Genomic DNA, 105490 nt, shown 5'->3' on the forward strand with positions numbered 1-105490 from the left:
CGTTTGCGCGACCGCCGCTGGCGACTTCGTCGCGGACGCGGCGGCCGCGCAAACGCGAGCCGGGCCGCGAACGGAACAGGCTCGGTCTCGCTTCGCTCGAAAGACGTGGTTGCGGTGCGCTGGGCGCGTGGGGAGTGGAGCCGCACTACCTCGGTTCGCGGTTGCGATCACCCCGGATTCGGGGTTGCGGTCTCCCGGGGTTTCGCAGTGGTTTTATGGACTGGCGGGGGCATTACTCGACCTCGCCATGGGCGCGGCGGCCGGGCGGTCCGAGGCGCACCGCGAATGAGTGGTCTGTCTCACCCGGCTCGGATGGGGTCGGCACGGTCGCCCGCAACCGGCGCCTGTGTCGGTTACGGGAGATCTGCCGGTTCGGCTACTGATTTCGTGTGGTTATCGGCGGCTCGCGGAGTGAGCCCGCAACTGGTTGCGGTGGCGGGGGCAGGGCTGGGAACCGCTTTTGGGTCAGCCCGTCTGGTACGGCCCGTGCCCCGCGGCGGCGAACCAGTTATAGGCTCGCGATCGTGGGAGTACCAACAGCAGTGCCGCTTTCGGAGGAGCCGGAAGTGGGCGCAAGGTGGCCGAAGCGCGCTGAACAGGCCCGCTTGCACTACGTCTCCGGCAAGGGAGGCACGGGCAAGTCGACGGTTGCCGGGGCGCTGGCCTTGGCGCTCGCCGCGGGCGGGCGCCGGGTGCTGTTGGTGGAGGTGGAGAGCAGACAATCGATCGCGCAGCTGTTCGATCTGCCGCCGCTGCCGCCGACCGAGACACGCATCGCCACCGCGGACGGCGGCGGCGAGGTGGTCGCGCTGGCGCTGGACATCGAGCACGCCTTCCTCGAATACCTGGACATGTTCTACAACCTCGGCTTCGCGGGCCGCGCGATGCGCAGGATGGGCGCCATCGAGTTCGTCACCACGATCGCGCCCGGTCTGCGGGACGTCATCCTGACCGGCAAGATCAAGGAGTGCGCGGTTCGCGTGGACAAGTCCGGCAAGCGGGTCTACGACGAGATCGTGGTCGACGCACCGCCCACCGGCCGGATCGCAGGCTTCCTCGACGTCACCAAGGCGATGGCCGAGGTGGCCAAGGGCGGGCCGATCGCCTCGCAGGCCGAGGGCGTCTCGCAGTTGCTGCATTCCGACCAGACCATGATCCATCTGGTCACGCTGCTGGAGGCGCTGCCGGTACAGGAAACCGCCGACGCCGTCGCCGAGCTCACCGCCGCGGACCTGCGCATCGGCACCGTCATCGTGAACCGGGCGACCGAGGGCCAGCTCCCGCCCGAGCTGCGCGCCCGCGCCGCGCAGGGCCACCTGGACGCCGACGCCGTCCGCGCGGGCCTCGACTCCGCGGGGATAAACCTCCCCGACAGCGACTTCCAGGGGCTGCTCACCGAAACGATCGAGCACTCCGCGACTCTGCAAGCACAGGACGACAGCGCCGAAGAACTGGCGAAGGTCGACATCTCCCGGCTCTACCTGCCCGCCCTGCCCGACGGAATGGACCTGGGCGGCCTGTACGAACTAGCCGAACACCTCACCGCACAGGGAGTCCGATGAGCATGCCGACCCATCCCCCGGCTGCCCCGCTGAATATTTCGCGGATCATCGCCGACCCGTCCGCGCGCGTGGTGGTCTGCTGCGGTTCCGGCGGCGTCGGCAAGACGACCACCGCCGCCGCTATCGCCCTGCGCGCCGCCGAAGAGGGGCGCAAGGTCGTGGTGCTCACCATCGACCCCGCGCGCAGGCTTGCGCAGTCACTGGGCGTCGCCGACCTCGGCAACAACCCGCAGCGGGTGGCCCTGGGGCCGGAGGCCAAGGGCGAGCTGCACGCGATGATGCTCAACATGCGTCGCACGTTCGACGACATGGTGCTCGAGCACACCAGCGGAGAGAAAGCGGAGCAGATCTTCGCCAACCCCTTCTATCAGACGGTCGCCTCCTCCTTCGGCGGCACACAGGAATACATGGCGATGGAGAAGCTGGGTCAACTGGCCCATCGCGGCGAGTGGGACCTGATCGTGGTCGACACCCCACCGTCGCGCAACGCCCTCGACTTCCTGGACGCCCCCAAGCGACTGGGCAACTTCCTCAACGGCCGGATGATCCGGGTGATCATGGCTCCCGGCCGTGGCGTGACCCGGCTCGTGACCGGCGCGATGAGCCTGGCGGTGCGCGGCGTGTCGACCGTCGTCGGAGGACAGATGCTCAAGGACGCGTCGAACTTCCTGCAATCCTTGGAGTCGTTGTTCGGCGGCTTCCAGGAGCGGGCCGAGCGCACCTTCGCGATGCTGTCGAAGCCGGGCACGCATTTCCTCGTGGTTGCGGCGCCGGAACCGGACGCGCTGCGAGAGGCCTCGTTCTTCGTCGACCGCCTCTCCACCGAGCGCATGCCGCTGGCGGGTCTGGTGCTCAACCGCACCCATCCCGTGCTGAGCTCGCTGTCGGCCGATCACGCGCTCACCGCCGCCGACCAGGTGGCGGACTCCGATCCGCTCACCGCGGCGGTGTTGCGGGTGCACGCCCGCCGGGTCGCCACCGACAAACGGGAACAGCATTTGCTGCACCGCTTCACCGGCGCGCATCCGCGGGTGCCGATCGTGTCGGTCACCGCGCTTCCGTTCGAGGTGTCCGATCTCGACGCGCTGCGCGTCGTCGGCGATCAGCTCACCGGCACGGCCCGCGCGACCGCCTGATACTTAGGCGTATCCGCTATTGCTCCGAACGGAAATAACAGTCCTGAAACGAAACTGAGCCCGCTTCCGCGGGCTCTGTTTCGATTTCGCCGGGGCTACATCGCCACTTGATGCTGGCGCTGGGCCTGGAAGAAATCGGCCCACGAGGTCACTTCCGGATGTTGCTTCAACAGGGCGCGACGCTGCCGTTCCGTCATGCCGCCCCACACACCGAACTCGACGCGATTGTCCAGCGCGTCGGCACCACACTGCATGAGCACTGGACAGTGCCTGCAGATCGTCGCCGCTTTGCGCTGCGCCGCGCCGCGGACGAACAACTGATCGGGGTCCACTTCCTTGCATCGGGCCTGGGCTACCCAGGCGATCCTTGCTTCGGCCTGCTCCACGTCCAATCGAGCGATGGGGGTTGTCATGTGCATTTGGTGTGCCCCTTTGCAGTCCGAACACCGGGTCAACGGCGCTCCAGAATCGCGTTGTCACCGCGCAGCACCCAAACCCCGCTGCGAAGTGCACCACATTCCACTTTGAGTGTTAGCTCTATCACACTGGGTTCTCAATCTAGGTAAAGGTATGGCGCTTGCGCAAGACCACCTCGAGATTTTTTGGTACGTCCGTCCCTGCAAAGCCCTGCGCGCACTGGACGGGCAGGCAGATTGCGTTCGCGCCCTCCCGCGACACGCCGCGCACGATCACGCGACACGCCCATTCCGGTTCGTGAACAACCAGTTCCGCGCTCCGGACAAATGCCGCCAAGAACGCCGGAATGGCAACCCGTAGTCTTGATTCGTGCCGATCACACATACGCTCGCGCGGCTGGCCGGTAGCTGCGTGCTGGCCTCCGTGCTCGTCGCCGGGTTGTTGTTCCCGCTCGCCGGCGGCTTCGGGTTCGTCTCCAACCGTGCCGCCGACGCTGTCGACAACGTCTCCTCGGAGCTGGTCGAGGGAACGGTGCCCGCGGTCTCGACCATGGTCGACGCGGCGGGCAATCCGATCGCCTGGCTGTATGAGCAGCGCCGCTTCGAGGTGCCCAGCGACCGGATCTCCAACGACATGAAACTGGCGATCGTGTCCATCGAGGACCGCCGCTTCGCCGAGCACGAGGGCGTCGACTGGCAGGGCACGCTACGCGCGTTCCTCACCAACTCCGCCAGTGGCGAGGTCCAGCAGGGCGCCTCGACGCTGGACCAGCAGTATGTGAAGAACTTCCAGCTGCTGGTGGTCGCCAAGACCGACGCCGAGCGCCGCGCCGCCATCGAGACCACTCCGGCCCGCAAGATCCGGGAGATCCGGATGGCGCTGACGCTGGACCGTCAGCTGACCAAGGACGAGATCCTCACCAGGTACCTCAACCTCGTCCCGTTCGGGAACTCGTCCTACGGCATCCAGGACGCGGCGAAGACCTACTTCGGCGTGGACGCGGCCGAACTGAACGTCTCCCAGGCCGCGATGCTCGCCGGCATGGTGCAGAGTTCGTCCAAACTGAACCCCTACACCAACCCGGACGGCGTGCTGGCCAGGCGCAACACGGTGCTGGACACCATGATCCAGAACATTCCCAGCCGCGCCGAGGAGTTCCGCGAGGCGAAGACCAAGCCGCTGGGCGTGCTGCCCGAACCCAAGGGCCTGCCGCGCGGCTGCATCGCGGCCAACGACCGCGGCTTCTTCTGCGACTACGCGCTGGAGTACCTGGCCAACGCCGGGATCAGCCGCGAACAGATCGAGAAGGGCGGCTACCTGATCAAGACCACCCTCGATCCGGCCGTGCAGGACTCGGTGAAACGAGCGGTGACCGACGCGGCGAACCCGAACCTGGACAACATCGCGGAAGTCATGTCGGTGGTCGGCCCCGGGCACGACACGCACCCCGTGATCGCGATGGCCAGCAGCCGCACCTACGGCCTGAACCGAGACGCGAACGAGACCGTGCAGCCGCAGCCGTACTCGATGGTCGGCGACGGCGCGGGCTCGATCTTCAAGATCTTCACCACCGCCGCGGCCATGGAGAAGGGTCTCGGCATCGACGCCCAGCTCGACGTGCCAGGGCGGTTCGAGGCCAAGGGGATGGGTAACGGCGGCGCGCGCGGGTGCCCGGCCGCCACCTACTGCGTCGAGAACGCGGGCAAGTACAAGTCGCCCATGTCGGTGACCGAAGCGCTGGCGACGTCGCCGAACACCGCGTTCGTCAAGCTGATCCAGGCCGTGGGCGTCACCCCGACCGTCGACATGGCGGTCCGGCTCGGCATGCGCTCGTTCACCGAAGCGGGCACCTCCGGCCACGGCAACCAGAGCCTGGCCGACATGATCAAGGAACAGAACCTCGGCTCGTTCACCCTGGGACCGGTCGCGATCAATCCGCTGGAGCTGTCCAACGTCGCCGCGACGCTGGGGTCCGGCGGCCGCTGGTGCCCGCCGAACCCGATCAAGGAGGTCGTCGACCGTCAGGGCAAGCAGGTACCGCTGACCCAGCAGGCCTGTGAGCAGGTCGTCGAGCCGGGCCTGGCCAACACCTTGGCCAACGCCATGAGCAAGGACGACATCTCCGGCACGGCGGCGGGCGCGGCCCAGTCGGTGGGCTGGAACTTCCCGATGTCGGGCAAGACCGGTACCACCGAAAGCCACCGTTCCTCGGCCTTCCTCGGCTTCACGAACGCTCTGGCCGCCGCGGTCTACGCCTACGGTGACAGCCCGACCCCGGGTGAGATCTGCTCGTTCCCGCTGCGCAACTGCGGCGACGGCAACCTGTTCGGCGGTAACGAACCCGCGCGCACCTGGTTCAACGCCATCAAGCCGGTGATACCGCTGTTCCCGCCGCCCGGGTTGCCCCCGTTGGACAACAAGTACGTGCGTGGCGCGAACAACGCGCAGGTACCCGATGTCGTCGGCATGACCCAGGGCGAGGCCACCTCGGCGCTGGTCGCCGCGGGCTTCCAGGTGTCGCCGGTGACCGGGGCGGGCGATCGGCCCAAGGGCACCGTCATGGGCACCGCGCCCAACGGGTCGGCGATCCCCGGCTCGGTGATCACGCTGTACATCAGCGACGGCACCGTCCGGGCGGCGCCGCCGCCGGGGCCGCCCGCACCGCCGCCGGGCATCCCCGGGCTGCCCGTGCCGCGGCTGCCACCGATCCCCATCCCGATCCCGATCCCGCGCTGAGCAAGCGAAAGGGGCCGCGAACCTCACGGTTCGCGGCCCCTTTCGCGTCGCCGTCCTACAGCCGCGCTTTCACCGCGGCCGAGATGCGCGAGCCGTCGGCCTTGCCCGCGGCGAGCCCGGTGGCGATTTTCATGACCTGCCCCATCTGCCGCATGCCGGGACGCTCCCCGATCTCCTCGGCGACCTGCGCGATCGCGGTGTCGGCGAGATCGGCGACCTCGGCCTCGGTCAACTGGGTCGGCAGGTACTCCTCGATGATCTGCGCCTCGGCGCGCTCGTTCGCCGCCAGTTCGCCGCGCCCGGCCTGCGTGTAGACCTCGGCGGATTCGTTGCGCTTCTTCGACTCCTTCTGCAGCACGGAGACGACCTCGGCGTCGGTGAGTTCACGGGCCGCCGAGCCGGCGACCTCGGCGTTCTGAATCGCCGACAGCAGCATCCGCAACGTGGAAAGGCGCAGCGTGTCCTTGGCTTTCATCGCGGCGGTGAGATCCGTCCGCAGCTGCGATTTGAGTTCCGACATGCCGCTCACGGTAGCCGCTGGGACGCGGCGGTCCCACTACATTTGCCGCGCGGCCCGATTTCCCGCCGGAAAAACGGGCGCCTGTGCGGAAACACACTCGGCGCTCCTGAGCGAGGTCACCTATGCTGGGCAAATGCCCGTGATCTCGACCTCTGCTGTACGCACGACCGCGCTGGGAGCCGCCGGGGCCGCGGTGGCCGGAATCGGCTACGCCTCGCTGGTCGAACGCAACGCCTTCGTCCTACGGGAGGCGACCATGCCCGTGCTGGCGCCGGGGTCGTCGTCGCTGCGGGTGCTCCACCTCAGTGACCTGCACATGATGCCGGGACAGAAGCTCAAGCAGCAGTGGCTACGGGAGCTGGATCGGCTGGAGCCCGACCTGGTGATCAACACCGGCGACAACCTCTCGCATCAGAAGTCGGTGCCCGCGGTAGTTCAGGCCCTCGGCGGATTGCTTTCCCGCCCGGGCCTTTTCGTTTTCGGCAGCAACGACTACTTCGCGCCGGTGGCGAAGAACCCGCTGAAGTACTTCAAGAAGGACCACCGCCGCACCTACGGCGCTCCGTTGCCGTGGAAAGACCTGCGTGCGGCTTTCACCGAGCGCGGTTGGCTCGATCTGACGCACGTGCGCCGCGATCTCGAAGTGGCAGGCATCCGCATCGCCACCGCCGGTGTGGACGACCCGCACTTGCAGCGCGACCGGTACGACACTGTCGCGGGGGCCCCGAATCCCTTGGCCGACCTGCGGCTCGGCCTCACCCACTCCCCTGAGCCCCGAGTGCTGGACCGTTTCGCCGAGGACGGGTACGACCTGGTGCTCGCCGGGCACACCCATGGCGGCCAGTTGTGCCTGCCCGGCTACGGCGCCCTGGTCACCAACTGCGGGATCGACCGGTCCCGGGTGAAGGGTCCGTCGAAGTGGGGGGAGCACACCCAGTTGCACGTCTCCGCGGGTGTCGGCACCTCACCGTGGGCGCCGTACCGGTTCTGCTGCCGCCCGGAGGCGACCCTGTTGACGCTGGTGGCCGCGCCGCCGAAGCGGCCGGGCGCCGACACGGGCCAGGGAGTGTCGGCATCGGAGGCCGTCGCCCGCTAATGTCCCCTGCCGAGACGTGTGGCAGGTAGGGGACAACTGTGAGTGGATTCGACGACCGGCGCGACCCGACGACTCCGGGACGGCCCGCCGGGCCGCCGACTCCTCGGCAACAGCCCTACCCCCCATTACGTTCCGTTCCCGCCTCGGCGGACGGTAGCGACGCTCGACCGCCGCACAGCGGAGCACATCCCGGCGGAACCGACGACTCTGGACGCCCCGCCGGCACGCCTTGGCAGCGCGGCGCTCGGTCGTCCGGCCTGATCCCGGGGCAGCCGCATTCGGGCCCAGCCGAGAACGGCGCGACGCCTCAGTGGTGGCAGCCCGACCCGGCCGCGCAGTGGCAGCCGTACCAAGAGCCCGCACCCACACTCCAGTGGCAGCCGGGCGGGCAGAGCGATCCCGCACCGGCTCGGCCGCAGGGCACGCAGGACGACCCGACCTTGCTCGCTCCGTCGTCGGGTGGCCCCGCGCAACCCGGACCGTCGGGCCACAACGATCCCACCATGCAGGCCCCGTCGCTCGGGCAGACGCCCTCCGGGCAGTGGCCGCCACAGGGCGGTCCCGGCCCCGGTACAGGCGGGCGCAACGATCCGACCATGCTCGGCCAACCGCTCGGCGCGCTCGACCCCTTCGGCCGCGGGGGGCCGGGTCCCGCGCCGGGCTCCAGCGATTCGGCACCGACCTTGCTCGGCTATCCGAGCGCCGATCGATTCGGCCAACCGGCACCGGCCCCACAGTGGCAACCGGGCGGCGGGCCCGGGCAATACGGCACGGCACCGGATGGCCGATATCACCCGGGCTATGGTCCACAGGCCGGAGGGCCGCCACCGAACCGTCCGAGCGGGAGCGGCCGAGGGAAGGTCCTTCTGTCGGTTGGCCTGGCGGTGCTGCTGGTAGCCGGTCTCGTTGCCGGTGCAGTGGCCCTCACCCGCATGAAGACGAACGATCCCGCCGAGGGCGCCGCGCCATCGATGGTGAACGCGCTCAACACCACCACAGCGAGCGCGCCCGCCCGGACCACGACCAGATCGGCCCCGACGACGACCGCGCGAGGTTCCGGCGACAAGACTCCGGTCGTCCCCGGCTATCAGGTGGTCCGAGCACCCGACAGCGGCGCCGCCTACGACGTGCCCGCCGACTGGACGGTGGCGCCGCAGGGCACCATCGGCGGCTTCGGCGAGCCACCGAACGCCGTCGCGGGGAAGGGCTTGGCCAGCGAGGGCAAGGGCTACTGCCCGGGCTCGACCCGGACCGTAGCTTTCCTGACCGGCTCGAACACCTCAGACCCCGGGAAGGCGGCCACCGAACTCGGCACCAGGACCGCCACGCTCGCCTACACCGGGACCCAGGGCGGCACACCCGGCCTGCCCATGCCGCTGGCGTCGCTGGACGGATCACAGCACGGCATGTTCGTGGAGACCAAGGGCACCGTCTCCGACGCCAAGCCCGGCTGCGCGAAGGCGTACTCCGTCTACACCGCCGCGTTCCCCAACGATCAGGGCAACTTCGTCATGGTGATCGCCGCCGACACGGGCGTCCCGCACGCGCTCGACGCCGAGACCGCCAAGAAGATCTTCACCAGCATCCGCCCCCTCGCAGGGTGACTGACCTGCCGGTTTAACGTCTCGGGCACCCCTGTTGTAAGCTACTCCAGGTTCGCTTCACGGGGTGTGGCGCAGCTTGGTAGCGCGCTTCGTTCGGGACGAAGAGGTCGCAGGTTCAAATCCTGTCACCCCGACTCGTGGTTGAGACGACGGGAAGGCCCCTGACCGGTTCACGGTCGGGGGCCTTCTCCGTTGTGCGGCCCTTTGTAGGTTGGTCCGCTCGCATGCGGGAATATCATCGCTGAAACCGAATTCCCGCAATCGACGAAAGGTCGGCAGATGAGCAAGCCCGTCGACAGCGTGCCCGCGGACAGACCGCTGTCCGGGAAGACCGCCCTGGTCACGGCGGCCTACACCGGAATCGGCAGGTCGATCGCGAAAACTCTTGCCGCGCAAGGCGCTCAGGTCGTGGTGCAGCATCCGCACTTCCCCGAGCCCGCCGCGGACGTCGTCAAGGAGATCACCGAGGCGGGCGGCGCGGCGCTGGCACTCGCGGCGGATATCGCCGATCGCGACGAATACGAGGAGCTGGTGCAGGCGCTGCTCGAGGATTGCGGCGGCTGGCACGTGCTGGTCAACACCGCGGCGGTGCCGGAATCCGAGCCGTTCCCGAAGCTCAGCTCGGAGGCGTTCGACAGCAATTTCGCGGCCACGGTGAAGGGCGTCTTCCACGGCCTGCAACTGGCGTTGCAGCACTTGGCCGACGAAGGCCGGGTCATCACCGTCTGCGATCCCGCCGACCCGGGCGGCGCGGTGCACGAAGCGGTGCGCGGCGCGGTCGAGCAGCTCGGCCAGGCGGTGGCCCCGGACTTCGGGTCCCGGCGGATCACCGTCAATACGGTCAGCTACGGCGCCGGGACGACCGACAACGCGGAACTCGAGACCGCCCTCGCCGCGATGCGGCCGACCGAGCCGGGCGCGGTGGTCGCCTATCTGGCCGGTAACGCGGCGAGCACGGTGAACGCACAGATCATCCGGCTCGACGGCACGGGCGGCCGGTAGCAGGCGCGGTTGCGGCCGACGCGCCTGCGGTCAGCGAGCGCGCCGGCCGGACGCTCAGGCGGTGACCGTACCGCCGTAGGAACTGAATCCCCGGCCCAGTGCCTGGCAGGTGAAGCTGCCGTGGAAGCCGACCTGGCACGACGCTCCGGCGTGCTCGATGATCGGACCCCACTGGCCCGAGCCGGTTTTCACGTCGTTGATGCTGGGGTTGCCACCCGGCAGCGTGTACGGCGTGGCCGGGTCGAAGGTGGGATGCGCGGGCAGCCAGGCCTGGTCGATCACGATCTCGTTCACCGTCACCGGTACCGGGATGTAGGTGCCGCCGACGTAGTAGCTCATGTGCTGGGGATAGCCGAAATCACATCCGACGGAGCCGTCCGCGAAGATCGCGCAGTTCGTGCTGCCCGCCGAGAAGTAGACCGTGCCCGGATCGGCTTGGGCGTTGCCGGCCGCCACAAGGGTCGCCATCGCCGCGGCGGCGAGGGCTCCGGCGATCTTCGTGCTGCGCTTCATACCTTCTCCTTGATGCTTCGCTGTTGGACAACCGACTCGATGAGACTGTCGGGGCTGCCCGGGATTTCGTTTCGCTCCGAGTACCCCGGACGGCGGCCGAACATTGCTCCGACCGGCGCGGTGAGCAGACGCTAACGCGGCGATAACTTACGGTCACTCCATCGAAACGCGAGGTCAATAGCGTATACAGCCATGTCGACACGGATAGCGACACTGGCCGACGCGGCGGGCAAACCCCTGCGCGACGTGGTGTACGAGAAGCTGCGCAGCGAACTCATGAACGGGGACATCAAGTTCGGCGAACGTCTCACCGAGCCGAAACTCTCCACCCGCTTCGGCATCTCGCGCACGCCGATCCGCGAAGCGCTGACCGTCCTGTGCTCGGACGGACTACTCCAACGCGAAGAATACGGATTCAGTCCGGTCCGGCCGAGCATCCCGCTGATCCGCGACCTGTACGAGCTGCGAATCACGCTGGAGCTGGGCGGTCTCCAGCGCGCGATGACCAATCCCGCGGTCACGCACGATCGGGCGCTGCTGGAGGCCGAGCGCGCCGCCTGGCTGGAACTGCGCGCCGACCCTCCGGCCCAGGAGCCCGGCTTCGTGGTGCGTGACGAGGAATTCCACGTCACGCTGCTGACCGCCGCGGGCAACACCGAGATGGTGCGCGCGCTCAAAGCGGTGAATTCCCGCATCCGGCACGTACGCATGTACGACTTCATGGTCAACAACCGGATCGAGACCACCATCGCTGAGCACCTCGGAATCCTGGATGCCGTTCTGGCGGAGGACCTTTCGCTCGCGTATCGGCTGCTGCACACGCACATCGGTGAATCGCTGGACGTCGTGCTCGAGCGGGTCACCCGCGCGATCGCGGCGATGTCGCTGGCTACGGAATAGCAGGGAGCGGTAGTGAGTCTGGAATTCGATACGGTACTCGTCGCCAATCGCGGCGAGATCGCATGCCGCATCATGCGCACAGCCCGGGAACTCGGGCTGAAGACGGTGGCCGTGTACTCCGATGCCGATGTCGGCGCCGCGCACGTCGAAATGGCCGATGTCGCCGTGCACCTGGGTCCGGGACCGGCCGCGCAGTCCTACCTGCGTGCCGATTCGGTGGTCGAGGCGGCACTGGCGACCGGAGCGGGGGCCATTCATCCCGGCTACGGATTTCTCTCGGAAAATGCCGATTTCGCCGCCGAGGTGGAGAAAGCGGGCATCGCGTTCGTCGGACCGACCCCACAGCAACTGCGCGTCTTCGGTGACAAGCACACCGCACGCACCGCCGCACGCGCGGTGGGCGTGCCGCTCATCCCGGGCAGCGACCTGCTCGAATCGGCCGAACACGCGGTGGCGGAAGCGGAGCGGATCGGTTTCCCCGTGATGCTGAAGGCGGTCGGCGGCGGTGGCGGCATCGGTATGCAGGCTTGCTTCGGCCCGGACAAGGTGCGCGCGGCCTACGAGCGGGTGCAGCGCATCGCCGCGGCGAACTTCGGTTCGGCGGGCGTCTTCCTGGAGCGTTTCGTCGCGCGCGCCAGGCACGTCGAGGTGCAGCTGTTCGGCGACGGCAGCGGCCGCGTTGTCAGCCTCGGCACCAGGGACTGCTCGCTACAACGCCGCAACCAGAAGGTGATCGAGGAGGCGCCCGCGCCGGGACTCACCGCGGAATTGTCCGAGCACCTGCTCGCCGCGTCGCGGGAACTGGCCCGCTCGGTCGGGTACCGCTCGGCCGGGACGGTGGAGTTCGTCTACGACACCGACAGCGGCGCCGCGTCGTTCCTGGAGATGAACACTCGCCTTCAGGTCGAACACCCGGTCACCGAGGCGGTCACCGGCGTCGACTTGGTCGAGTGGATGCTGCGCCTGGCCGGCGGCGACACCGCGATGGTGGACGAGCAGCCCGAGAGCGGACCGGCGATCACCGGCCATGCGGTGGAGGCGCGGGTCTACGCGGAAGATCCCGGCCACGATTACCGTCCGAGCGCGGGCCTGGTCACGGCCGCGCACTTCCCGGACGACGTCCGGGTCGACACGTGGGTCGGCACCGGTTCGGAGGTCAGTTCGTATTACGACCCGCTGCTGGCCAAGGTGATCAGCGCGGGCGAGAGCCGAGCCGACGCCTTCGCCGCGCTGCGCACCGCGCTCGGCGCGACCCGCGTCTACGGTGTGCAGACGAATCTGCCGCAACTGCGCCAGGCCGCGGCCGACGGCCGGGTCCTGCGCACCGAGCACACCACGACCACGCTGGCCGAGATCCGCCCGGTCGGCCGCCGCATCGACGTGCTGCGCGGCGGAACGATGACCACGGTGCAGGACCATCCGGGCCGGATCGGCTTGTGGGAGGTCGGCATTCCGCCGTCCGGTCCGATGGACGACCTCTCCTTCACCCTCGCCAACACAGCGGTCGGCAACCCGGTCGGCGTCCCCGCGCTCGAATGCACCTTGCAGGGACCGCAATTGCGCTTCTCCGACACCACGGTCGTGTGCGTGACCGGTGCGCAGGCTCCGGTGACGGTGGACGGCCGCCCGGTGGCCATGTGGGAGCCGGTCACCGTGGCCGCGGGCGCGGTGCTGGACATCGGCGCACCGGCCGACACCGGCCTGCGCACCTATCTGGCGGTACGCGGCGGCATCGACGCGCCGCTCTATCATGGCAGCGCGTCCACCTTCACCCTCGGCGGATTCGGAGGTGTGACCGGTAAGGCGGTGGCCACCGGCGACGTGCTCGGAATCGCCCCGGCGCCCGCCGACACGCTCGGCGCGCCGGCCGCGGTACCGCCGGGTGACCGGCCCGAGTTCACCCACGAGTGGCAGCTCGCGGTCGGTGTCGGTCCGCAGACATCGCCCGCGTACTTCACCGACGCCGACATGACCCAGTTCTGCACGCACCCATGGCGGGTCGGCAGCCACGCCAACCGCACCGGCATCCGGCTGGAGGGCCCGAAACCGGCCTGGTCGCGCACCGACGGCGGTGAGGCCGGGCTGCACCCGTCCAATCTGCACGACAACCCCTACAGCGTGGGCGCGTTGAACGTCTCCGGCGACACGCCCATCCTGCTCGGTCCCGACGGCCCGAGCCTCGGCGGCTTCGCCTGTCCGCTCACCGTGGTGTCCGCGCATCGCTGGCGGATGGGCCAGTTGCGTCCCGGCGACTCGGTGCGGTTCGTGCCGGTCGACGACGACAAGGCGGCCGCGTTGCGCGCGTCCAACGGCAGCCGCGTGCCGGATCTGGTCACCGATACCCGCGCCGCCCTGCGTGATCGCGGCGTACTCGGCAGTGTCGAGGCGTCGCAGGACCGCCCGCGCGTGCGCTATCTGCGCGGCGGGGACGACAACGTGTTGGTCGAATACGGGGAGATGGTCCTCGATCTGGGGCTGCGCATGCGGGTGCACGCACTGGCCGAAGCTCTCGCGGCCGTGCGGCTGCCCGGCATTCTCGACGTGACTCCGGGCGTCCGGTCGCTGCACGTCCACTTCGACCCGGAGGTGCTGCCGCAGCATCGGTTGCTCGGGACGTTGGCCGAACTCGAACTCGACCTGCCCGCCACGACCGACCTGGTGGTGCCGAGCCGCACCATCCGGCTGCCGCTGTCGTTCGACGATCCCTCCATCGCCGAAGCGATCGACCGCTACCGCAGCGGCGTGCGCGACGCCGCGCCCTGGCTGCCGTCGAACATCGAGTTCATCCGCCGCATCAACGGGCTCGACAGCGTGGACGATGTGCGCGCCACCGTCTTCGACGCCGAGTATCTGGTGCTCGGCCTCGGAGACGTGTATCTCGGTGCGCCGCTGGCGGTTCCGCTCGATCCGCGGCACCGCCTGGTCACCACCAAGTACAACCCGGCGCGCACCTGGACTCCCTCCGACGCGGTCGGCATCGGCGGCAAGTACCTGTGCGTCTACGGCATGGCATCACCGGGCGGTTACCAGCTGATCGGCCGCACCGTGCCGATCTGGTCCAGCTACCGGCAGTCCGCGCCGTTCGAACCGGGCACGCCCTGGCTGTTCCGGTTCTTCGATCGCATCGTCTGGGAACCCGTCGGCGCGGAGCAGTTGCTCGAACACCGTGCCGCGGCCGAGGCGGGCAGATTCGACGCCGAGGTCAGTGAGGGCAGTTTCGCGCTCGCCGACCATCTGCGGCTGCTGCGCACGGAGGCCGATTCGATCGCCGAGTTCGAGACCAGGCAGGCCGCCGCGTTCGAGGCGGAGAAGGAAGCCTGGCGGGCGGCGGGTGAGTTCGAACGCGGCACCGTCGCGCCCGTCGCCGCGCCGATCGAAGACCCGTTGGCCGGGCTGCCCGCCGACGCGACGGTGGTGTCCGCGCCGATGATCGGCAATGTGTGGCGCGTGGAAGTCCAGCCGGGGCAGCGCGTCACGGCCGATGCGCCGGTTGCCGTCCTGGAGGCGATGAAGCTCGAACTACCTGTGCACAGCCCGAGCGCGGGCACCGTGCTGAAGGTATTGACCGCGCCCGGCGCCAAGGTGGAGCCGGGCACGCCCCTAGTAGTGATCGGAGTCGACTGAATGCCCGTTCCAGGCAACACGGCAGCCGACCCCGTCGAACGCGTCGCGGCCGCCTATCGGCGGATCGTCGAGGTCGATCGGCCGGAGGTGTGGATCACCCTGCGACCGGAGCGCGAGGTCGCCGCCGAAGCGGCCGCCCTTGCGCGACGGCTCGCCGCCGGAGAGATCTTGCCGCTGGCGGGAGTCCTGGTGGCGGTGAAGGACAACATCGATGTGGCGGGGCTGCCGACCACCGCGGCCTGCCCCGAGTTCGCCTACCAGCCGGAGGTGACCGCGGCGGCGATCGAGCGGTTGCTCGCGGCCGGGGCGCTGGTGCTGGGCAAGACGAATCTGGACCAGTTCGCCACCGGGCTGGTCGGGACGCGCAGCCCGTACGGCGCGGTGCGCAACGCTTTCGATCCGGAGTTGGTGTCGGGCGGGTCGAGTTCCGGTTCCGCGGTGGCGGTCGCGCTCGGCATCGCGGATATCGGAATCGGCACCGACACCGCCGGATCCGGCCGCGTGCCCGCCGCACTGCACGGGATCGTCGGCATCAAAGCCACGCTGGGCGTGATCCCGGCGCACGGGACCGTGCCTGCCTGCGCGGACTACGACGCCGTGACGGTCTTCGCCGCCGACCTCGCCTCGGCGGTGGCCGCGGCGGCGGTGATGGCGGGCCCGGAGCCGCGTGACTCGCGCAGCCGAAGCTGGCCCGCCGACGTCCGGTTGGCCGCCCCGCTCGCGCCGCGCATCGCCGTGCCGCGCCCCGAGGACCTGGCCGCGCTCAGCGAGCCATATCGGGAAGCGTTCGCGCGCACCGTCGCCGCTGTCGGCGAAACCGGTGCGAAGACCGAGGAGATCGACATCTCCGCCCTGCTCGACGCCGCGCTGTTGCTCTACGACGGCGCGCTCGTCGCCGAACGCTATGCCGCGGTGGGCGCGTTCCTGGACACCGCCCCCGCGGGCGCCGATCCCACGGTCGCCGCCATCATCGGCGCGGCGCGGCACAAGACCGGTTCCGCGTTCGCCGCCGACCTCGACACCCTCGCCCGCGCCAAGGCGGCGGCCGCCGAACTCCTGCACGGCTTCGACGCACTGCTGTTGCCGACGACCACCGAGCACCCGAGCATCGCGGCGGTGCGGGCCGATCCGATCGGCATCAATCGGCGAATGGGCACGTACACCAACTTCTGCAACCTGCTGGACATGGCCGCCGTCGCCGTCCCCGGCGCCCCTACCGCCGAGGGCGCGCCGTTCGGCGTCATGCTGGTCACTCCCGCCTTCGCCGATCAGGTGGCCGTCGATCTCGCCGCCCGTCTGGTCGGTCTCGACAGCGCGCCGCTGTTCGTCGATCGCGGTGTCGACCTGGCCGTCTTCGGCGCGCACCTGCGCGGGCAGCCGCTGCACTGGCAGCTCGAGCAACTGGGCGCCCGCTTCCTCGGCGACATCCGGACCACCGACGCCTACCGCCTGACCGCACTGGACACCACGCCGCCCAAGCCGGGCTTGGTGCGACACGGACCGGGCCGCGGCGCTCCGATCGAAGGGGAATTGTTCCGCGTCTCCCCGGCGGGGCTGGGTGGCTTCCTCGCCGATTTGCCGGCTCCCATGGCGCTGACCAGCATCGAACTCGCCGATGGCCGCGACGTCGTCGGGTTCGCCTGTACCTACGACGCCGCGAGCGCCGCAACCGACATCACCCACCACGCGAGCTGGCGCGGATACCTCCGACACCGCGCCTAGCTCCTGCGATCCACCAGTGGCCCATGGCCGCGAGAACTCCTCGCCGCCATGGGCCTTTCTCATTCGGGGCCGTTTAGACATTTGTACTAGACATTCGTGCAAGTGCTGTGTTAGACATATGTCTAAGACATTTGGACAAACCCCATGGGAGTCGAGGAAAGTCATGAGCGCCAAGTCCGTAAGCAGCCAGCTCCGCGTGCTCGTCGCCGGCGGCGGCATCGGCGGCAATGCCGTCGCGCTGCAACTGCTCCGGTCCGGCATCCGGGCCACCGTGGTGGAGCGCGCCGCGGCGCCGCGACCGGGCGGGCAGGCCGTCGACCTGCGCGGACCCAGCCGCGAGGTGGCCGAGCGGATGGGCATGATGCCCGGCATCCGCGATTATCAGCTCGACGAGCGCGGCATGAAGTACGTCGACGACGCGGGCCGCGAAATCCTCCGCATGCCCGCCGAACTCTTCGACGGCAAGGGCGCCGTCGCCGAAATCGAGATCACCCGCGGGGACCTCAACCAGGTGCTGCTCGACCTGCTCGACGCCGAAGGCGGCGTCGACTACCGCTACGGCGAGTGGATCACCGACATCCGGCAGGACGACGCGGGCGTCGACGTGACCTTCGCTTCCGGCGCGGCCGGGCGATTCGACATCGTGATCGGCGCGGATGGGCTGCACTCCGCTACCCGCGGAATGGTGTTCGGCCCCGAGGAGCAGTTCGCGACGTACCTGGGCGGATACATGTCGTTCTTCACGCTGCCGCGACCGGAAGACCTGGAACCGCACTGGTTCACGATGCATTCGATGGTCGGAGCCACCGGCTTGGGCATGCGCCCCGACGCCGACCCGGCCACCTGCAAAGCGCTCGTCGTGATCCGCGCGGCGGCGGATCCCGCGCTGCGCCGGGACGTCCCGGCACAGCAGCAGTTCATCCGCGAGCGCCTGGCCGGCGGCGGCTGGGAGTCCGCTCGCATCGCGGCGGCGATGACCGATGCGCCGGACTTCTACTTCGACGAGCTGGCCCGCATCGACATGCCGAGCTGGGTCCAGGGCCGGGTGGTCCTGCTCGGCGACGCCGGGTACTGCGGTTCCCCGCTCACCGGGCAGGGCACCGCGATGGCACTGGTGGGCGCGTACGTGCTCGCCGGTGAACTCGCCGCGCACGCCGACAACCCCGGACAGGGCCTGGCCCGCTACGAGAAGGTCCTGCGCCCCTTCGTGAAGACGGCCCAGCAGTTGCAGCCGGGCGGCTTGAACGCGATGACGCCCAAGTCGCGCTTCGGTATCCGCGCGGGCCACACCCTCAGCAAACTGATGCTGTCGAAGGCGATGCGACCGGTCATGATGCGGATGCTGAGCAAGACCGAGACCTACGACCTGCCCGACTACTCGGCAGCGACCGTCTGAACCCGTGTCCCGCGCTTCGACCGGAGTCCCGTAGGGCTCCGGTCGACGACCGGCGTCAGTTGATCACGGTCCGGTCGTCGAGCAGGAACGGCAGCACGAAGGTGCGCAACATCGCCCGTTCCTCGTCTTCTCCCGCGCCGGGCAGCGTCAGCAACGACACCATCGCGCGCACCACCCACCGGCCGACGCGCTCGGCCGCGAGCGGGGGCAACCCAGGACGGAATCCGGCGACGAAATCCGTGGCGAGCGCGTCGACCACACCCGGCGAATTGGCCAGCTGGGCCACGATTCCCGCGTTGGACGGTTCGAACCAGACCGCCAGATGCGGCGTCTTGCGCACCTCGGCCAACAGTGCGGTCAACGTGTCGAGCAGTTGCTCCCCCGGCTCCGCGCTCGCCGACTCCGCCCGGTCCCGCCAGACCCGCTCGACCAGCTGCCGCGCCTCCCGGCCCGCGAACGCCACGTAGAGCGCCTGCCGATTCTCGAAATAGCGATACAGCGTCGCCCTGGAACAGCCCGCGGCGTCGGCGACTTCGGCCATGCCGACCCCGCTGACGCCCTTGTCGATGAACAGCGCGCGCACCGCGTCGAGAATGCGCTCACCGGCCAGTTCGGCGCGACCGTCGGCCAGCCAATCGCCACTCATGCCGTGTCCCTTCCGGCGCGAACGAGGTCTTCCGTGGTCACGCCCCGCACCGGAACGGCACAGTAGTCGGCCTGCGGACGTACGGACCGCTCGCGTACTCGACCGCGTCGACGTCGACGGCGTACTCCGGGAAGCGATCGAGCAACTCTTCGAGCGCGACACGGGCTTGCATCCGCGCGGCCGCCGCGCCGAGACAGTGATGCGGCCCGTGCCCGAAGGTGAGGATGCGCTGCGGATTCCGGTCGATATCCAGCTCGGCGGCGTCGGCGCCGAACGCCCGCTCGTCCCGGTTGGCCGACCCGAACACCAGTAACACCTTCCGCCCCGCGGGCACCGTCTTCCCGGCCAGTTCCACATCGCGCGTCGCGGTCCGCGCCAACCCTTGCACCGGTGCGGTGAGCCGGGCGAACTCCTCCACCGCGACGCGAATGCGATCGGGTTCCGCGGCGAGCGCCGCGCGCTGGTCCGGGTGCTGTTGCAGTAGTTGCACGGCGCCGCCGAGCAGGCCCGTGGTGGTGTCGTTGCCGCCCGCGACCATGGTCCAGGTGTAGGCGAGGATCTGGATCAACCCGCGCACGTCCGTGTCGTCGGCCGCCCTTCCCGCCTGGACCAGCAGGGACACGGTGTCGTCGCCGGGGTCGGTGCGCCTGCGTTCGATCAGCTCGGCGAAGTAGCCCATCATCTCCGCCGATGCCGCCTGCGCCTTGGTGTTCGTCCGGTCGATGCTGCCCGCGACGACGGCATCGGTCCAGCCGTCGAACCTCGCCCGGTCCTGTTCCGGCACCCCGAGGTAATACGCCACCACCATGCTCGGCAGCGGCTTGAACAATTGCTCGACGATGTCCCCGCCGCCCTGGGCCGCGATGGCATCGAGCCGGTCGCGCACGAAGCGGCGGACCACCGGCTCCACCTCCTCGACCTGGCGTGGGGTGAATCCGCGAGCGACCAGTTTGCGGAAGTCGGTGTGCTGCGGCGGGTCCTGCATCACCAGCGGAGGGTTGTCGGTCAGGCCGAGTTCGTCGAGTTCGCCGTATTCCACCGTCAGCCCGTCGCGGGAGGAGAACGTGTCGCTGTCCCGCGCCGCCGCGTAGACGTGCTCGTGCCGGGTGAGCACCCAGTAGTCGTTCTCCGGTCGCGCGGCCGGTACGACGTGCTGCACCGGATCGTGCTCACGCAGTGCCGCGTACATCTCCCACGGCGAGGCCCAAGTAGGACCGGAACGAAGTTCGAAAACCGGAGCCGTCCGATACGCAACATCCGCCATGTATCGACCGTAAGACAAATTAAGCAACCTGTCTAGAACTGGTTTCAGGTCGACCGGCCGGTCACCATTCACGACCAGCCCAGCCGCGCCTGCCTCGCGTCGGGCCCGGCGCCGCACACTCGTGGGTTACCTTCGGCAGCGGCAACACCGTCTCGTTGCCGGTCAGCTCCAGGAAGAGCCAGCGCGAGCGACCGCTCCGCGTCCCGCGTCCGCCGGGCCGGCCACCCCTCGTAGACCGGCCCGGCGGACACCACCCCCGAGTCCCGACCTGTCACCCCTCGAGACAGGTCGTTCCTCGGTTCGCACCTGCGGTGCTGGGTATGTCCCTCCCGCGAGACAAAGAATGCAGGGGCGGGCTTGGCGCGCACTTAAGAACACCTTGCAAGATCGAAATCGCAGATGAGCGGGTTGACCGAGCGGTGACCCCGCTAGCGCCTATCGCCCGGCCCCGGATCGCGGGATGATGGTCATAAGTGCGCCAAGAAGATTGGGAGCGACGATGGAAACCGTGGTGGTCTGGATTCTGGCGACCCTGCTCTACTGGTGGGGCCTGCTGTAGCTGACCGGAGCCTGGCCGCCCGATCCGGCCAGGTCTACTACAAGTCGTCGTAATCTTCGTCCTCCGGACGCCACCGAGTTCGTCCTCGACGAGCCGAGGTGCCGCCACGGTCCCCGTCCCCGGCCTCGCTATCGGCGTCCGCTTCGGCCGACACACCCGGCGAGTGTCACCGGAGCCGGTCTACGGCCACCTTCGTCACTTCCGCCAGCAGGTCGTTGTTCACCTCGGCGTCCTCGGCCGGTTTGCGGCTCATGATCGCGATCACGATCGGCGCCCGCCCGCCTTCGGGCCAGACGATCGCGACGTCGTTGGCGGAACCGTAGGAGCCGGTGCCCGTCTTGTCGCCGGTGACCCACTCGGCGGGCAACCCCGCCCGGATGCGCTTGCCACCCGTCGTGTTCGCCTTCAGCCAGACGGCCAACTGGTCGCGTTCCCGGGCGCCGAGCGCGTCGCCCAACGCCAAGACGCGGTAGTCCGCGGCCAGTGCGGCCGGAGTGGTGGTGTCGCGCTCGTCACCGGGGATCGCGGTGTTGAGTTCGGTCTCCCAGCGGTCGAGCCTGCTGGTCGGATCACCGAGCGTGCGAAGAAACGCCGTGAGCCCCGCCGGGCCGCCGATCTCACGCAGCAACAGGTTGCCCGCGGTGTTGTCGCTGCGGGTGATCGCGGCCTCGGCCACGCGCGCCAGCGTCATCCCGTCGGCCAGTTCGGCGCTGGTCACCGGCGAGTTGTCGACCAGATCAGCCTCGTGGAAGCGGATCACTTGATCGAAGTATCCCGTGTCGAGCGGATGCGCTCGCAGCACCGCGGCCGCCGCGAGCGTCTTGAAGGTGGACAGGAACGGGAAACGCTCGTCGGCGCGGTGGGTCACCGTCCTGCCGGTGCCGGTGTCTACCGCGAACAGCCCGATCTGCGCCCCGTACCGAGCCTCCAGATCCGCCACGCGCGCGTTCGCGGCGGGACCGGCCTCGACGCTCGTCGTGATCGGCTGCGTCGCATCGGTTTCGGCACCGCAACCGGCCAGCAGCGCCAATGCGGCGGCCAGCGCCACCCGGTAGTCGCGTGTCAGCCGAGACATGTCTTCACTCTGACATCCGAGCACCCACCGGGCAAACAGGATCGGCCGGACACGCCGAAGGCAGGTGCGCGACGCCACACACCTGCCTTCGATGCGGATTTCTCAGCTCTGCGAGCCGTCGAGCCCCGCGCGCACGCCCTCTTCGACACGCTTGCCGAGATCGGCGTCCACGTTCTTCCAGTACTGGAAGACCCGGCTCAGCACCGGCTCCCGGACACCGCCGAGTACGTGGCCGACGATGTTGTCCACCAACCGCTTCCGCTGCGCGTCATCGAGTACCTCGCGCACGAGAATGCCCGCCTGGGTGAAATCGCCGTCCTCGGCATGCTGGAGGTAACCGGCTCGCACGATGGCCGGATCGAAGTCCCAGATGCCGTCGTCCTGAGACCTTTCCGGGTCGGCGTGCGGTCCACCGAACGAATTCGGTGCGTACACCGGCACATTCGGTTCGTTGTAGTAGTACCGCATGGCGCCCTCCTTGGAATAGGAGTTCACCTCCGCCGCCCTTGCCTGGTTCGGCGGCAGCTGCGCGTAGTTCGTGCCGATGCGGTAGCGGTGCGCGTCCGCGTAGGCGAAGACGCGGCCGAGCAGCATCTTGTCCGGCGAGAAGCCGATGCCGGGAACGACATTCGAGGGCTCGAACGCGGCCTGCTCGATGTCGACGAAGTAGTTGCGCGGGTTGCGGTTCAGCGTCCACTTGCCGACCTCGATCAGGGGGTAGTCCTTGTGCGACCACACCTTGGTCAGGTCGAACGGGTTGAACCGGTAGCCCGCGGCCTCCGCCACCGGCATGACCTGCACGTAGACCGTCCAGCTCGGGTAGTCGCCGCGCTCGATCGCCTCCCACAGGTCCTTGCGGTGGTAATCGGCGTCCTCCCCCGCGATCCGGTCGGCGTCGGCCTGGGTCAGGAACTCGATGCCTTGGTCGGTCTTGAAGTGGTATTTGACCCAGAAACGCTCGCCCGCGGCGTTGATCCACTGGTAGGTGTGCGAACCGTAGCCGTTCATGTGCCGATAGCTCTTCGGGATGCCGCGATCGCCCATCAACCAGGTCACCTGGTGCGCGGTCTCCGGACGCAGGGTCCAGAAATCCCACTGCATATTGTGGTCGCGAAGCCCGTTACCGGGCAGGCGCTTCTGCGAGCGGATGAAGTCGGGGAACTTGATCGGGTCCTTGATGAAGAAGATCGGCGTGTTATTGCCGACGAGGTCGTAGTTGCCGTCCTCGGTGTAGAACTTCACCGCGAATCCGCGCGGATCACGCCAGGTGTCCGGGCTGCCCTGCTCACCGGCCACAGTGGAGAACCGCGCGAGCGACTCGGTGCGCGCACCGGGCTGGAACAGCTTCGCCTTGGTGTATCGGCTGACGTCGTTGGTCACGACCAGCTCACCGTATGCGCCCGAGCCCTTCGCGTGCACGATGCGTTCCGGCACCCGTTCGCGGTTGAACTGGGCCAGCTTCTCGATGAGGTAGTGGTCGTGCAGCAGGATCGGGCCCTGCGCGCCCGCGGTGAGCGATTCGTCGTCGCTTTGGACCGGGATGCCGGTGTTCGTGGTTGTCGGTTCGGTCACAGGAGACTCCTCGGCTGGTGAACATCGTTTCCCGGGATGGGACCGACCCGGGTGTATGGACCGCTACTCGGAACGGCAGGACGGGCACCGTCCCCAGAAGACGACCTCGGCTTCATCGACCACGAATCCGTGCGCGTCCGAAGGGGCCAGGCATGGGGCTCGGCCCACGGCGCAGTCGACATCCACGACCGCACCGCAGCTGCGGCACACCAGATGGTGGTGGTTGTCGCCGATGCGGGTCTCGTACAGCGCGGACGAACCCGCGGGCTCGATCCGCCGCAGGATTCCGGCGCGCACGCAAGCGTGCAACACGTCGTAGACAGCCTGAGTGGATACCGAGCCGAGCTTTTGCCGGACGGTGGCGGCTACCGCGTCGGCATCCGAATGCGGGCGTGCCGCGACCGCGTCCAGTACCGCGAGCCGCGGGGCGGTGACCCGCAAACCCGCTGCTCGCAACCACTCGCGGGGAGCAGTGCCGTTGGTGTGCATACTTCGATTCTGGCCACTTTCTGGAATCAGTCAAGAAAAGCGATTGGAATCACTCCAGGAAATTCCTCCACAACGGGTCGCACCGCGCGGCACACCACATCGACGCATCGAGTGGCGAGCGTCACAAAATTCTCCCGGAATAGCTTCCGCGAGTGCGTGGTTGAACCCCCTGTCGGCGTCCGGACAGCCCCGGGCCGCACCCTTTGTCGCTTCGAGCGACCACCCGCCGAGAGGCGCTTGTGGGGCGTCGACACCCACCGTCGGCGTCCGGACAGCCCCGGGCCGCACCCTTTGTCGCTACGAGCGACCACCCGCCGAGAGGCGCTTGTGGGGCGTCGACGGTTACAGACACCAGCACGGTGTCCCAGCCCACAGCGCCGCCAGGTCATTCCGACCTGGCGGCGCTGTCGCTTCCAGCGGTCTCCACCCCACGAGTGGGACCTGGTTGTGCGGGCTTCTCGCGTTCTGCCGCGACCATGTGCCACTCGCAGCGTCGCGCTGCGAGGGCGGGGGTGGTGGGGGAGGATGCGGTGATGGCGTCGCGAGATGGGGTTTTGCGTCGACGGCTCGGGCTCGCCGATTCGGTGGTCATCGGGCTGGGGGCGATGGTGGGTGCGGGGATATTCGCGGCGCTCGCGCCTGCGGCCGCGTCGGCTGGGAGTTGGTTGCTGGTGGCGCTCGCGGTGGCGGCGGTGCTGGCGTATTGCAACGCGACGTCGTCCGCGCGGCTGGCGGCGCGATACCCCGTTTCCGGCGGCACCTATGTGTATGGGCGGGAGCGGCTCGGACCGTTCTGGGGATATCTCGCGGGGTGGGGGTTCGTCGTAGGGAAGACGGCCTCTTGTGCGGCGATGGCGCTGACGGTCGGTAGCTATGCCTGGCCCGAGCGGGCGCACGCCGTGGCGGTGGGCGCGGTGGTGGCGATCACCGCGATCAATTACACGGGCGTGCAGAAGTCGGCGTTCGCGACTCGGGTGCTCGTCGCGGTAGTGCTCGCGGTGCTCGCCGTGGTGGTCGTGATCGGGCTGTTCGGAACGCATTCGGCGGCAACTGCCTTGCCCGGCCGGGTCGGTCCGCGCGACGTGCTCACGGCGGCGGGACTGCTGTTCTTCGCGTTCGCTGGGTACGCACGCATCGCCACGCTCGGTGAGGAGGTGCGCGAACCGCAACGCACCATCCCCCGCGCCATCATGATCGCGCTCGCACTCGCGCTCGCGGTCTACACGCTGGTCGCGGTCGCGACGCTGAGCGTGCTCGGCTCCGCCGGACTAGCCGAGGCGGCCGACCCGCTGGCGCGAATGGTCAGCGCGGCGGGCGTTCCCGCTGCCGCGCCGGTGGTGCGAATCGGCGCGGTGCTCGCGGCGGCCGGATCGCTGCTCGCCCTGATCCTCGGCGTATCCCGCACGATGCTGGCCATGGCGCGGGACCGCTATCTGCCGGGGGCGCTCGCCGCCGTGCATCCGCGGTTCGGGGTGCCGCACCGCGCCGAACTGGTGGTCGGCGCGATCGTCGCCGTGGTCGCCGCGCTCTTCGATGTACGCGCGGCCATCGGGTTCTCCTCGTTCACGGTGCTCTTCTACTACTTGATCGCCAACCTCTCCGCCGCCACACTGACCGTCGAGGAGAATCGGCCGCCCCGGTGGATTCCCGTGGTCGGCGCGGTGGGGTGCGTCGTCGTCGGATTCGCGCTGCCCCTCGGCTCCGTTCTCTCCGGGCTCGGCGCGCTCCTCGTCGGCGCGGCGCTGTATGTGTCGGGCAAGCGCTACCGCTGAAGATCGGGCCGTCCACCGAGCCGCTCGACTGGCCCACCGACCTCCCTTGGCCTTGCGCTGTAGACATCGGGTGAGCACCACCGCCGAAACGGCCGCACAGCGGGCCGTCGTCGCCCAACCATGGCGAATGGCGCGATATGCCAGTCCCCTACCGATAGCTTGCCGACCGGAGAGACGCGACGCAGTCGACCGAGCCATCCGACCGACAACGGCTCCTCGCGCCCGGCTCGGCAGGCTCCGCTTGTGCCGCGCCCCATCTGTCCGGCACCGACCCGGCAAACGCCCCTGTCCCGTCAGCGTCTCGTTGCGAAGATCAGATGTCCAGTTCCCCGCCTGTTTACCGCGTGAACAGGCCAAAGGGCGCTAGCCTTTTGCACATGGGGCGTTTCGGTGGATTCCTGGCGGGAATCGCGGCGGTTTCGCTGGTGGCGGGCAACGTCTTCGCCGGAGGCGCGGCCGCCGCGACCGGCGACGAGGTGCGGTGCGCGGTCACCTCGGGGCGCGATCTGGAGCGGGCGGCACCCGAACAAGTCGGTTTGGATTCCGCGAAACTGCGGGATGCGCTGACCTTCGCGAACGGCCGAAACCGCTTCAATGTGCAGGTGTTCCGGCACAACTGCCTCATCGGCGAGGGACCGACGAACGACCAGACCGGCAACGTGGCGTGGAATATCTGGAGTGCGACCAAGAGCGTCGTCTCGCTGCTCGCCGGAATCGGGTGGGACCAAGGAAAACTCGATCTCCACGCGCCCATCGACCGCTATCTGCCCGCCGGGCTCGGTGATGCGGAGCACCGGTCGATCACCGTCGAGAATCTGCTCACCGAGACCTCGGGCATGCGGGTCGGCGTGCTGACCGAGGGCGTCACCGGCGTGATCCCGGTCGACCCGGACAGCGCGGTGCAGGCGCTGGGCGTGCCGCTGGACAACCCGCCGGGCACCGTCTTCACCTACAGCCAGCGCAATGTCGATCTCTTGGCCTACGTGCTGGAGCTGGCCGTCGGCGAACCCCTGCAAGATTTCGCGCAGCGCGAACTGTTCGATCCGCTCGGAATTCCTCGCGGGGACTATTACTGGGCCCAGGACCGATCCGGGCACACCTACGGCTACGCGCACTTGATGATCCCGCCGAACGATTTCGCGAAGCTCGGACTCCTGGTGAGCAACGACGGGCACTGGGGAGCGCAGCAGATCGTCTCCCGCGACTACCTGCGCAAGGCGCGCACGCCCTCACCCACGAACGCGTGCTACGGCTACCTGTTCTGGCTCGGTGGCGGTTGCGCCGAAATCGCCGACTTCCTGCCCCACGACGTGTACGCGATGGCCGGCCTCGGCATGCAGAACGTCTTCGTCATACCCAGCCTCGACCTCACCGTGGTGTGGACCGGCGTCTTCGGGAACGTCAGCAGCCAGGGCGTGTCCGGAGTCGTGCAGAACACCCAGGAATTGCCCTACGAGTTCTTCCGCAAAGTGTTCGACGCGTTCTACGACCGGCCGGTACCCGACCCGGGACCGTACGTTGAGCCGCCGCTGCGGCTGGACCCACGCCGTTTCGTCGACACGGACATCCTGATCGCGGTATTCGGCCTCGGTCCCGCCGCCTATCCGGGCTGCAACGTCTTCGCTTGCCTGAGCCACCCGCTGGATCCGCCGTTCGCGGACGTCCCGCCGGGCTGCGCCATCCTGGTCTGCCTGGGACCCGACCCGCGCACCCCTGCCATCCGCTGAACGAGCCGCTACCTGGTCGCGGACAGATCCGTGACCCAGCCGTGCACGTCGTCGGTGCGCAATGCCGCATGGTGGCGTTTGCGCAGCGCCTGGGAGATCGGGCCGGGGACGCCCTCGGCGACCAGGCGGCCGTCCACCTCGACGACCGGCGCGGCACCGGATGATGTGCCGGTGACGAACACTTCTTCGGCGATGTACAACTCGGTGAGATCCACGGTGCGTTCCACCACCGGGATGCCGTCCTCCGCCGCCAAGGTGAGAACGGTCCTGCGGTTGATGCCGTCGAGGATGTCGCAGGAGACGTCGGGCGTGATCAACGTGCCGTTGCGGACCAGGAAGATGTTCGCCGCGCTGAGTTCGCAGACGTGCCCGTTGCCGTCGAGGAAGACACAGTCGTCGTAGCCGCTGTCGATCGCGTCCTGCTTGGCCAGCACCGAGTTCACGTACGCGCCGTTGACTTTCGCGCGGGAGGGAATCGCGTTGTCCGGAATGCGCCGCCACGGACTGGATTTCAGGCGCATACCGTCCTGCGGCACGATGGGCACCGCGTCGTAGACGAAGATGCTGACCCGAATGGCGCAGCCCCGCACCCGCGTGCCCGGAATGGACTCGACCACGTGCACCGTCGCACGCACGAAAACGTCCTCACGCGGAGCATTCGCGGCGATCAACTCCACGACGGCCGCACGGAAACGCGCGTAATCCCACTCCTGCGCGAATCGATCGATCCCGATGATCTTGCAGGACTCCTCGAGCCGACGGAAATGGTCGTCCAAACGAAACGCCGTACGCGCTGCCCCATCGACGTGCACCGGGAACACGGTGTAGACGCTGAGTCCGTACAACACCGCCGACGATGCGACGCCCACCGTGGCCGCTTCGGCCGCGACGATCCGGTCGCCGAGATACACGTGAGGATGTGGATTCGCCATCGGCGCAGGCTAACAGCCCCGCCCCGCGCCGGGCGAGGCCATTTTCAGTCCGCGGCCAGGCGGGCGAAGCGGGCGGTGTCCATGTAGTCGCGGAAGAGCACCACTTGGCCGTCGCGGACCCGGACGACGTTGACGGAGGTGCGCCTTCGGGCGCGGCCGGATCCAGGGATGGTCATGTCGACCTCGTTCTCCACGAGCAGCACTTCGGGATCGGTGGTCTCGTAGACCTGCGGGTGGATCGCGTGCACTTCGATTCCGGACAGGCCCGACCATCGTTGCGCCAGGTGCTCGCGGATCGCTTCGCGGCCCTCCAAGTGGGTCGGGTGGCCGGGGATCGCGAACGGGATTTCGAACACCGCGTCGGGCGCGAGCAGCGCGACGAACGCATCGGGGTCACGGGCCGGTAGCTCACCGAACAACCGCTCGACCAATTCGCGCGGGCTTCGCACGGACGAATCAGCAGCCATCACAAACCTCCAGATAAGCGGAACGCAGGACCCGCTTATTTTTCGGAACGAGCGCCCCGTTTGTCAACAGTAGACTCGGTCCTCGTGACCGAACCCGAGCGCCGACCGCTGCGCGCCGACGCTCGCCGTAACCGCGAGCGGGTCCTGGCAGCCGCGCAGGAAGCGTTCGCGGCGGAAGGACTCTCGGTGCCGCTGGACGAGATCGCGCGGCGGGCCGGCGTAGGCGCGGGCACCGTCTACCGACACTTCCCCACCAAGGAAGCGCTGTTCGAGGCGGCGATCGTGGATCGGGTCGACCGGATCATCGCGCTGGCAAGGGAATCGGCCGACGCCGCGGAACCGGTGACCGCGTTCTTCGACTTCTTGGCCCAGCTCGTGGCGGAGGGCAGCGTCAAGCGTGATCTCGCCGATGCCGTAGGCGGGCAGGACGCCCCGGAATATCTCCGGCCGGTGCACGAACTGAATTCGGCCATCGGCACGCTGCTCACCCGCGCGCAGGAGGCGGGCGGCGTGCGCACCGACATCGAGGTCGAGGACCTGATGCGCCTCATCAAGGGCGCCTTCCTCGCCACCCACGGCACCGCCGCTACTCCAGCGCAGCGCGAACGCACCTTCGCCGTCGTCTTCGACGGACTGCGGGCCCGCTGATCCATCGCCGAAGCGCCTCCCGGCGGCAGGCCGCCCGATCGGCGACCAGGACAGCGCGGATACCAGCGACATGAAGCCGCCAACAGCACCGGCGGCATCATCCACGCTGGGCGCGCTCGCGCGAATGCGGGAAACGACGAACGGGCCGCGGAAAGTCCACGGCCCGTTCGATCGAGAAACGTCTCAGCGGTCGCTGAGGAGTACCTCGGCAATCTGAATGGTGTTGAGCGCAGCGCCCTTTCGCAGGTTGTCGCCGGAGATGAACAGCGCGAGCCCGCGACCGTCCGGCACGCCCGGGTCCTGGCGGATGCGGCCGACGAGCGAATCGTCGACGCCCGCCGCGGCGAGCGGGGTAGGCACGTCGACCAGCTTCACGCCGGGAGCCTTGGCAAGGATCTCCTTGGCGTGCTCGACCGAGAGCGGCTCGGCGAATTCGGCGTTCACCGAGAGCGAGTGGCCGGTGAAGACCGGCACGCGCACGCAGGTGCCGCTCACCGCGAGATCCGGGATGCCGAGGATCTTGCGGCTCTCGTTGCGCAGCTTCTGGTCCTCGTCGGTCTCGCCAGAGCCGTCGTCGACCAGCGAACCGGCCAGCGGAAGCACGTTGAACGCGATCGGCGCGACGTACTTGTTCGGCGCGGGAAAGTCGACGGCGCGGCCGTCGTGGGTCAGCTTCTCGGCGTCATCGATCACCGCGCGGGCCTGGCTCGCCAACTCTTCGACACCGGCCAGCCCGCTGCCGGAGACCGCCTGGTAGCTGGAGACGATCAAGCGGCGCAGACCGGCGATGTCGTGCAGCGGCTTGAGCACCGGCATGGCGGCCATCGTGGTGCAGTTCGGGTTGGCGATGATGCCCTTGACCAGGTTGCGCGCCTGCTCCGGGTTGACCTCGCTGACCACCAGCGGGACCTCGGGATCCTTGCGCCACGCCGAGGAGTTGTCGATCACCGTGACTCCCGCGGCGGCGAAGCGCGGCGCCTGCACGCGGGACATGGTGGCGCCCGCGGAGAACAAGGCGATGTCCAAGCCGGACGGATCGGCGGTCTCGGTGTCCTCGACGACGATCTCGCGGCCGCGCCAGGGCAGCGTCTTGCCCGCCGAACGAGCCGAGGCGAAGAACCGCACCTCGTCGGCCGGGAAGTTGCGCTCCTCCAGCAGTTTCCGCATCACGGCGCCGACCTGCCCGGTCGCGCCGACGACTCCTACGCGAATACCCATGACCTATCGCCCCGTTCCCGCGTGGACCACCGCGACCTCGTCGCCGCCCAGGTCGAACGCCCTGTGCAGCACCTTGACCGCCTCGTCCAGCTCGGTGTCCTTGACCAGCACGGAGATCCGGATCTCGGAGGTGGAGATGAGATCGATGTTGACGCCCGCCTTGGCCAGCGCCTCACAGAACGTGGCGGTGACGCCGGGATGGCTCTTCATGCCCGCGCCGACCAGCGAGACCTTGCCGATGTGGTCGTCGTAGAGCACCTGGGAGAAACCGATCTCGGACTGGCGCTTGGTCAGCATCTCGACCGCGCGGGCGCCCTCGGTCTTCGGCAGCGTGAAAGTGATGTCGGTCTTGCCCGTCTCGACCTTCGAGATGTTCTGCAGGACCATGTCGATGTTGATCTCCGCGTCGGCCACGGCGCGGAACACCTTGGCGGCGTAGCCCGGTTCGTCCGGCAGGCCGACCACGGTCACCTTGGCCTCGCTGCGGTCGTGCGCGACGCCAGTGAGGATTGCTTGCTCCAAGGGGATGTCCTCCATCGATCCGTAAACGTAGGTGCCCTGCTTGTCGGTGTAGGACGAGCGCACATGCACGGGCACGTTGTAGCGGCGGGCGTATTCGACGCAGCGCAGCATCAGCACCTTGGCCCCGCAGGCCGCCAGTTCCAGCATCTCCTCGTAGGAGACCTGCTCGAGCCGCTGCGCGTCGGGCACGATCCGCGGGTCGGCGGTGAAGACGCCGTCCACGTCGGTGTAGATCTCGCAGACGTCCGCGTCCAGCGCGGCGGCCAGCGCGACCGCTGTAGTGTCGGAGCCACCGCGGCCCAGCGTGGTGACGTCCCTGCTGTCCTGGCTCACGCCCTGGAAGCCTGCGACCAGCACCACGAGGCCCTCGTCCAGTGCGTCGCGGACGCGGCCGGGGGTCACGTCGATGATCTTCGCGTTGCCGTGCGCGCCCGTCGTGATCACGCCCGCCTGCGAGCCGGTGAACGAGCGGGCCTCCGCGCCGAGGGAGTGGATGGCCATGGCCACCAGCGCGTTGGAGATGCGCTCACCCGAGGTGAGCAGCATGTCCATCTCGCGGGCAGGCGGCGACGGCGCCACCTGCTGAGCGAGATCGAGCAGCTCGTCGGTGGTGTCACCCATGGCGGAGCAGACCACCACCACGTCGTGGCCTTGCTTCTTGGTCTCCACGATCCGTTCAGCGACGCGCCGGATCCGCTCGGCGGTCGCTACCGAGGATCCTCCGTACTTCTGAACCACGAGAGCCACGACAGGGTCCTCCAAGATCGACAACAAACTGGTAACAGTCATCCAGGGTACCGGCCGGGGCCAGCGGTTTTGCCGCTACCTACCCGGCTTGTGGAAAAGCACACAGCCGCATCCGATCCCGATCGCGCCGCGCGGGCCGCCGCGGATGGGGGACGATGGGCGCATGAAGAGCACGCTGCTCGAGGTGAGAACGGGCCACAGTGAAGTGGTACAGGACATCACGCCGCAGTGCGCGACATTCGCGCGAGAAGCGGGCGGTGACGGGCTGCTGCACGTCTTCGTGCCGCATGCCACGGCCGGAATCGCGATCATGGAACTCGGCGCGCGCAGCGACGACGATCTGCTGGCCGCGCTGCGTGATCTCCTGCCCGCCGACGACCGGTGGCGGCACGCGCACGGCTCGCGCGGACACGGGCGTTCGCACGTGATGCCCGCCCTCATCCCGCCCTACGCGACCGTTCCGGTACTCGGCGGAAAGCTCGCCCTGGGTACTTGGCAGTCGATCGCGCTGGTCGATCTCAATGTCGACAACCCGGACCGGCAGGTGCGGCTGTCGTTCCTCACCGACGCGAGCTGACCGGGCCCCTCCGGCCGAGGCGACGAATGTCCGGGGCAGACCGCGGCCCGGACAAGCCCAACACCGGCGTGATGACCCGGCCCGACTCCGCCGGGCCGACGTGTGGCCGCGCGGGCGTGGGCAGCGTCCCGGGGGACTCGGATGGAAATTCGGGCCCGCGTGAGCCGGGCGACCTGCGCGCCGTTGCCGAACTCTTCGCGCCGCACCGGGAAAAAACAAGCGCTGTGCTCCCGCCGCAGCGCTTGACACGTAGTACTACAAGCGGAGTTCTTTCAACTGCCGAGCGGTCCGCCGTGGTCACCACGGAGCGGAGCCGGGCACTGATCGAAGCCGCGGTCGACCGTGTGATGAGCGCGGATGACCGTGATCGGATCCCGTGCGCCTTCGCTGAGTGGTTGTGACGCGCAGCACTCCGTTCGATAATGGGGCGATGATCGCACATGTAGGAGATCGACTCTGCGTGCACGGACACGTGGTGGGAGAAGTGGATCACCTGGCCGAGATCATCGAGGTCCGCGGGCCGGACGGGACGCCGCCCTACGTGGTGCGCTTCTCCGACGGTCACGAGTCACTGGTGTATCCAGGGCCCGACGCGATCGTCGAGCCCGCCACGTCGGAATGACCGCCGCGCCGGACCGAGCGCTGGGCGGCCTCGCCCGCGCCCGGCCCGGCGCTCACCGACGGGGAACTGCGCCCGTCTCGCTCAGGCGCTTCGTTTGGCGCGCCGGGCCAGCGCGAAAGCCAGGATGGCCGCGATCAGCACCTTGCCCGCCGTCTCGATGATCGCGTTGACGTCGACGGCCGGATGCCAGGTCAGCCGTCCATCGCGCAGCACGTAAGCGCCGACCGGCTTGGCGCCCACACCGAACGCCACGCCTTCGCCGGAGCCGTCCCCGTCGACGCTGTTCCCGGTACCGCCGCCGCCACTACCGCCACCCCCGACCGAGGCGGCGGGAATGACTATCGCGCCGCCGGATTCGTAGGGGTCGCCGTAAACCCGGCGCACCGTGATCGCGTCGCGCGCCTGCGCCAGCAGTTCGGCGTATTTCATGACATCCTCCCGCCCGTACCGAAGGCGCCGGATACCGGCGCCCATTCGGATCCGATCGTAGGCGCGCGAACCTCGGCCGAGCCCGTCCTTCCGGACGGAAGTTGTTCCGGCGGTTGCCCGATCGCCGATCTCGAGCAGATAACGGCACGTTATCCCGGTAACCGAGATGTGGTCTGGCACAGTCAGGTTGACGAACCGGACAAATCACGGAGACAATCGGCCGGACTTGTCCATCCGGGTGTCGGAGGTATGCCATGCGCACCAAAACGGATATCCGATTCTTCGTCGACACCGATCCCGGACAGGTCATGGACGCCCTGACCGACGTCGAAGCGCTTCCGGAATGGTCGTCGTCCTACAGCGACGTCCGGGTCGCGACCCGCGACGCCCGACGCAGACCCCGGCGGGTCTTCCTCAAGGCGGAGCTGCTCGGCAGCTCGGATTTGCAAGTGCTGGAATATGATTGGACCGACGACCGGTCCTCCTGGATCGTCGCCGACAGCACCAGGGGCGTGCGGGGCGGCGGTTTTTTCGAGGTGACCGACAGCGTCGACGGCACGCACGTCTGGTACCACGTCGAGCTCTATCTGCCCCTCCCGGTTCCCGGATTTCTGCTCAAACGCACTTTCCGCAAGGCCAACGAGGTGGTCGTGGAGTGCTTCATAGATTTCGCCGAGCGGTTCCCCGAAACGGAGACCTATCAACCCGTATAGCGCGGACGGCTGCGCTCTGCGCGAAATCGGCCGCCGGGCGAAGCAGCGGACCGGCGCGGAATCGGCCGGGGTGCGACGATGAGCGCATGATCGGTTCCAAACGGGTGCGGTTCCAGCCGATGGCCGAAGGCGCGTCGGTGACCCAGCTCGAGTTGTTCTTCGACCTGGTGCTCGTCTTCGCGTTCACCATGGTCACCGGCTTGGTCGCGGAGGAGACCAGCGCGAAGAACATGCTGCGCGGGCTGCTGGTGCTCGCGGTGATGTGGTGGCTGTGGATCGCCTATTCCTGGCTCGGCAACGTCGTCCGCGCCGACGAGGGCATCGCGCGGGTCGCGATGTTCGCCGCGATGGGCGGCGCCTTCCTCGCCGCGCTCACCATCCCGGAGGCGTTCCGAGATCTGGCCGGAGGATGGTTCGGTCCGCTGGTCTTCGCCGTCGCGTACCTGATCGTGCGGTTGGTGCATTTCGGGATGTTCTGGCTGGCCAGTTCCGAGGATGCGCAATTGCGCGGCCAGCTGCTGCGCTGGGCGCTCGGGTCGATCACCCTCGGCACCACATTGCTCGTCGTCGCCGCCATGACCACCGGTCGCGTGCAGATCGCGCTGTGGATAGCCGCGATCGCGGGCGACTACCTCTGGACACTGTTCGCGGGCACCGATTGGCGGTTGAATTCGGCCACCCATTTCGTCGAGCGATACGGGCTGATCATCATCGTCGCGCTCGGTGAATCGATCGTCTCGATCGGTATCGGGGTGGCCGGCCTGCCGATCTCCTGGCCGATCGCGCTCGGCTCGCTGCTCGGCCTCGCCATTTCCGGTCTGCTGTGGTGGGCGTATTTCGACGTCGCGGCCCTGGCGGTGGAGCACGAACTGGTCCACGCCGAGGGCAAGCGGCAGATCAAGATCGCGCAGGCGTCCTACACCTTCTGGCATTTCCCGATGATCGTCGGGATCATCGCGCTGTCGCTGGGGCTGAAGAAGGTCCTGTACTACGTCGGGGATTCCGCACACCACACTTTGAAGGACGCGCTGTACGGAATTCCGCTCTACGCCCTCTACGGCGGCGTCGTGCTGTATCTGATCGCGCTGGTGGGTTTCAAGCACTACGCCACGCGCACCGTCACGGCGCCGCGCGTGGTCGCCATCGTGGTGCTGCTGGCGCTCATCCCGTTGGCCTGCGCCTTGCCCGCGCTGGCTTCGCTGGCCCTGCTGTGCGGCGTCATGGTCGCGCTGATCGCTTGGGAGACCGTGCGTTTGGCACAGCCGCGGGACGCGATCAGGCACGCGGTACCTGATTGAGCCGATGCCGCACGCAGTCCTCGTCGGGCGTGGGCCCGTACGCGGACGGCGGCACCCGCACACCGTCGCGAACCGCGTCGCGGATCTGATCGATGTTCTCCCGCAGCACGTCCGCGACGAGTTCGTCGGTGCGCGGATCCTCCAGCACCTGGAACACGATGCGGAACGTGGTGTCGGCGATCAGCCGGATGATCTCGTCGTGGAACGGGATGTAGCGCACCCGTCCCGCCTGCGGGTCCTTCTTGATCAACTCCACGATCATCTCGTCCAGCTCGGCGCGGTTCTCCTCCAGGGCGGCCGCGATGTTGCGGGTGTAGTGGCCGGTGCGCAGCACCTCGGCCACCTCGTCCATCACCGCGATCGTCATCGGACGGCGGATGGTGTCGACGATGGTCGCCACGAACCGGTTCACCACCGCGGCGGTCACTCGGTCGCCGAACACCCGGTCGGCCACCCGGGCCAGCCGGACGCCGATCACCACGACCCGCAACAATCGGAAGCCGCGGAAGAACGGGCTGGTCACCGGGATCATGCCGACGACCTCGTACCAATAGATGAACGGGAAGGTCCACGGCCAGCCCGCGCGGCGCCAGCGCCACAGGAACTCGATCGCGAACACCCCGCACAACGTCCAGTCGACGACCACGACCACGTGGTAGGTGTGCCCGGAGACCGGGAAGAAGGTGATCCAGGCGACCAGCGCCACGGACACGATGGCCAGCGCCAGCATCAGGAAATCGGTCCAGAGCATGGGCGGCTTGCGCGGATAGTCCTGCGGCTCCGGCGCGTCCCGCAGACCGTATCGCTCGACGGAGGAGCTCTCGATACCCGAGCTGGGAGCGGACACTGCGGTTCCCTTCGACGCCGAACGGTGCCGCCGACATTAGTACGCGGAAAGCACGCTCGGCACGGTTGGCGATACCCCCGGGAAAGACGCCGGGCGAACGCTTCGCCCGGCGCAGGCGGATTTCAGCGACCGGTGCGAACGATCGCCTCGATATTGCGTTCGGCCAGCGCGGCGATGGTCAGCGACGGGTTGACCGTTCCGGTGCTGCCGGGTATCGCGGCGCCGTCCATCACGTAGAGGCCGGGGTGACCGTGCACCCGGCCGTAGCCGTCGGTGGCGCGCCCGAGCACCGCCCCACCGAGTGGATGCGCGGTGAACAGCGCGTTCGCGTCGTAGCCGAGGGCGCTGTACTCGACGAGGGCGTCCGCGCGTTCGGCGATCCGGTGGTCGACCGCGCGGGCCAGCGCGACCGTCTCGTCCCGGTTCTTGACCGACCAGCTCAGCCCGACTCGGTTCGTGGCCCGGTCGTAGCCGAACCGGGTGCGGGTCGAGTCGAGCACCATGCCGAGCGAGGCGAGCGCGCCGGTCTCGAACGGGATGCCGGGGATGTACCAGCTCTCCAGGGTCAGCGGCACGGCGGACTCGTCGAAGATCCGGCTCGCGCTCGGCACGCCTTGACCCTGACCGGCCAGCGCGCTGGCCCCGCGAGCCAGGACCACGTCACCGTTGGTGCCCCACCCGTCGCCGACGTGTTCGTTCAGGTTCGGTAGCGCGCCGGTGGCCTGCGCACGGACCAGCAGTTCGGAGGTACCGATCGACCCGGCGCCGAGGAAGAGCCGATCACAGGTGAGGGTGCGGGTGGACAACACGTCACCGGTCGGCGACAGCTTCGCCACGGTGACCGCGTAGCGGCCGCCGGATTCCTGCGCGATGGCGTCGACTCGGTGGCCGGGGAAGACTCCGCACCGGCCGGTGCCCTGTGCGTATGCCAGGTAGTTCTGATTCAGGTCGAACTTGGCGCCGTTGGAGTTGCCCAGATTGCTCCTGGCCGCCGTCGCGGAAGCCCTTGACGCTCCGGCCAATTCGGCGCGCAGGATGTCCCAGTTGAAAATCGAGTCGTTGGCCTGGGGTTGATAGCCTGCCTTGCGCACCTGGTCGTCCCAGGCGCGGGAGTGCGCGAACGGCGAGGAGTTGTAGATGTCCGCGGGCATCGGGCTCAGCCGCAACATCTGGCGCACGCGCGGGTAGTAGACGCGCTCCATCTCGCCGTAGTCGACGCCGCCACCGAAGACGTGGTCGAAGAAGCGGCGCTCCGGGGCGATCATGGCGCCGCTGAAGATCACCGAACCGCCGCCGACGGCAGCCGCGCGCCAGACGTCGATGCCCGGATACTCGGTGCAGTCCAGCACGCCGCCGAAACTGGCGAAATGCATCGGCACCTTGGTGACGCCGGTGAAGTTGGTGCGGTGCCAGAAGCCGCGACCGTCGGGGAGGTCGTCGCCGGTGAAGATCTCCCGCCACGGGTCGTTCGGCCAGCGCGAACCGCGCTCCAGCACGGTGGTGGCCACCCCGGCCTCGGCCAGGCGCAACGCGGACACCGCGGCGCCGAAGCCCGAGCCGACGACGATCGCGGGCGAGTGCTCCGGCGGGTCGGGAATCGGGGCGAAGATCTCCGGAACCCAAGCGTGGAACAGGGCCTCCCACATCGGATCCGCGGACGCCGCACCGGTCCCCGTCATCGATCCCACAGCACCGAGCAGGGCGGCCGTGCCAGCCGCCTTGAACAAGGCACGTCTACGCACCGGTCACCTTCCATCATCAGGCTTAGCGTGCGCAGATTACCGGTATTCCCGATTTGTGAACAGATATCCGTTTTCGCTATCGCTCGAACGGCAGCTCGTCCGCGCGACAGGTCGCTCCCGGGGCGGGCAGTTGCAAGTCGACGAGATAGCGCTCGCGCAGTTTGCGTGTGCATTCGCCGAGCACAGCGTGCCCGTAGCCGCCTTCGACGACGACCAACCGTGCGTTCACCAGTTCCCGCTGCGCGCGCCGCGCGGCGCTGAGCGGGGTGACCGGGTCGAATCGGTTGTTCACCAGCACGGCTGGGGTGTCCGATCGCAGGATCCACGGCCCGGCGTATCGCTGGGCATACCCCTCGGGCGGCGACGGCCAAGAGGCGCAGGCCTGGTGCAGCCACAGCCAGAGCGGGCCGTAAGTAGAGCTGACACGCGCCAGATCCTTTGCAAGCGAAGGCCATTGGGCCGAGTCACGGGGAAAGTTGTTGTCCGCACAGGAGATCGCCGTGAACGAGTCGAGGAAGTCATACGGTTGCGTTGTGGCCGAGAGGATCCGGCCGACCGTGTCGGGATCGCCCGAGGGGCCGCGCTCCAGTTCGGCGAGCAGTTGAGCCAGGGCGGGCCAACCCTCGTCCGGGTCGTACAGCAACAGCGCATGCGACGACAGCGCCTCGGCGTAGGTGACCGTGCGCGCTCGCTCCCCGGCCCCCACCACCAGCGGCGCGTCGCGAAGACGTTGCAGCACAGCGTCATTGCGAGCGCGAAGGTCAGTGGAGCGGCCGGGATCACCCGCGCCGCCGTCCGGCGCCGCGAAGGCACAGCGCTCCCGGCCCGCGTCCGCGCACAACCGCAGGAATTCATCGAGCACTTCCTCGGTCCCGGCCGCGGTGGTCTCGATGGCGCTGCGCGTGTCGTTGGTGTAGGCGTCCGGGTCGATCATCGACGCCAGGTGCAGGGCGCGCACCCGATCGCCGAACAGCGCGCCGTACATCTGGCCCAGGTAGCTCGCGTAGGAACCGCCTTCATAGGTCAGCTGGGGGTCGCCGACGGCCCGGCGCAGCAGGTCCAGGTCGCGCGCCGCGTCGACGGTGGTCAGGTGCCCGAGCAACGCGCCGCCGTGCGCCGCGCAACCGGCGGCCAGTTCGCGGCTCGCCGCGTCGGCCGCGCGCTCCTGCTCCGGACGCACGGGCGGCAGCGGGGCGCCGGACCAGAACCGCCGCTGCTGCTCGGCGTCCGCGAAACACCGCACCTGCCCGCTGCGGCCGACGCCGCGCTGGTCGAAGGTGACCACGTCGAAGCGGCGCGCGAGTTCGCCGCCTAACAGTTCTCCCTTCGCCGCCCAGCGCAGCCCCGAGCCTCCGGGACCGCCGACGGCGGAGAACAGCGTGCCGATCCGCCGCTGCGGGTCGGCGGCCTGCTGACGCACCACCGCCAGCCCGAGGGTCGGGCCGTCGGGGTGCGCGTAGTCCACCGGAACTTGCGCGGTCGCGCACTGGAACCGGCTCAGCTCCGGCTCCGCGCACCCCGCCCACTCCAGCCGGGGCGTCGGCGCGGCGTCGGCCTGGGCGACCAGGTCCGCGACCGCCGACTCGTGTCGGCTCGGCGGGCCGCCGCAGCCGCTCACCACGGGCAGCAGCGCGGCGAGCGCGGCGACGATGACGATTCTCCAGCTAGGCACGGCATTCATCCTGGGCTCCGTGCCCGGCGGCCGTCGTCACCCTGAGGATTGACATCCGGCTCTAGGACGTCACCAAACGGATCACCGCGATCAGTCCGACCACGACGATGACCGCCCGCAGCAAGGTCGGCGGCATCCGCCTGCCCAACCGCGCGCCGAGTTGCCCGCCGATGATCGAGCCGAGCGCGATCAGCACCACCGCGCGCCAGTCCACGTCCGCAACGACGATGAAGATCAGCGCGGAGACCGCGTTCACGATCAGGGCGAGCACGTTCTTCGCCCCGTTGAGGCGCTGGATGTCGTCGTGCACGAAAACGCCGAGCAACCCGATCAGCAGCACGCCTTGCGCGGCCCCGAAGTACCCGCCGTAGACACCGGCGGCGTAAACCGCGGCGAGCAGGATGGGCCCCCCGTGCTCCGGCACCGGGGCGCCGTCGTTCTCCCGGCGGCGCTTGACCCAGCTCGCCAGCCGTGGCTGCACGACGACCAGCACCAATGCCACCATGATGAGAATGGGCACGATCGCCTTGAACGCTTGGGCGGGCAGCACCAGCAGCAGCACCGCACCGGTGATGCCGCCGAGCAGCGAGGCGGTGCCCAAGCGCAGCAGCCGCTCGCGCTGCCCCGCCAGTTCGCGGCGGTATCCGTGCACGCCACTGATCGAGCCGGGGACCAGACCGATGGTGTTGGACACATTCGCGGTCACCGGCGGCAGGCCGAACGCGAGCAGAACGGGAAAGGTGATCAGCGTGCCGGAGCCGACGATCGTATTGATGCCGCCCGCCGCGATGCCCGCACCGAAGACGGCCAGTTGCTCCAGCCAGGTCATTGCCAATCCTTCGACGTCCCGTCGGACCCTGGGCCCGTACAAGCGTGGTTCACTGCCGGACCGAACGGTAGCGGGGTCGTCGGATCACCCGACGACGGGACCACCCTTCCCGGCAGTATCTCCGCACGGTAAACTCGCGGACATCATGCAGCGGGCACTTCTTCTCGACCGCCGCGACGGGGTCTGATCGGACCGGCTCCCGTCGCGGGGTTTTGCCGCGCCGGTCGACCAGCCCCATTGGGAAAAACGACATCCTCGGGAGAACCGCCCATGTCCCCTGCTGACGCATTTGTGTCCGGCGCGCGCACCATCACCGCGCCTAGCAGACCAGCCCCCGCCGACCAGCCCGGCTGGAACAAACAGAAGAACTCCTCGATGCCGACGTTCCGTTACCGGCCCTTCGCCGAGGAGGTCGAGCCGATCACGCTGCCCGACCGCACCTGGCCGGACAAGGTCATCGACCGGGCGCCCGGCTGGTGCGCGGTCGACCTGCGCGACGGCAACCAAGCGTTGATCGACCCGATGAGCCCGGCCCGCAAGCGCCGCATGTTCGACCTGCTGGTGCGGATGGGTTACAAGGAGATCGAGGTCGGCTTCCCCTCGGCCAGCCAGACCGATTTCGACTTCGTCCGCGAGATCATCGAGGACGGCGCGATCCCCGACGACGTCACCATTCAGGTGCTCACCCAGTGCCGCCCGGAGCTGATCGAGCGCACGTTCGAAGCCTGCGCGGGCGCGCAGAACGTCATCGTGCACTTCTACAACTCCACCTCGATCCTGCAGCGCAAGGTGGTCTTCCGCGCCGACCGCGACGCGGTCAAGAAGATCGCCACCGACGCCGCCGCGTTGTGCCTGGAGATCGAGCAGCGCTACCCGGACACCAATTGGCGTTACGAGTACAGCCCGGAGTCCTACACCGGCACGGAGCTGGAGTACGCCAAGGACGTCTGCGACGCGGTCTCGGCGATCATCGCCCCGACGCCGGAGAAGCCGCTGATCATCAACCTGCCCGCCACCGTGGAGATGGCGACTCCGAACGTCTACGCCGACTCGATCGAGTGGATGAGCCGCAACTTGGCCCGCCGCGAGGCGATCGTGCTGTCGCTGCACCCGCACAACGACCGCGGCACCGCCGTGGCCGCCGCCGAGCTGGGCTACCAGGCCGGCGCCGACCGGATCGAGGGCTGCCTGTTCGGCAACGGCGAGCGCACCGGCAACGTGTGCCTGGTCACGCTGGGGATGAACCTGTTCTCCCGCGGCGTCGATCCGCAGATCAACTTCTCCGACATCGATGAGGTCCGCCGCACCGTCGAGTACTGCAACCAGTTGCCGGTGCACGAGCGGCACCCGTACGGCGGCGACCTGGTCTACACCGCGTTCTCCGGCAGCCACCAGGACGCCATCAACAAGGGTCTGGACGCGATGAAGACCGCGGCCGACGCCGCCGAGGCGGACGTCGACGACATCGTCTGGGAGGTGCCCTACCTGCCGATCGACCCGAAGGACGTGGGTCGCACCTACGAGGCGGTCATCCGGGTCAACTCGCAGTCCGGCAAGGGCGGCGTCGCCTACATCATGAAGACCGACCACGGGCTGGCGTTGCCGAGGCGGCTGCAGATCGAGTTCTCCCAGGCGATCCAGAAGATCACCGACGGCGAGGGCGGCGAGGTGACGCCCAAGGAGATGTGGGACGTCTTCCACGAGGAGTACCTGAGCCCGATCCGGCCGCTGGAGCGGATGCGCCAGAAGGTCACCGCGTCGGAGACCGACGGCGGGGTCGACTCGATCGTGGCCGTGGTGAAGGTCGACGGCGTCGAGCAGGAGATCACCGGCAAGGGCAACGGACCGCTCGCGGCGTTCGTCGACGCGATCGCCGCCGTCGGTTTCGACGTCGAGGTGCTGGACTACTCCGAGCACGCCATGTCCGCGGGTGACGACGCGCAGGCCGCCGCCTACGTGGAGTGCGCGATCGGCGACAAGGTGGTGTGGGGCGTCGGCATCGCCACCTCGATCACGACCGCGTCGCTGCGCGCGGTGGTGTCGGCGGTGAACCGGGCGCACTGACAGCGCATCTCGGCAAGTACGCGGACGGGCGCCGCGCGGGTTCCACCGCGCGGCGCCCGATCTCGCTGGGACAGACCATTTGTCGCGGGCATTCGGCTCCCCAAGCCCGGCATGCCTACCGCGACACGGGGTAGCGAACCCCGTGCTAGCGTTGGATTCGCACTCCAAGCGCCGAGCTCTCTGCTCGAACTCCCGAGCAGATGGGGGAACCGTGACAGCAAACGACCACAATCCGACCTCTCCACCCTGGCTGCAGAGTCATTCCGTGGATACGGCCGAAGTCAGCGACGTGGAGTCATCGGCCAAGGACCCGTCGGCCGAGCCTGCCGGCGGCACGGAAGCGAAGGAAACCGACGTGTCGGCCGGGTCGGCCCAGCCGGACGCCCAACCCGAACAGCCCGAGCCGCACGGCTCGACGGAGCAGACCACGGCCTACCCGCAAGCCGCCCCGGTGGCGCAGGCATGGGCTCCCCCGCAGGCCGGACCGGCCGAGCCCTACGGCTCGTACGCCCCGCCGAACGCGGGCGCGTATCCCCCTCCGTCGCCCTTTCCAGGAGAGCCGTTCACTACCGGCACCTTTCAGCCACCGTCGGGCCATAGCGGTAGCCACCCGATAGCCCCGCCTCCGGACGGACCTCATCCCGGTTACGGGGAGTACCGCCAGGAGATCGGCGGCGACGGCCTGACCCGGCATGTGCCCATGGATTCCGCGCAGCCCGAATCTCCTGCGCCGCAACTCGATCAGCCCAGCGGCCCGATCTACAGCTGGGCGCCGCCGCCTCCGCCGGTGACGCACCAGCCTCCGCCGCCCGCCTATCAACCGCCGCCTCCGCCGCCGCTCGGGCAACCGCAGGGGCCGGGCTGGCAAGGCGGGCCGGGTCCGCACCAGTCGGTACCGCCGTTCCAACCGCAGCATGTGCCGCAGCCCGGCCAGCCGGGACATTCGGTGAACGACCTGAATCTGCTCCGGCGCGCCCGCAGGGCGCCGCGCAGCGGCTGGCGTCGTGCGGTGCACAAGGTGTCCGGCGGCATGATCAATCCGGGCGAGTCGGCGGCCGACATCGTCTACCAGGACCTCGCCGACCGGGTGAACCAGCCGGTGCGCGGTGACTACCGGATCGCGATCCTTTCGCTCAAGGGCGGTGTCGGGAAGACCACCACCACGGTCGGTCTCGGCTCCACCTTCGCTTCGCAGCGTGGCGACCGGGTCATCGCGATCGACGCCAACCCCGACCTGGGCACGCTCGCGCACCGGGTGCCGCGCCAGACCCGCTCCACCGTGCGCAACCTGCTCGAGGATCAGCACATCACCAGGTACTCCGACGTGCGGGCGCACACCTCGCAGGCGCCGAGCCGCTTGGAAGTGCTCGCCAGTGAACAGGATCCGGCGGTCTCCGAGGCGTTCAGCGAAGCGGACTACCGCAAGGCGATCAGCATTCTGCAGTCGTTCTACAACATCATCCTGACCGACTGCGGCACCGGCTTGATGCACTCGGCGATGGCGGGCGTGCTGGACATGGCGAGCTCGCTGGTGCTGGTCACCTCGCCCGCCATCGACGGCGCGCGCAGCGCGTCGGCCACGCTGGACTGGCTCGACCACCACGGCTACGGCAAGCTGGTGGAACGAACCGTCGTGGTGGTGAACGCTTCCCGGCGCGGCGCGTCCACCGTCGACCTCGACCAGCTGCGCAAGCTGTTCCTCGATCGCACCCGCGCGGTGCAGGTCGTGCCGTTCGACGATCACCTCGCCGAGGGCGCGGAAATCGATCTGGAACTGGTGAGCAAGCCGACCCGGCGGGCGCTGCTGGAGCTGGCGGCGATGGTCGCCGACGACTTCGGCTACGTCAGCTCGCAGGCCCAGCATCCCTACCGGCACCAGCCACCGCACGGATTCTGATCGTCGCGCGGAATCATGCTCCTGCGGCGGAACCCTTTCCGTGCGCGGAGTCGGCCGTCGCGAGTGCGGCGGCCGACTCGAACGCCGCGAGCACGGCCGCGATCGCCGGACGGGCCTCGGCCCGGGGCCGGGTGGCCAGTTCGTATATCCGAGCGGCGCGCACGCCGGACAGCCGTAGCACCGCCAGATCAGGGTGGCCGACCGCGTAGCGAGGCATGAGCGCGACACCGTAGCCGGTGGCGACCAGCGTCTCGATGACGCGGAAATCGTTGAGGCGCTGCGCTATACGCGGCTGTACGCCGGTCACGGTGGCGATCGAGCGCAGTACGTCGTCGACGGGAAAACCGCCCCGCACGCTGAGCCAGGTCTCGTCGGCCAGTTCCTCCGGCGCGACGGCCGAACGGCCAGCGAGCCGATGCGTCGGCGCCGCGACCACATCGATCGGCTCGCGCATGAGCACCCGGGTCGCGACGCGTGGGTCGGCGATAGGTGCGGCGCGCTCGTCGCGATGGGTCAGCACCACGTCGTAATCGGCGAGCAGTCGCGCCACTTCCGAGGGCGGCACGTCTTCGTCGCGCGCGATCACCTCGACTCCGCTGTCCACCATGCCGGGCAGCACATGCGGCAGCAGCAACGCACCGCCCGAGGGAAACACCGCGACGCGGACCCGTCCGCGCGGCGAGCCGCGATAGTGCGCCATCTCGGCGACCGCGCGATCCATTGCGGCGAGCACTTCGTCGGCGCGCACCACCAGTGCACGACCCGCGTCGGTGAGCCGCACGCGTCTGCCGTCCGGTTCGAGCAGGGCCACGCCCGCCTCCCGCGCGAGCACCTTGAGCTGCTGGGAAACGGCGGAGGGCGTCATGGACAGTGCTGCCGCCACGGCGGCCACCGTGCCGCGATCGGCCAGCTCACGCAGCACACGCAACCTCTCCAGCGCCATGGGCGGGCCGGCCACGACCGGTGCGGAACCGAAATTCATTAAGTGAAGCTACATCATTGATCCATAATTATTCGATTGTTCTGATCTTTAGCAGACCGCACGATGAAGGCGTGACCAACCGCGACCGCCTGCTCGGCCTGACCGTCGTCCTGCTCTGGGGATTGAATTTCCTCGCCATCCGGGTCGGGCTCGACCACTTCCCCCCGTTCTTCTTCGCGGCGCTGCGCTTCGCCGTGCTCGCGGTGCCCGCGCTGCTTTTCATCCCGCGCCCTCCGGTGCGGATGCGGTGGATCCTTCTGTACGGCACCGGTTTCGGCATCCTGCAGTTCGCGTTCCTGTTCACCGCGATGCGGGTGGGCATGCCGACCGGCCTGGCCTCGCTGGTACTGCAATCCTCGGCGCCGTTCACCGTGCTGCTCGGCACGCTGCTGCTGGGCGAGCGGATCCGCCCGGTGCAGATCGCGGGCATCGCCGTCGCGGTGGCGGGCATGGCGGTGATCGGCTGGGACCGGCTCGCCCACGCCACCCTGCTTCCGGTTCTGCTGACCTTGGCGGGTGGGTTGGGCTGGGCGTTCGGCAATATCGGCGCACGACTGGCCGGTACCGAGACCCCCGGCGTCAACCCGCTGCACCTGATGCTGTGGACCACCGCCATCCCGCCGGTGCCGCTGTTCGCGCTGTCGGCGTTCGCCGAGGGGCCGACCACGGGAGCGCGGGCTTTGGCCGAAGCGTTCACACCGGCGGGCCTGCCCGCTCTGCTGGCGCTCGCCTATATCGCCGTCCTCGCCACTGTGGTCGGCACGGGGTTGTGGACCTATCTGCTCGGTCGCTATCCGGCCGGCCTGGTCGCGCCGTTCTCCCTGCTCGTTCCCATCGTCGGCATCGCCGCGGCGTGGACTTTCCTGGGCGAGACTCCGACCACGTTGTCGCTGATCGGCGGGGTGGTGGTGCTGGCGGGAGCGTTCGCCGCCACGTCGAGCAGGCCACGCGCGACTACGGTGAACGCCCGCATCGAGCCATCGGGAACACCCGCGATGGCAGGTACCGGTCGCCCGGCCTAGCGGGCCGTACCCACGTTCGGTGTGCATTCCGTCACGAAATTCGCATTCCGCACCGGCCGCTGTACGGGGTCGGTGCGAATCGATCGGCTTGCCGCTTTACAGTAGTGCCCGGCGTGGAAGTTGGTCCCTAGGCTAGGCAGCAGAGCGGCGCATGGCAGACAATCAGTGGACCGTATCGCGAAGAGCACTGCTTCGTAACACGGTCGCGGCGGGGGTGGCTACGGCGGGGGCACTGACGGCGGGTGCGCTGAAACCCACGCCTGCCGCAGCGAATCCCGGCGGCAAAAGGGTCGCGGTACTCGGCGGCGGTGTCGCGGGCCTGACCGCGGCACACGAGCTGGCGGAACGCGGTTTCCAGGTCACCATCTACGAGAAACGGGCGTGGGGCGGCAAAGCCCGCAGCGTCGGCGTGCCCGGCACCGGAACGGGTGGACGGCCGGATCTGCCCGGCGAACACGGCTTCCGTTTCTTCCCCGGCTTCTATCAGCACGTGCCGGACACGATGCGCCGAATCCCGTTCCCCGGCAACGCGAACGGCGTGTGGGACAACCTGGTCGCGGTGCCGGAAGCACGATTCGCCCGGCACGGCGGCGACGACTTCCGCGTCCCGCTCGGTCCGCGCGCCCGTGCCGAGTTCTCCCCGGACAGTTTCCGCGAAACGCTCGGCGCGGCGCTGTCGACCGCACTCAAGATGCCTTCCAACGAGGGCGTCTACTTCGCCGAACGCCTGCTGGTCTTCAACACCAGCTGCGACGCCCGCCGCCTCGGCCAATGGGAGCGCACCTCCTGGCACGATTTCGTCGGCGGCCACGCGCGCTCGCACGAGTTCCGCGCGCTGCTGTCGCGCACGCTGACCAGCATCATGGTCGCCGCGAAAGAGAACATCGCGAGCGTGCGCACCATCGGCACGATGGGCGAGCAGTTCCTCGGCAATCCCTTGGGGATCGGCAACGACGGCAGCCTGGACCGGGTACTGAACGGTCCGACCAACGCGGTCTGGATCGAGCCGTGGACTCGGCGGATCCGCGAACTCGGAGCGGATTTCGTGCTCGGCGCCGAGGTGCGCGAGCTGGAGGTGCGCGACCGCAGGATCGTCGCGGCCCGGGTCGTGGACGAGACCGGCGCGCAACGCACGGTCGAGGCCGACTACTTCGTCGTGGCGTTGCCCGCCGAACGCGCGCGAACGCTGTGGTCGCCGCAAGTACTCGAGGTCAGGCCCGATTTGGCCGGGATGGACAACCTGTTCACCGACTGGATGAACGGCATCCAGTTCTATCTGCGCCGACCGGCCGACATCTCGCGCGGTCACACCGCCTACATCGACGCGCCGTGGTCGCTCACCTCGATCAGCCAGAACCAGCTGTGGCGCCGCAAGCTGACCGAATTCGGCGACGGCGGCGCGCAGGACTGCCTTTCGGTGGACATCTCCGACTGGAACACCCCCGGCATCGTGTTCGGCAAACCCGCCAAGGAGTGCACCCACGAGGAGATCGCTCGGGAGGCGTGGGCCCAGATCAAGGCCCATTTGGACGATCGCGGCGAGGTGCTGCGCGACGCCGACCTGCACTCCTGGTTCCTCGATCCCGGCATCACCTGGCAGGAGGGCGAGCGGCGCAACGCCAACGCCGACCCGCTGCTCATCAACACCGCCGGGTCGTGGGAGTACCGTCCGCAACCGCACGGCGCACTGGAAAACCTCTTCCTGGCAGGCGATTACGTGCGCACCAACGTCGACCTGGCCACCATGGAGGGCGCCAACGAGTCCGCGCGCGCCGCGGTGAACGCCCTGCTGGACGTGGCCGGTTCGAACGCGGAGCGCTGCCGGATGTACACCCTCTACCGCGCCACCGAACTGGAACCGCTGCGCCGCATCGACGCCGACCGCTACGCGGCCGGCCAGCCGAACATGTTCGACGTCCCCGCGTGAATCGCGATCGATCCGCGCGGCAGGGTGATAGGTCTGGCGTCAGGGGCGAATTCTGTTCTCCGAGTCATTGTGCTGACCGAATCGAAAGGATAGTCTCTGACCATGCATGGGGAAGAGGGGGAACTCAAAACGCGGGGAAAATTTGGCGCTGGAACAGCAAGCGCGCGACTGGGATCGTTGAGTCGCTCACCGGAGATCACATCTGGTTCGGATTGGACTCGTTACGTGGGAGGAATTTCGATGACATCTCGATAGGAGACGTTGTCGAGGTCGAGTACGAATTCGCCCAACAAGACTCCCACACCCTGCGCGCAGTAAGAATTGACTGGTTGTAGATCACGCTTTCAACTGGGGGGATAATGAAGTTTTCTTTTGCGGCGGCCCTCGCCACTGCCACGGTTCTATGCATGCCGTGCTTCGCTGCCGCTGAACCCGATCCGGCAGACCTCGAATTCACGGCGAATTCCGCATATCGAGAGTTTCAGAACAATATCGCAAAGTTCACCGGACAGGTGAACTACAGTTCGAACAATTTGCATGGTCGCTGAAGCTACTGCCCGCGACTCAAAGCGTCGTGTACGGCAGCATGAGTTGCCATACAACTATAGGTGGGATTTCCGGGTACTCCGACGATCATCAAGACATTCCGCGCGACTACCTCCTCCATTCGAGCGTGAAAATTGATCGAGGAAGATGGTACAAGCTGCGTAGTCGATGCGATTTCAAGGTGCTGACCGACACTGGAATGCAGCCGGGAAATGTGGAAACGGCTGTCGACTTCATCGCCAGGTGATCGACTCCTGACCTCGTGAGGAATCTCCGAGCCGGACCGGCGCAAGAGTGCGTGCATACGAACGCACCCACAGCTGAAGGCCACGCTGTGGAATCCGCGCGCCGGATTCGACGCCGACCGCTACGCGGCCGGCCACCGAACATGTTCGACGTCCCCGTCTGAGCGGATGTGAGCGATCTCCCTTCGCCGGAGCCGAATTCGATCGCCATCCCCCAGGCCGCGGTGCTTGAATCGAACTATGCGTGAGAGCACCGCCTCCGACGAGATCACCGACCCGGCAGACCTGCGGGCATTGCTCGGCGAGGTGGTGCCGCGCGCGGCCACCAAGGAGCGCCCTGTCCTGCACGCCAGGGACCGGGAGTGGATCGCGCTCTCCCCGTTCCTGGTGATGAGTACGAGCGACGCGGACGGCAACTGCGACGCCTCGCCGAAAGGCGATCCGGCGGGGTTCGTGCGGGTGCTCGACGACACCACCCTCGCCATCCCGGAGCGCCCCGGTAACCGCCGCGCCGACGGCTACCTCAACATCCTGGCCAACCCGCACGTCGGCCTACTGTTCGTGATCCCGGGACGCCGCGAGACGCTGCGGATCAACGGCCGCGCCCGGCTGGTGCGCGACGCGCCGTATTTCGACGACATGGTGGTGCGCGGGCACCGCCCGATCCTCGCTGTCGAGGTAGAGATCGACCAGATCTTCTTCCACTGCGCCAAGGCGTTCATGCGCAGCCATCTCTGGGAGCCGGAGCAGTGGCCGGAGGACACCCTGCCGAGTCCCGCCTGCCTGGTCAAAGAGGTGCAGACGAACGTCGCGGAGACGGTGGAGGAGCTGGAGCGCTACTACTCACCGGAGAACTACGCGGCCAAGCTCTACCGCGACTGACCCGCGTGGCCCACGCCACCCGACCGCGGCGCGCCCGGATCGCGCGTCGAACATAGACTCGCGACGTGGCAGAACTATCGGTGCGCGGACGGCTCGCGCTGGCGGCGGCGGCCGCGGCGTCCTGGGCCTCGCAGAAGGCGGGTCGTGGCAAAGGGTCGATGATCGGCGGACTGATCGCGTTGAAGATCGATCCGACCGTCATGGACCAGCTCGGGCAGCGGCGGCGCACCGTGCTGGTGACCGGCACGAACGGCAAGTCGACCACCACGCGGATGACCACCGCCGCGCTCAGCACCCTCGGCGCGGTCGCGACCCAGGCCGACGGCGCGAACATGGACGCGGGCATCGTCGCCGCGCTGAACGCGCACCGGCGCGCGCCGCTGGCCGCCATCGAGGTCGACGAACTGCACCTGCCGCACGTCACCGATTCGCTGAACCCCTCGGCGGTGGTGCTGCTGAACCTCAGCCGCGACCAGCTCGACCGGGTCGGCGAGATCAACATGATCGAGCGCAAGCTGCGCGCGGGCCTGGCGAAGCACCCGGCCACCGTGGTGGTCGCCAACTGCGACGACGTGCTGGTCACCTCCATCGCCTACGACCATCCCAACGTGGTGTGGGTCGCTGCGGGCAGCGGCTGGGCGATGGACGCGACCAGCTGCCCGCGCAGCGGCGAGCCGATCGTCTGGGAGGGCGCGCACTGGCGCAGTACCGGAGCGGATTTCCAGCGTCCCGAACCGGATTGGTGGCTCGACGGGGACGATCTGGTCGGGCGGGAGGGCAAGCGTTTCCCGCTGCGGCTCGCACTGCCGGGCCGGGCCAACCGCGGCAACGCCGCACAGGCGGTGGCCGCCGCGGTCGCGCTGGGCGCCGACCCGGAGCAGGCCGTCGCGGCCGCGGGCACGGTCCGCGAGATCGCGGGCCGCTACCGCACCGTGCAGGTCGGCGAGCACGACGCGCGTCTGCTGCTGGCCAAGAACCCGGCCGGCTGGCAGGAGGCGCTGTCGATGATCGAGCCGACCTCGGCGGGCCTGGTGATCGCGGTGAACGGACAGGTACCCGACGGCGAGGACCTGTCCTGGCTGTGGGACGTGCGCTTCGAGCACTTCGAAGGCGTGCAGGTGGTGGCGGCGGGCGAACGCGCCACCGACCTGGCGGTGCGACTGACCTACGCGGGCGTGGAGCACACCCTGGTGCCCGATCCGGTCCGCGCCATCGCGTCGTGCCCCGCGGGCCATGTGGAAGTGCTGGCCAACTACACCGCCTTCCGTGATCTCAACCGTGACCTCGAGGAGCGGGCTTCATGACCGAGTCGACCTTCCGCATCGGCCTGGTGCTGCCGGACGTGATGGGCACCTACGGCGACGGCGGCAACGCGCTCGTGCTGCGGCAACGACTGCGCATGCGCGGCTACGACGCCGAGATCGTCGAGATCACGCTGTCGGAGCCGGTGCCCGATTCCCTGGACGTCTACACCCTGGGCGGCGCGGAGGATTCCGCCCAGCGTCTGGCCACCCGGCACCTGCAGCGCTACCCCGGCTTGCAGCGCGCCGCCGGGCGAGGCGCTCCGGTGCTGTCGATCTGCGCGGCCATCCAAGTCCTCGGCCAGTGGTACGAGACCTCGGCGGGCGAGCGAGTCGACGGCGTCGGCCTGCTCGACGTCACCACCTCGCCGCAGCACAAACGCGCCATCGGCGAGGTGACCACCACTCCACTGCTCGACGGGCTCACCGCACCACTCACCGGCTTCGAGAATCACCGGGGCGGAACGAAACTCGGCGGCGACGCGCAGGGTCTGGCCCGTGTCACCCGCGGCGTCGGCAACGGCGTCGGCGACGGGCTGGAGGGCGTCGTCCAGGGTTCGGTGATCGGCACCTACATGCACGGCCCGGCGCTGGCCCGTAACCCCGAACTCGCCGACCTGCTGCTGATGCGCGCCCTCGGCGTCACCGAACTGGCGCCCCTCGACCTGCCCGAGGTCGACCAGCTCCGCCGGGAGCGCCTGCGCGCCTGAGCCTGTTCCCGCCGGTCAGGTCGCCGGAGTAGCTGAATTCGCGGCAATCCGGATCGAAGCGATGAGTTCGGGCGTGTTCGCCGGTACATACCGGTGCACAGCCACACCATCGAAAGGAATCCGGTCATGAGGCGCATGCCCTCGATGAGGGCGTGCTGCTGCTGGGCCGACGCACCTGGGAGTTGTTCGCCACCATCTGGCCCGGACGCGACGATCCCTTCGCCACGCGCATGAACAAGGCCGCGAAACTGGTTGTCTCGCACACGCTGGCGGACACGTCGAGCTGGACGAATTCCACGCTTGTCGAAGGCGACCTCCATACGGCGGTGGAGAACGCACCCGGCGACGTCATCGTCACCGGCAGCCTGACCATCGTTCGCGCATTGCGGGAAAAGGATCTTGTCGACGAGTACCGACTGCTGATCTTCCCCACGGTCCTCGGTAGCGGTGACCGTTTGTTCGCCGATGGCGAGCCGCCCGCGGACCTCGAGTTGCTGTCGGTCGACACGGTCGGCGCAGCCGTGCTGACCCGCTACGTCCGAGCCGGGCGCTGACGACCGACGTCCGGCCGGATCGCGGACGGCGTCAACCGGACGGTCCGACCATCCGTCACCCCGCGCCACGGGCCCGAGCCGATTTGCCTGGGTTGTTCGCCTCGCCGCCGTGCCAGTCGGCGCGGTGGGCGCTCGACCTCGTCGGCGATCCGGGACCATGCCTTCACCGGCCGTATTCGCGAGCCGCGGGTAGATGGCCTGGTACACCCACCTCGGTGACGTCGACGGAGACGGTGATCGTGCTGTCCTTCGCGTCGGTGTAGATGATGCCGCGCAGCGGAGGGACGTCGGCGTAGTCGCGGCCCCAGGCGGCGGTGATGTAGCGCTCGTCGCCGAGTTGGTCGTTGGTGGGGTCGAGGTCGATCCACCGGCCCGAGCGGTCGGGTCCGTCGGCGCCGGGCACCCATACCGCCGCCCAGGCGTGCGTGGCGTCGGCGCCGACCATGCGCTCCTTCCCTGGTGGTGGATCGGTGGCCAGGTAGCCGGACACGTACCGGGCGGCGAGGCCGTGCGACCGCAAGCAGGCGACCGCGAGGCGCGCGAAGTCCTGGCAGACGCCCGCGCGGGCCGCGAACACGTCGGCCACCCGGGTGGACACCGTCGTGGCGCCGGACCGGTAGGCGAAGTCGGTGTAGATCCTGGTGTTCAACTCGACCACCGCATCCAGCAGCGGCCTGCCCGGCCGGAGGGATTCGGCCGCGTACGCGACGATCTCCGACGTGATCTCCTGCGGGTGCAGGTCGAGAGCGAACTCCACGGCGAACGGCCCGTTGGCCCCCGTCGGGCGCGCGCGTTCCCACGGCTCGGCGGCCGAGCCCGCGTCGTCGCGGGCGGGCGCGTCGACTTCGACCAGCGATTCGCCGACGACCGTCAGAGCACGATGCTCGGTGGTGACGTGGAAGTAGGACGTGATGTTGCCCCACACATCCGCGCCGACCGACCGGTCCGAGGGGGCGGGGTCGATCCGGATCTCGTGCGCGAGCAGACGCTGACCGGGGAGATCGCGCGGCGTCAAGTACGCGCGCCCATAGGAGTTGATGACTTCGCCGGAGTACGAGTACTTGGTGCGATGCTCGATCCGGTAGCGCCGGACCGCACGGCCGGTCATCCGACGACCTGCGCGCTGCCCCACAGCGGCTGGATGTCGACCGGGAGCGACAGCGTCGTGGTCTCGAAGGACTCGGATACCTTGCGCAGGCGCACGTGCACTCCCTCCAGCAACTCCGCCAGTTCGGTGCGCCGTTCGTTCGCGTCGGTGACCTCGAGATCGTCGGGATCGAGGCGGCGTAGCATGCGCCGCGCGTCCGCGAGCAGCCGCTGCGGACGCGACGAGCCGGACGCACCGGGCAGCGCCTGGAAATCAGCGTGCAGGCGGCCCAGCTGATAGGCCAGCGATCGCGGATTGGCGGTGTCGAACAGCAGGAGCTCGGCGACGTTCGCGATCCGCACCGAATCCTGGTGGCGCCGACGGTAACTCACCGAAGACTCGGTGGCGCGCAGCACCCATTCGGTGACCTCGCGTTCGATCTCCTCCGGATACCGTTGGGTCAGCGCGGCCGACAGCAACGCGGTCAGGGCGAGACCGCGCTCGATCCGCTTACCGATGTCCCTGACGTGCCACCCGGTGTCGCGGATCAGCGACTCGCCGTCGATCCCGGACAGCGCGAGCAGCCCGGCCAGGGTTCGCGAATGCACATCCGACAACTCCGCCTCTTGGTCGTCCACCGCGGCGGGGTAGCACGCCAGCGCGCGCTCGACCGAGCCGAGGATCATCCACGTGTCCACCGACAACTGGTCGCGCACGGCGCGCGCGGCGCTGCCGTACCGGTCGATCGCGAAGGCCAGCGACCCGGGCAGCTCGCGGTCTATCGTCAGTGCGACGAGGTAGTCGTGGCCCGCGCGGGACGCGCCCGGCACCCGGTGTACCGCCGGAGCGCTGTCCTGCGCCGCACCGGTGGCCACGCCGTCGTCCGCCCCTTCGGCGACGGCCTCCACACCATCCGTAACCTGTTGTCGCGCTCCGGCTCCGGCCATCGCTTCGTTCCGGGCCACGGCATCGTGGTGCTCAATGTGCTTCGAACCAGTTTCTCCCCCAGCGTCTTCCGGCATTCCCGATCCGGATGGCGCGGCAGCCGAGGATTTTTCGTCTGTCTCGTGGCCGGAAGATCGTGACCGGACCGGCACCGAAGTCCCCTGCGCGCACTCGCCCGCACCGGGCGATGCCGGAGCATCACCAGAATCCGGAAACGATCCGGCCGCAGCGTGCGACCGCTCGTCGCCGTACTGCGCCACACCTTCGTCGACGCCGGCACCCGACGGAGCGAGCAGGCCGCGATCGACCGAACTCTGCTGCGGCGCAAAGGCTCGCACCTCGGGACCGAACAGCCCGTCGGTCGGAGCCGCGGTGGCGGTGGTCCGTCCGAGGGCGGCCAAGAGGATCGGTAACGCGCCCGCGCCTTCCAGCCAGGGGCGATACCGGAACTCTTGGTAACGCTCGTGGGTGGCGATCAAGAGACGGGCGGTGTCCTCCGCGCGCTCGCCGTAGCGGCCGATCCAGAACAGGTCGTTGAGCACGCGGGGGGAGCTGATCCCCGCCACGACCGGAGCGGTGCGCCGCGGCTCGCGCGACGGCTCGGTGCTGATCGCGGCGGCGGCCGTCGGCGCGGCCCGCACCCAGATGTCCTTGGCGGCGACTTTCCGCGCGGCGCGATCGGTCGTGCGCTGACGTAGCTGGCCGAGACCGCCGGACATCACGGTGTAGCCGCGCCGATGGGCGAGCGAGAACAATCGCATGCCGACCGGAGCCGCGGCGAGTCCGTCGTGCTCGCGGATGGCGGGCGCGACGGAGAACTGCGCCGGTTCCTGGCCAACCCATTGCCATCCGTGCGCATCGATCCGCGCCTTCATCTCGTCGCGCTGCCGCCGACTCAGTTCAGGGCCGAACAGCGTGGCGCCGTCGACCGCCGAGCGAACGATCAGCTTGTCCAGATTCGCGATCAGATGTCCGCGCTCCCGTTCATGACCACCCCAGTACGACGGCGCGTTCTCCAGCAACAGGTCCGCACCGAGCAGTGCGCGCGACAGGGCGGGCAGGAATCCGGCCAGCGCGGGATTCTCCAGCAGCCCGCTGCCGAGCGTGTTCACCACCGTCACCGCGCCGCGGCGCAGCACCTCGACCAGTCCCACCACGCCCAGCCGCGAATCCGGCCGCAGGTCCAGCGGATCGGAGAATTCGGCGCCCACCCGGCGCAGCACCACGTCCACCCGCTTCAGCGTGCCGAGCGACCGCATCCACAGCGCGCCGTCGCGCACCACCAGATCGGCGCTCTCAACCAGCGGAAAGCCGAGTGTGGAGGCGAGATAGGCCTGATCGAACGCGGTCTCGGAATGCACGCCTGGACTGAGCACGACGACCACCGGTTCGTCGTCGTCGGTCTGCGCGGATTCGATCAGCATCAATCGCATCGCCCTGGCGAAGGGTGTCAGCGGACGCGGATTCGCGTGCTCGAATGCCTCCGGGATCGCGGTCGACACGACCCTGCGGTCGGCCAGCGCGTATCCGGCGCCGGTCGGCGCCTGCGCCCAGTCGGCGAGCACCCGGAACCGGCCGTCGCCCCAGCGACTGAGATCGCAGGCGTGCAGGAAGAGTTGGTGCCGCCCCGGCACGGTGATGCCGTGCGCGGCTCGTACGTAGCCGCGATTACCGAACACGACTTCCGGTGGGAGCAGTCCCGAGGCGAGCGTCCTGCGTGGACCGTAGATGTCGGTGAGCACCTCGTCGAACACGCGGGAGCGCTGTTCCAGCCCGGCCTCCAGCCGGGTCCAATCGTCCGCGGCGACCGGCAAGGGAATCGGATCGAGGCGCCACGGCGCAGGCGTGTTCTCGGCCGACGCGCCGGCCTCGAGGTAGGTGATGCCGTCGTCGTCGATCAGCCTGCGCACCCGGCTGTCCAGCTTGCCCAAACCGTCCCCGCCGAGTTCGGCGAAGTCGGCGGACAGTTGCGACCACACCCGGCGCACCTTGCCGTCGGCGTCGACCAATTCGTCGTAGTAGCCCGCGACCGGCGCGCCGCACTCGTCGTAGGCGGCGGTGGCAGAAGCATCTTCGCGGTAGCGCGCGACCTGTTCCCGCACGGTGGTCGCGGTATCTCGCCGCTCATCGCGCAACGTCACCGCCGACCTCACTTCCGCCATCCATGCCCAACGGTCGCCGAATGCTTCCGGTGCGGTCCGGAAACCTTGTGCCGGACACCCGCATTAGTGGTCTTTGCGGCCATTTTCGCATGTAGCAGGGGTCATAACGGGTAAAACGCTGTGCGGCGACAACTATTTGCTAAATATTTGCTCAGCATCGGGCGCGGCGACACACGGTCCCGGGTCCCACCGTGGCGCCCGCACCGGTGGTATCACCGAACGACGACAACGATCTCGTCAGGAGGTCATTATGCGTAGATCAGACTGTTCGTCTTGCGAATCCGCGTTCGACCACTGCCACGGAACCCTGATCGTGCACGTGAGCCGGATCGCCGAATGCACCGACGAACACTGCCTGGAGCTCAGCCACGCCAGGCACGCCTTCGTCCTCGATTGCCGAAACCTCGCGGGCGGCTGCCGGTGTGGCGACGGCGAGACGGCCCGGCGCCGCGCCTGAGCGGTTCCGTACCCTGGCCCGGTGAGCTATGACCACGTGTTGCTGCCGTCCGGTGTCGCATCGTCGATCGCGGAGGTCGACGCCTACCTGAGCACCCAGCAGGGCGTCCCCGAGTCGGGGGCGGTCGCGCAGATCGCGGCCGAACTGAACAGACGCAACGCGGAACTGCCCGAGGAGGACAACTTCCTCAGCACCGTGCCGGTCGGCGGCGCGGCCACCGGTGCGGCACTGCACGTGCCGTGCCCCTACGACGCGGTCGGCTTCGTCCGCCACTTGCTGTTCGAACTCGCCACACCGCTGAACTATGCCGTCTACGACCCGCAACTGGCCTGGCTGATCGATCCCGCCGAGCACGTCGAGGCCATCGTCACGCACGGCGGCGCGGGCGAGTTCCCGTACCTGACCGAAGCGCTGGTCCAGCAGTGGATTCCGGAGCTGGCCCCGCCCAACCCGTACCTCGTCGTCGAACGCGGCGAGCAGTTCTACATCCAGACCTACCGGGAGAACTCCGGCGCCTACACCGTGGAATACCGGGACGGCTCCCCCGACAAGCATTTCGGCACAACCATCTCCGATCCCGCCACCGTAGCCGCCCTCATCTGGGGCTGGGCCAACGACGACCGCAGCCGGTTCCCCGGCCTGCCCTGGTCGCGCGTCGACCTCTGAACCCGGTCACTGGTTCTGGGTGGCCAACCGGCCCGCCAGCGCGAGGAACGACGCGCCGAAGACCCGGCGCATCCAGGTGACCACGACGGGACGGGAAATGACCTGGTCGCGGACGGCGGCGGCACACGCGCCGTACACCGCGAACACCACCAGGGTGGCGAGCATGAAGATGCCGCTCAGTTCGAGCATGCGCGCCAGTGCGTTCGGCGCGCCGCCGGGCACGAACTGCGGCAGGAACGCGAAGAAGAAGATGGTCAGCTTGGGGTTGAGGAGGTTCAGCAGCACCGCCGAGGTGATCACCTTCCGCGCCGAGGGTGCGGTGCGCCCGGTCTGTTCCGGCACGGCGAGCGCGCCCTTGTCCCGGAACGTGGTCCAGGCCATGTACACCAGATAGCCGACGCCGAGGTACTTCAGCGTCTGGAACGCGACCGCGCTGGCGTTGAGCAGCGCGGCCAGACCCGTGATCGCCGCGATCATGTGCGGAACGATGCCGAGCGTGCAGCCGAAGGCCGCGATCACCGCGGCTCGCACACCGCGAGACAGCCCCGCCGCCAACGTGAACAGCACACCGGTGCCGGGGGTGGCGACGATGACGAGCGTCGTCAGCACGAATTCGATGCTCATCCCCGACACGGTAACGCACGCCCGGCGCGGCGCAATCCCCGTCGCGGGAGGCGTTTTCGCAAGCTATAGCGCGCGGCGGCCGGAGAGCGCGCGCCCGAGGGTGAGCTCGTCGGCGAATTCGAGGTCGCCGCCCATCGGCAGGCCCGAGGCCAGCCTGGTCACGCTCAGACCCGGAAAGTCGCGCAGCATCCGGACCAGGTAGGTGGCGGTGGCCTCGCCCTCGGTGTTCGGGTCCGTCGCGATGATCACCTCGCTGACGTCGACGCCGTCCTCCTGGTTTCCGATACGCGCCAGGAGTTCCCGGATCCGCAGCTGGTCGGGGCCGACACCGCTGAGCGGATCGAGCGCGCCGCCGAGCACGTGGTAGCGACCGCGGAACTCCCTGGTGCGCTCGATCGCCTGCACGTCCTTGGGTTCCTCGACCACGCAGATCATGGTCCGGTCCCGGCGCGGGTCGGCGCAGATGCGGCACAGCTCGCCGTCGGACACCGTTCCGCATGTCACGCAGAACTGCACCCCGTCACGCACCTTCTGCAGCGCGGCCTGCAGCCGATCGATCTCCGGCGGCTCCACCTGGAGCAGATGAAAGGCGATGCGCTGCGCGCTCTTCGGACCGACGCCGGGCAGCTTGCCCAATTCGTCGATCAGATCCTGGACCGGACCCTCGTACAACTGCTGCCTCGGCTCAGAAACCGGGCAGCGAACCGCCGCCGCCGAAGCCACCGGACAGGGGTCCGAGCCGTTCGGCGGCGATGCGCTGCGCGTTGGCCATCGCGTCGTTGACCGCACCGATGACCAAATCCTGCAATGTCTCGACATCGTCGGGATCCACGGCCTTCGGGTCGATGGTCAGCGACACTACCTCACCGCTCGCCTTCAGCCTGACCTGCACCAAGCCACCGCCGGCAGCGCCGTCCACCTCGGTCGCCGCGATCTCGGCCTGGGCTTCCATCACCGCCTGCTGCATCTGCTGCGCCTGGGCGAGCAACTGTTGCATATCGAACTGGCCACCTGGCTGCACGGGAGCGTCCTCTCTGAAGAAGGTGTCACGGGCCAGCCTAGTCCTGCCGCGGCCGGTCCCCGGCGCGGCCCGACGGTCCCAGGTCCGCGGCGCAGGACGGATAACAGCGCGCATGGCGGATAACAGGTTGGGTAGTTCCGATCGGAACCGACCATGCGCGCCTTACCATCGACACCGAGTCGGAAAGCGGTGTGCAAATCTGGAGCCAATGATGATCGCAGTTCGTGCACGTTTCCTGAGCACCCTGGTGCTCACGCTCGGTGTTCCCAGCATCTTTCTCGGCGCAGCGGCGTCCGCGGATACGGAGATCACCGACACGCCCGGAGTGATCGACGCGCAAGGGGCAGACGAGCCCCAGACGACCCCGGCGGCCGCCGACTACGGGGGCGGCTGCGTCCTCTACCCGGACGACAAGGCCGCGACGCTCGATTCGCTGCGTTCCCGGTGCTCGCCGGAGCAGCAGGACGCGATCTTCCGCGCCGCACCGCTCGGCGCCGTTCCGGTCGGCGTGAAATCGGGCTGGGTCACTCGCCCGCCGGTCATGCAGGCCATCGCGCCCCCGCTGTGGATCGGCAAGACCTTCTACACCGGCCCGGACGGCGGCTTCCTGATGAACCGCCTCACCGGTGCGGGCTTCGAGGCCTGGGGCGCCGACGTCTACGTCGCGCCCGCCCTGACCGATGGGCAGCCGACCTGGGCACTGAACTACGCGCCCTCGCCGACGCCGCAGGTCTACGACGAGATCCGGGAAGTCACTCCCGGTGTGTGGTTCGGCTACTCGTGGTGGCGCGGCATGTTCCAGACCACCCTGCTGCTGACCTTCGCGCTCGCCTGAACAGCGGGTGTCGTTTGACCCTCCCGTCACTGGAGGGTGTTGGCTGGTGCCATGACGGCCACCGTCCCCATCGGGGAATTCTCCAGGCTGAGCAATCTCAGCGTGAAGACGTTGCGCTACTACCACGAGATCGGTCTGCTCGCTCCGGCCGGCATAGACGCGAGTTCGGGCTATCGGCGGTACGCGACGGCGCAGGTGACGCAGGCACAGTTGATCCGGCGGCTGCGCGAGCTGGACATGCCGGTTCCGGAGATCCGCGCCGTGCTGGCCGCGCCGGACGAGAACACCCGTGACGCCACGCTGCGGGCGCATCTGGAGCGCATGGAAGCCGAGCTGACCCGCACCCGCGCGGTCGTGGCCTCGTTGCGCGCGCTGCTGACGCCATCGGCTCCGATCGCCGTGGAGTATCGCGTGGTCGGGGCGTTCCCGGCGGCGGCGATCGGCGCGACGGTGGCGCGCGAACACATCGGCGAGTGGTGCGCTTCGACGTTCCAGGCGTTGTACGAGTCGCTGGCCGCCGCGAGCATCGCGCCTGCGGGCGTCGCCGGCGCCACCTACAGCACCGACTTCTTCGAGCAGGACGAAGGCGAGGTAGTCGCGTTCGTCCCAGTCGCCGACACGGATGTGGTGCTGCCGGCAATGCTTTCACTCATCGAGCTACCCGCGCGCCGTTTCGCCGTCGCCGTGCACGAGGGCCCGTTCGATGATTTCGACCGGACCTACGGCGCACTGGGCAGTCACGTCGCCGAACACGCTGTCGCGCTGCCCGAGCCGATCCGCGAGATGTACCTGCTCGGACCGGACACGTCCGATGAACCGGCCGGCTACCGGACCGAAGTGTGCTGGCCCGTCGCCCAACCATAAAAGGAGATATCCATGACGATCTCGATCGCCCACGTCACCATCGATTGTGCGAACGCGGGCGCGCTCGCCGAATTCTGGTCACAGTTGCTGGAGACGCCCGTCGATCCCGACCCCACCCCGGAGTTCGCCACCGTCGGCCGGACCGCGGACGCCGCGACCCCGCTGATGTTCATCCGCGTGCCCGACAAGAACCCCGGCAAGAACGTCATCCACCTCGACCTGCTCGCTTCCGGCCGGGACGAGGTCGCGCGCGCGATCGATCTCGGCGCGAAGCACGTCGCCGACTTCGACGAGTGGGGCATGAAGTGGACGACGCTGGCCGATCCCGAGGGGAACCTCTTCGACATCGCGGCCGAATAGACCGAGCAGACCGCGACGACGGCCATGGCCGTCGTCGCGGCCGTACGATCAGGCCAGTTCGCGCTGGAGGTTGCCGAGCACCTCGGCCTGGATCTTCTTCAGGCCGAGCGGCGCGAAGATGCCCTCGAAGATGCCCGCGACGCCGCCCGCGCCCTTCCACGTGGTGCGCAGCGTGACTCGCGCGCCCGCGCCCTCCGGGGTGACGGTCCAGGTGTTCACCAAGGTCGAATTCGAGTCGCGCTCGGTGACAATGGAATCGGACACCGAGACGACCGCGTGCACGTTGCGCGAGCGCTTCTCGGTGGCCTGCAACGTCCATTCCGCGACGGTGCCCGCGCCCTTGCCCCCTTCGACCACCTTGTAGTCGCGGTAGTGCGACGAGAGGATGCGCGGACGCACCGTGTCGTAGTCGGCGATGGCCTCCAGCGCGCGCTGCGGATCCGCCGCCACGTCGATCGAACTACTGGCGCTGACCTGTCCCACAATGAGCTCCTTGTCCGGATGCGGTGTCTCGACGGATCTCCATCCTGCCCTGTCGGCCCCGGATGATAACGGCGAGGGCGGAGCGTGTGGCGAACTTCTCCGGACGATTCGGTATTCCATTTCGCAACATATGCGTGACATTTCTCCACGACCGAGACCTCGCGGTGGCCCCGCCGTATGGTCCGTACTAGCGTCGAGGGGTGGCAGTGAGTCTGTTGGGGAAGGCCGGACACGCACCGGCCGCACGCGAATCAGGATTTGCCGCGCATCGAGCCGGCGTGGATCGCCTTCTGGCGAGTTACCGCGCCATACCCGAGCACGCCAACGTCCGTTTGGCCAAGAAGACCTCGAACCTTTTCCGCGCCAGGGCCAAGAACACCGCGCCCGGCCTCGATGTCTCGGGGCTGACCAGGGTGATCGCGGTCGACCCCGTGGCGAGGACCGCCGACGTCGCTGGCATGACCACCTACGAGGAGCTGGTCGCCGCCACCCTCCCGTACGGGCTCGCGCCGCTGGTCGTTCCCCAGCTCAAGACCATCACGCTGGGCGGAGCGGTCACCGGCCTCGGCATCGAGTCCACCTCCTTCCGCAGCGGTTTGCCGCACGAGTCGGTGCTGGAGATGGACGTGCTGACCGGCGCGGGCGAGATCCTCACCGCCACGCCGGACAACGAGCACGCCGATCTGTTCCGCGGCTTCCCGAATTCCTACGGGACGCTGGGTTACACGGTCCGGCTGAAGATCGAGCTGGAAGAAGTACAACCGTACGTCGCGCTGCGGCACGTTCGCTTCCGGGACCTGCGCGAACTGGAGGCCGCCCTCGCGACGATCGTCACGGATCGGGTCTATGCGGACGAGCCCGTGGACTACCTCGACGGCGTCGTCTTCTCCGCCGAGGAGAGCTATCTGACGCTGGGCCGCCGCACCGACGAGCCGGGCCCGGTCAGCGACTACACCGGGATGGACATCTACTACCGGTCCATCCAGCACGAGGGCGAAACGCCCAAACGCGACCGCCTGACCATCCACGACTACCTGTGGCGCTGGGACACCGACTGGTTCTGGTGCTCCCGCGCCTTCGGCACGCAGAATCCGAGGATCCGCCGGTTCTGGCCGAAGCGCTATCGGCGCAGCAGCTTCTATTGGAAGCTGGTTGCGCTCGATCACAAGTACGACATCGGCGACAAGCTGGAGGTTCGCAAGGGCAACCCCCCGCGTGAGCGGGTCGTGCAGGACATCGAGGTGCCGGTGGACCGCACCGCCGACTTCGTGGAGTGGTTCCTGCGCGAGATTCCGATCGAGCCGATCTGGCTGTGCCCGCTGCGTTTGCGCGAGACCGGCCGCACGCAGCGGCCCGGCGAACGCGCTTGGCCGCTGTATCCCCTGGAGCCGGACCGGACCTACGTGAACGTCGGATTCTGGTCGGCCGTGCCCACCGCTCCCGGGCAGCAGGAGGGCGCGGCCAACCGCGCGATCGAGCACAAAGTGACCGAATTCGACGGTCATAAGTCGCTGTACTCGGATTCCTTCTACGACAAGGATGAGTTCGCGGCGCTCTACGGCGGAACCACCTACACCGAACTGAAAAAACGCTACGACCCGAACCAGCGCCTGCTGGATTTGTATTCGAAGGCGGTGCAACGCAAATGACGACATTCAAGGACCGTTCCGATGTCTTCGCCGATCTCGGAACCAAACTCAGCATTGCCGAGATCTTCGAGACCCTCGTCGAGGGTGAAGTCCCGATCCGGTTGACGGCCTACGACGGCAGCGCCACCGGACCGGAGGACTCGGAGTTCGCGCTGGACATCCGGACTCCGCGTGGCATCAACTACCTGGCCACGGCCCCCGGCGACCTGGGCATGGCGCGCGCCTACATCGCAGGCGACATGACCGCCAGCGGGGTGCACCCGGGTGATCCGTACGCGATCCTGAAGGCGATGGACAGCTTGAAGTTCCGCCGTCCGTCCGCGCTGGCCCTGGTGACCATCGCGCGCTCGCTGGGCTGGGAGCGGCTCAAGCCGGTCGCCCCGCCGCCGCAGGAGACGCTGCCGCGCTGGCGGCGGATCGCCTTCGAGGGACTGCGCCACTCCAAGACGCGCGATGCCGAAGCCATCCACCACCACTACGACGTCTCGAACGCCTTCTACGAGCACGTGCTCGGCCCGTCGATGACCTACACCTGTGCGACCTACGGCGACGAGAGCTGGACGCTCGAGCAAGCGCAGGAGAACAAGTACCGCCTGGTGTTCGAGAAGCTGCGCTTGAAGGAGGGTGACCGGCTGCTCGACATCGGCTGCGGCTGGGGCGGCATGGTGCGCTACGCCGCCAAGCGCGGCGTCAAGGTCATCGGCGCGACGCTCTCGGCCGAGCAGGCGGATTGGGCGCAGAAGAAGATCGCCGAGGAGGGCCTGGCCGAGCTGGCCGAAGTGCGGCACTCCGACTATCGCGACGTGCCGGAGGGCGAGTTCGACGCGGTGTCCTCGATCGGGCTCACCGAGCACATCGGGGTGCACAACTACCCGTACTACTTCGACTACATCAAGAACAAGCTGCGCGACGGCGGCCTGTTCCTGAACCACTGCATCACCCGCCCGGACAACACCCGCACCACAAAGGCGGGCGATTTCATCGACCGCTACGTGTTCCCGGACGGCGAGCTGATCGGCTCCGGCCGGATCATCTCCGAGATCCAGAACATCGGGCTCGAGGTGCTGCACGAGGAGAACCTGCGCGAGCACTACGCCCTGACGCTGCACGAATGGTGCAAGAACCTGGTCGCCAACTGGGACGCCTGCGTCGCGGAGGTCGGCGAGGGCACCGCGAAGGTGTGGGGCTTGTATATGGCGGGCTGCCGACTGGGCTTCCAGCGCAACGTGGTGCAGCTGCACCAGGTGCTCGGCGTCAAGTTGCCCGCCGACGGCGACTGGACCGTACCGCTGCGCCCGTGGTGGCAGCCGTAGACCGGGACGTTCAGAAGGCGTTGCTGCCCGCCTCGTTCAGGAGTTCATCCAGGAACGGGGCGGGCAGTTCGACGTCGCCGACCTGGGCGGAGGCGGGCAGGTCGGCGCGCAGCACGCGCAGGATGCCGACCACGCCGGGGCCCGCGTCCAGCAGCGGCCTGGTCCAGCCGAGGTCGGCGCAGGTCGCGACGGCGGGCAGCAGCAGGTTGGTGGCCTCACCGACCCAGCCCGCGGTGGCCAGACATTCCGCGAGGAGCAGCGCGGCATCCAATTGAGCGCGCGGACGGTGCTTCTGGCGGGTGTGGTCGGACAGCGCGCGGGCGCGGCGCACCGCCCGGTCGTCGGAGCCGAGCCGGCGTTCGGCGAGCAGTGCGCGGATGGCGGCGAGTTCCTCGGCTTCGGCGGTGAGCAGGGCGGCGCCGGTCAGCCGATGCGCCGCCTGGAGCGGCGTGGATTCACTGAGGTCGGTGTAGCGGCGATCCGCGGACTCCAGCGCCATGCCCAGACGCAGCCGTTCGGCCCGGATATGGGCGGCCAGCCGGGGCAGTCGGTTGTCGGCGGCGATGCGCGCGCCCTCGTCCAACCGCGTTGCCGCGGTGAACAGATCTCCCCCGACCGCCTTGACCCGGGCGCCGACGACGAAGGTGGAGATCAGGAAGTCCACCGGACCGACCCGGGTGACCAGCTCGTGACTTTCGTCGAGCAGCCGGTCGGCGGTCGCCAGATCGCCCCTGCGGTAGCTCATCTCGCCCAGCAGCGCCGCGGCGACCCGCACCGCGTGCGAGCGCGGTCCCGAGCGTTCCCGCGCGAAGTCCCAGGCCTGCTGGAAACAGCGCGTGGCGGTGTCCACGTCGAGTTGCTCGTAGGCGGCGGCGCCCTGGCCGCAGCGACCGAACACCAGGCCGAGCGAATCCTTCGAGCGTTCGTGGTACTCCTCGGCCCACTCCTGGATGTTCCTCGCGCCCTCGAAGTCGAACTCGCACAGGCGCACGAAGGATGTCAGGTTGGCCGCCGTCGAGACCGTCCACACGGGTAGATCGTCCGGCTCCCGCAGACAGTCGGCGACTCGATCCAGCACGCCATCGGTGTGGTCGCGCGCGATCTGGTCGGAGGCCGCGAGCACGGCCGCCTGGCAGCGCTGCACCCGCACATCGGCGTCGCCGGTGGACCCGCGGGCCAAGATGTTGGACAGCCTGCCCAGGGCGTTGCGCGCCGCGCCGGACTGCTGCAGGTTGACGTTCGCCCTGGCCACCGCCATCAGCAACTTCGAGCGCGACGCCACCTGCTGCATCGGCAGCTTCGACACGCTGCCCAGCAGCGTGGCGAGCCGGGAACCGTCGATCAGGTCCATCCCGCCACCCTCGAGCAGGTCCAGCGCCATCTTCAGATCGGTCGCGGCCAGCGCGTGGTCGACCGACTTGCGCAGCAGCTGGTGTTCGGCGTACCAGCGCGAAGCCTTGCGGTGCAGCGACTTCAGCTTCCCCGGGTGGACGCGGTCGAGCCGGGTCCGCAGGTGCTCTGCGAACAGCGGCTGCATCCGGAACCACTCGGGGTCGTGCTCGATGCGCCGCAGGAACAGCTCACGCTGCTCGGCCTGCTCGAGCAGCTGCTCGGCATCCGGCTCCCCGGACAACGCCGCGGCGAGCGAACCGCACACCCGCTCGGTCACCGCGATCGACATCAGGAACTCGAGCATCTTCGGTTCCAAAGTGTCCAAGACGTTTTCGGCGAGGTATTCGCGAATGCCGTGGTTGCCTTCGGAGAGGGTGGCGATCAGCTGAGCTGGGTCGGCGTTGCCGCGCAAGGACAGGCCCACCAATTGGATGGCCGCGGGCCAGCCGTCGGTGGCGGTGTGGATTTCGGTGACCTGTTCCGGCGTCAGGTCGAAGCCGTTGCGCTCCACCAGGATCTGCCTGGTCTCCGCCTCGTTGAGGCGCAGCGCGGCCGAACCGATCTCGACCAGTTCGTCGTGCACTCGCATGCGGCTGGTCGGCAGGCCGGACTGTTCCCGGCTGGTCACGACGAAACGCAGGTGGTGGCAGCAGTTGTCCAGCAGAGCTTCCATCGCGCGATGCGCGCCCGCGTCGGTGATCCGCTGCCAGTCCTCGACGATCACCACGACCGTCCTGCCCGCCGCGTGGATCTCGTCGATGAGCGTGGGAATCACGAAAGCGGCCGCGTCGGCGGGCCGTTCCTCCAGTACCTGGTCCAGACCGGCGCCGACGTCCGGATGCACCCGGCGGATGGCCTGGATCAGATGGGCGAGCAGCCAGATCTCGTTGTCGTCGTCCCGGTCGATGCCGATCCAGGCGACCGCGGTGTCACCTTCGCTGAGCTCGGCGCGCCACTGCGCAGCCAGCGTGCTCTTGCCGAAGCCCGCGGGCGCGTGGATCACTGCCAACCTGCGCCGCCCGCCCGCGCGCAGGATGTCCAGCAGACGCGGCCGTGGAATCGGCTCTCGCGTGGGCGTGGGCGGCCAGAACTTGGTCACGGCCGTCGGCGGCGTCGCCGGCACGACCGCCGGATGCTGGGAGACGGCGGGCCGTAGCGTCAACGGCCAGCTGCGCCGCGCGGTGACCGCGGGACGGGAGGCGGTCCACACCGCGGTCGGTTCGCCCACGGCGGCCGGGGTGGTCGTTTCGGGCTCCGGCGTGGTCTCCAGCAGCGCCATCTCGTCCGGCAACTGATCGTGGCCGCGCTGCACCGCGCGCAGCATTTCGCCGAACTCGTAGGCGCTGGCCGGGCGATCCCGCGGATTCGGGGACATGGCCTGTTCGATGACGCCGGCGACATCCGGCGGAATGTCCTGTTCACGCAGATCGGGCACCGGCTGGGTGGTGATCCGCAGGAACTGCGCGACCACCCGCTCGCCCGCCTGCCGCTCGAAGGCCGCGTGCCCGGTGAGCAAGGCGAACAATGTCGAGCCGAGGCCGTATACGTCGGAGCGGATGGTCGGCTCGTCACCTTTGAGGACCTCCGGCGCGGTGAACGCGGGCGAGCCGGTGATCATGCTGCTGGACGTGCGGAACCCGCCCGGGATGCGGGCGATGCCGAAATCCGTCAGCTGCGGCTCGCCGTAACCACTGAGCAGCACATTCGCCGGTTTCACGTCGCGGTGCAGGATTCGGGCGCGGTGCGCGCTCTCGATGGCTCCTGCCAGCTTGACGCCTGCTCGTAGCGAGTCCGCCCAGGTCAATGGGCCTTGATCGCGAATCAGCTTTTCCAGTGACCCGTGGGTGCAGTAGGGCATGACGATGAGCGGCATTCCGGTTGCCGTCACGTCCACCTGGAGTATGTCGACGATGTTCGGGTGGCCGGAGAGCCTGCCCATGGCCTGTTCCTCGCGCAGGAACCGCTCTCTGCTCTCCTGGTCGATCTCCGAGGGGAGCACCTTCACCGCGACCACCCGGTCCAGCGCGGTCTGGATGCAGCGATACACCACCCCGAATCCGCCGCGGCCGATCTCCACCGCACCGGACAGGCCCATCGCCTCCAGTTCGTCGGCGATGTCGACGGGCGGCTGCCGCTGCGTCTTCGCCTCGGCCGCAGGGGATTCGGGGCGCACCCGGCCCGAACGCGTCTGTGGATTCATGTGATCACCTCGAACACTCACATCGAATCGGCGACATCGGCGACCAACTCCGCGCCGACCGCCGGACGCCGTGTCCGATATGCCTGCGCATACTCCAACGTAGCGCGGTGCGGTATCACGCGGGTGACGTTTCCGAACAGGTCGGGTGTGTTCCGAATCCGCGTGTTTCGCGCCGCTGAGCGGTTTCGGCGCCGATGCCGCCTCGGTTGTGACCACCGCCACTTCAGGTCCACATGAGCGGATACCCCGAGGCGATTCGACCAACCACCTCGGCTACGGGAACCCGGTCGGCGCGGTGGTGACCTGCCGTGATATTTTACTTCTTCAGAGATCTTTCTTCTTTGTAGAACTATCTTTATACGAGCAGACATTAGGTGCGGAGGAATACCCGTGTCGACACCTGAACCCGACCGCGAGGCCACGGCGCCCGGACTCCGCGCCGACGCCCGCGAAATCTACCGGCGCTACCTGAGCGCGGTCATGCTGCACGGACAAGCGGGGGCGCGGGCGGTCGATCTGGGCGCCACCGATCTGTACGCGCTCAACATCCTCGAACTGGCCGGGCCGATGACGCCGGGCGAACTCGGCGCGCGCAGCGGTCTGACCACCGGCCCGACCACCCGGCTGATCGACCGCCTGGAGGACGCGGGCTACGTGCGCCGCGCGCCGGTCCCCGGCGACCGCCGGAAGGTGATCGTCGAATTGATCGGCAAGCCAGCCGATCTCGACGAGGTGCTCGCTCCCGCACGGCAGCGCATCGGCGAGATCATCGGCGGCTACGCACCCGAACAGCGCGAGGTGCTGTTCGACTACTTCACCAGGGCGGCTGCCGCGTACCAGGCCGCCGCCGAGGAGCTGCGTGGCACGGACTAGGCCACGGCGAGGGCGATGATCTGGGTGATCTGGCGGCTGTCGAAATTGTCGTCGCTGACCAGAACCAAGGTGCGCTCACCGGAGGGCAGACGCGGCCCCCAGGTCATGCCCTCCACGTTGTCGACGGCGGCGAGCCCGACGTCGTCGAGATCCACCAGCAGCCGCTTGGCCACCGGGCGGGCAGCGCCGATCGAGCCGTCGAGTATGTTGGTCGCGGCGCTCAGATCGGCCTCGTAGACGCGGATCTTGTTGGGCGTGCCCGGCGAGAAGGACCGTTCCAGCACAAGAAGTTTCGTGGGGTCCAGCGGATCGGCGGCGAGGATCGAAGCGATCCCGTTCGCGCCGCGGCCGGGCTGCGGCCGCGACTCGGCGAAGACAGGATCCAGCGGATACGCGTACTGGGCGAGCAATGGCCCGGATCGCGCCTGGACGGTGATCCGCGTAAGTGCCCCGCTCGTCGTGGTCGCCGCCGGCCCGTCCTGCAGCAGCGGCCCTTCCGTGGCGGTGGCGAACAACGTGCCGCCCGCGAGGAAGGTCGCGGCCTCCAGTGCCTGGTTCTGTTGCGGCCCGGAGTCGGGGCGCATCCGCTCGTTCTCCGGGATCGGCAGGTCACCGACATAGGAGCCGTCCGGGTGCGCGATCCGCACCGACGGATCTTGCAGCAGGGCGCTGTCCCGCTCGCCTTCTTGCGTCCAGAAGTAATCGCCGGTCCACGGGTCCACCCGGATCTCCTCCGGGTCGACCGACATCGGCGCGTAGGGCGCGCCCGCCGCGGTCAGCAGGGGGTGCGTGCCGGTGAAGGTCACCGGTCCGACTCCGCGCTCGCCGACCTCGAAGCGCGCGGTGTAGTACCGCGCGGGGTTCTTGTTCGAACGATCGTCGCTGATCAGCACGAATTCACCGGTGCGCGCGGAGTAGTCGATCCCGGACAGGCCACCCACGGTGGTGCCCGCGAAGTCCAGGCTCGACGCGACGACTTGCTCGCCCAGCAAACGCACCGATGGCGTCGTCACCGGATCGGCGGCCGCCACCGGGGCCGATGCGAGCGCGAGGGCGCAACTGGCGATCAGAACATGGCGACTACGTCTCGGCACGGCTGCCAACCTATCGCGCCGAACGGACGCGCAGGCGAACGGGCCGGAAAACGGCCGAAGCCCGCCACCGCGAAAAGCGATGGCGGGCTTCGGCGTTGCGTCGCGGCGCGCGATTACTTACGCAGCGAGGCCGGAACCTCGAAGCGCTCGCCGTAGGTCTTGGCGAGGTAGTCGGCACGCTCCACGAAGGCCTCCTGGCCACCCGGGTAACCGACGATGAACTGGTGCACACCACCGGTCCAGGCCGGGAAGCCGATGCCGAAGATCGAACCGATGTTCGCGTCGGCGGTGGAGGTGAGCACGCCCTCGTCGAAGCACTTCTGGGTCTCGATCGCCTCCGCGAACAGCATGCGGTCGATCAGATCCTGCAGCGGGACGCCGAAGCCCGCAGTGGTCTTGAAGTGCTCACGCAGGCCCGGCCACAGACCGGTGCGCTTGCCGTTCTCGTCGTACTCGTAGAAGCCCGCCTTCTCCAGGCGGCCCGGACGACCCTCGGACACCATGTAGTCGATGACGTCCTGCGCCGGGTGCCGCTTGACGCCCAGGGTGGTGTCGCCCGACTGCGCGGCTTCCAAGGTCTCCTTGGCGATCTTCTGCATGAGCTTCATGTTCAGCTCGTCCGACAGCTGCAGCGGCGCGGCCGGGTAGCCCGCCTGCAGACCGGCCTGCTCGATGGTGGCGGGCTCGATGCCTTCCTCGAGCATGGCGATCGCCTCGTTGACGAAGGTGCCGATCACGCGGGAGGTGAAGAAGCCGCGGCTGTCGTTGACGACGATCGGAGTCTTCTTGATCGCGAGGGTGTAGTCGAACACCCGGGCCAGCGCCTCGTCCGAGGTCTTCTCACCCCGGATGATCTCCACCAGCGGCATCTTGTCGACCGGCGAGAAGAAGTGGATGCCGATGAAGTCCTCCTGGCGCTTCACGCCGGTCGCCAGACCGGTGATCGGCAGGGTGGAGGTGTTCGAGCCGAGCAGCGCGTCGGGGGTGACGACGTCCTCGATCTCCTGGAACACCTTGTGCTTCAGCTCGGTGTTCTCGAAGACGGCCTCGATGACGAAGTCGACGCCGGCGAAGTCGGCCGCGTCCGCGGTCGGCTTGATCCGGTCCAGCAGCGCCTTGGACTTCTCCTCGGTGGTCTTGCCCCGGGAGAGCGCCTTGGCCTCGATCTTCTCGGAGTAGTTCTTGCCGCGCTCGGCCGCCTCGATGGAGACGTCCTTCAGCACGACCTCGTAGCCCGCCTTCGCGGAGACGTACGCGATGCCCGCGCCCATCATGCCCGCGCCGAGCACGCCGACCTTCTTGATCTCCTTCTTCGGCACGTCCTTCGGACGCGAACCGCCGTTGTTGATCGTCTGCAGGTCGAAGAAGAACGCCTGGATCATGTTCTTCGCGACCGGGCCGGTGAGCAGGTGCACGAAGTAGCGGGACTCGATCAGCGACGCGTTGTCGATGTCGACCTGCGAGCCCTCGACCGCGGCGGACATGATCGCGCGCGGCGCGGGCATGTTCGCACCCTTGATCTGCTTGCGCAGGTTCGCCGGGAACGCGGGCAGGTTGGCCGCGAAGGCCGGGGACGACGGGGTGCCGCCGGGGATCTTGAAGCCCTTCTTGTCCCAAGGCTGCACGCCGGCCTCGGGGTTGGCCTTGATCCACGCCTTGGCGGCGGGGACCAGCTCCTCGACCGAACCGACCAGCTCATCGATCAGGCCGATCTCCTTGGCCTTGGCCGGCTTGTTGCGCTGACCCTGCAGCAGCACCTGCATCAGGGCGTTCTGCAGGCCGAGCATGCGCACGGTGCGGATGACGCCGCCGCCCGCGGGCAGCAGGCCGAGGGTGGCCTCGGGCAGACCGATCTGCGAACCCGGCACGTCCGCCGCGATGCGGTGATGGGTGGCCAGCGCGATCTCCAGGCCGCCGCCGAGCGCCGCGCCGTTGATGGCGGCCACGACCGGCTTGCCCAGCTGCTCCAGGCGACGCAGGGCGCTCTTGATCTCGGTGAGCTCCTCCATCAGCGTCTGGGCGTCGTCCGGGCCGACCTTCATCATGTTCTTCAGGTCGCCGCCGGCGAAGAAGGTCTTCTTCGCGGAGGTCAGGACGACACCGGTGATGTTGTCCTTCTCCGCCTCGAGCCGGTCGACGGTGGCCGTCATCGATTTCTTGTACAGCTCGTTCATCGTGTTGGCGCCCTGGTTCGGGTCGTCCATCGTCAGTACGACGATGCCGTCCGAATCCTGCTCCCAACCGATCATGTTGGTTTCGCTCACAGCTCTGTGTCTCCTTGGTGAATTAGCGGCGTTCGCGGCCCTACGTGGATACGCAGGCTGCCGCCTCCGGGCCTGACGCTCACGCCGCCGTGAATTCTCAGCTGTCGGTTGGGGTTCAGACCCGCTCGATGATGGTGGCCACGCCCATGCCGCCGCCGATGCACAGGGTGATCAGGGCGTAGCGGCCGTTGCGGCGCTCCAGCTCGTCGACCATGGTGCCGGTGATCATCGCGCCGGTGGCGCCCAGCGGGTGGCCCATCGCGATCGCGCCGCCGTTGACGTTCAGCTTCTCGTCCGGGATGTTCAGGTCCTTCTGGAACTTCAGCACCACGGAGGCGAACGCCTCGTTGATCTCGACCAGATCGATGTCATCGAGGGTAAGACCCGCCTTGGCCAGCACCTTCTTGGCGGCCGGAGTAGGACCGGTGAGCATGATGGTGGAGTCGGCGCCACTGGTGGCGGTCGCGACGACGCGCGCGCGGGGTGTCAGGCCGGAGGCCTTGCCCGCCTCTTCCGTACCGACGAGCACGAGCGCGGCGCCGTCGACGATGCCGGAGCTGTTGCCGCCGTGGTGCACGTGGTTGATCTTCTCGACGAAGTGGAACTTCTGCAGCGCCACCGCGTCGAAGCCGCCCATCTCACCGATCACGGCGAAGGACGGCTGCAGCTTGGCCAGGTCCTCGGCGGTGGTGCCGGGACGCATGTGCTCGTCCTTGTCCAGGACGACGATGCCGTTCTGGTCCTTGACCGGCACGATCGACTTGGCGAAGTAGCCGCCGGTGGTGGCCTTGGCGGCCAGCTCCTGCGAGCGCACCGCGTAGGCGTCGACATCGTCGCGGCTGAAGCCCTCGATGGTGGCGATCAGGTCGGCGGAGACGCCCTGCGGAACGAAGTAGGTGTCGTAGTTGGTGGCCGGGTCCAGGGCCCAGGCGCCGCCGTCGGAGCCCATCGGCACGCGCGACATGGACTCGACGCCACCGGCGAGAACCAGGTCGTCGAAGCCGGAGCGAACCTTCTGGGCGGCGAGGTTGACCGCCTCGAGGCCGGAGGCGCAGAAGCGGTTGAGCTGGAAGCCGCCGACGGTGTCGGGCAGGCCTGCCACGGTGACCGCGGTACGGGCGATGTCCGCGCCCTGATCGCCGACCGGCGCGACCACGCCGAGGATCAGGTCGGAGATCCGGTCCTCGTCGAGGTTCGGGAAGCGCCCGCGCAGCTCCTGGATCAGACCGACAGTCAGGTCGATCGGCTTGACCGAGTGCAGCGAGCCGTTCTTCTTGCCACGGCCGCGCGGAGTGCGGATGGCCTCGTAAATGTAGGCCTCTGTGGTCATGGAGTGTTCCTTCCTCAATGTGCGGCGGCCGGACTTTCGTCCGTCCGAGCGCTGGTGTGCGGCGACACCGCGGGTGCGGCATGGCTGCGGCTGACCTCGCCGACCGGCCTTGCGACCGACCGTTCCTAACGCTGTACAAAACCAGGCAAGACAGGACGAACGTACGGCCAGGTCGCCCGTACGCCTGGGCATACCATAGAACGTCGGCGTACCGAAGCTCCCGGCTACCCGTCCATACTACCGTGGAGTGCGAACTCCGGTTAACTTAACGTTGCGAGAACGGTGGTTGTCAACCATCCAATCGTGTGGCACCCAGCTCACTCTTCAGCAATTCGAGGGCGACCTCGTCCGGGTCGCGACGGTCGCCGGGAGCCACCGGATCGGCCGCGGCTGCCATCATCTCCTGCTCCTCTTCCGGGGTCGAGGCGGGAATGACCCGGGCCCCGTCCCAGTCCAGGTCGGTCGACGCGTCGCCCGCGCTCGGCCCGGCGTCGTACCGCGGATAGTCCGCGGGGCCGGGGTCGTCGGGTAGGTCGGGGTAGTCGGGCGGCGGGATATCGTCGTCCGCGGGATACGGGCGCTTGTCGGCGCCGCCTGCGCCGGAACGCCCCGCGCCGCCGGCCTTGTCGGCGTTCGCGTTCTTCGCCTGACTCGGGCGGGAGAAGCGCGGCGCGGGCGCGGCCGAACCACGGGTCGCCGCGTTGCCGGATTCACGTCCAGGCTGGTTGCCCGCCTGCCCGCGGGGTCGGTTCGCGGCACCGCCCGATCGCGGCGCGGCGGCGGGCCGTGGCGCGGCGCCGCCCGCTTCCCAGCGGACCTCGTGGTCGCGGCCGAGCACCGCCCGTACTGCCGACCGGACCGCCTCCAGGTTGCGCGGATCGGACAGGCGCTTGGCCAGCGGCGCGTGCTGGTGCGCGAAGACGATGACCTCGCCCTCCACCCGGGCGACCGACGCACCGGCGAGCATCGCCTGCACGGCCGCACCGAACTCACGCACTTTGGCGCGAATGTCCGCCCAGGCGGCTTCCACTTCCCGCAACAGATCAGCGCTCGGTGTGGCAACAGGACCGGCGGCGAACTCCTGCGCGGACGAACCGGTCGCATGAGACGCCGGCGCGGCGGACCGAGCCTGATCGCCGTGCCCGACGGTCCGCTCGGCAGCCGAATCAGCCCCGCGCTCGCCCCCGGCAGCAGAACCCCGCCCGGCAGCCTGGCCGGCCGCTTGCTCCCGCCCGGCAGCAGATCCCTGCTCGGCAGCCGAATCAGCCCCGCGCCCCCGCCCCACAGCAGAACCCCGTCCGGCAGCCGCATCAGCCCCTTGCTCCCGCCCCACAGCAGAACCCCGTCCGGCAGCCGCATCTGCCCCTTGCTCCCGCCCGGCGGTAGAACCCCGTCCGGCAGCCGGATCGGTCCCTTGCTGTCGCCCGGCGGCCGGATCGACGACCGACGAGGCCGCCCGCGCATTCGTTTCCTGCTCCGACGATCCGCGCTCAGACGTCGCCGAAAGGTCGGAAGGCATTCGTGCCTCTTCGGTTTCGGACGAGAGATCGCCCGGCATCGCGCTCGCATCGCGCGCGGCGGCGGATGACGCAGACGGCGAGCCTGCCGTCCCGCGTTGCGGAGCACTCGATTCGATGGTCGCACTCGCCTCTCGCCGCGGCGTCATTCCTGCCGCACCACCGGATTCGGCGAAATCCGGTTCGTCCACCCGCACAGGGCGATCCGTACCCCCTTGCGCAGGCGAACCCGGTGCGACCGACTCGCCAACGACAGGCTCCGTCGGACGCCCGCCTCCGGCACCCGGGAATTCCGCACCGGCACTGGAGCCCGCCGTATCGGCAGACGGATTCTCGGCTCGCCCACCACCGACCGGCGTCGTGTCATCGACATTCCCCGCACCCGCGGATGCGCCTCCGGCACGCTCCCCTGCCCCGACATGCGCCGAACCACCGGTTTCCGCAGCGCTTCCCGAGCGGTCACCCCCGCGGTTCTCGCGACGAATCGCGGCCAGCGCCTCGGCACCTCGGCGACGAGGCGGGTCCGACGGCGAACCAGCCGCAGGCGACGGCGCGGGAGCCTGCGCCGACGACGCGGCGGGCGCCGGGGCGATGGAACCACCGGCCAGACCGCGCTCGAGCCGTTCCAACCGTTGCAGGGTGGCGGATTCCGCGTCGGACACCGAGGGCAGCAACATGCGCGCGCAGACGACTTCGAGCAGCAGTCGCGGCGCTGTGGCGCCGCGCATCTCCCCGAGACCTTCGTGCAGCAGCTGGGCGTAGCGGGTCAAGGTGGCCGAACCCAATCGCTCGGCCTGATCGCGCATCCGGTCGAGCACGTCGCCGGGGCCGGTGACCAGGCCGCGTTCGGTGGCGTCGGGCACCGCCCGCAGGAGGATCAAGTCGCGGAAGCGATCGAGCAGGTCGACGGCGAAACGGCGCGGATCGTGGCCCGCCTCCATCACCCGGTCGACGGTGCCGAACAAGGTTGCGCCGTCGTCGGCGGCCAGCGCTTCGACCGCGTCGTCGATCAGCGCCACGTCGGTGACACCGAGCAGCGAGACCGCGCGGGCATACGTGACGCCCTCGGGGCCTGCGCCGGCCAGCAGCTGGTCCAGCACGCTCAGGCTGTCGCGCGGTGAACCGCCGCCCGCGCGAATCACCAAGGGGTACACGGCTTCTTCGACCGGCACGTGCTCCTGCTCGCAGATCCGCCCGAGCAGTCCGCGCATGGTGGCGGGCGGCAGCAGCCGGAACGGATAGTGATGCGTGCGCGAACGGATGGTCGGCAGCACCTTGTCCGGCTCGGTGGTCGCGAAGATGAAGATCAGGTGCGCGGGTGGCTCCTCGACGATCTTGAGCAGCGCGTTGAACCCGGCGGTGGTCACCATGTGCGCCTCGTCGACGATGAACACGCGGTACCTGGACTCCGCGGGCGCGTAGAAGGCGCGGTCCCGCAATTCCCTGGTGTCGTCGACACCGCCGTGGCTCGCGGCGTCGAGTTCGATGACATCCAAGTTTCCCGGGCCGCCCGGCCCGAGCGCCACACACGACGGGCAGGTGCCGCATGGCGTCGAAGTGGGCCCTTGCGCACAGTTCAACGATCGGGCGAGGATGCGCGCGGAAGACGTCTTGCCGCAGCCGCGCGGACCGGAGAACAGATAGGCATGGCTGATCCGCCCCGTGTCGAGCGCGGTACTCAGCGGGTCGGTGACGTGCTCCTGACCCACCACCTCAGCGAATGTTGCCGGTCGGTACTTCCGGTACAGAGCCACGGCCAGAGGTTACCGGCGACCACCGACAACGCGCATGCCCGCCTACCGCCCGGATCAGCCGCACACGGTCGTCGATAAATGTGATCCAAGTCACAACATGCGCGTCGCCTTCTTCGACGGCCGACCGGGACATGCGCAACAGCAACCTCAGAGCTATCACTTATCCTGCACGTGCGAATACCGGACGCACCCGCCGCGGCATCCCGTCGCGGCCGGAAAAGATGGACTCCGACCCCGATTTACCTCCACTTTTTGGAAATAACGAAACCGTCACCATGGGTGACATCGATGCAATCGTCTGGCTAACGTGGCAGACGGCAACTTCGGTAGCCAAACCTTCATCAGGTTGGTGACCCCGGCCGGTCCCTCATCCCGACCGGGGCACAACCAACAAAGCTCCGCCAACGGGTGACCAGCGCCAATCCCCACTTCCACCGGAGGACCGTCCACGTGTCGTGTGACGACATCGCCGCCGCCTGGCTCTCCAGCACCGATTTCGCAGGCGACCGCTCCGCCGTCGCCCTCTTGAGCCGCGCCATCAGTCCCCAGGAGTTCGCGATCAAGCGCGACTCGCTGCCGGTGACCGCGGCCGCCGATCCAGCCACCGCCGCCGCCATCCTCGAACTTCTCGAACGCGGCCAGGTGCCAACCATGGCGGCGATCCGCACCCTGACCGCGCAGAACGAGATGCGCCGCGAGGCCGAGCGCATCGAACGCCTCGGCCGCCGCGCCCAGCGCAGCATCGACGACTTCGGCCGGGTGCTCGCCAAACTCGCGGACGCGCACTGGACCGCGCACGGCTACGGCCCCACCCGCCGTGACGTGCTGTGCACCGAGCAGATCATGACGCTGATCCGCACCCGCGTCGGCAATATCGCGCCGTCGGCGGTCAAACACCTCTGGCTCATCGAGCGCGCGCAGCGCGCGGGGTGGATCGCCTCCAACGCCAATCCCCGGTCCCTGTGCGCGGCGCGGCGTTTTTACGCGGCGCAGTACGGCAACCGGGTGTCGCTGCGTCCCGTGAACACCATCGGCACCGCGATCGCGACGTATCTGGCGGACTACCAGGCCGAGCACGGCCGCCCGCCGCGCTGGTCGGTGGTCGCGCAAGAACTGCGCGACGACCGGGGCCGCCGGATCTTCCACAACACCGCCGATGCCCGCGCCCAGCAGCTGTGGCTGACCACCGCGGAATGGGTGGAAATGTGCGACGACCTTCCCGTGCCCGGCCGAAGGGGCTTGCGGGCCATCCGTAAGTCCCGCGGTTGACCTCGGGCGCGTCGTGCGAGTTCGACAGCATAGGTTAACGACGTTACTCTAACGCCGTTAACCTAGCGAGCGGAGCCGCGATGCTGACCCGGATGGCCCGATTCATCACCCGATCTCCCCGTACCGTGCTGGCCGCGGCGCTCGCGGTCGCCGTGCTCTGCGGCGTCTTCGGCGCTACCGCGCCCGCGCACTTGAAATCGGGCGGTTTCACCTCCGCCAATGCCGAGTCCGCTCGCGTCGCCCAGTTGATCGCGGACAACTTCGCCGGGGCGGCGCCCAATTTCGTCCTGCTGGTCAGCTCGGACGGGGGCGCGGACGATCCGGCCACCAAGGCGGCGGGCACAGTGCTGGCCGACTCGCTCAAATCCCGCACGGACGTCCAGGGCGTCCAGTCCTACTGGACCACGCCGCAGCCGCTGGCGAACGCGTTACGCAGCACCGACGGCAAGAGCGCCTTGGTGGTTGCCTACATCGAAGGCGACGAGACCCAGGTGCAGCAGACCGCGAGCGACCTGGAACGGCAGTTCGCGGGCGTCTCCAACGGCATCACCGTGCGCCAAGGCGGCATCGCCGCGATCTATCACGACGTCACCGAGCAGACCACCCGCGACCTCGCGCTGGCCGAGGGCGTCGCGGTGCCGCTGTCGATGATCGTGCTGATCCTGGTGTTCGGCAGCCTCGTCGCCGCGTCCCTCCCGTTGGCCATCGGGGTGTTCGCCATTCTCGCGACGCTGGCGCTGCTGCGTATGTTCACGCTGTTCACCGATGTCTCCATCTACGCGCTGAACATGACGACGGCGATGGGGCTGGCGCTGGCCATCGACTCCAGCCTGTTCATCGTCAGCCGTTTCCGGGAAGAACTCGCCAACGGCTTGGATCCAGCCGCGGCCACCATCCGGTCCGTGCAGACCGCGGGGCGCACCGTGCTGTTCTCCGCGCTCACCGTCGCGCTCTCGATGGCCGTCCTGAGCGTGTTCGACCTGTACTTCCTGAAAAGCTTCGCGTACGCGGGCGTCGCGGTGGTCGCCGCCGCGGCGATCGCGTCGATCGTGGTGTTGCCCGCGGCGCTGGTGCTGCTCGGCCATCGGGTGAACTCCCTCGACCTGCGGGCTCCGCTGCGCCGCCTGTTCGGTCGCGGCGCGCCCGCACCCGGTCCGCAGGCGCCGGAAGACACCGCCTGGTACCGGCTGGCCGGCGTGGTGATGCGGCACGCCGCGCCGGTCGCGGTCGCGATCATCGCGCTGCTGCTCGCGCTGGGCGCGCCGTTCCTCTCGGTCAAGTTCGGTTATCCAGACGATCGGGTGCTGCCGGACTCCGCCGCCAGCCGTCAGGTCGGCGACGCCCTGCGGACCGAGTTCCCCCAGGCCGATCCGGTCGCCAGCACCACGATCGTGCTGGACGGCTATCGCGGCGACAGCGCGGCCCTCGGCGGATACGCCGGGCAACTGTCCAAGGTGGACGGCGTGCCCGCGGTGCTTTCGGCCGCGGGCGTCTACGTGACCGGCGCGCGAGTCGCGCCGCCGCCGCCCGGAATGATCAACGCCACCGGGACCTACTTGAGCGTCGCGACCAAACTCGACCCCTTCTCGCCCGCCGGTGACCGTCAGCTGAAAGCGATCCGGGCGGTCCCCGCACCGGGTGACGCGCTCTACGGCGGCGCCGCGGCGGCCAACGCCGACTCGCTGCAGGCATTGGCCGCCCGGCTCCCGCTCGCCGCCGCCTTGATCGCGCTGACCACGTTCGTCGTGTTGTTCCTGTTCACCGGCAGCGTCGTGCTGCCGGTCAAAGCGCTCGTGCTGAACACCTTGTCGCTGGCCGCCGCGTTCGGCGCGATGGTGTGGGTGTTCCAGGAAGGCCACCTGTCGGGCCTGCTCGGTTTCACCGCGGTCGGATACTTGGTGCCGACCATGCCGATCCTGATGTTCTGCCTGGCCTTCGGCCTGTCCATGGATTACGAGGTGTTCCTGCTGTCGCGGGTGCGCGAGGAATGGCTGGCCACGCACGACAACACCCGCGCGGTCGCGATCGGCCTGGCGCGCACGGGCCGGATCTTCACCGCCGCCGCCGTGCTGATGGCCATCGTGCTCGGTGCCCTGGTGACCGCGAAGGTGTCGTTCATGCAGCTGCTCGGGCTCGGCCTCACGCTGACCGTGCTCGCCGACGCCACGCTCATCCGCGGCTTGCTCGCGCCCGCGCTCATGCGCCTGCTCGGTCCGGCCAATTGGTGGGCGCCCGCACCCCTGGCCCGCCTGCACGCCAAGATCGGGTTGACCGAGGGCGAGGAGGACACCGCAGCACGCCCGCTGGAAACCGCGGGACGCGCATGATCGGTGGGAGGCGTCCGCGGTCGCCGCGCGGTTCCGGAGCCCAGTTGCGCGACGAGATCCTGCGGGCCACGGCCGAGCTGCTCACCAGCACCGGGCACGCCGACGCCGTCTCGATCCGGGCGGTGAGCAAGCTGGTCGGGGTGAGCGCGCCGTCGATCTACCGGCACTTCGCCGATAAGGACGAGCTCCTCGAGGCGGTCGTGGCCAAGGTCTTCGAAGACCTCGCCGACGCGATCCGGGCCGCCACCGACCCCGCGACCTCTCCGTTGACCCAGCTGCACGACCAAGGCATGGCCTACGTCCGTTTCGCCCTAGAGCATCCCGAGCAGTACCGGCTGGCGACCGCGCCCACCGAGACCGGAGGAGCGGTGGATCAGGTCCTCACCAGCGGGGCCTTCCAGCATTTCGCGGCCACCGTGCGCAAGTGCATGGACGAGGGGACGATCGCGCCGCGCGACCCGCTGCCGATCGTGCTGGAGCTGTGGTCGGTGGGTCACGGCATCGCCTCCCTCCTGCTCGCCAAACCCTTCCTACCCTGGGGTGACGCGGAAGCGACCGCCTCACGCGTGATGGGCGCGGCATGCATCGGCTACACCGTGCTCGACCTGGTCGGCGCGGACCCGCCCACGCCGGACGCGGTCGCGGCGTGGCTGCGCGGTGTCCGGAAGGATCAGCCCTCCGCCTGATCCGGGAGTCACACTTTCCCGATCTGTTGTCGGCCCGCGAGCGACCATTCGGTAACTTCCTCGCAGCGCATTCGCGCGGAAGGAGTAACCCGTGTCCCCGACCATCGACCCCGCGGCCACCGCTTGGCTGCTGATCAGCACGGCCCTCGTCTTGCTGATGACCCCCGGCCTGGCCATTTTCTACGGCGGGATGGTGCGCTCGACCGGCGTGCTCAACATGCTGATGATGAACTTCATCGCGATCCCGCTGGTGACCGTGGCCTGGCTACTTTTCGGCTACAGCCTGGCGTTCGGCGCGGACGCGGGCGGCGGCCTGATCGGCGGCCTCGATCACCTGGGCATGGCGGGCATCGATCCGGGTTCGGTGCACGGCTCGGTGCCGGAGTTGTTGTTCGTCACGTTCCAGCTCGCCTTCGCCGTCCTGACCGCAGCGCTGATCAGCGGCGCCATCGCCGACCGCGCCAAATTCTCCGCGTGGATGATCTTCGTGCCGGTGTGGGCGCTGGCGGTGTACGCGCCGATCGCCCACTGGGTGTGGGGCCCGGACGGCTGGCTCGCGCGGTTCGGCGCGCTGGACTACGCGGGTGGACTGGTGGTGGAGATCGCCTCCGGCGCGTCGGCCCTGGCCCTCGCGCTCGTGCTCGGCCCCCGCATCGGATTCCGGACCGACGCGATGCGCCCGCACAATCTGCCCTTCGTGCTGCTCGGCGTCGGCCTGCTGTGGTTCGGCTGGTTCGGCTTCAACGCCGGTTCGGCGCTGGCGGCCAACGGCCTCGCCGCGGCCGTCTTCCTGAACACGCTGGTGGCGGGCTGCCTCGGCATGCTCGGCTGGCTGGCGGTCGAGCAGATCCGCGACGGCAGGCCGACCACCTTCGGCGCCGCCTCCGGCGTGGTGGCGGGCCTGGTCGCCATCACGCCCTCGTGCGGGTCGGTCAACACCCTGGGCGCGGTGCTGGTCGGGCTGGCCGCGGGCGTGGTGTGCTCGTTCGCGGTGGGCTGGAAGTTCAAGGCCGGTTACGACGATTCACTCGACGTGGTCGGCGTGCACTTCGCCGGTGGAGTCGTCGGCACCGTGCTGATCGGCTTGCTCGCCACCGCGGTGATGACCGGCGGCGCCGATGGGCTGTTCTTCGGCGGTGGACTCGCCCAGCTCGGCAAGCAGCTGGTGGCGGTGCTGGTCGTCGCGGCCTACGCCTTCGGCGTCTCCTTCGCGCTCGGCAAGGGCATCGACCGGCTCGTCGGCTTCCGCGTCAGCAAGGAGGACGAGACCGCCGGGATCGACTTCGCCCTGCACGCCGAGACGGCATATGCGGAAGGGGTGCACGGACACGCGCCCCGCCGCCTCGGTGAGGGGCATTTCGGACGTCCACATCCCGATCGCACGCTCGACGACGATCCGAAGCTCTGATCGATGGGGCCACTCCCGGCAATCGGCACCGGCTCGGGGCGGTATCGCGGACTATCTCACCGGGGAGCGCTGCCGCCCTTCGCCCGGCCTGAGCCGGACCGGATGACCACCGCGGGGCGAGTGCCCGCTCGGCGCGTCAGCTGACCGAGCCCGCCGACGCGGTGAACGTATTGCACTGGGCCGCACGGTTCCTGTTCAGTCCGGTCTCGAACCACTGACCGCCGTTCTCGGCGGACCCGTGGTCGCGCATGTCCCCGGCTTGGTCGCCGCGCCCATAGGCGTCCTTGCGGGCCACGGTGATCTGCGGATCGGTCAGCGAGCCGCCTTTCGACGACGAGGAGAGGTACATGCCGTCGAAACAATTGGCCTGCAATTCGACTCGCCGGGACAGTTCCAATCCCTTGGCGGTGCGCGGCCCGGCGTCGGCCCGATCGCTGTTGGCCTTGCGCAGAATGCCGGACATCGCCTGCACATGGTGTCCGTACTCGTGCGCGAAGACCGAGAGGTAGACCACCCAGTTGTCCTTGAAGTAGTCCGTCTGCAACTGGCTGATCGGCATGTAGATGGTCTTGTTCGCCGGGCAGTAGAACGCCGCGAAATTGCTGGTCGAGCCGGTGCACGGCGTGGTTATGCCCGACGTGGTCGCGCTGACGTTCAGCGACGGCGGCTGGAACGGCAGATTCGCCTCGCGCAACACGGGTTTCCACGCGGACTCCAGGCACGACGCGGCGCTTTCGAAGAACTTGCGGGCGGCGTCGACCTGGGTGCCCCACGGCGAGTAGTCGCATCGCGCCGGAACGAGTGTCGTGCTCGGATCGGACAGCAACGGGTTGGTTCCGGTTTCCGACGGTCCGGTCGAGCCGTCCGGCTGGGCGTCGAACGTGAAACTCGGTCGCGGGCCGGACGCGTCGTTGTCGCCGCGTCCCACCGAGATCGCGTTGCGCACCAGCCCCGCCGCGACCAGGAACACGATGACGATCAGCAGCACCACCCATCCACCGCCACCGCGTTTGCGCCGCGGCGGGTAAGGAGGCCGTCCGGGCGGACCATAGGGCATCGGCGGAGGGACCGGAGAGCCGTAACCCGCTGGCGGTCCGTAACCGGGCTGGGCATACCCCGGCGGCGGGCCGTATCCGGGCGGCGGGCCGTATCCAGGTGGCGGACCGTAACCGGGGCGTGGTCCATAGGGCGCACCGTAGCCGGGCGGCGGAGGAACCGGACGCCCCCTGTGCGGGACCGGTCCGTGTCCGTACGGTGGTTGTGTCACGCCCCCGTACCCCCTCGTCTCAGTGATCGCCGACAGCCGCTGACGCAGAATAGCAAGCTGTCTAAAGTAGGCAGCCATGCTGACTTTTCGGGGGGCCGCCCTAGGCGCGCTGCTTCTCGCCATCGCGGCAATGTTCGCGGCGGCCCCGGTCGCCCAAGCCCAGCCCGCACCCGACGGCGTGACCATCACCGCCGATCTGAAGCTGAATCGCGAGGGTGTCCTCGAGGTCGTCGAACAGATTTCGGTGCCGACGGACGGATCGTTCCGGATGTCGCTTCCACTGCGGCTGAAGGTGAGCGACGACGCCGAGCGCGTCTTTCGGGTCACCGATGTGAACACCGAAGGCCCTGGCACCGCGACGGTCGCGAACGACCAGTTCACCATCGAGGCGCGGCCGGGCAAGTCCACCTTCCAGTACTCCGTGCAGAACACCGTCAGTGACGCGCCGGGCACCCAGGTGTTCCATTGGCTCGGCGTGCTGGGCGCCGACATCGCGTCCATCAGCGCCTCGCTGATCAGCCCGAGCTTCGAAATGGGCATCGTGGACTGCAAACTCGGCCCGCCCGGCAACACCCGCCCGTGCGCCGACGTCAAGATCGAGTCCGACGGCGTCCTCTTTCTCGAGCAAACCGACCTGCACAAGGGCGACGCGATCGACCTGACGCTGCAATTGCCGCCCGGCACCGTGCCGAGCAACGCCGACGTGCGCGGCGGCGGCGACGCGGGCCCCTTCGCGATCACCGCCCCGGTGCTCGTGGCGTTCGGTGTCCTGCTGCTCGCGCTGGCGATCCTGGTCGTCTTCGTGCTGCGCGCCCGCCGCCAGGACGCGACGGTGGGCGGCGACACGGAGACGATCGACCCGCTGCTGCGCGAAGGCGATCGAGTGCAGTTCACCTCACCCGAGGGCGCGCTGCCCGGCGAGGCCGGCCTGCTGCTGGACGGGTATGTCGATCCGGTAGACATCGCCGCCACGGTGGTGGATCTCGCGGTGCGCCGGTACATCCGGATCACGCCGCTCAGCGACAGCGACTGGCGGATCACCCGGGTGAATACGCCCGACGATCAGCTGCGCGACTACGAGAAGGCCGTCTACCAGGCACTGCTGCCCGGTGGCGCCGACGCCGTGACACTGGGTGAGCTGCGCGCGCCGGGGCGGATGACCTCCGGTCCGGTTCGCGCCGCACTGATCGCCGACGCCGTCGCCCGCGGCAACTTCCTCGATCGCCGCCGTCCCGGCATCGCGGTGTGGCTCGGTGGCGCGCTGGTGGTCGCGGGTATCGCGGTGACCGTAGCGCTCGCGCTCACCTCGGGGCACGCCTTGGTCGGTGTCGCCATCGCGCTCGGCGGTGTCGCGACTCTGCTCTCCCCGAAGTACCTGCCGGTGCGGACGACCCGGGGGCTGGAACTCGCCCGGCAGATCCGCGCGCTCCAGCGCGGCCTGGAGACCACGCGGCGCGAACATATCCCGCCGATCGACCAGGAGACCGTGTTCTCTCGCGCCCTGCCGTTCACGGTGCTCGGTGCGCGGGCCGACAATTGGATCCGGGCCTTCCGCGACCTCGATCCGTCGGCCGACGCGCAACCGGGCCTCTACTGGTTCGGCGGCTTCGAACGCGACCGCAACTTGCAACGCTTCGCAAGCCACTTCCCGTTCTTCATCACGGCGTTGGAAGGCTTGTTCGCGACCGCGGGCGACCCGCATCGGTAAACGCCCCACACGCACGAAAAGGGCGACCGGACAGCACGTCCGGTCGCCCTTCGTCGTATTGCTCAGTCGGTCAACGCGGTTCGCCGGACTGCGGCCAGCGGATCGGCGTAGAGGACGCTCAGCGAGGTCACCACGGCGGCGTATTCCTGTACCTTGCCGCCGAATCCGCTGATGCGAATATCGGTGGGCGGCAGCGTCGAACCCTGGTTGAACGCACGCGCCACATGCGCTACCGCCGGGCGATAGCCGGTGAAGGCCTGGCCACCGAGGATCACCCGATCAGGGTTGAGCATGTCGCGCACCATCGCCACGGTGTGGCCGAGGATGGTGGCCCGCTCGGCGAGCAGCTCGCGCGCGGATTCCGAACCTGCCTCCGCCGCGCGATACAGATCCGCGATGGTCGAGCCCGCGGTTCCGTTGTGCGCCGGGATGATGCCGCGACCGACGGCCCTGGAGTGCAGCGACCGATCACCGACGGTCACCTCCAAGCAGCCACGCCGTCCGCAGGTGCATTCGACGTCCGAACCGGTGGGCAGGTGCGCGATCGATCCTGGACCGTTGCTCGGCGTGTGCACGCGACCGTCCAAAGTCACCGCGATACCGGCGGTTTCACGCACGTAGAAATACAGGCTGCTGCCCCGCTCGACGCGGGCCTGGTCTTTGGGCTCACCGGTGGGCAGCAACAGCTCCGAGCCTGCCATCGCCTCGACGTGCGGCGCGACCGAGACGGGCAACTCCAGCACCTCGCCGAGCACCGAACCTACCTGCGCGCCACGCCATTCCAGCTTCGGGTGGTCGACGACGCCGGTCAGCGGGTCGACTCGGCCACCGATCGCGACACCGGCCCACAGCGCTTTGCGCCGGTGCCAGCGCTGCAGGAACGCTTTGGCGCTGCGGGCGACGGTGGTGGTGGCGAATTCCTGGCCGGTCTGCGGCGTCGCGATGGCCAAGCCGCCGAGGATGCGGCCGCGCAGATCGGCGGCGACGATCTTGGTGACCGCGGCGCCGATGTGGATGCCGATGGTCAGGTAGGCGTCGTGATCGATTTCGAAGGGGACGCGGGGGCGTCCGACCGCACCCGAGGCCGTCAGGTCGGGACGTTCCCGCAGCAGGCCGGCCGCGAGTAGTGCGGAGACCTGGCGGTTGACCGTGGCGATGCTCAAACCCGTTGTGCGCGCGGCATTGTCGCGGGAGACGGGGCCACCGGTCGCGGAGCGCAGCACCGCGGCCGCCGGATTGTCGCCGATGCGGAGTTCAGGGGCGACAACCGGGCGCTGGACGCGGGCACGGCTGCCCGCAACCCTGGAGACGGATCGTTCAAGGGTGGGAAGGGACATTGTGCAGATCCTTGCTGAAGTCCCGTAATCGAACGGGACATGCCTACATGGGCGGCGAGGCAGCAAACGAGCAGGAAAAACAGCTCAGCTGCAGCAAGAGAGGCGACACAGTTCGCGTGTCAACGGCAGCCGCAGACCCAACGCGGCGGTCACGTAAGTGACGCGCAGGAGGTTCCATCGGCCGGCAGACATGTCATTAAAATTAACACCGATTTGCCCGACGCACCAACCCTCGACGCGCCGCTGTGTGCACACGCACATTGTTTCCCCAGGTCGCGAGCACGCGAAAAAGACCCCGCTCACCCGGAAGACGGGCAGAGCGGAGTCTTTTCACGCGGAAGGATTACTTCGGTGCGATGAACGGCTGATTGATCGTCGTGAAGTACTGGATCGCGGCGCCGATGGCGACCGGGGCGGTGATCAGGATCTGACCCGCGAGGGTGCCGAGCGCGCCGACGGCGATGATGCCGCCGAGGCAGCCGATGGCCGCCGCCGGGATGAACGCGCCGAACAGGCCGACGATCGCGGCGGAGGCGACGGTCGCGCCCGCGATGCCGCCGAGCACGCAACCGATGGCGCCGCCCGCCAGGCCGCCGACGAGCGTGCCGATGGTCGCACCGGCGGCGATCGTGCTGGTCAGACGGGTCCAAGCGGCGACCTCACGGTCGTACTCGGTCTTCCACGGCGCCTTGTCCTCGTACGGCAGAGCGACCGGCTTGTAGACCGCGTGTTCCCGGTCGAACACCGGCGTCAGCGTCGCGGTGCGACCGGAAATGGCTGCGGCGATCGGGAATTCGAAGTCGTCGAGCTGAAACCGCAGCGGCTGCGCGGCGAGCACGGTACCGTTGGAGGCCTTCACCTCGAGCACCTCGTTCTCGACCACCAGCGAGCCCGCGTCGATTTCGATGATCGACTGGGTATCGGTCGCGTGCGCGGTGAAATTGATTGCGCTTTCCGCGTTTTCTTCTGCCGGGGCGGCACCGGACGTACCAGCGGCCACTCCGGTCGCAATGGTCACCAGCGCCGCCACCACGGCGAGCTTCCTCATCCTCATGTCCTGCAATCCCTCATCTCAGGTGGAGCCGTACCAGCCAAAAGCATCGGGCACCGACTCTGCGATAACGAGGAAAAAACGCAGGGCGATTTCAAATAGGCAACCGGGGAGTTACGGTCACCGGACTACTTCGCTTTGGCTGCCGCTTTCGCCTGCTTCTTGAATTCCCTTACCTGCGCGAGGGATTCGGCGTCGGTAACGTCGGCAACCGAACGGCGCGAGCCCTCGTCGCCGTACGCGCCCGCCGCCGCGCGCCAGCCTTCCGGCCGCACGCCACGTTGCTTGCCCAGCAGGGCCAGGAAGATTTTCGCCTTCTGCTCGCCGTAGCCGGGGAGGTCCCGCAGGCGGCGCAGCACCTCCTTGCCGTCCGGGTCTCCCGCGGTCCAGATGTTCTCGGCCTTGCCGTCGTAGTGCTCGATGACGTAGCGAGCCAGCTCCTGGGCGCGCCGGGCCATGGACCGCCCGTAGCGGTGGATCGCGGGCGGGGTCGCGGCGAGATCCTCGAACTCCTGCGGATCGGCCTCGGCGATGCGCTGGATGTCGAAGCCGCCCATCCGGTCGGCGATCTTCTTCGGGCCGCGGAAGGCGTGCTCCATCGGATATTGCTGGTCCAGCAGCATGCCGAGCAGCGTGGCGAAATGGTCCTCGGTCAGTAGCCGATCCGCCTCGGCGTCCTGCGCCAGGCACAGCGTGCGCGTCACTGTCCCGCCTCTCCGTCTATTCGGGCAGTACCAGACTAGTCGTCAGCGATAGTGACCCACCTCACATCCCCTACGCGCGGGTAGATGACCTGCCGCGTAGGCTCCAGGCCATGCCTCAGACGACGGCGACACCGACCAAGACGACGGCAACGGCCAGGGATGGACACGGGCCCATGAACACCTACGCATTGCGCCCCGATCGGTTCGACCGGGCAGGCCACGACCAGCTCGTCGACGTGCGCGACCTACAGGCCGCGCTGCCCGGTATCCGCCGCTTGCGCACCTGGGCGCACGAAGCGCTCGCGCTGCGGCCGGGCGAACACGCCGTGGACATCGGCTCCGGCACCGGGTCGGAGGTCATCACCTTCGCCGAAGCGGTCGGCCCGAACGGCAGCGCGGTCGGCGTCGAGCCGGACCCGCAGCTGCTCGCCTCCGCCGAGCGCCGTGCCGCTGAGGCCGGCTCGACGGCCAAATTCCACTCGGGGGATGCCTACGGCGTGCCGTTCGGCGCGGACTGCTTCGACGCCGTTCTGTGCGAGCGCGTCTTCCAGCACCTCACCGCCCCCGCCCGCGCGGCCAACGAGATCGCCCGCGTGTTGCGTCCCGGCGGCCGCGTGGTCGTGGTGGACAGCGATTGGGGCACGGCGATCGTGCACCCCGGTGACCGGCGGGTTGTCCGCGAGGTGATCGACACACTCGTGTCGGCGACCACCAATCCGCTGTCGGGCCGTCGCCTGCCCGGCCTGCTCACCAAGGCGGGCCTGGTGGTCGACGACATCGGCTCGGAGGCCCTGGTGCAGGACCGCAGCGTGGGCGCGGGCTCGCTGATCACCAGGATCTCGGCGATGGCGGTCGCGCGCGGCGCGATCACCGAAACGGAACGCGATCAACTGCTCGCCGACCTCGACGCGGGCGCCGCCAACGGCGACATCCATCTCTCGGTGACGATGTTCGCCGTCCTCGCGCACAAACCGCGCTGACCCGGCCGATGGCCGTCGACGTGCTGACCGACGTCGTGATCAACCGATCGCGCGAACTGGTCGCCGCGTATTCGGCCGATCCGGGGCACGCTCCGGCCTGGTACTCGCGCATCCACAGCGTCACGTGGGAAACGGAGCCGCCGCTGCGCGTGGGCTCGCGGATGACGTTCGTCGCCCACTTTCTCGGCGGCAGGCTCACCTATACCTACGAGGTGGCCGACTACGCGCCCGGCCTGCGGCTGGTGATGCGTGCCGTGACAGGTCCGTTTCCGATGGAGACCACCTACACCTGGGCCGATACGTCCGAAGGCGGTACCCGCATGACGCTGCGCAACCAGGGCGAGCCGAGGGGCCTGCGAAGGCTGGCCGCGCCCGTGCTGGAAGCAGCGATCCGGCGGGCGAATCGCGCGGACCTGGCGAGGTTGAAGGAACTGCTGGAGACCGGGTAAGCGTCGGGCCTCGGTCAGGGTCCCGTTCGCGGCGCGGTTTCCGTCAGTGCTGCCAGCTGTGCGCGCGTCGCAGCACGGCTCGAAGCGGGCTCTTCGGCAGCGCAGCCAGCCGTCCCGCCTCGATCGGAACACTGTCTCCTTCGTTTCGGCCGCGCCTCCGGCGTTCGATACAGACGGGAACGCCCGGCACGAAATCCATGCCGGGCGATCAATCGTCGGGGTCTGCTCCTACTTGCCGAGCAGCCTCTCGGTGGCCGCCAGCAGCACGCACGTGGCCAGCCCGTCCATCGCCTTCTCCAGCTCGGGCAGCTTCGGGAAGCTCGGCGCGATCCGGATGTTCTTGTCCTCCGGATCGTTCCGGTACGGGAAGGCCGAACCGGCCGCGGTGAGCGCGATGCCCGCCTCCTTGGCGAGGGCGATCACCCGCGCCGCGGTGCCCTCGAGCACGTCGAGGCTGATGAAGTAGCCGCCCTTGGGCTCGGTCCAGGAGGCCACCTTGGAGGCGCCGAGGCGGTCCTCGAGGATCTTCAGCACCAGGGCGAACTTCGGCTCCAGGATGGCGCGGTGCTTCTGCATGTGCGCGCGCACGCCGTCGGCATCGCGGAAGAAGCGCAGGTGGCGCAGCTGGTTGATCTTGTCCGGGCCGATGCTCTTCTTCGAGGCGTGGCTCAGATACCAGTCCAGGTTCGCGGTGGAACCGCCGATGAAGCTCACGCCCGCGCCCGCGAAGGTGATCTTCGAGGTGGAAGCGAACACCAACGGGCGGTTCGGATTTCCGGCGGCGGCGGCCAGCCCGAGCACGTCGATCACCGGGGCCGCGGTGTCGGTGAGCGGGTGCACCGCATACGCGTTGTCCCAGAACAACCGGAAGTCGGGCGCTGCGGCGGGCATCGAAACGAGTTCGCGGACAACCTCTTCGGAGAAGACGACGCCGGTCGGGTTGGAGTAGTTCGGCACCGCCCACAGACCCTTGATCTGCGGATCGCTCGCCAGCAGCTCGGCGATGGCGTGGGTGTCCGGGCCGTCGTGGCGCATCGGGATCGGGATCATCTCGAAGCCGAGCGCCTCGGTGATCGCGAAGTGCCGGTCATAACCGGGGGCGGGGCACAGGAACTTCAGCGTGTCCTCGGCGGCCCAGCGGCGCTCGGAATCATTCGTGCCGTACAGCATCGCGTAAGTGATCACGTCGTGCATCAGCTCGAGGCTGGCGTTGTTGCCCGCGAGCAGGTTGTCCACCGGGATGCCGAGCAGCTCGCCGAAGATCGCGCGTAGTTCCGGGAGACCGTGCAGGCCACCGTAGTTGCGGCAGTCGGTGCCGGTGCCGTCACGGAAATCGCCGTCGCCGGGCAGGCGCAGCAGTTCGGCGGACAGGTCGAGTTGCTCCGGCGAAGGTTTCCCCCGGGTCAGGTCCAGCGTGAGCTTCTCGGTCTTGAGCGTCGCGTAGTTCGCGGTCTGGGTGTCGTGCTCGAGCACGAGCTCCTCATGGCTCATCAAACCGATCTGCGTTTGCCGGGGCATCCTGGGCAGCCTTTCAAGCAGCGAGGGGACGATGGGTTTGGCCGGACCGATGTGCGGCGGCGACCGAACAGTTGTCCGCGCAGACGCACGTGCACCCGCGGACGGTGTTCACGTTACCCGTGCAGCGGCCGGAATTGGAGGCGTTATCCGAGGGCGGGATGCAGAGGCGAAACCGAACCGCGCCCGCACCGGCCGGGCACCGCACGAGGCCAATGAAAGGGGACCCCGCGCACCCGGCAGAGCCCGTTGACCCTTGCTGCCTTCCGGCCCTGGGGGGATTCACAGGATGCGCGCCGCGCGGGATCCGTCGGCCAGTGTAGCGCCTCCGGCCCGCAAACCCATCTTCCGGGTCCACCACCCCCGATCGACCAGGCACTTCCCCCACGTCACCCCACCTATTTGGCGACCGGCCGGGGGCTACCGGTATGCTGCTCCACGGAGGATTCGCCTAGTGGCCTATGGCGCTCGCCTGGAACGCGGGTTGGGTTAACGCCCTCAGGGGTTCAAATCCCCTATCCTCCGCCGAAGAAAGGCCTGGTCAGGACGGTTTTACTCCGTTCTGACCAGGTCTTTTCTCATCGGTGGCCAAACGCATCGAAGAGATGTCGGCTCGGTCGTAGCGCCGCTGGAGGGTGACCCGGCGGGCAGATGCCGACTCCGTGACCTGCGTCGGTCAGCCTGTCCGACGAATAACGCGCCCCCACCTCCATTGATTCGGGCGCGGGCCGAATCGCTGTATCCGGTGTGCCGGCCTACTTCTCCAGCTTCTCCAACATCCACGTGCCGAGGGCGTACATGTCGTCGGCGGGGATGGTGCGCGTGTGGTGCAGGGGCGGGGTTATCCAGCGGAACCGACGCCACCCAGTGGCCGGACGGATAACCCAACCGCCGTACTCGCGGTGAGGATGCCACTGGCCCTCACCGGTATAGCCGGGCTCGCGGGATTCACGCCGGAACCAGGCGTGCATGTGGCGGCGCAACAGAAACCAGCGAGTGGACCATGTCGGAGGGCCGCTAGTGATAACGAGCAGCTTCATCGGAGTGAACCTAGCACTGGAGGATGGCGGGCACGGTTTCTTCGCGCCGGCCATACTGCGTTGCAAGTGGTCGAGCAAACCGCGTCCGACCGTGTCGCGAAGAAGCTGGCGGGGGTGTACAACCGCACCGGGCAGTTCGTGACGGTGGGCGCGGTGGTCGAGCTCGCGCGTGAACGTGGTGTGCCGGTCGATGTCGTGTGGCCGAACGGCGCCGCACGGGACTGACACCGGTCGAGCTTTCAGATTCCCCTCGGGTTGCCGGACGAGCCCAGTTCGTCCGATCTGGGCTGTGCGACTGCCCATTCCGGTGGAATGATCTTCTCCGTGACTCAGTGGCTCCCGCTCTTCGGTTCTCTCATCGTTGCCATTGCGGCATTGGTCGGCGTGCTGGTCAACAACCGCACGAACCGTGCGGCACTCACCGCCGCGGACGAGCGGAACCGGGTCACCTTGGACGCGGCGCAGCGCAATGTGGAGTCGACCAACGCGGCGGCCGAGCGGCGCGAGCACGACAAGTGGCGGCGGGAATCGGTGCTGACCGCGGTCTCGTCCGTGCTGTCCATCTCGAGCGACGTCCGCCAGCAGTTGCTGCATTGCGAACTCTGGGAGGCCGACGAGCTCGATGAGGTCGATACGGAGATCCGGCAGATCATCACCGGCTCGCGAGGCTACATCAGCAACCTGCGCGTCGTGTCGCATCGCAAGATCCCCAATCGCTGCGAGGACCTGATGCGCACGCTCACCGCGGCGCTCAACATCAGTTTGCAGCGCCGCCGGATCGAATTCGACGGCGAGGCCACCGCCGAAGAGATCACCGAAATCCAGGCGCTGTGGTCGCGGGCGATCGAGAACACCGTCGAGGAGGAGCGCTCGGTCATCAACGCAACCCGGCTCGAACTGGATATCAAGATCTCCGCCGAAGTGCACCAGGCCGCGCCGCAGCCGGCCCTCGCCCGTTCTTGACCGGCGGGCTCGTCACACCGATGGCGACGCCGGAGCGGAGTCGACCCGCGTGAGGTGCGCTTCGAGCAGCGCGGCACGCAGGTGGGCGGCGTAGGCGTCGAGGTCGGGCAGCACCGCCGGGTCGGCGTGCAGGGAGATGGTGACGGTGTCGCCGAGTCCGTGCACGCCGTGGGTGAGATGCATGACGGAACCGAGGGCCGGGAACCCGGCCGTGAACCGTACCGCGCCGCCACCGAACGAAAGATCGGCTGGACCACGGTCGACACTCGAGACGACGGTGTGGCCCGCGATCGAGTCGGGCACGGCGTCGAGGGGGTAGCGATCCACGTCGCGGCGCAGCAGCGGGGCCGGCATGGCCGCGGTGACCCGGCCCTGCGCGGACAGCAGCGGGTGCTGGGCGCGGACGCGCCGGTCGGCGAGCGCCGCGGCGATCTTGTCGGCGCGCAGGCGCAGATCGGGCTCGTCGATGAACAGGTCGACGCCGAGACCGCGATAGTTGTTGCGTGCGCGGCCGGCTTCGGGAAGCGCCATCGGCACCTGCGCACCGAGCCGCTCCACCGGCTCGCCCACCTCGGCCAGGTAGCGGGCGAGCGCCAGCGACACCGCGGTCAAGACGACCACCGTGACGGTGCGGCCGGGCACCCGCAGGTCGGCGGAGGGGAACACCAGCATTCGAGCTTCGTGCCGCGAGATGCCTTGCGGTGAAGACCGATTCAGCACACTCGGCGGGAAACCGGCTGCGGGTGGCGGCACTTCACCCGATTCGGTCAGTTCCGCGAGCCGCCGCTGCGCCCGTAATGCCTGGTAGCCGCGGACCGCGGTCGCCGCCACCCGGACCGGCGTGCGCAGCACACCTACCGCCGAGTCGACCAGCACCCCGGCCGCCGACACCGCGTCACCGATCGTCCGCGCCCGTGCCGTGACCTCCGGCCGCCGCGCGAGGGTCTCCAGCCGCGATCCGGGCGCGGTCCTGGCGTCCGCCGCCGAACCCGCCGCTCCGGGCGCCGCCGAAGTCATCCGGCTTCCGTCTTCGACCGCGGGAGTCTCCGAGAACAGCGCACGCGCGATCGCTGAGGACCGCCGCCCATCGGCCAGGGCATGGGACATCTGGAGCACCGCCACCAGCGCGGGCTCGCCGCCCAGCCCCGGCGCGTCGGCGATGGCACGGAACACGTGCAGCCGCCACGGGTGCACGGCGGCATCGACTCCGGTGCCGAGCAGATCGCCGAGGACCTCCAGCAAGCACGACCAACTGCGCTCCGGCAGTTCGTGTTCCACGAATTGCTCGGCGCCGAATTCGCATCGGGTCCACATCGGGTAATCGATGTCCGCGGGCAGTTCGCGCAGCCGGACCCCAAGGTCGTCGATCCGCGCGCTCCGTTCGGCGACGGCGGCGCGCAGTTCAACCGTGGGCAGTCCACGATCGGCGAAGCAATACAACAGAAAAAGGTCGTTGCGCGTACGTTCGGACAACCAAAACATCGTCGCGTCCTGCGGTGCCATCGCGCTCACAGGTAAAACGATATCGACTCGGGCCGGATCGCCTCCGGCGGGCCGGAGCAATGTGAATGATCTTGTTCCACAATTCCGTCCGGAAAATCCCATCGATTCCGCCACGCAGCTCTGCTACCGTCTGTAGTAGGAACGGATACCACTCACCCAGGCGGGGTGTCGGTCATGGCTATAGATCTAGCTCGCAGAATCGCCAACCAAGCCGATGAGGCGGACGAGCGATATAAGGCCGCCGCGTTCGTCAAGCGGTCGATCAACAAGGTGTTCCCCACGCATTGGTCGTTCCTGCTCGGCGAGATCGCGCTCTACAGCTTCATCATCCTGCTGCTGTCGGGCGTCTACCTGACACTGTTCTTCGACCCGTCCATGACGGAGGTCGTCTACAACGGCTCCTACCAGCCGATGCGCGGCGTGACCATGTCCCGGGCGTACGAGACGGCGCTGAATCTGTCCTTCGAGGTTCGTGGCGGCCTGTTCGTGCGGCAGGTGCATCACTGGGCGGCGCTGCTGTTCGCGACCTCGATCATCGTGCACCTGTTCCGTATCTTCTTCACCGGCGCGTTCCGCAAGCCGCGTGAGGCGAACTGGGTGCTCGGTTCACTGCTGCTGATCCTGGCGATGTTCGAGGGCTTCTTCGGCTACTCGCTGCCCGACGACCTGCTCTCGGGCACCGGCCTGCGGGCCGCGTTCTCCGGCATCACGATCTCGATCCCGATCATCGGCACCTGGCTGCACTGGCTGATGTTCGGCGGCGACTTCCCCGGCGACATCATCATTCCGCGGCTCTACGTCGCGCACGTGCTGCTGTTCCCCGGCATCATCCTGGCGTTGATCGCCGCGCACGTGGCGCTGGTGTGGTACCAGAAGCACACCCAGTTCCCCGGCCCAGGTCGCACGGAGAACAACGTGGTCGGCGCCCGGATCGTGCCGGTGTTCGCCGCCGACCAGGGCGCGTACTTCGCCTTCACCCTCGGCATCGTGGGCCTGCTCGGCGGCATCTTCCAGATCAATCCGATCTGGAACCTGGGTCCGTACAACCCGTCGCAGGTGTCGGCGGGTTCGCAGCCGGACTTCTACATGATGTGGACCGACGGCATGGCGCGATTGATGCCGCCGTGGGAGCTGTACCTGGGCCGTTACACCGTGCCCGCCGTCTTCTGGGTCGCCGTGATCATGGGGCTGGTCTTCGTCGTCCTCATCGCCTATCCCTGGATCGAGAAGCGGCTCACCGGCGACATCGGCGCGCACCACAACCTGCTGCAACGTCCCCGCGACGTGCCCGTTCGCACGGCCATCGGCGCGATGGCCATCGCGTTCTACACGGTGCTCACGCTGTCGTGCGTCAACGACATCATCGCGTACAAGTTCCACATCTCGCTCAACGCGACGACCTGGGCCGGACGCATCGGCCTGCTGCTCGCGCCCCCGATCGCCTATTTCCTGGCCTACCGCATCTGCATCGGCCTGCAGCGCAGCGACCGGGCCGTGCTCGACCACGGGGTGGAGACCGGCGTGCTCGTGCGCCTGCCGCACGGCGAGTACATAGAGGTCCACCAGCCGCTCGGCCCGGTGGACAAGCATGGCCACCCGGTTCCGCTGGAGTACCAGGGCGCGCCCGTGCCGAAGAAGATGAGCAAGCTGGGCGCGGCGGGCAAGCCGGGCACCGGCAGCTTCCTGCGCGCGGATCCGCGGGACGAGAGCGCCAAGCACTTCGAGATCGAGCACGAAGAGGAACGCAAGCAACTCGCGGTGCTGCGCAAGGTTCAGGAACGGGCGAACGGCGACGGAAACGGTTCCGCCCACTGAACATTCGGCACCCGACCCGCCCGGAAAACCGCGAAGGCCCCGAGTCCGATACGACCCGGGGCCCGCTTTGCCTTGTTCAGGCGATTCCGGAGCAGTTCAGCCGCACCGGAATGCTCCCGTCGAGACCCCCACTAGGAATGCATCCCACTCACCCGGCGCAAACGCCAAGACCGGACCACGTCCACTGGCTTTGGTGTCACGAACCGCGACACGGCCGTCGACGAGAAAAGCTACTTCCACACACGCGCCATCCGGACCGCTGTATGTGCTCTTGCGCCATACAGCGCCCGTCCAACCAACCTCCACGGTACTAGCTCCTTTGCTGCGTCGAGAGCGAGATTTCTCCTGACATCGTTCCAGCTAGCAGCGGTATCCGACTGGAAAGCCGAATCCCGTGGTGCACCTTTTGCCGGAGCCCACTTTCCCGGTGCGTCGATATCGCACATCGAGTTCGAGAGGAAATTAACCTCGCGCGGGGCCCGTCCCCGCGCGGTAACACTAGCAGGTCCTTCGAAAGTTTGCCCGGCTCTTGCCTATTCAATCATCGCAACCACACACGTTTGCGAAGCAGCAGGGTTGCGGGAACATTGCCGACCCTAGGTATTCATTCCAAACACTGGCGTACCACAATGTTTTTAACGGATGTGATTGCTCTGTTATCGGCCGACAATTCCCCTCCGGCCGAGGGCAGCGTCGACGGCGGCACAGCGGCCGTGCATGATGGAACCTATGGTCGAACGCGATCGAGACGACGCAGGTCGCGCCCGTAATGCCCGTCCGCGCGACCGCCTCGGGCGTCCGCTGCCTCCCGGCAGTACCGGAGTTGCCCGAATTCCGGATGATCTCGATCTTCCGCCCCAGCAAACCTTGACCTTCGCCCAGCAACTGCTGGACGAGGGACTCGCATTCAATGCACACGAGGTTTTAGAGGCCGCATGGAAGAACGGATCGTTCGCCGAGCGGATGCTGTGGCAGGCGCTCGCGCAGTTCGCTGTCGGTCTGACGCACATACAGCGCGGAAATCCCAAAGGGGCGCGTACACTGCTCGCCCGCGCAGTGTCGCGGATGACGGCATACCGACCGGAGAGCGGGCAGGCGCCCTACGATATCGACCTACCCGGATTGATCGCCCACGCCGAAGCTCTGCTCGCGACGCTGGAAGCGGGCGGCGAACCGGCGGACGCCGACCTGCGGCCGCGTCTGCGCGGCTGATCGCCTCGCTTCTACCATGGCCGGGGTGCGCTTCTCATCGTCCATCAGACGAGCCCGTGCCTGAGCCGGGTGCGGGCCGGTATGCGCCGAGCCCGTCCGGGGACCTGCATCTCGGCAATCTCCGCACCGCACTGCTTGCCTGGGCATTCGCTCGTTCCACCGGCCGCCGCTTCCTGCTCCGGATCGATGACCTGGATCGAGTGCGGCCCGGTGCGGAGCAGCGGCAGCTCGACGATCTCGCCGCGATCGGCGTGGATTGGGACGGGCCCGTGGTACGACAGTCCGATCGGTTGCCGCAGTACGAGGCGGCCATCGAACGCCTCACCGCCGCCGGGCTCACCTACGAATGCTTCTGCACGCGAAGGGAGATACAGAAAGCAGCGACGGCGCCGCACGGACCGATGGGCGCCTATCCCGGAACCTGCCGCACCCTGATTCCCTTGGAGCGCGAGCGGTTGCGCGCGCAGGGCCGCCCGGCCGCACTCCGGCTGCGCGCCACGGCCACCGAGTTCGAGGTGTACGACCAGTTGCACGGTCGCTACCGGGGCCCGGTCGACGACGTGGTGCTACGGCGCGGTGACGGCATCCCCGCCTACAACCTCGCCGTCGTGGTGGACGACGCGGCGCAGGGCGTCGACCAAGTGGTTCGCGGCGACGACCTGCTGCCATCGACCCCGCGACAGGCATACCTCGCGACGCTGCTCGATCTGCCTGTACCGCACTATGCCCACGTGCCGCTGGTGCTCAATTCGGAGGGGCGGCGGCTGGCGAAACGGGATGGGGCGGTGACACTCCGCGAACGATTGGCGCTCGGCAACACGCCGGAGGAAGTAGTCTCGGCACTGGCCGCTTCGCTCGGCTTCACCGCGACATCGTCGTCCGAGCTACTCGAGCGTTTCGACACCCGGCGGCTACCCCGTGAACCGTCGGTATTCGACGTGGACGGGTTGTTGCGAAGCAGCCCATGTCCGTAACGTACGCATCGTCCAACTACTGATCAATCGACGAGGACAAACAACTATGACAAGCGGTGGGTACGACCCCAACCAGTATCCGCAGGGCGGGCAGCCGTACGGCCAGCCGTACCCCCAGGGGGGCGACCAGTACGGCCAGCAGCAGCCGCAATACGGGCAACAGCCCCAGTACGGCCAACAGCAGCCGCAATACGGGCAACAGCCCCAGTACGGCCAACAGCAGCCGCAATACGGACAGCAGCCGCAGTACGGACAGCAGCCCCAGTACGGGCAGGAACCCTACGGTCAGTACCCGCAGCAGCCCGGGTTCAACAACTACAGCGGACAACCCGGCGACCTCTTGACCCGGTTCGGAGCACGCGTCCTCGACGCCATCTTCAGCGGCATTCCGGCAGGCATCGTCTACTGGCTGGTCGCGTACGGCATCGGCGGCTTCATCGGCGGCATTCTCGCCACCGCCATCGCCTACGTCGTAATCGTCGGCTACTACGTGCTGCTGGAGACCTCCCAGGGCGCCACCTTCGGCAAGAAGATCCTCGGACTGAAGATCCTGGCTCCCGGTGGCGCGGCGAAGATCGACCCGCAGACCTCGCTCAAGCGCAACCTCTTCGTCGCCCTGAACATCATCTACTGCATCGGCGGCCTCGCGTCGTTCGGCTTGGCGATCTACATCGCGATCACCATCGAGCAGGACCCGAACAAGCAGGGCTGGCACGACAAGTTCGCCGGCGGCACCCAGGTCGTGAAGGCCTGATCCGCCGAAGGCCCGGAACCGCGAAGCGGGTGTGCGCTGAACCAGCGCACACCCGCTTTCTTTGTTGCGGGACAAGCAGGATCACATACCGCTTACACCTGATTCGTTCTGTCCGACAGATAATTACGTCTACATCGACTCGATAATGCCTGTCGTTGTCCGGGTTGTGAAAGTAGGATCGCACTAACCCACTCCGGCCACGCGGCCGCGTAGTGAGGTCAAGGGGGGATTCGCCAGATGGCAGCGCGCGACTTCGTGGACCTGTTGGGTCCGGTCAGCCTGCGTACGGCCAGGCAACCGAGTAGCGCCTCGAGTTCCTCGCGCGGGCCCCGTTAGCAGCAACAACAGAGAGTCTCGGCATGAACATCATCAGATCAGCGGCAGCCGCCACCGTTCTCGTCAGCTCGGTGCTCGGTATGAGCACCGTCCTGCCGGCAGGTGCGGCGGGAGCACAATCGACGCAGGGCGATTGCGGAAACATCACTTGCACGGTCCGGCTCGATCGCGCGCAGACACGTAGCGCGAGAGACAAGAGCTGGCTGGTAGGTGCCGGTTCCGGCCTGATATGCGCTCCCCTCAATGTGGCGGGTACCGTCTGCGCGGGAGTGATCGCGCTCGTCGCGACCGACATCGCGGTCGACGCGGGTACCTACTACGAGAACGGTAACTGCATCGGCATCCGGTTCATTCCCCATGGCCTCACGTTCGCGGGGACGACGGAAGTCACACGCGGGACCTACAACTGCGCGTGAGCCGGGCGAGGTGCCATTCGTTCGCGAATGGCACCTCGATGGCTCGACTCGTACGGTGAACTACGCGCTGGTCGTCCCCGCAATGATCACGACGACGAACCACAGGATGGCGAGCACGATGGCGCCGACGCCGATCCAGATGCCCGCGAGCGCCATACCGCGGCCCTCCTGGCCGTTCTGCTTGATCTGGTTCAACGCGATCACGCCGAGGATGATGCCGACGATCGAGCCGAGCCCGCAGGTGACGAACCCGACCAGCGACGAGATCAGCGCACCGATCGCCATGCCGTTGGTGCCCTGCGCCGGGACTCCGTAGGGCTGGTACGGAGTCTGGTAGCCGTATTGCGGCTGCGGATACGGCTGCGCGGGCTGCTGGTAGGAGGGGTACTGCGGCTGCGGAGGCGGCGTCATCGGCTGCGAAGGCGGCTGCACCGGGTACTGCGGCGCCGACGGGTAGCCCGACGGCTGCTGCTCCGGGCTCGGGTATTGCGGGACCGAATTCTGTCCACCGGACTCCGGCGACACGCCTTGGCCACCGTACTGCTTCCACCACTCGTCGGAGTCCCCGGGATTCGTCATTGCTACAGCGTATTCCACAACCTGGTTGGATGATGCGGGTGAGTGAGTCGAAAACCACACAAGAGCACGGCGGGCCTGGACGCCCCGCGGACCACGCGGCATTTGCCCAGGTAGCGCGGGGGTACTACGCACCGATCGTGGCCCTTTTCACGGCAACCCTGATCATTTCCAACATCTGCGCCACCAAGGGGGTGGAGTTCTTCGGCGACCGATCGGTGTCGCTGGGGCCGCTGCAAATCCTTCCGATCGCCACCGACGGCGCATTCTTCCTGTTCCCGCTGGCCTACATCCTCGGCGACGTGCTGAGCGAGGTGTACGGCTTCCGCGCCACCCGGAGGGCCATCTACTACGGCTTCGCTGCCCTGCTGCTGACGGTCGTGTGCTTCGCCATCGCGATCCGGCTGCCCGCCGCGAGCTTCTACGACAACCAAGAGGCGTTCCGCACCGTCCTCGGGACGACGCCTCGGCTCGTCATCGCGGGCCTGGCCGGGTACTTCGTCGGCCAGCTGCTGAATTCCGCGACGTTGGTGCTGATCAAGGAGCGGACGAAGGAAAAGTACCTGTGGGCCAGGCTGATCGGATCGACCATCGTCGGCGAGTTCGCCGACACGCTGATCTTCTGCTCGATCGCCGCGGGCGCCATCGGCATCGATACCTGGCAGCAGTTCATCAACTATGTGATCGTCGGCTTCATCTGGAAGACCCTCTGCGAGGTGTTCGTGCTCCCGATCACCTACCGAGTGATCGCGTTGCTCAAGAAGCACGAACCGAGCTACTCGCCGACCGAAGTGGATCCGCTGCACACCTGACGAAATTCCCGGCAGACCCGAGAGGGCGCGGGCCACGAGAGACGATCGAAGACTTCGCGGAGTTACCGATCCACTTCGTGCCCCGCGCCCTTCTTACTTCTCCAGCAGCCCAGTGTCTGCGCCTTGTGTTCATCGAAGTAACCGCCCTCGATGCTCTCGCGGATCCGGTCGACCAGGCGAATCGTGAACCGCTCGTTGTGAATCGTGCACAGCGTTGCGGCGAGCATCTCCTTGGCCTTGAACAGGTGATGGAGGTAGGCGCGCGTGTAGTTGGCGCAGGTGTAGCAGTCGCAGTTCTCATCAATCGGGGTGAAGTCGCGACGAAAGCGGCTGGTATTGATGTTGAACCGGCCGGTGTCGACGTAGATCGCGGCGTTGCGGGCGACCCGGGACGGGTTCACGCAGTCGAAGGTGTCCGCGCCGTTCTCGATGGCGGTGAAGATGTCCTCCGGCTCGCTGATGCCCAGCATGTGGCGCGGTTTGTCCTCGGGCAACTCGTCACAGCACCACCCCACGATGGCGCCCAGATTGTGCTTCTCCAGCGCGCCGCCGATGCCGTAACCGTCGAATCCCGTTCCCGCGTTTCCGCGAATCGACTCGAGTCCGCGGCATGCCTTTCGGCGCAGGTCCTCGTACTGCGCGCCTTGGACGACGGCGAACAGCGCTTGATACGGCCGGTGCGTGCGCGCGGCGGTCAGCCGCTCGTGCTCATCGATGCAGCGCTGCGCCCACTCGTGGGTGCGCTGCACCGATTGTTCCTGATAGGCGCGGGTGTTCAGCAGCGTGGTGAGTTCGTCGAACGCGAACATGATGTCGGCGCCGAGCTGGTGCTGGATGTTCATCGACACCTCGGGCGTGAAGCGGTGCACCGAACCGTCGAGGTGGGAGCGGAACGTGACACCGTCGTCGTCCACGGTGGCCAGCCGCTCTTTGCCGGGTGCGATCACGTCGTCGCTGCGTACGTCGACCGCTTCCATCGCGAGCACCTTCTTGAACCCGACGCCCAGTGACATCACCTGGAACCCGCCGCTGTCGGTGAAGGTCGGCCCCGGCCAGTTCATGAACGCGCCGAGCCCGCCCGCCTCGTCCACGATGTCGGCGCCCGGCTGCAAGTAGAGGTGGTAGGCGTTCGCCAGCAGCGCTTGGGCGCCGAGTTCCCGCATGGTCTCCGGCAGGACCGCCTTGACTGTCGCCTTGGTGCCCACCGGGATGAAGGCGGGCGTGGCGATCGACCCGTGCGGCGTGGCGATCACACCGGACCGGCCGTGCCGCCCGTCCAGGCGCGTACCGACGGTGAAGGAGAAGGATTCGGGACCGGACACCCCGCTATCCTCGCAGTTCGGCAGACGCCGCCCGAACCAGGCCACCGCTCGCCCCGGCCCCGGCGCCGGTCAGTCGGATTCACCGAGACGCGACACTCGCTCGGTCTGCTCCTGGTGCACGCGCAGTGCGGTGCGCAGGAAGTCGAGCGCGATGTGCAGCTCGTCGGTGTCGAACCGAGTGAGAGCGTCGGCCCCCGCCATGCCGACGGGCTCGAAGATCTCTCGCGCCACCTCCTCGGCCCGCGCGGTGCCTTCCACCAGTATCCGCCGCCGATTGCCGGGATCTTGTGCGCGCGAGACGAATCCGGCCCGCGCCAATCGGTCGACGACGGTGGTGGTGGCAGCGGGACTCAGTCGCAGCGCGACGCTGAGCTCCCCCGCCGCCAGCGGCCCACGGCCGAGCACGATGTCCAGGCAGCGCAGGTCGGTGCGATTCAATCCCAGGCGCACCGCCGCGGCCTCGTCGAAGGCGTCGAAACTCTGCTGCAGCAGCCGCAACTCCTGCGTGATCGCACCGATCAATTCATCTTTCGACATTCGAAACTTTCGTCTATCGTACATTTCGATGTCCGAATCATAGCATCGAAAGGCACGCTCCCATGAACACGACACTCGACCAGCGCCGCGCCGACGATCTAGCCCTGCGCGGCCTGTTCGACAAACTCATGCAAGCCTGGACCGATAACGACGCCGCCGCCTACGCTGCGCTGTTCACCGAGGATTCCGACTACGTCTCCTACGACGGCACCCGAGCCATCGGCCGCAGCGAGCATCAGGCCAACCACGCCAAGCTCTTCCGCGGCGTCCTGGCCGGTTCGGCACTGGTCGGCGATCTCGAGTCGATCCGCATCATCACCCCCGACGCGGCGATCCTGCACGGCACGGCATCGGTCCTGATGCCCTGGCGTTCCCGGCTGCCCGAACGCCGCCTGTCCCGCCAGACACTGGTGACCGTCCGCACCGACCAGGGCTGGAAGATCACCGCGCTGCACAACGGCCGCGTCCGCCCGGTACGCATCCCCGAACCGGATTCCTTCCCGTCGCGAATGTCCCAGCTCATGGCCCGCCTGGCGCGACGCCTCGGTTTCGGCCACAAGCGATCGTAAGAGCCGGTTCACGAACCAGGCCGCTCAGCGCCGCGCTGGAAATCACCAACCGCACCGCGCGGGCGCGACCCCCACAACAATCCTCGGACGCCCAACCGACAGCCGGCCACTGCGAATCGCATGCACCGAAGTAGCGGACTCGAACGCCGACGCGCCCAGCGCACCGCAACCACGTCTTTCGAGCGCAGCGAGACCGAGCATCCGCCGTTCGCGGCCCGGCTCGCGTCCGAGTGACCGCCGCGTAGGCGACGAAGGAGCCGAAATACGCGGCTCGGTCGTCACGCACATGAATTTCCTGCTCACGCCATAGGACCGACCCGGCCCGCACCGCCTGGGCGCTGTCGG

88 protein-coding genes, 2 tRNA genes, 1 other RNA gene and 1 pseudogene are annotated in these 105490 nt (G+C 68.3%); 51 read left to right on the forward strand and 41 right to left on the reverse strand.

From position 1 onward, the window contains the following. Positions 1-542: 542 nt before the first annotated feature. On the forward strand, positions 543-1562 hold the full coding sequence (locus AB0L97_RS29520) for an ArsA-related P-loop ATPase (protein ID WP_355078737.1): 1020 nt from the start codon (positions 543-545) through the stop codon (positions 1560-1562). After that, a complete protein-coding gene (locus AB0L97_RS29525; protein ID WP_355078679.1) occupies positions 1559-2698 on the forward strand; it encodes an ArsA family ATPase in 1140 nt (379 codons plus the stop codon). The genes AB0L97_RS29520 and AB0L97_RS29525 overlap by 4 nt, the downstream gene beginning before the upstream one ends. A gap of 95 nt (positions 2699-2793) precedes the next feature. Here AB0L97_RS29525 and AB0L97_RS29530 read toward each other — a convergent pair whose 3' ends face one another. Further along, positions 2794-3117 carry a WhiB family transcriptional regulator gene (locus AB0L97_RS29530; RefSeq protein WP_014981178.1) on the reverse strand — a complete coding sequence of 108 codons (324 nt, stop codon included), beginning with the start codon at positions 3115-3117 and terminating at the stop codon, positions 2794-2796. Between the two features lie 367 nt (positions 3118-3484). Here AB0L97_RS29530 and AB0L97_RS29535 point away from each other — a divergent pair, with 367 nt between their 5' ends. Beyond that, entirely contained in the window at positions 3485-5851 is a 2367-nt protein-coding gene (locus tag AB0L97_RS29535) for a transglycosylase domain-containing protein (protein ID WP_355078680.1), read from the forward strand. Positions 5852-5906: 55 nt separating this feature from the next. Here the strand turns inward: AB0L97_RS29535 and AB0L97_RS29540 are convergent, their stop codons facing one another. After that, positions 5907-6371 carry a GatB/YqeY domain-containing protein gene (locus tag AB0L97_RS29540; protein ID WP_355078681.1) on the reverse strand — a complete coding sequence of 155 codons (465 nt, stop codon included), beginning with the start codon at positions 6369-6371 and terminating at the stop codon, positions 5907-5909. A 133-nt stretch (positions 6372-6504) separates the two neighbouring features. On the opposite strand from AB0L97_RS29540, the gene AB0L97_RS29545 reads away from it, so the two are divergent. From AB0L97_RS29545 to AB0L97_RS29560, 4 genes are all read left to right on the forward strand, one after another. Then, entirely contained in the window at positions 6505-7467 is a 963-nt protein-coding gene (locus AB0L97_RS29545) for a metallophosphoesterase (protein ID WP_355078682.1), read from the forward strand. Between the two features lie 932 nt (positions 7468-8399). Next, positions 8400-9071: a hypothetical protein gene (locus AB0L97_RS29550; protein ID WP_364435837.1), complete on the forward strand. Its 672-nt coding sequence runs from the start codon at positions 8400-8402 to the stop codon at positions 9069-9071. Between the two features lie 60 nt (positions 9072-9131). Beyond that, positions 9132-9205: transfer RNA gene (locus AB0L97_RS29555), tRNA-Pro, on the forward strand. A gap of 145 nt (positions 9206-9350) precedes the next feature. Further along, a complete protein-coding gene (locus AB0L97_RS29560) occupies positions 9351-10073 on the forward strand; it encodes an SDR family oxidoreductase (protein WP_364435840.1) in 723 nt (240 codons plus the stop codon). Positions 10074-10127: 54 nt separating this feature from the next. Here the strand turns inward: AB0L97_RS29560 and AB0L97_RS29565 are convergent, their stop codons facing one another. Next, the gene (locus AB0L97_RS29565; protein ID WP_355078685.1) at positions 10128-10586 is read right to left on the reverse strand and encodes a hypothetical protein; all 459 of its coding nucleotides are present in this window, start codon (positions 10584-10586) and stop codon (positions 10128-10130) included. A gap of 192 nt (positions 10587-10778) precedes the next feature. Here AB0L97_RS29565 and AB0L97_RS29570 point away from each other — a divergent pair, with 192 nt between their 5' ends. From AB0L97_RS29570 to AB0L97_RS29585, 4 genes are all read left to right on the forward strand, one after another. Next, positions 10779-11486, forward strand: coding sequence for a GntR family transcriptional regulator (locus tag AB0L97_RS29570; protein ID WP_355078686.1), 708 nt, complete (start codon positions 10779-10781; stop codon positions 11484-11486). A 12-nt stretch (positions 11487-11498) separates the two neighbouring features. Next, on the forward strand, positions 11499-15110 hold the full coding sequence (gene uca, locus AB0L97_RS29575) for an urea carboxylase (protein WP_364435845.1): 3612 nt from the start codon (positions 11499-11501) through the stop codon (positions 15108-15110). Then, positions 15111-16832, forward strand: coding sequence for an allophanate hydrolase (gene atzF, locus AB0L97_RS29580; protein ID WP_364435848.1), 1722 nt, complete (start codon positions 15111-15113; stop codon positions 16830-16832). Positions 16833-16995: 163 nt separating this feature from the next. After that, positions 16996-18228: an FAD-dependent monooxygenase gene (locus tag AB0L97_RS29585; RefSeq protein WP_364435851.1), complete on the forward strand. Its 1233-nt coding sequence runs from the start codon at positions 16996-16998 to the stop codon at positions 18226-18228. Positions 18229-18283: 55 nt separating this feature from the next. Here the strand turns inward: AB0L97_RS29585 and AB0L97_RS29590 are convergent, their stop codons facing one another. The 5 genes from AB0L97_RS29590 to AB0L97_RS29610 all read right to left on the reverse strand — a co-directional run bounded on the left by AB0L97_RS29590 (position 18284) and on the right by AB0L97_RS29610 (position 23833). Continuing rightward, positions 18284-18874: a helix-turn-helix domain-containing protein gene (locus AB0L97_RS29590; RefSeq protein ID WP_364435854.1), complete on the reverse strand. Its 591-nt coding sequence runs from the start codon at positions 18872-18874 to the stop codon at positions 18284-18286. A gap of 37 nt (positions 18875-18911) precedes the next feature. Next, positions 18912-20138 (reverse strand): cytochrome P450, encoded by a 1227-nt coding sequence (locus AB0L97_RS29595; protein WP_364435857.1) that lies wholly within the window; start codon positions 20136-20138, stop codon positions 18912-18914. Between the two features lie 725 nt (positions 20139-20863). After that, positions 20864-21772, reverse strand: a complete 909-nt coding sequence (bla, locus tag AB0L97_RS29600) for a class A beta-lactamase (RefSeq protein ID WP_356963449.1) — start codon at positions 21770-21772, stop codon at positions 20864-20866. 102 nt (positions 21773-21874) lie between these two features. Beyond that, positions 21875-23344, reverse strand: coding sequence for a catalase (locus AB0L97_RS29605; RefSeq protein ID WP_364435861.1), 1470 nt, complete (start codon positions 23342-23344; stop codon positions 21875-21877). A gap of 63 nt (positions 23345-23407) precedes the next feature. Then, entirely contained in the window at positions 23408-23833 is a 426-nt protein-coding gene (locus AB0L97_RS29610) for a Fur family transcriptional regulator (RefSeq protein WP_364435864.1), read from the reverse strand. Between the two features lie 533 nt (positions 23834-24366). On the opposite strand from AB0L97_RS29610, the gene AB0L97_RS29615 reads away from it, so the two are divergent. After that, positions 24367-25605 (forward strand): APC family permease, encoded by a 1239-nt coding sequence (locus AB0L97_RS29615; RefSeq protein ID WP_364435867.1) that lies wholly within the window; start codon positions 24367-24369, stop codon positions 25603-25605. A gap of 377 nt (positions 25606-25982) precedes the next feature. Then, a complete protein-coding gene (locus AB0L97_RS29620) occupies positions 25983-27332 on the forward strand; it encodes a serine hydrolase (protein ID WP_355078696.1) in 1350 nt (449 codons plus the stop codon). Between the two features lie 8 nt (positions 27333-27340). Here AB0L97_RS29620 and AB0L97_RS29625 read toward each other — a convergent pair whose 3' ends face one another. Together AB0L97_RS29625 and AB0L97_RS29630 are read right to left on the reverse strand one after the other, a co-directional pair. Further along, positions 27341-28264: an aminotransferase class IV gene (locus AB0L97_RS29625; RefSeq protein WP_364435871.1), complete on the reverse strand. Its 924-nt coding sequence runs from the start codon at positions 28262-28264 to the stop codon at positions 27341-27343. 44 nt (positions 28265-28308) lie between these two features. Further along, positions 28309-28731 (reverse strand): nuclear transport factor 2 family protein, encoded by a 423-nt coding sequence (locus tag AB0L97_RS29630; RefSeq protein WP_356963443.1) that lies wholly within the window; start codon positions 28729-28731, stop codon positions 28309-28311. An 84-nt stretch (positions 28732-28815) separates the two neighbouring features. Between AB0L97_RS29630 and AB0L97_RS29635 the strand changes: the two genes are divergently transcribed. Further along, a complete protein-coding gene (locus AB0L97_RS29635; protein WP_364435876.1) occupies positions 28816-29379 on the forward strand; it encodes a helix-turn-helix domain-containing protein in 564 nt (187 codons plus the stop codon). A 183-nt stretch (positions 29380-29562) separates the two neighbouring features. Here the strand turns inward: AB0L97_RS29635 and AB0L97_RS29640 are convergent, their stop codons facing one another. Next, complete coding sequence (locus AB0L97_RS29640; RefSeq protein WP_355078701.1) at positions 29563-30597, reverse strand: aspartate-semialdehyde dehydrogenase; 1035 nt, start codon at positions 30595-30597, stop codon at positions 29563-29565. 3 nt (positions 30598-30600) lie between these two features. Then, positions 30601-31866 carry an aspartate kinase gene (locus AB0L97_RS29645; protein WP_356963440.1) on the reverse strand — a complete coding sequence of 422 codons (1266 nt, stop codon included), beginning with the start codon at positions 31864-31866 and terminating at the stop codon, positions 30601-30603. 163 nt (positions 31867-32029) lie between these two features. Between AB0L97_RS29645 and AB0L97_RS29650 the strand changes: the two genes are divergently transcribed. Together AB0L97_RS29650 and AB0L97_RS29655 are read left to right on the forward strand one after the other, a co-directional pair. Next, positions 32030-32443 carry a secondary thiamine-phosphate synthase enzyme YjbQ gene (locus AB0L97_RS29650; RefSeq protein WP_355078703.1) on the forward strand — a complete coding sequence of 138 codons (414 nt, stop codon included), beginning with the start codon at positions 32030-32032 and terminating at the stop codon, positions 32441-32443. A gap of 430 nt (positions 32444-32873) precedes the next feature. Further along, positions 32874-33065, forward strand: coding sequence for a DUF1918 domain-containing protein (locus AB0L97_RS29655; RefSeq protein WP_039794508.1), 192 nt, complete (start codon positions 32874-32876; stop codon positions 33063-33065). Positions 33066-33146: 81 nt separating this feature from the next. Here AB0L97_RS29655 and AB0L97_RS29660 read toward each other — a convergent pair whose 3' ends face one another. Then, positions 33147-33494, reverse strand: a complete 348-nt coding sequence (locus AB0L97_RS29660; protein ID WP_364435883.1) for a sporulation protein — start codon at positions 33492-33494, stop codon at positions 33147-33149. A gap of 254 nt (positions 33495-33748) precedes the next feature. On the opposite strand from AB0L97_RS29660, the gene AB0L97_RS29665 reads away from it, so the two are divergent. Beyond that, entirely contained in the window at positions 33749-34207 is a 459-nt protein-coding gene (locus AB0L97_RS29665; protein WP_355078705.1) for an SRPBCC family protein, read from the forward strand. 86 nt (positions 34208-34293) lie between these two features. Further along, the gene (locus AB0L97_RS29670; protein ID WP_356963438.1) at positions 34294-35505 is read left to right on the forward strand and encodes a low temperature requirement protein A; all 1212 of its coding nucleotides are present in this window, start codon (positions 34294-34296) and stop codon (positions 35503-35505) included. Here AB0L97_RS29670 and AB0L97_RS29675 read toward each other — a convergent pair. From AB0L97_RS29675 to AB0L97_RS29690, 4 genes are all read right to left on the reverse strand, one after another. Continuing rightward, positions 35483-36352, reverse strand: coding sequence for an ion transporter (locus AB0L97_RS29675; protein ID WP_355078707.1), 870 nt, complete (start codon positions 36350-36352; stop codon positions 35483-35485). The two genes, AB0L97_RS29670 and AB0L97_RS29675, sit on opposite strands and share 23 nt — an antisense overlap. A gap of 122 nt (positions 36353-36474) precedes the next feature. After that, complete coding sequence (locus AB0L97_RS29680) at positions 36475-38094, reverse strand: GMC oxidoreductase (RefSeq protein ID WP_355078708.1); 1620 nt, start codon at positions 38092-38094, stop codon at positions 36475-36477. 76 nt (positions 38095-38170) lie between these two features. Further along, complete coding sequence (locus tag AB0L97_RS29685) at positions 38171-39766, reverse strand: alpha/beta hydrolase (RefSeq protein WP_364435890.1); 1596 nt, start codon at positions 39764-39766, stop codon at positions 38171-38173. 61 nt (positions 39767-39827) lie between these two features. Next, positions 39828-40595, reverse strand: a complete 768-nt coding sequence (locus tag AB0L97_RS29690; RefSeq protein ID WP_364435893.1) for a sulfite exporter TauE/SafE family protein — start codon at positions 40593-40595, stop codon at positions 39828-39830. 270 nt (positions 40596-40865) lie between these two features. Between AB0L97_RS29690 and leuA the strand changes: the two genes are divergently transcribed. Then, positions 40866-42659 (forward strand): 2-isopropylmalate synthase, encoded by a 1794-nt coding sequence (gene leuA, locus AB0L97_RS29695; RefSeq protein WP_355078711.1) that lies wholly within the window; start codon positions 40866-40868, stop codon positions 42657-42659. 265 nt (positions 42660-42924) lie between these two features. Then, positions 42925-44556: an AAA family ATPase gene (locus AB0L97_RS29700; protein ID WP_355078712.1), complete on the forward strand. Its 1632-nt coding sequence runs from the start codon at positions 42925-42927 to the stop codon at positions 44554-44556. A gap of 13 nt (positions 44557-44569) precedes the next feature. On the opposite strand, the gene AB0L97_RS29705 is transcribed toward AB0L97_RS29700, so the two are convergent. Next, entirely contained in the window at positions 44570-45499 is a 930-nt protein-coding gene (locus tag AB0L97_RS29705; RefSeq protein WP_355078738.1) for a LysR family transcriptional regulator, read from the reverse strand. Positions 45500-45609: 110 nt separating this feature from the next. Here AB0L97_RS29705 and AB0L97_RS29710 point away from each other — a divergent pair, with 110 nt between their 5' ends. The 6 genes and pseudogenes from AB0L97_RS29710 to AB0L97_RS29735 all read left to right on the forward strand — a co-directional run. Beyond that, entirely contained in the window at positions 45610-46560 is a 951-nt protein-coding gene (locus AB0L97_RS29710) for an EamA family transporter (RefSeq protein ID WP_355078713.1), read from the forward strand. A 151-nt stretch (positions 46561-46711) separates the two neighbouring features. Then, on the forward strand, positions 46712-48487 hold the full coding sequence (locus AB0L97_RS29715; RefSeq protein WP_364435898.1) for an FAD-dependent oxidoreductase: 1776 nt from the start codon (positions 46712-46714) through the stop codon (positions 48485-48487). Between the two features lie 1031 nt (positions 48488-49518). Next, on the forward strand, positions 49519-50160 hold the full coding sequence (locus AB0L97_RS29720) for a pyridoxamine 5'-phosphate oxidase family protein (RefSeq protein WP_364435901.1): 642 nt from the start codon (positions 49519-49521) through the stop codon (positions 50158-50160). Positions 50161-50225: 65 nt separating this feature from the next. Next, entirely contained in the window at positions 50226-51464 is a 1239-nt protein-coding gene (locus tag AB0L97_RS29725; RefSeq protein WP_355078717.1) for a Mur ligase family protein, read from the forward strand. Then, a complete protein-coding gene (locus tag AB0L97_RS29730) occupies positions 51461-52171 on the forward strand; it encodes a glutamine amidotransferase (RefSeq protein WP_356963429.1) in 711 nt (236 codons plus the stop codon). Before AB0L97_RS29725 ends, AB0L97_RS29730 begins: the two co-directional genes overlap by 4 nt. Before the next feature lie 146 nt (positions 52172-52317). Next, positions 52318-52725, forward strand: a pseudogene (locus AB0L97_RS29735) (dihydrofolate reductase family protein); the annotation flags it as partial. A gap of 163 nt (positions 52726-52888) precedes the next feature. On the opposite strand, the gene AB0L97_RS29740 reads toward AB0L97_RS29735, so the two are convergent. Both AB0L97_RS29740 and AB0L97_RS29745 read right to left on the reverse strand, forming a co-directional pair. Continuing rightward, entirely contained in the window at positions 52889-53833 is a 945-nt protein-coding gene (locus AB0L97_RS29740; protein WP_364435906.1) for a transglutaminase family protein, read from the reverse strand. Continuing rightward, the gene (locus tag AB0L97_RS29745; RefSeq protein ID WP_364435909.1) at positions 53830-56919 is read right to left on the reverse strand and encodes a circularly permuted type 2 ATP-grasp protein; all 3090 of its coding nucleotides are present in this window, start codon (positions 56917-56919) and stop codon (positions 53830-53832) included. The genes AB0L97_RS29740 and AB0L97_RS29745 overlap by 4 nt, the downstream gene beginning before the upstream one ends. A 250-nt stretch (positions 56920-57169) precedes the next feature. On the opposite strand from AB0L97_RS29745, the gene AB0L97_RS29750 reads away from it, so the two are divergent. Both AB0L97_RS29750 and AB0L97_RS29755 read left to right on the forward strand, forming a co-directional pair. Then, positions 57170-57376: a hypothetical protein gene (locus tag AB0L97_RS29750; RefSeq protein ID WP_364435912.1), complete on the forward strand. Its 207-nt coding sequence runs from the start codon at positions 57170-57172 to the stop codon at positions 57374-57376. A gap of 21 nt (positions 57377-57397) precedes the next feature. Next, the gene (locus AB0L97_RS29755; RefSeq protein WP_355078722.1) at positions 57398-58042 is read left to right on the forward strand and encodes a hypothetical protein; all 645 of its coding nucleotides are present in this window, start codon (positions 57398-57400) and stop codon (positions 58040-58042) included. A gap of 6 nt (positions 58043-58048) precedes the next feature. On the opposite strand, the gene AB0L97_RS29760 is transcribed toward AB0L97_RS29755, so the two are convergent. The 3 genes from AB0L97_RS29760 to AB0L97_RS29770 all read right to left on the reverse strand — a co-directional run bounded on the left by AB0L97_RS29760 (position 58049) and on the right by AB0L97_RS29770 (position 59687). Continuing rightward, the gene (locus AB0L97_RS29760; RefSeq protein WP_356963424.1) at positions 58049-58666 is read right to left on the reverse strand and encodes a LysE family translocator; all 618 of its coding nucleotides are present in this window, start codon (positions 58664-58666) and stop codon (positions 58049-58051) included. A 63-nt stretch (positions 58667-58729) separates the two neighbouring features. Then, positions 58730-59338 carry a recombination mediator RecR gene (gene recR, locus AB0L97_RS29765; protein WP_063018922.1) on the reverse strand — a complete coding sequence of 203 codons (609 nt, stop codon included), beginning with the start codon at positions 59336-59338 and terminating at the stop codon, positions 58730-58732. A 13-nt stretch (positions 59339-59351) separates the two neighbouring features. Next, a complete protein-coding gene (locus AB0L97_RS29770) occupies positions 59352-59687 on the reverse strand; it encodes a YbaB/EbfC family nucleoid-associated protein (protein ID WP_355078724.1) in 336 nt (111 codons plus the stop codon). Positions 59688-59898: 211 nt separating this feature from the next. Here AB0L97_RS29770 and AB0L97_RS29775 point away from each other — a divergent pair, with 211 nt between their 5' ends. Genes AB0L97_RS29775 through AB0L97_RS29785 form a run of 3 tightly spaced genes read left to right on the forward strand, consistent with a single transcriptional unit; the run spans position 59899 to position 61746 of the window. Continuing rightward, positions 59899-60522 carry a hypothetical protein gene (locus AB0L97_RS29775; protein ID WP_356963423.1) on the forward strand — a complete coding sequence of 208 codons (624 nt, stop codon included), beginning with the start codon at positions 59899-59901 and terminating at the stop codon, positions 60520-60522. 51 nt (positions 60523-60573) lie between these two features. Beyond that, positions 60574-61386: a MerR family transcriptional regulator gene (locus AB0L97_RS29780; protein ID WP_364435920.1), complete on the forward strand. Its 813-nt coding sequence runs from the start codon at positions 60574-60576 to the stop codon at positions 61384-61386. A 12-nt stretch (positions 61387-61398) separates the two neighbouring features. Next, positions 61399-61746, forward strand: coding sequence for a VOC family protein (locus tag AB0L97_RS29785; protein ID WP_355078727.1), 348 nt, complete (start codon positions 61399-61401; stop codon positions 61744-61746). Positions 61747-61794: 48 nt separating this feature from the next. Here AB0L97_RS29785 and AB0L97_RS29790 read toward each other — a convergent pair whose 3' ends face one another. Then, positions 61795-62229, reverse strand: a complete 435-nt coding sequence (locus AB0L97_RS29790; RefSeq protein WP_355078728.1) for an SRPBCC family protein — start codon at positions 62227-62229, stop codon at positions 61795-61797. 206 nt (positions 62230-62435) lie between these two features. Here AB0L97_RS29790 and AB0L97_RS29795 point away from each other — a divergent pair, with 206 nt between their 5' ends. Together AB0L97_RS29795 and AB0L97_RS29800 are read left to right on the forward strand one after the other, a co-directional pair. Continuing rightward, positions 62436-63878, forward strand: coding sequence for an FAD-binding oxidoreductase (locus tag AB0L97_RS29795; protein ID WP_364435994.1), 1443 nt, complete (start codon positions 62436-62438; stop codon positions 63876-63878). Further along, a complete protein-coding gene (locus AB0L97_RS29800; protein WP_355078729.1) occupies positions 63875-65191 on the forward strand; it encodes a class I SAM-dependent methyltransferase in 1317 nt (438 codons plus the stop codon). Before AB0L97_RS29795 ends, AB0L97_RS29800 begins: the two co-directional genes overlap by 4 nt. A gap of 10 nt (positions 65192-65201) precedes the next feature. On the opposite strand, the gene AB0L97_RS29805 is transcribed toward AB0L97_RS29800, so the two are convergent. Then, on the reverse strand, positions 65202-68783 hold the full coding sequence (locus tag AB0L97_RS29805) for a protein kinase (RefSeq protein ID WP_355078730.1): 3582 nt from the start codon (positions 68781-68783) through the stop codon (positions 65202-65204). A 390-nt stretch (positions 68784-69173) separates the two neighbouring features. Between AB0L97_RS29805 and AB0L97_RS29810 the strand changes: the two genes are divergently transcribed. Next, positions 69174-69656, forward strand: a complete 483-nt coding sequence (locus tag AB0L97_RS29810; RefSeq protein WP_356963420.1) for a MarR family transcriptional regulator — start codon at positions 69174-69176, stop codon at positions 69654-69656. On the opposite strand, the gene AB0L97_RS29815 is transcribed toward AB0L97_RS29810, so the two are convergent. The 4 genes from AB0L97_RS29815 to AB0L97_RS29830 form a co-directional block, all read right to left on the reverse strand. Then, positions 69653-70750: an esterase-like activity of phytase family protein gene (locus AB0L97_RS29815; RefSeq protein WP_364435928.1), complete on the reverse strand. Its 1098-nt coding sequence runs from the start codon at positions 70748-70750 to the stop codon at positions 69653-69655. The genes AB0L97_RS29810 and AB0L97_RS29815 overlap by 4 nt on opposite strands. A 113-nt stretch (positions 70751-70863) precedes the next feature. Next, entirely contained in the window at positions 70864-73014 is a 2151-nt protein-coding gene (locus AB0L97_RS29820) for a 3-hydroxyacyl-CoA dehydrogenase NAD-binding domain-containing protein (protein WP_364435931.1), read from the reverse strand. A gap of 115 nt (positions 73015-73129) precedes the next feature. Next, positions 73130-74344, reverse strand: a complete 1215-nt coding sequence (locus AB0L97_RS29825; protein ID WP_355078734.1) for an acetyl-CoA C-acetyltransferase — start codon at positions 74342-74344, stop codon at positions 73130-73132. A gap of 289 nt (positions 74345-74633) precedes the next feature. Beyond that, positions 74634-77615 (reverse strand): DNA polymerase III subunit gamma and tau, encoded by a 2982-nt coding sequence (locus AB0L97_RS29830; protein WP_364435935.1) that lies wholly within the window; start codon positions 77613-77615, stop codon positions 74634-74636. A 450-nt stretch (positions 77616-78065) separates the two neighbouring features. Here AB0L97_RS29830 and AB0L97_RS29835 point away from each other — a divergent pair, with 450 nt between their 5' ends. The 4 genes from AB0L97_RS29835 to AB0L97_RS29850 all read left to right on the forward strand — a co-directional run bounded on the left by AB0L97_RS29835 (position 78066) and on the right by AB0L97_RS29850 (position 83305). Beyond that, positions 78066-78884 (forward strand): hypothetical protein, encoded by an 819-nt coding sequence (locus tag AB0L97_RS29835; RefSeq protein WP_356963416.1) that lies wholly within the window; start codon positions 78066-78068, stop codon positions 78882-78884. A gap of 80 nt (positions 78885-78964) precedes the next feature. Beyond that, on the forward strand, positions 78965-81211 hold the full coding sequence (locus AB0L97_RS29840) for an MMPL family transporter (protein ID WP_364435938.1): 2247 nt from the start codon (positions 78965-78967) through the stop codon (positions 81209-81211). Positions 81212-81255: 44 nt separating this feature from the next. Next, positions 81256-81897 carry a TetR/AcrR family transcriptional regulator gene (locus AB0L97_RS29845; protein ID WP_356963414.1) on the forward strand — a complete coding sequence of 214 codons (642 nt, stop codon included), beginning with the start codon at positions 81256-81258 and terminating at the stop codon, positions 81895-81897. A 91-nt stretch (positions 81898-81988) separates the two neighbouring features. Next, positions 81989-83305 carry an ammonium transporter gene (locus tag AB0L97_RS29850; protein WP_356963413.1) on the forward strand — a complete coding sequence of 439 codons (1317 nt, stop codon included), beginning with the start codon at positions 81989-81991 and terminating at the stop codon, positions 83303-83305. A 136-nt stretch (positions 83306-83441) separates the two neighbouring features. Here the strand turns inward: AB0L97_RS29850 and AB0L97_RS29855 are convergent, their stop codons facing one another. After that, a complete protein-coding gene (locus AB0L97_RS29855) occupies positions 83442-84296 on the reverse strand; it encodes a neutral zinc metallopeptidase (protein WP_364435943.1) in 855 nt (284 codons plus the stop codon). 352 nt (positions 84297-84648) lie between these two features. On the opposite strand from AB0L97_RS29855, the gene AB0L97_RS29860 reads away from it, so the two are divergent. Beyond that, on the forward strand, positions 84649-86280 hold the full coding sequence (locus AB0L97_RS29860; protein ID WP_364435946.1) for a DUF2207 domain-containing protein: 1632 nt from the start codon (positions 84649-84651) through the stop codon (positions 86278-86280). 62 nt (positions 86281-86342) lie between these two features. Here the strand turns inward: AB0L97_RS29860 and AB0L97_RS29865 are convergent, their stop codons facing one another. From AB0L97_RS29865 to AB0L97_RS29875, 3 genes are all read right to left on the reverse strand, one after another. Further along, the gene (locus AB0L97_RS29865; protein ID WP_356963410.1) at positions 86343-87617 is read right to left on the reverse strand and encodes an ROK family protein; all 1275 of its coding nucleotides are present in this window, start codon (positions 87615-87617) and stop codon (positions 86343-86345) included. 343 nt (positions 87618-87960) lie between these two features. Beyond that, positions 87961-88671, reverse strand: coding sequence for a hypothetical protein (locus AB0L97_RS29870; protein ID WP_364435950.1), 711 nt, complete (start codon positions 88669-88671; stop codon positions 87961-87963). Positions 88672-88796: 125 nt separating this feature from the next. Beyond that, on the reverse strand, positions 88797-89372 hold the full coding sequence (locus AB0L97_RS29875; protein WP_356963408.1) for an HhH-GPD-type base excision DNA repair protein: 576 nt from the start codon (positions 89370-89372) through the stop codon (positions 88797-88799). Positions 89373-89545: 173 nt separating this feature from the next. Here AB0L97_RS29875 and AB0L97_RS29880 point away from each other — a divergent pair, with 173 nt between their 5' ends. Further along, the gene (locus tag AB0L97_RS29880) at positions 89546-90352 is read left to right on the forward strand and encodes a methyltransferase domain-containing protein (protein ID WP_364435997.1); all 807 of its coding nucleotides are present in this window, start codon (positions 89546-89548) and stop codon (positions 90350-90352) included. An 8-nt stretch (positions 90353-90360) separates the two neighbouring features. After that, complete coding sequence (locus AB0L97_RS29885; protein ID WP_364435954.1) at positions 90361-90801, forward strand: SRPBCC family protein; 441 nt, start codon at positions 90361-90363, stop codon at positions 90799-90801. A gap of 228 nt (positions 90802-91029) precedes the next feature. On the opposite strand, the gene AB0L97_RS29890 is transcribed toward AB0L97_RS29885, so the two are convergent. Both AB0L97_RS29890 and ffs read right to left on the reverse strand, forming a co-directional pair. Continuing rightward, positions 91030-92319, reverse strand: a complete 1290-nt coding sequence (locus tag AB0L97_RS29890) for an aminotransferase class I/II-fold pyridoxal phosphate-dependent enzyme (RefSeq protein ID WP_364435957.1) — start codon at positions 92317-92319, stop codon at positions 91030-91032. Positions 92320-92533: 214 nt separating this feature from the next. Then, positions 92534-92628, reverse strand: an RNA gene (ffs, locus tag AB0L97_RS29895) — signal recognition particle sRNA small type. Positions 92629-92756: 128 nt separating this feature from the next. On the opposite strand from ffs, the gene AB0L97_RS29900 reads away from it, so the two are divergent. Next, positions 92757-92841: transfer RNA gene (locus AB0L97_RS29900), tRNA-Ser, on the forward strand. 230 nt (positions 92842-93071) lie between these two features. Here AB0L97_RS29900 and AB0L97_RS29905 read toward each other — a convergent pair. Next, positions 93072-93356, reverse strand: a complete 285-nt coding sequence (locus AB0L97_RS29905) for a hypothetical protein (RefSeq protein ID WP_364435960.1) — start codon at positions 93354-93356, stop codon at positions 93072-93074. Positions 93357-93422: 66 nt separating this feature from the next. Between AB0L97_RS29905 and AB0L97_RS29910 the strand changes: the two genes are divergently transcribed. Beyond that, complete coding sequence (locus AB0L97_RS29910) at positions 93423-93581, forward strand: hypothetical protein (RefSeq protein WP_364435963.1); 159 nt, start codon at positions 93423-93425, stop codon at positions 93579-93581. Between the two features lie 30 nt (positions 93582-93611). Next, positions 93612-94319 (forward strand): hypothetical protein, encoded by a 708-nt coding sequence (locus tag AB0L97_RS29915; protein WP_364435966.1) that lies wholly within the window; start codon positions 93612-93614, stop codon positions 94317-94319. Positions 94320-94331: 12 nt separating this feature from the next. Here AB0L97_RS29915 and AB0L97_RS29920 read toward each other — a convergent pair whose 3' ends face one another. After that, on the reverse strand, positions 94332-95822 hold the full coding sequence (locus AB0L97_RS29920; protein WP_364436000.1) for a wax ester/triacylglycerol synthase domain-containing protein: 1491 nt from the start codon (positions 95820-95822) through the stop codon (positions 94332-94334). Between the two features lie 174 nt (positions 95823-95996). Between AB0L97_RS29920 and AB0L97_RS29925 the strand changes: the two genes are divergently transcribed. Further along, positions 95997-97637, forward strand: a complete 1641-nt coding sequence (locus AB0L97_RS29925; protein WP_356963396.1) for a cytochrome bc complex cytochrome b subunit — start codon at positions 95997-95999, stop codon at positions 97635-97637. Between the two features lie 96 nt (positions 97638-97733). On the opposite strand, the gene AB0L97_RS29930 is transcribed toward AB0L97_RS29925, so the two are convergent. Then, positions 97734-97943: a DUF397 domain-containing protein gene (locus tag AB0L97_RS29930; protein WP_356963395.1), complete on the reverse strand. Its 210-nt coding sequence runs from the start codon at positions 97941-97943 to the stop codon at positions 97734-97736. Between the two features lie 423 nt (positions 97944-98366). Here AB0L97_RS29930 and AB0L97_RS29935 point away from each other — a divergent pair, with 423 nt between their 5' ends. From AB0L97_RS29935 to AB0L97_RS29950, 4 genes are all read left to right on the forward strand, one after another. Then, positions 98367-98849: a DUF309 domain-containing protein gene (locus AB0L97_RS29935; protein ID WP_356963394.1), complete on the forward strand. Its 483-nt coding sequence runs from the start codon at positions 98367-98369 to the stop codon at positions 98847-98849. 56 nt (positions 98850-98905) lie between these two features. Then, complete coding sequence (gene gluQRS, locus AB0L97_RS29940; RefSeq protein WP_364435972.1) at positions 98906-99823, forward strand: tRNA glutamyl-Q(34) synthetase GluQRS; 918 nt, start codon at positions 98906-98908, stop codon at positions 99821-99823. Positions 99824-99869: 46 nt separating this feature from the next. Beyond that, positions 99870-100577: an RDD family protein gene (locus AB0L97_RS29945; protein ID WP_364435975.1), complete on the forward strand. Its 708-nt coding sequence runs from the start codon at positions 99870-99872 to the stop codon at positions 100575-100577. 359 nt (positions 100578-100936) lie between these two features. Next, positions 100937-101329 (forward strand): hypothetical protein, encoded by a 393-nt coding sequence (locus AB0L97_RS29950; protein WP_364435978.1) that lies wholly within the window; start codon positions 100937-100939, stop codon positions 101327-101329. A gap of 60 nt (positions 101330-101389) precedes the next feature. Here AB0L97_RS29950 and AB0L97_RS29955 read toward each other — a convergent pair whose 3' ends face one another. Then, entirely contained in the window at positions 101390-101908 is a 519-nt protein-coding gene (locus AB0L97_RS29955; protein WP_356963390.1) for a DUF4190 domain-containing protein, read from the reverse strand. A gap of 29 nt (positions 101909-101937) precedes the next feature. Here AB0L97_RS29955 and AB0L97_RS29960 point away from each other — a divergent pair, with 29 nt between their 5' ends. Then, positions 101938-102717 carry a queuosine precursor transporter gene (locus AB0L97_RS29960; protein WP_356963389.1) on the forward strand — a complete coding sequence of 260 codons (780 nt, stop codon included), beginning with the start codon at positions 101938-101940 and terminating at the stop codon, positions 102715-102717. Positions 102718-102779: 62 nt separating this feature from the next. Here the strand turns inward: AB0L97_RS29960 and tgt are convergent, their stop codons facing one another. Next, a complete protein-coding gene (gene tgt / locus AB0L97_RS29965; RefSeq protein WP_364435983.1) occupies positions 102780-104039 on the reverse strand; it encodes a tRNA guanosine(34) transglycosylase Tgt in 1260 nt (419 codons plus the stop codon). A 69-nt stretch (positions 104040-104108) separates the two neighbouring features. Then, positions 104109-104576: a MarR family transcriptional regulator gene (locus tag AB0L97_RS29970; protein WP_364435986.1), complete on the reverse strand. Its 468-nt coding sequence runs from the start codon at positions 104574-104576 to the stop codon at positions 104109-104111. A gap of 62 nt (positions 104577-104638) precedes the next feature. On the opposite strand from AB0L97_RS29970, the gene AB0L97_RS29975 reads away from it, so the two are divergent. Then, positions 104639-105145, forward strand: coding sequence for an SgcJ/EcaC family oxidoreductase (locus AB0L97_RS29975; protein ID WP_364435989.1), 507 nt, complete (start codon positions 104639-104641; stop codon positions 105143-105145). Positions 105146-105490: the final 345 nt, after the last annotated feature.

Source organism: Nocardia sp. NPDC051911, from assembly GCF_040681035.1.
Lineage (GTDB): Bacteria > Actinomycetota > Actinomycetes > Mycobacteriales > Mycobacteriaceae > Nocardia > Nocardia sichangensis.

Coding starts and splice junctions, on each gene's coding strand:
- AB0L97_RS29945 (WP_364435975.1), top strand. CDS start 99,870: ATGACAAGCGGTGGGTACGACCCCAACCAGTATCCGCAGGGCGGGCAG.
- AB0L97_RS29650 (WP_355078703.1), top strand. CDS start 32,030: ATGAAGAGCACGCTGCTCGAGGTGAGAACGGGCCACAGTGAAGTGGTA.
- AB0L97_RS29660 (WP_364435883.1), bottom strand. CDS start 33,494: ATGAAATACGCCGAACTGCTGGCGCAGGCGCGCGACGCGATCACGGTG.
- AB0L97_RS29975 (WP_364435989.1), top strand. CDS start 104,639: ATGAACACGACACTCGACCAGCGCCGCGCCGACGATCTAGCCCTGCGC.
- AB0L97_RS29525 (WP_355078679.1), top strand. CDS start 1,559: ATGAGCATGCCGACCCATCCCCCGGCTGCCCCGCTGAATATTTCGCGG.
- AB0L97_RS29905 (WP_364435960.1), bottom strand. CDS start 93,356: ATGAAGCTGCTCGTTATCACTAGCGGCCCTCCGACATGGTCCACTCGC.
- AB0L97_RS29840 (WP_364435938.1), top strand. CDS start 78,965: ATGCTGACCCGGATGGCCCGATTCATCACCCGATCTCCCCGTACCGTG.
- AB0L97_RS29750 (WP_364435912.1), top strand. CDS start 57,170: ATGCGTAGATCAGACTGTTCGTCTTGCGAATCCGCGTTCGACCACTGC.
- AB0L97_RS29560 (WP_364435840.1), top strand. CDS start 9,351: ATGAGCAAGCCCGTCGACAGCGTGCCCGCGGACAGACCGCTGTCCGGG.
- AB0L97_RS29530 (WP_014981178.1), bottom strand. CDS start 3,117: ATGCACATGACAACCCCCATCGCTCGATTGGACGTGGAGCAGGCCGAA.
- bla (WP_356963449.1), bottom strand. CDS start 21,772: ATGTCTCGGCTGACACGCGACTACCGGGTGGCGCTGGCCGCCGCATTG.
- AB0L97_RS29630 (WP_356963443.1), bottom strand. CDS start 28,731: ATGGCTGCTGATTCGTCCGTGCGAAGCCCGCGCGAATTGGTCGAGCGG.
- AB0L97_RS29570 (WP_355078686.1), top strand. CDS start 10,779: ATGTCGACACGGATAGCGACACTGGCCGACGCGGCGGGCAAACCCCTG.
- AB0L97_RS29760 (WP_356963424.1), bottom strand. CDS start 58,666: ATGAGCATCGAATTCGTGCTGACGACGCTCGTCATCGTCGCCACCCCC.
- AB0L97_RS29715 (WP_364435898.1), top strand. CDS start 46,712: ATGGCAGACAATCAGTGGACCGTATCGCGAAGAGCACTGCTTCGTAAC.
- AB0L97_RS29935 (WP_356963394.1), top strand. CDS start 98,367: ATGGTCGAACGCGATCGAGACGACGCAGGTCGCGCCCGTAATGCCCGT.
- AB0L97_RS29585 (WP_364435851.1), top strand. CDS start 16,996: ATGAGCGCCAAGTCCGTAAGCAGCCAGCTCCGCGTGCTCGTCGCCGGC.
- AB0L97_RS29800 (WP_355078729.1), top strand. CDS start 63,875: ATGACGACATTCAAGGACCGTTCCGATGTCTTCGCCGATCTCGGAACC.
- AB0L97_RS29690 (WP_364435893.1), bottom strand. CDS start 40,595: ATGACCTGGCTGGAGCAACTGGCCGTCTTCGGTGCGGGCATCGCGGCG.
- AB0L97_RS29615 (WP_364435867.1), top strand. CDS start 24,367: ATGGCGTCGCGAGATGGGGTTTTGCGTCGACGGCTCGGGCTCGCCGAT.
- AB0L97_RS29640 (WP_355078701.1), bottom strand. CDS start 30,597: ATGGGTATTCGCGTAGGAGTCGTCGGCGCGACCGGGCAGGTCGGCGCC.
- atzF (WP_364435848.1), top strand. CDS start 15,111: ATGCCCGTTCCAGGCAACACGGCAGCCGACCCCGTCGAACGCGTCGCG.
- AB0L97_RS29925 (WP_356963396.1), top strand. CDS start 95,997: ATGGCTATAGATCTAGCTCGCAGAATCGCCAACCAAGCCGATGAGGCG.
- AB0L97_RS29825 (WP_355078734.1), bottom strand. CDS start 74,344: ATGACCACAGAGGCCTACATTTACGAGGCCATCCGCACTCCGCGCGGC.
- AB0L97_RS29670 (WP_356963438.1), top strand. CDS start 34,294: ATGATCGGTTCCAAACGGGTGCGGTTCCAGCCGATGGCCGAAGGCGCG.
- AB0L97_RS29590 (WP_364435854.1), bottom strand. CDS start 18,874: ATGAGTGGCGATTGGCTGGCCGACGGTCGCGCCGAACTGGCCGGTGAG.
- AB0L97_RS29665 (WP_355078705.1), top strand. CDS start 33,749: ATGCGCACCAAAACGGATATCCGATTCTTCGTCGACACCGATCCCGGA.
- AB0L97_RS29970 (WP_364435986.1), bottom strand. CDS start 104,576: ATGTCGAAAGATGAATTGATCGGTGCGATCACGCAGGAGTTGCGGCTG.
- AB0L97_RS29885 (WP_364435954.1), top strand. CDS start 90,361: ATGGCCGTCGACGTGCTGACCGACGTCGTGATCAACCGATCGCGCGAA.
- AB0L97_RS29920 (WP_364436000.1), bottom strand. CDS start 95,822: ATGGCACCGCAGGACGCGACGATGTTTTGGTTGTCCGAACGTACGCGC.
- leuA (WP_355078711.1), top strand. CDS start 40,866: ATGTCCCCTGCTGACGCATTTGTGTCCGGCGCGCGCACCATCACCGCG.
- AB0L97_RS29550 (WP_364435837.1), top strand. CDS start 8,400: ATGAAGACGAACGATCCCGCCGAGGGCGCCGCGCCATCGATGGTGAAC.
- AB0L97_RS29785 (WP_355078727.1), top strand. CDS start 61,399: ATGACGATCTCGATCGCCCACGTCACCATCGATTGTGCGAACGCGGGC.
- AB0L97_RS29890 (WP_364435957.1), bottom strand. CDS start 92,319: ATGCCCCGGCAAACGCAGATCGGTTTGATGAGCCATGAGGAGCTCGTG.
- AB0L97_RS29950 (WP_364435978.1), top strand. CDS start 100,937: ATGAACATCATCAGATCAGCGGCAGCCGCCACCGTTCTCGTCAGCTCG.
- AB0L97_RS29955 (WP_356963390.1), bottom strand. CDS start 101,908: ATGACGAATCCCGGGGACTCCGACGAGTGGTGGAAGCAGTACGGTGGC.
- AB0L97_RS29775 (WP_356963423.1), top strand. CDS start 59,899: ATGATCGCAGTTCGTGCACGTTTCCTGAGCACCCTGGTGCTCACGCTC.
- AB0L97_RS29545 (WP_355078682.1), top strand. CDS start 6,505: ATGCCCGTGATCTCGACCTCTGCTGTACGCACGACCGCGCTGGGAGCC.
- AB0L97_RS29780 (WP_364435920.1), top strand. CDS start 60,574: ATGACGGCCACCGTCCCCATCGGGGAATTCTCCAGGCTGAGCAATCTC.
- AB0L97_RS29860 (WP_364435946.1), top strand. CDS start 84,649: ATGCTGACTTTTCGGGGGGCCGCCCTAGGCGCGCTGCTTCTCGCCATC.
- AB0L97_RS29705 (WP_355078738.1), bottom strand. CDS start 45,499: ATGGCGCTGGAGAGGTTGCGTGTGCTGCGTGAGCTGGCCGATCGCGGC.
- AB0L97_RS29610 (WP_364435864.1), bottom strand. CDS start 23,833: ATGCACACCAACGGCACTGCTCCCCGCGAGTGGTTGCGAGCAGCGGGT.
- AB0L97_RS29745 (WP_364435909.1), bottom strand. CDS start 56,919: ATGGCGGAAGTGAGGTCGGCGGTGACGTTGCGCGATGAGCGGCGAGAT.
- AB0L97_RS29960 (WP_356963389.1), top strand. CDS start 101,938: ATGATGCGGGTGAGTGAGTCGAAAACCACACAAGAGCACGGCGGGCCT.
- AB0L97_RS29625 (WP_364435871.1), bottom strand. CDS start 28,264: ATGGCGAATCCACATCCTCACGTGTATCTCGGCGACCGGATCGTCGCG.
- AB0L97_RS29730 (WP_356963429.1), top strand. CDS start 51,461: ATGACCGAGTCGACCTTCCGCATCGGCCTGGTGCTGCCGGACGTGATG.
- AB0L97_RS29720 (WP_364435901.1), top strand. CDS start 49,519: ATGCGTGAGAGCACCGCCTCCGACGAGATCACCGACCCGGCAGACCTG.
- AB0L97_RS29740 (WP_364435906.1), bottom strand. CDS start 53,833: ATGACCGGCCGTGCGGTCCGGCGCTACCGGATCGAGCATCGCACCAAG.
- AB0L97_RS29565 (WP_355078685.1), bottom strand. CDS start 10,586: ATGAAGCGCAGCACGAAGATCGCCGGAGCCCTCGCCGCCGCGGCGATG.
- AB0L97_RS29805 (WP_355078730.1), bottom strand. CDS start 68,783: ATGAATCCACAGACGCGTTCGGGCCGGGTGCGCCCCGAATCCCCTGCG.
- AB0L97_RS29540 (WP_355078681.1), bottom strand. CDS start 6,371: ATGTCGGAACTCAAATCGCAGCTGCGGACGGATCTCACCGCCGCGATG.
- AB0L97_RS29865 (WP_356963410.1), bottom strand. CDS start 87,617: ATGTCCCTTCCCACCCTTGAACGATCCGTCTCCAGGGTTGCGGGCAGC.
- AB0L97_RS29655 (WP_039794508.1), top strand. CDS start 32,874: ATGATCGCACATGTAGGAGATCGACTCTGCGTGCACGGACACGTGGTG.
- AB0L97_RS29880 (WP_364435997.1), top strand. CDS start 89,546: ATGAACACCTACGCATTGCGCCCCGATCGGTTCGACCGGGCAGGCCAC.
- AB0L97_RS29870 (WP_364435950.1), bottom strand. CDS start 88,671: ATGAGGATGAGGAAGCTCGCCGTGGTGGCGGCGCTGGTGACCATTGCG.
- AB0L97_RS29620 (WP_355078696.1), top strand. CDS start 25,983: ATGGGGCGTTTCGGTGGATTCCTGGCGGGAATCGCGGCGGTTTCGCTG.
- AB0L97_RS29595 (WP_364435857.1), bottom strand. CDS start 20,138: ATGGCGGATGTTGCGTATCGGACGGCTCCGGTTTTCGAACTTCGTTCC.